This is a genomic window from Nocardia sp. NPDC058666 (assembly GCF_042714895.1).
Lineage (GTDB): Bacteria > Actinomycetota > Actinomycetes > Mycobacteriales > Mycobacteriaceae > Nocardia.
In genome coordinates this window covers 1,695-108,310 of the sequence record NZ_JBHXRY010000004.1, presented here as the reverse complement: position 1 = coordinate 108,310, position 106,616 = coordinate 1,695, and the positions used below count along the sequence as shown (strand labels likewise).

Annotated in this window: 92 protein-coding genes and 3 pseudogenes; 48 read left to right on the top strand and 47 right to left on the bottom strand. The window is 67.3% G+C overall.

The features are described 5' to 3' along the window. The first annotated feature begins 158 nt into the window (after nt 1-158). Complete coding sequence (locus tag ACFWVD_RS12140) at nt 159-587, top strand: PaaI family thioesterase (protein WP_379242083.1); 429 nt, start codon at nt 159-161, stop codon at nt 585-587. Nucleotides 588-1,056: 469 nt separating this feature from the next. Here ACFWVD_RS12140 and ACFWVD_RS12135 read toward each other — a convergent pair whose 3' ends face one another. Then, on the bottom strand, nt 1,057-1,452 hold the full coding sequence (locus ACFWVD_RS12135; protein ID WP_379242082.1) for a hypothetical protein: 396 nt from the start codon (nt 1,450-1,452) through the stop codon (nt 1,057-1,059). A 1,059-nt stretch (nt 1,453-2,511) separates the two neighbouring features. Here ACFWVD_RS12135 and ACFWVD_RS12130 point away from each other — a divergent pair. The 4 genes from ACFWVD_RS12130 (at nt 2,512) to ACFWVD_RS12115 (ending at nt 4,552) form a co-directional block, all read left to right on the top strand. Continuing rightward, nucleotides 2,512-3,063 (top strand): hypothetical protein, encoded by a 552-nt coding sequence (locus ACFWVD_RS12130; RefSeq protein WP_379242081.1) that lies wholly within the window; start codon nt 2,512-2,514, stop codon nt 3,061-3,063. 285 nt (nt 3,064-3,348) lie between these two features. After that, the gene (locus ACFWVD_RS12125; RefSeq protein WP_379242080.1) at nt 3,349-3,960 is read left to right on the top strand and encodes a pentapeptide repeat-containing protein; all 612 of its coding nucleotides are present in this window, start codon (nt 3,349-3,351) and stop codon (nt 3,958-3,960) included. Between the two features lie 100 nt (nt 3,961-4,060). Further along, the gene (locus ACFWVD_RS12120) at nt 4,061-4,303 is read left to right on the top strand and encodes a hypothetical protein (protein ID WP_379242079.1); all 243 of its coding nucleotides are present in this window, start codon (nt 4,061-4,063) and stop codon (nt 4,301-4,303) included. Between the two features lie 45 nt (nt 4,304-4,348). Further along, nucleotides 4,349-4,552, top strand: a complete 204-nt coding sequence (locus ACFWVD_RS12115) for a hypothetical protein (protein ID WP_379242078.1) — start codon at nt 4,349-4,351, stop codon at nt 4,550-4,552. A 505-nt stretch (nt 4,553-5,057) separates the two neighbouring features. On the opposite strand, the gene ACFWVD_RS12110 is transcribed toward ACFWVD_RS12115, so the two are convergent. After that, nucleotides 5,058-5,630 carry an exonuclease domain-containing protein gene (locus ACFWVD_RS12110; RefSeq protein WP_379242077.1) on the bottom strand — a complete coding sequence of 191 codons (573 nt, stop codon included), beginning with the start codon at nt 5,628-5,630 and terminating at the stop codon, nt 5,058-5,060. A 67-nt stretch (nt 5,631-5,697) separates the two neighbouring features. Then, entirely contained in the window at nt 5,698-6,186 is a 489-nt protein-coding gene (locus ACFWVD_RS12105; protein ID WP_379242076.1) for a hypothetical protein, read from the bottom strand. A 190-nt stretch (nt 6,187-6,376) separates the two neighbouring features. Here ACFWVD_RS12105 and ACFWVD_RS12100 point away from each other — a divergent pair, with 190 nt between their 5' ends. The 8 genes from ACFWVD_RS12100 (at nt 6,377) to ACFWVD_RS12065 (ending at nt 12,540) form a co-directional block, all read left to right on the top strand. Next, the gene (locus tag ACFWVD_RS12100) at nt 6,377-6,679 is read left to right on the top strand and encodes an urease subunit gamma (protein ID WP_378557353.1); all 303 of its coding nucleotides are present in this window, start codon (nt 6,377-6,379) and stop codon (nt 6,677-6,679) included. A gap of 9 nt (nt 6,680-6,688) precedes the next feature. After that, nucleotides 6,689-7,000: an urease subunit beta gene (locus ACFWVD_RS12095; RefSeq protein WP_379242075.1), complete on the top strand. Its 312-nt coding sequence runs from the start codon at nt 6,689-6,691 to the stop codon at nt 6,998-7,000. Nucleotides 7,001-7,057: 57 nt separating this feature from the next. After that, nucleotides 7,058-8,779 carry an urease subunit alpha gene (locus ACFWVD_RS12090; RefSeq protein ID WP_379242074.1) on the top strand — a complete coding sequence of 574 codons (1,722 nt, stop codon included), beginning with the start codon at nt 7,058-7,060 and terminating at the stop codon, nt 8,777-8,779. Between the two features lie 115 nt (nt 8,780-8,894). Then, nucleotides 8,895-9,416, top strand: coding sequence for a YbaB/EbfC family nucleoid-associated protein (locus ACFWVD_RS12085; RefSeq protein ID WP_379242073.1), 522 nt, complete (start codon nt 8,895-8,897; stop codon nt 9,414-9,416). 85 nt (nt 9,417-9,501) lie between these two features. After that, nucleotides 9,502-9,831: a type VII secretion target gene (locus ACFWVD_RS12080; protein WP_379242072.1), complete on the top strand. Its 330-nt coding sequence runs from the start codon at nt 9,502-9,504 to the stop codon at nt 9,829-9,831. A gap of 2 nt (nt 9,832-9,833) precedes the next feature. After that, nucleotides 9,834-10,814 (top strand): hypothetical protein, encoded by a 981-nt coding sequence (locus ACFWVD_RS12075; RefSeq protein WP_379242071.1) that lies wholly within the window; start codon nt 9,834-9,836, stop codon nt 10,812-10,814. A 39-nt stretch (nt 10,815-10,853) separates the two neighbouring features. Then, the gene (locus tag ACFWVD_RS12070; RefSeq protein WP_379242070.1) at nt 10,854-11,525 is read left to right on the top strand and encodes an O-methyltransferase; all 672 of its coding nucleotides are present in this window, start codon (nt 10,854-10,856) and stop codon (nt 11,523-11,525) included. Between the two features lie 103 nt (nt 11,526-11,628). Further along, on the top strand, nt 11,629-12,540 hold the full coding sequence (locus ACFWVD_RS12065) for a LysR family transcriptional regulator (RefSeq protein WP_379242069.1): 912 nt from the start codon (nt 11,629-11,631) through the stop codon (nt 12,538-12,540). Nucleotides 12,541-12,543: 3 nt separating this feature from the next. Here the strand turns inward: ACFWVD_RS12065 and ACFWVD_RS12060 are convergent, their stop codons facing one another. The 8 genes and pseudogenes from ACFWVD_RS12060 to ACFWVD_RS12025 all read right to left on the bottom strand — a co-directional run bounded on the left by ACFWVD_RS12060 (nt 12,544) and on the right by ACFWVD_RS12025 (nt 20,141). Next, the gene (locus tag ACFWVD_RS12060) at nt 12,544-13,356 is read right to left on the bottom strand and encodes a carbohydrate ABC transporter permease (protein WP_379242068.1); all 813 of its coding nucleotides are present in this window, start codon (nt 13,354-13,356) and stop codon (nt 12,544-12,546) included. Next, on the bottom strand, nt 13,346-14,290 hold the full coding sequence (locus tag ACFWVD_RS12055) for a carbohydrate ABC transporter permease (RefSeq protein WP_379242067.1): 945 nt from the start codon (nt 14,288-14,290) through the stop codon (nt 13,346-13,348). The genes ACFWVD_RS12060 and ACFWVD_RS12055 overlap by 11 nt, the downstream gene beginning before the upstream one ends. Next, nucleotides 14,291-15,145 (bottom strand): metallophosphoesterase, encoded by an 855-nt coding sequence (locus ACFWVD_RS12050; RefSeq protein WP_379242066.1) that lies wholly within the window; start codon nt 15,143-15,145, stop codon nt 14,291-14,293. Further along, nucleotides 15,142-16,506 carry an ABC transporter substrate-binding protein gene (locus tag ACFWVD_RS12045; protein WP_379242065.1) on the bottom strand — a complete coding sequence of 455 codons (1,365 nt, stop codon included), beginning with the start codon at nt 16,504-16,506 and terminating at the stop codon, nt 15,142-15,144. The genes ACFWVD_RS12050 and ACFWVD_RS12045 overlap by 4 nt, the downstream gene beginning before the upstream one ends. Before the next feature lie 10 nt (nt 16,507-16,516). Continuing rightward, nucleotides 16,517-16,912 carry a TOBE domain-containing protein gene (locus ACFWVD_RS12040; RefSeq protein ID WP_379242470.1) on the bottom strand — a complete coding sequence of 132 codons (396 nt, stop codon included), beginning with the start codon at nt 16,910-16,912 and terminating at the stop codon, nt 16,517-16,519. Nucleotides 16,913-17,203: 291 nt separating this feature from the next. Continuing rightward, a pseudogene (locus ACFWVD_RS12035) lies at nt 17,204-17,527 on the bottom strand (ATP-binding cassette domain-containing protein); the annotation flags it as partial. A gap of 273 nt (nt 17,528-17,800) precedes the next feature. Next, nucleotides 17,801-19,024 carry a cytochrome P450 gene (locus ACFWVD_RS12030; RefSeq protein ID WP_379242064.1) on the bottom strand — a complete coding sequence of 408 codons (1,224 nt, stop codon included), beginning with the start codon at nt 19,022-19,024 and terminating at the stop codon, nt 17,801-17,803. 133 nt (nt 19,025-19,157) lie between these two features. Then, nucleotides 19,158-20,141 carry a zinc-binding dehydrogenase gene (locus ACFWVD_RS12025; RefSeq protein WP_379242063.1) on the bottom strand — a complete coding sequence of 328 codons (984 nt, stop codon included), beginning with the start codon at nt 20,139-20,141 and terminating at the stop codon, nt 19,158-19,160. Between the two features lie 210 nt (nt 20,142-20,351). Between ACFWVD_RS12025 and ACFWVD_RS12020 the strand changes: the two genes are divergently transcribed. Further along, entirely contained in the window at nt 20,352-21,551 is a 1,200-nt protein-coding gene (locus ACFWVD_RS12020; RefSeq protein WP_379242062.1) for a DUF418 domain-containing protein, read from the top strand. 21 nt (nt 21,552-21,572) lie between these two features. Here the strand turns inward: ACFWVD_RS12020 and ACFWVD_RS12015 are convergent, their stop codons facing one another. Together ACFWVD_RS12015 and ACFWVD_RS12010 are read right to left on the bottom strand one after the other, a co-directional pair. Then, nucleotides 21,573-22,241 (bottom strand): class I SAM-dependent methyltransferase, encoded by a 669-nt coding sequence (locus ACFWVD_RS12015; protein WP_379242061.1) that lies wholly within the window; start codon nt 22,239-22,241, stop codon nt 21,573-21,575. Nucleotides 22,242-22,394: 153 nt separating this feature from the next. Further along, complete coding sequence (locus ACFWVD_RS12010; RefSeq protein ID WP_379242060.1) at nt 22,395-23,084, bottom strand: TetR/AcrR family transcriptional regulator; 690 nt, start codon at nt 23,082-23,084, stop codon at nt 22,395-22,397. A 91-nt stretch (nt 23,085-23,175) separates the two neighbouring features. Here ACFWVD_RS12010 and ACFWVD_RS12005 point away from each other — a divergent pair, with 91 nt between their 5' ends. From ACFWVD_RS12005 to ACFWVD_RS11990, 4 genes are all read left to right on the top strand, one after another. Further along, the gene (locus ACFWVD_RS12005; RefSeq protein ID WP_379242059.1) at nt 23,176-24,645 is read left to right on the top strand and encodes an MFS transporter; all 1,470 of its coding nucleotides are present in this window, start codon (nt 23,176-23,178) and stop codon (nt 24,643-24,645) included. A 107-nt stretch (nt 24,646-24,752) separates the two neighbouring features. Further along, nucleotides 24,753-25,403 carry an urease accessory protein UreF gene (locus ACFWVD_RS12000; protein WP_379242058.1) on the top strand — a complete coding sequence of 217 codons (651 nt, stop codon included), beginning with the start codon at nt 24,753-24,755 and terminating at the stop codon, nt 25,401-25,403. A 31-nt stretch (nt 25,404-25,434) separates the two neighbouring features. Beyond that, entirely contained in the window at nt 25,435-26,142 is a 708-nt protein-coding gene (gene ureG, locus ACFWVD_RS11995; RefSeq protein ID WP_379242057.1) for an urease accessory protein UreG, read from the top strand. Beyond that, a complete protein-coding gene (locus tag ACFWVD_RS11990; RefSeq protein ID WP_379242056.1) occupies nt 26,132-26,791 on the top strand; it encodes an urease accessory protein UreD in 660 nt (219 codons plus the stop codon). Before ureG ends, ACFWVD_RS11990 begins: the two co-directional genes overlap by 11 nt. A 63-nt stretch (nt 26,792-26,854) precedes the next feature. On the opposite strand, the gene ACFWVD_RS11985 is transcribed toward ACFWVD_RS11990, so the two are convergent. From ACFWVD_RS11985 to ACFWVD_RS11970, 4 genes are all read right to left on the bottom strand, one after another. Then, nucleotides 26,855-27,664 carry a hypothetical protein gene (locus ACFWVD_RS11985; RefSeq protein WP_379242055.1) on the bottom strand — a complete coding sequence of 270 codons (810 nt, stop codon included), beginning with the start codon at nt 27,662-27,664 and terminating at the stop codon, nt 26,855-26,857. Between the two features lie 178 nt (nt 27,665-27,842). Next, nucleotides 27,843-29,267: an NAD(P)/FAD-dependent oxidoreductase gene (locus ACFWVD_RS11980; protein ID WP_379242054.1), complete on the bottom strand. Its 1,425-nt coding sequence runs from the start codon at nt 29,265-29,267 to the stop codon at nt 27,843-27,845. Between the two features lie 126 nt (nt 29,268-29,393). Continuing rightward, on the bottom strand, nt 29,394-30,188 hold the full coding sequence (locus ACFWVD_RS11975) for a tat pathway signal sequence (protein WP_379242053.1): 795 nt from the start codon (nt 30,186-30,188) through the stop codon (nt 29,394-29,396). A gap of 184 nt (nt 30,189-30,372) precedes the next feature. After that, nucleotides 30,373-30,567: a hypothetical protein gene (locus ACFWVD_RS11970; RefSeq protein ID WP_379242052.1), complete on the bottom strand. Its 195-nt coding sequence runs from the start codon at nt 30,565-30,567 to the stop codon at nt 30,373-30,375. Nucleotides 30,568-30,768: 201 nt separating this feature from the next. Here ACFWVD_RS11970 and recC point away from each other — a divergent pair, with 201 nt between their 5' ends. From recC to ACFWVD_RS11955, 3 genes are all read left to right on the top strand, one after another. Beyond that, nucleotides 30,769-34,164 (top strand): exodeoxyribonuclease V subunit gamma, encoded by a 3,396-nt coding sequence (recC, locus tag ACFWVD_RS11965; RefSeq protein WP_379242051.1) that lies wholly within the window; start codon nt 30,769-30,771, stop codon nt 34,162-34,164. Continuing rightward, nucleotides 34,161-37,523 carry a UvrD-helicase domain-containing protein gene (locus ACFWVD_RS11960; RefSeq protein ID WP_379242050.1) on the top strand — a complete coding sequence of 1,121 codons (3,363 nt, stop codon included), beginning with the start codon at nt 34,161-34,163 and terminating at the stop codon, nt 37,521-37,523. The genes recC and ACFWVD_RS11960 overlap by 4 nt, the downstream gene beginning before the upstream one ends. Before the next feature lie 133 nt (nt 37,524-37,656). Further along, nucleotides 37,657-39,735 (top strand): AAA family ATPase, encoded by a 2,079-nt coding sequence (locus ACFWVD_RS11955; RefSeq protein ID WP_379242049.1) that lies wholly within the window; start codon nt 37,657-37,659, stop codon nt 39,733-39,735. A gap of 36 nt (nt 39,736-39,771) precedes the next feature. Here the strand turns inward: ACFWVD_RS11955 and ACFWVD_RS11950 are convergent, their stop codons facing one another. The 4 genes from ACFWVD_RS11950 to ACFWVD_RS11935 all read right to left on the bottom strand — a co-directional run bounded on the left by ACFWVD_RS11950 (nt 39,772) and on the right by ACFWVD_RS11935 (nt 44,194). Then, nucleotides 39,772-41,661, bottom strand: a complete 1,890-nt coding sequence (locus ACFWVD_RS11950; protein WP_379242048.1) for a DUF4153 domain-containing protein — start codon at nt 41,659-41,661, stop codon at nt 39,772-39,774. Between the two features lie 73 nt (nt 41,662-41,734). Then, a complete protein-coding gene (locus tag ACFWVD_RS11945; RefSeq protein WP_379242468.1) occupies nt 41,735-42,742 on the bottom strand; it encodes an ATP-binding protein in 1,008 nt (335 codons plus the stop codon). 11 nt (nt 42,743-42,753) lie between these two features. After that, nucleotides 42,754-43,443 (bottom strand): response regulator, encoded by a 690-nt coding sequence (locus tag ACFWVD_RS11940; RefSeq protein WP_379242047.1) that lies wholly within the window; start codon nt 43,441-43,443, stop codon nt 42,754-42,756. Between the two features lie 70 nt (nt 43,444-43,513). Then, complete coding sequence (locus ACFWVD_RS11935) at nt 43,514-44,194, bottom strand: TetR/AcrR family transcriptional regulator (protein WP_379242046.1); 681 nt, start codon at nt 44,192-44,194, stop codon at nt 43,514-43,516. A 146-nt stretch (nt 44,195-44,340) separates the two neighbouring features. Between ACFWVD_RS11935 and ACFWVD_RS11930 the strand changes: the two genes are divergently transcribed. Continuing rightward, a complete protein-coding gene (locus tag ACFWVD_RS11930; protein WP_379242466.1) occupies nt 44,341-45,915 on the top strand; it encodes a succinic semialdehyde dehydrogenase in 1,575 nt (524 codons plus the stop codon). A gap of 30 nt (nt 45,916-45,945) precedes the next feature. After that, nucleotides 45,946-46,773, top strand: coding sequence for an SDR family NAD(P)-dependent oxidoreductase (locus ACFWVD_RS11925; RefSeq protein WP_379242045.1), 828 nt, complete (start codon nt 45,946-45,948; stop codon nt 46,771-46,773). Here the strand turns inward: ACFWVD_RS11925 and ACFWVD_RS11920 are convergent. Together ACFWVD_RS11920 and ACFWVD_RS11915 are read right to left on the bottom strand one after the other, a co-directional pair. Next, the gene (locus ACFWVD_RS11920; RefSeq protein ID WP_379242044.1) at nt 46,757-47,632 is read right to left on the bottom strand and encodes a putative protein N(5)-glutamine methyltransferase; all 876 of its coding nucleotides are present in this window, start codon (nt 47,630-47,632) and stop codon (nt 46,757-46,759) included. The two genes, ACFWVD_RS11925 and ACFWVD_RS11920, sit on opposite strands and share 17 nt — an antisense overlap. 96 nt (nt 47,633-47,728) lie before the next feature. Continuing rightward, a pseudogene (locus ACFWVD_RS11915) lies at nt 47,729-48,600 on the bottom strand (YdcF family protein). 179 nt (nt 48,601-48,779) lie between these two features. On the opposite strand from ACFWVD_RS11915, the gene ACFWVD_RS11910 reads away from it, so the two are divergent. Further along, the gene (locus tag ACFWVD_RS11910) at nt 48,780-49,631 is read left to right on the top strand and encodes a bifunctional 5,10-methylenetetrahydrofolate dehydrogenase/5,10-methenyltetrahydrofolate cyclohydrolase (RefSeq protein WP_379242043.1); all 852 of its coding nucleotides are present in this window, start codon (nt 48,780-48,782) and stop codon (nt 49,629-49,631) included. A gap of 218 nt (nt 49,632-49,849) precedes the next feature. Here the strand turns inward: ACFWVD_RS11910 and ACFWVD_RS11905 are convergent, their stop codons facing one another. The 3 genes and pseudogenes from ACFWVD_RS11905 to ACFWVD_RS11895 all read right to left on the bottom strand — a co-directional run bounded on the left by ACFWVD_RS11905 (nt 49,850) and on the right by ACFWVD_RS11895 (nt 52,665). Then, on the bottom strand, nt 49,850-51,229 hold the full coding sequence (locus ACFWVD_RS11905) for a hypothetical protein (protein WP_379242042.1): 1,380 nt from the start codon (nt 51,227-51,229) through the stop codon (nt 49,850-49,852). A gap of 111 nt (nt 51,230-51,340) precedes the next feature. Continuing rightward, nucleotides 51,341-51,754: pseudogene (locus tag ACFWVD_RS11900) on the bottom strand (L,D-transpeptidase); the annotation flags it as partial. A 251-nt stretch (nt 51,755-52,005) separates the two neighbouring features. Continuing rightward, a complete protein-coding gene (locus ACFWVD_RS11895; protein ID WP_379242041.1) occupies nt 52,006-52,665 on the bottom strand; it encodes a cyclodeaminase/cyclohydrolase family protein in 660 nt (219 codons plus the stop codon). Nucleotides 52,666-52,799: 134 nt separating this feature from the next. On the opposite strand from ACFWVD_RS11895, the gene ACFWVD_RS11890 reads away from it, so the two are divergent. Further along, nucleotides 52,800-53,837, top strand: a complete 1,038-nt coding sequence (locus ACFWVD_RS11890) for an LLM class F420-dependent oxidoreductase (protein ID WP_379242040.1) — start codon at nt 52,800-52,802, stop codon at nt 53,835-53,837. A gap of 99 nt (nt 53,838-53,936) precedes the next feature. Here ACFWVD_RS11890 and ACFWVD_RS11885 read toward each other — a convergent pair whose 3' ends face one another. Continuing rightward, entirely contained in the window at nt 53,937-54,272 is a 336-nt protein-coding gene (locus ACFWVD_RS11885; RefSeq protein ID WP_379242039.1) for an STAS domain-containing protein, read from the bottom strand. Between the two features lie 207 nt (nt 54,273-54,479). On the opposite strand from ACFWVD_RS11885, the gene ACFWVD_RS11880 reads away from it, so the two are divergent. The 3 genes from ACFWVD_RS11880 to ACFWVD_RS11870 are packed head-to-tail and all read left to right on the top strand — an operon-like array spanning nt 54,480 to nt 56,706. After that, nucleotides 54,480-54,959, top strand: coding sequence for a cation:proton antiporter regulatory subunit (locus ACFWVD_RS11880; protein WP_379242038.1), 480 nt, complete (start codon nt 54,480-54,482; stop codon nt 54,957-54,959). Between the two features lie 60 nt (nt 54,960-55,019). Then, nucleotides 55,020-55,502 carry a cation:proton antiporter regulatory subunit gene (locus ACFWVD_RS11875; protein WP_379242037.1) on the top strand — a complete coding sequence of 161 codons (483 nt, stop codon included), beginning with the start codon at nt 55,020-55,022 and terminating at the stop codon, nt 55,500-55,502. A gap of 10 nt (nt 55,503-55,512) precedes the next feature. Next, entirely contained in the window at nt 55,513-56,706 is a 1,194-nt protein-coding gene (locus ACFWVD_RS11870) for a cation:proton antiporter (RefSeq protein ID WP_379242464.1), read from the top strand. Between the two features lie 9 nt (nt 56,707-56,715). Here ACFWVD_RS11870 and hutG read toward each other — a convergent pair whose 3' ends face one another. Together hutG and hutI are read right to left on the bottom strand one after the other, a co-directional pair. Further along, nucleotides 56,716-57,630, bottom strand: a complete 915-nt coding sequence (gene hutG / locus ACFWVD_RS11865; RefSeq protein WP_379242036.1) for a formimidoylglutamase — start codon at nt 57,628-57,630, stop codon at nt 56,716-56,718. Then, complete coding sequence (gene hutI, locus ACFWVD_RS11860) at nt 57,627-58,817, bottom strand: imidazolonepropionase (RefSeq protein WP_379242035.1); 1,191 nt, start codon at nt 58,815-58,817, stop codon at nt 57,627-57,629. Before hutI ends, hutG begins: the two co-directional genes overlap by 4 nt. A 144-nt stretch (nt 58,818-58,961) precedes the next feature. Here hutI and hutH point away from each other — a divergent pair, with 144 nt between their 5' ends. Then, nucleotides 58,962-60,527 carry a histidine ammonia-lyase gene (gene hutH / locus ACFWVD_RS11855; RefSeq protein WP_379242462.1) on the top strand — a complete coding sequence of 522 codons (1,566 nt, stop codon included), beginning with the start codon at nt 58,962-58,964 and terminating at the stop codon, nt 60,525-60,527. Between the two features lie 149 nt (nt 60,528-60,676). On the opposite strand, the gene helR is transcribed toward hutH, so the two are convergent. Together helR and hutU are read right to left on the bottom strand one after the other, a co-directional pair. Next, nucleotides 60,677-62,869 (bottom strand): RNA polymerase recycling motor ATPase HelR, encoded by a 2,193-nt coding sequence (gene helR, locus ACFWVD_RS11850; RefSeq protein ID WP_379242034.1) that lies wholly within the window; start codon nt 62,867-62,869, stop codon nt 60,677-60,679. Nucleotides 62,870-63,027: 158 nt separating this feature from the next. Further along, nucleotides 63,028-64,704, bottom strand: a complete 1,677-nt coding sequence (gene hutU, locus ACFWVD_RS11845) for a urocanate hydratase (RefSeq protein WP_379242033.1) — start codon at nt 64,702-64,704, stop codon at nt 63,028-63,030. Nucleotides 64,705-64,785: 81 nt separating this feature from the next. Between hutU and hutC the strand changes: the two genes are divergently transcribed. From hutC to ACFWVD_RS11830, 3 genes are all read left to right on the top strand, one after another. Beyond that, nucleotides 64,786-65,532 carry a histidine utilization repressor gene (gene hutC / locus ACFWVD_RS11840; RefSeq protein WP_379242032.1) on the top strand — a complete coding sequence of 249 codons (747 nt, stop codon included), beginning with the start codon at nt 64,786-64,788 and terminating at the stop codon, nt 65,530-65,532. Between the two features lie 417 nt (nt 65,533-65,949). Then, nucleotides 65,950-66,201 (top strand): hypothetical protein, encoded by a 252-nt coding sequence (locus ACFWVD_RS11835; protein WP_379242031.1) that lies wholly within the window; start codon nt 65,950-65,952, stop codon nt 66,199-66,201. Nucleotides 66,202-66,210: 9 nt separating this feature from the next. Next, nucleotides 66,211-66,798, top strand: a complete 588-nt coding sequence (locus ACFWVD_RS11830) for a hypothetical protein (protein WP_379242030.1) — start codon at nt 66,211-66,213, stop codon at nt 66,796-66,798. Nucleotides 66,799-66,801: 3 nt separating this feature from the next. Here ACFWVD_RS11830 and ACFWVD_RS11825 read toward each other — a convergent pair whose 3' ends face one another. From ACFWVD_RS11825 to mftR, 6 genes are all read right to left on the bottom strand, one after another. Then, nucleotides 66,802-69,156 (bottom strand): SpoIIE family protein phosphatase, encoded by a 2,355-nt coding sequence (locus ACFWVD_RS11825; protein ID WP_379242029.1) that lies wholly within the window; start codon nt 69,154-69,156, stop codon nt 66,802-66,804. A gap of 21 nt (nt 69,157-69,177) precedes the next feature. After that, entirely contained in the window at nt 69,178-69,801 is a 624-nt protein-coding gene (locus ACFWVD_RS11820) for a stage II sporulation protein M (protein WP_379242028.1), read from the bottom strand. Beyond that, complete coding sequence (locus ACFWVD_RS11815; RefSeq protein WP_379242027.1) at nt 69,794-70,207, bottom strand: ATP-binding protein; 414 nt, start codon at nt 70,205-70,207, stop codon at nt 69,794-69,796. Before ACFWVD_RS11815 ends, ACFWVD_RS11820 begins: the two co-directional genes overlap by 8 nt. Further along, nucleotides 70,197-70,577: an STAS domain-containing protein gene (locus ACFWVD_RS11810; protein ID WP_379242026.1), complete on the bottom strand. Its 381-nt coding sequence runs from the start codon at nt 70,575-70,577 to the stop codon at nt 70,197-70,199. Before ACFWVD_RS11810 ends, ACFWVD_RS11815 begins: the two co-directional genes overlap by 11 nt. 10 nt (nt 70,578-70,587) lie before the next feature. Beyond that, nucleotides 70,588-71,493, bottom strand: coding sequence for an STAS domain-containing protein (locus tag ACFWVD_RS11805; protein ID WP_379242025.1), 906 nt, complete (start codon nt 71,491-71,493; stop codon nt 70,588-70,590). A 110-nt stretch (nt 71,494-71,603) separates the two neighbouring features. Further along, entirely contained in the window at nt 71,604-72,203 is a 600-nt protein-coding gene (gene mftR / locus ACFWVD_RS11800) for a mycofactocin system transcriptional regulator (RefSeq protein WP_379242024.1), read from the bottom strand. A gap of 76 nt (nt 72,204-72,279) precedes the next feature. Here mftR and mftE point away from each other — a divergent pair, with 76 nt between their 5' ends. Genes mftE through ACFWVD_RS11785 form a run of 3 tightly spaced genes read left to right on the top strand, consistent with a single transcriptional unit; the run spans nt 72,280 to nt 74,773 of the window. Beyond that, complete coding sequence (gene mftE / locus ACFWVD_RS11795) at nt 72,280-72,981, top strand: mycofactocin biosynthesis peptidyl-dipeptidase MftE (protein ID WP_379242023.1); 702 nt, start codon at nt 72,280-72,282, stop codon at nt 72,979-72,981. Next, nucleotides 72,978-74,222, top strand: coding sequence for a pre-mycofactocin synthase MftD (gene mftD / locus ACFWVD_RS11790; protein WP_379242022.1), 1,245 nt, complete (start codon nt 72,978-72,980; stop codon nt 74,220-74,222). Before mftE ends, mftD begins: the two co-directional genes overlap by 4 nt. Nucleotides 74,223-74,260: 38 nt before the next feature. Beyond that, nucleotides 74,261-74,773, top strand: a complete 513-nt coding sequence (locus ACFWVD_RS11785; RefSeq protein WP_379242021.1) for a hypothetical protein — start codon at nt 74,261-74,263, stop codon at nt 74,771-74,773. A 43-nt stretch (nt 74,774-74,816) separates the two neighbouring features. On the opposite strand, the gene ACFWVD_RS11780 is transcribed toward ACFWVD_RS11785, so the two are convergent. Next, complete coding sequence (locus ACFWVD_RS11780; RefSeq protein WP_379242020.1) at nt 74,817-76,127, bottom strand: MFS transporter; 1,311 nt, start codon at nt 76,125-76,127, stop codon at nt 74,817-74,819. A 140-nt stretch (nt 76,128-76,267) separates the two neighbouring features. Continuing rightward, a complete protein-coding gene (locus ACFWVD_RS11775) occupies nt 76,268-76,777 on the bottom strand; it encodes a MarR family winged helix-turn-helix transcriptional regulator (protein WP_379242019.1) in 510 nt (169 codons plus the stop codon). A gap of 268 nt (nt 76,778-77,045) precedes the next feature. Here ACFWVD_RS11775 and ACFWVD_RS11770 point away from each other — a divergent pair, with 268 nt between their 5' ends. Continuing rightward, complete coding sequence (locus ACFWVD_RS11770; RefSeq protein WP_379242018.1) at nt 77,046-78,722, top strand: fumarate hydratase; 1,677 nt, start codon at nt 77,046-77,048, stop codon at nt 78,720-78,722. 203 nt (nt 78,723-78,925) lie between these two features. Here the strand turns inward: ACFWVD_RS11770 and ACFWVD_RS11765 are convergent, their stop codons facing one another. After that, nucleotides 78,926-79,270: a GNAT family N-acetyltransferase gene (locus ACFWVD_RS11765; protein ID WP_379242017.1), complete on the bottom strand. Its 345-nt coding sequence runs from the start codon at nt 79,268-79,270 to the stop codon at nt 78,926-78,928. A 267-nt stretch (nt 79,271-79,537) separates the two neighbouring features. Between ACFWVD_RS11765 and ACFWVD_RS11760 the strand changes: the two genes are divergently transcribed. Together ACFWVD_RS11760 and ACFWVD_RS11755 are read left to right on the top strand one after the other, a co-directional pair. After that, a complete protein-coding gene (locus ACFWVD_RS11760) occupies nt 79,538-80,938 on the top strand; it encodes an ABC1 kinase family protein (protein ID WP_379242016.1) in 1,401 nt (466 codons plus the stop codon). A 10-nt stretch (nt 80,939-80,948) separates the two neighbouring features. Continuing rightward, nucleotides 80,949-81,452, top strand: a complete 504-nt coding sequence (locus tag ACFWVD_RS11755) for a M15 family metallopeptidase (RefSeq protein WP_379242015.1) — start codon at nt 80,949-80,951, stop codon at nt 81,450-81,452. A 73-nt stretch (nt 81,453-81,525) separates the two neighbouring features. On the opposite strand, the gene ACFWVD_RS11750 is transcribed toward ACFWVD_RS11755, so the two are convergent. Beyond that, nucleotides 81,526-82,665 carry an epoxide hydrolase family protein gene (locus tag ACFWVD_RS11750; protein WP_379242014.1) on the bottom strand — a complete coding sequence of 380 codons (1,140 nt, stop codon included), beginning with the start codon at nt 82,663-82,665 and terminating at the stop codon, nt 81,526-81,528. Nucleotides 82,666-82,750: 85 nt separating this feature from the next. On the opposite strand from ACFWVD_RS11750, the gene ACFWVD_RS11745 reads away from it, so the two are divergent. Both ACFWVD_RS11745 and ACFWVD_RS11740 read left to right on the top strand, forming a co-directional pair. Beyond that, nucleotides 82,751-83,713, top strand: a complete 963-nt coding sequence (locus ACFWVD_RS11745; protein WP_379242013.1) for a helix-turn-helix transcriptional regulator — start codon at nt 82,751-82,753, stop codon at nt 83,711-83,713. Nucleotides 83,714-83,741: 28 nt separating this feature from the next. Next, a complete protein-coding gene (locus ACFWVD_RS11740; protein WP_379242012.1) occupies nt 83,742-83,993 on the top strand; it encodes a hypothetical protein in 252 nt (83 codons plus the stop codon). 144 nt (nt 83,994-84,137) lie between these two features. On the opposite strand, the gene ACFWVD_RS11735 is transcribed toward ACFWVD_RS11740, so the two are convergent. After that, the gene (locus ACFWVD_RS11735; protein WP_379242011.1) at nt 84,138-84,557 is read right to left on the bottom strand and encodes a RidA family protein; all 420 of its coding nucleotides are present in this window, start codon (nt 84,555-84,557) and stop codon (nt 84,138-84,140) included. A gap of 63 nt (nt 84,558-84,620) precedes the next feature. Here ACFWVD_RS11735 and ACFWVD_RS11730 point away from each other — a divergent pair, with 63 nt between their 5' ends. After that, complete coding sequence (locus ACFWVD_RS11730; RefSeq protein ID WP_379242010.1) at nt 84,621-85,601, top strand: helix-turn-helix transcriptional regulator; 981 nt, start codon at nt 84,621-84,623, stop codon at nt 85,599-85,601. Between the two features lie 103 nt (nt 85,602-85,704). Here ACFWVD_RS11730 and ACFWVD_RS11725 read toward each other — a convergent pair whose 3' ends face one another. From ACFWVD_RS11725 to ACFWVD_RS11710, 4 genes are all read right to left on the bottom strand, one after another. Next, nucleotides 85,705-90,237 (bottom strand): SbcC/MukB-like Walker B domain-containing protein, encoded by a 4,533-nt coding sequence (locus tag ACFWVD_RS11725; RefSeq protein ID WP_379242009.1) that lies wholly within the window; start codon nt 90,235-90,237, stop codon nt 85,705-85,707. Between the two features lie 3 nt (nt 90,238-90,240). After that, nucleotides 90,241-91,581 (bottom strand): DUF2398 family protein, encoded by a 1,341-nt coding sequence (locus tag ACFWVD_RS11720; RefSeq protein WP_379242008.1) that lies wholly within the window; start codon nt 91,579-91,581, stop codon nt 90,241-90,243. Between the two features lie 145 nt (nt 91,582-91,726). Beyond that, entirely contained in the window at nt 91,727-93,229 is a 1,503-nt protein-coding gene (locus ACFWVD_RS11715) for a TIGR02677 family protein (RefSeq protein ID WP_379242460.1), read from the bottom strand. A gap of 131 nt (nt 93,230-93,360) precedes the next feature. Further along, the gene (locus tag ACFWVD_RS11710) at nt 93,361-94,593 is read right to left on the bottom strand and encodes an XRE family transcriptional regulator (protein WP_379242007.1); all 1,233 of its coding nucleotides are present in this window, start codon (nt 94,591-94,593) and stop codon (nt 93,361-93,363) included. 175 nt (nt 94,594-94,768) lie between these two features. On the opposite strand from ACFWVD_RS11710, the gene ACFWVD_RS11705 reads away from it, so the two are divergent. Further along, nucleotides 94,769-95,074 (top strand): hypothetical protein, encoded by a 306-nt coding sequence (locus ACFWVD_RS11705; protein ID WP_379242006.1) that lies wholly within the window; start codon nt 94,769-94,771, stop codon nt 95,072-95,074. Nucleotides 95,075-95,150: 76 nt separating this feature from the next. Here the strand turns inward: ACFWVD_RS11705 and ACFWVD_RS11700 are convergent, their stop codons facing one another. Beyond that, nucleotides 95,151-95,981, bottom strand: a complete 831-nt coding sequence (locus ACFWVD_RS11700) for a PAC2 family protein (RefSeq protein ID WP_379242458.1) — start codon at nt 95,979-95,981, stop codon at nt 95,151-95,153. A gap of 192 nt (nt 95,982-96,173) precedes the next feature. Here ACFWVD_RS11700 and metH point away from each other — a divergent pair, with 192 nt between their 5' ends. The 6 genes from metH to ACFWVD_RS11670 all read left to right on the top strand — a co-directional run bounded on the left by metH (nt 96,174) and on the right by ACFWVD_RS11670 (nt 106,496). Further along, a complete protein-coding gene (gene metH / locus ACFWVD_RS11695; protein ID WP_379242005.1) occupies nt 96,174-99,770 on the top strand; it encodes a methionine synthase in 3,597 nt (1,198 codons plus the stop codon). A 222-nt stretch (nt 99,771-99,992) separates the two neighbouring features. Further along, nucleotides 99,993-102,032: a serine/threonine-protein kinase gene (locus tag ACFWVD_RS11690; RefSeq protein ID WP_379242004.1), complete on the top strand. Its 2,040-nt coding sequence runs from the start codon at nt 99,993-99,995 to the stop codon at nt 102,030-102,032. 79 nt (nt 102,033-102,111) lie between these two features. Further along, nucleotides 102,112-102,783, top strand: a complete 672-nt coding sequence (locus ACFWVD_RS11685) for an HAD family hydrolase (protein WP_379242003.1) — start codon at nt 102,112-102,114, stop codon at nt 102,781-102,783. A gap of 200 nt (nt 102,784-102,983) precedes the next feature. Further along, nucleotides 102,984-103,847, top strand: coding sequence for an arpA protein (locus tag ACFWVD_RS11680; RefSeq protein WP_379242002.1), 864 nt, complete (start codon nt 102,984-102,986; stop codon nt 103,845-103,847). A gap of 12 nt (nt 103,848-103,859) precedes the next feature. Next, a complete protein-coding gene (locus ACFWVD_RS11675; protein WP_379242001.1) occupies nt 103,860-104,675 on the top strand; it encodes a class I SAM-dependent methyltransferase in 816 nt (271 codons plus the stop codon). 9 nt (nt 104,676-104,684) lie between these two features. Next, a complete protein-coding gene (locus ACFWVD_RS11670) occupies nt 104,685-106,496 on the top strand; it encodes a choline/carnitine O-acyltransferase (protein ID WP_379242000.1) in 1,812 nt (603 codons plus the stop codon). Nucleotides 106,497-106,616 lie beyond the last annotated feature (120 nt).

Here is a 106,616-nt window from a genome sequence, read left to right as displayed (position 1 = left end):
GGCCTGCTTTGGGTTTTGGGGGGGGGGGGGGCGGGTGTTCCGGGGGGTGGGGGCAACCCCCCTCCCCTGGCGGGGGGGTCCCCCCTTCCCAGGCTGACCCCCCCCGCTACGTCTTCCCGGCCGAAGCGCGCCGGATCTGATGGTGTAAACCGGACGGTATGAGCGAAACGTCCCAGTCCATGGCCGATCTCACCCCCGAGCTGATGAACAAGATCGGCGAAGGCACCTTCACCGACCTCATCGGCCTGCGCTTCACCGAGATCACCCCCGACCGGGTGCGCGGCGAATGGGACGTCCACCCCCAACTGTTCCAGCCCGCGGGCATCCAGAACGGCGGCGTGTACTGCACCGTCATCGAAACCCTCGCCAGCGTGGGCGGCGGCGTGTGGTTCGGCGACCGCGGCCAGGTCGTCGGCGTCAACAACAACACCGATTTCCTGCGCGCCGTCCGCGAAGGCCTGCTCACCGCCGAGGCCACCCCCATCCACCGCGGCCGCAGCCAGCAACTCTGGGTCGTCGTCGTCACCGACGCCGAAGGTCGCACTGTCGCCCGAGGCCAGGTCCGCCTCCAGAACCTCGCCGTCTGAGGAGGACTAAGGCAAGGACGGGAACGGCCACACGGGATCGCCATCGGCAGGCCTCGAGGGCTTGTCGCGTCGATTTCACTATTCGCTTCGAGCCCGGCTGCCTACAACGCGAACTTTTGCAGACGGTCGCGAACCGGTTCGAGCCATCCGAACGTACCATCGTGGCGGGTGACTACATCACTATTTCGGCATGGCCATTGTGTGATGAGTGGTCCGATGATGCCGAACTGACGCTCGAGTTTGTGGTCTCTGCCCCGGCGATGTGGTGATCAGGCCGGTGACCCTCTGGCGCCAGTGACGCCGACAACGTGTTCACCGTCGAATGGGGGCAGGACGGCGTGGTCATCACCGAGGTCCGCTGCTCCCCGAATCCGAAGTCGAACTCCTGAGTAAATTTTGACCTTCTTCGAGTTGGCGGCAGTCGTCGCCTCCGTGATCCTGGCCTTCTCGGTATAGATACTGGCGGGCATCAGCCTGGATAAATGGCTGGCGTCGCAAACTCGAACTTTTGCCAAGACTCGCCGGCATCGTAGGTCGCAACTGCGCTGGATACTGAGTATATGCGTGGCCGCAGTGATTCAGTATTGGGATTCTCGTGCATAAGTAGCACGCCAAAGCTGACCGTTACAGCTCCTGGCGACCCGGTGAGCCGACGAATCGCGGGATTGGCAACGGGATCCCATTGTGAATCAGATCGCTTCCAATCTACCGGGCCTGTCGTCGAGTAGTACAGCGAACCCGACTGTCCAGAAGAAATCCTGTCCGCACTGAATCCGGCCAGCAGATCCAACTGTGTTTCACCGACTTCGTGAATATGGGTAAAAGTCTCGCCGCCGTCGGCTGATCCAACGATGTATGAGCTCATATCGTTACTGCGTGCGCATACAACGAAGAGAGCGCGATCTGATGCAGCGATAGCGGACGTGGGTCTTTCGCCGTCGTCGGTACAGGGCGGGGACCATTTGACCAGCTCTCCGTCGACAACACGGGCACCCCGCCTGGCGGATGCGAGGTCGCCGCCGCGGGGAGGGCTTTGATGCGAAGCCCAAGCCCACGTTGAAGTTCCGTAACTTGCTGTCAGTAGCTGTGCGTACTGATCATTTCCGGTAGACCACAACGAAACCGAGGAGGTTGAACGCCAGAAGGAATCGGTTACGCCTTTTGTGTAGAGATCGACTTTGCCGTCCATGGCGAGTCTCAGAAAGGATGGTCGTACGTCGGACGCTCTTGAATCGCCGATCATGTAAAGCTTGCCGATTTCCTCACCGACGGTTGGTACGGCATCTCGCTGCCAGCTCGCACCACCGTCGGAGGTCGCCCATATAGTATTCTCGTTCGGTAGCGCGAGTACACCGTTCAGCGAGTCATAAAAGGTGACGTTTTGCGCTCCGCTCGGTAGACCTGACGTCGATATATTTTGCCAACTTCGCCCACCATCTTCAGTACGTTGTATCCGCGGGCAGCCCCGTGCGTCACTGCATGGGACTTGTTCGCCGACCACCCAGCCGTGTTGATCCGAGATAAATGACACCGCAGTTGGAGAAAATGTGAAGGGAACCGCTTCCGGGCGTTTTATGAACACTACCAATATCGCGATACCCAGGAATGTTGCTGTGGCTACTATCAGGAAAATTCTCCACCGATTTGACATCATTCTCCAGGTGCTCTGTTTCGCGTGATCGGCGTGGGCGCGTATTGCCTTTTGGCGGAAGGGGGTGTCGTTCACGTGTGCTGCATGTCCGAATACTAGCTCGATAGACGAAAGATGTAAAAATGTCGTTCGGGTATCAAGACCCGGCACGGCCGGGATGGAGTGGCAGGCCTCCGGTGACCGAAATATGTCGAAATCCCTGTCTCCAGCACCGGCGGGTCTCGAGTTAGCGGACGACAACGTGGCCCGGCGTCGCAGTGGTAATGTCAACATATGTACGAAAAGTATGATTTCCGCGTCTTTCGCTACACGGCAGACCATCTCCGAAAATGGCACCTGATATTGCTCGATCTAGGCATAGAAAATAGCATTCACCCATGTATGAACCGGGATGGGGTGCTTTTTGTCGAAAATATCGGCGCAGATGCTTCGGGGGTTCCCGGGTTGAACTACGGAATGCAGTTCGGAGATGACCTGTTCAGGACGGTGGCGGTGAATGATCGACAGTTTTTGGAAGTTGCCGGACCGAAATTTTCGCGCGCAGAAGTCGCGAGTCGCTACATTGTCATGTACGCGGTGGATCTAGTTCGCGTTCATCTCGGCTTGATGTCTGTCAAAGGGGCGCTGAACGAACTCGGATTAGATCATCGAGTGACGGTGGATGAAGATTTGTGTCGGCTGTCGGTCAGTACAGAACCGGCTGTTTACAGTCTCACCGATCTGCATGATGCTGCTTCAATCAGTCGTATAATGTGCATGAAAGATGCAGAATCGGGCGTACTGCTCGCCAATGGTTTAGCGGAATCGATAGATGGATCCAATTAGTATTCGACCGCGCATCTGAATTCTTCTGGTCGCTGAACGCTCGAATTGATGAGTGTGCTGGAGCTTGTCGAAGGAGGCCTGGGTAAGTCTGACCTACTCTCAGGCCGGCGTACGGATGAGCCGGTCGTGTCGAGGGCTGCGGTCGACCACGCTCAGACGCATATGAGAAATCTGATACTGACGTCTCCTGAGTGGTACTATACGATCATATGAATGGATGTGGCGTACTAGGGAATCTGATCGATGAGCAGAGTGAATAAGTGGCCGGCGTCGACAGATGCGTGTGTGGCACTGAAAGAATATCTTGACCAGCATGCATTTAAGAATTTTTCTGTCTCTGCCGAAGTGGAGAACGCATTGGCCGGGGATTATCTCGATTTCTCGGGGGCCGATCTGTCGGGGCTATCGCTGGTCCATTCGTGGCTGATGGGCGCCGATCTGTCGGACGTCTGTTTGGTCGGCGCTGATCTATATCGATCCTGGATGCATGGTGCCCACCTTGACCGGGCCATTCTGGATGGGGCCGATATACGGAAGATCGAAGCAAGGGGGTGTACTGCCGTTGCGGCAAAGGTTCGGGGTGCTGACGCGCGAAGCGCAGTTCTGGAGGAGGCGGATCTACGATGCGCTGACCTCTCGGAAGCCGATCTTCGACAAGCAAGTCTCTCCGATGCCGATCTACGGCACGCGCGACTCGATGGGTGTAGGTACCTGCGCACCGACATGATCGGGAGTCGCCTCGGCGGCGCAAGAGTGGTTGGCGGTCAAGGATCGGTGTACGGACCTGCTGACGTGGGTGTAACGGAATCAAGGATTATCGGATCTGAAGAACTGCGACGATGGTTTCATCGTAACGGCGCGCCGGATGTTGTTGTTCTGGAATTGAAATCTCCATGAGGTCGCCCCGAATGGGGTGAAGTCTCTATTAACGGCACGAATTTTGTCAGACGGTCGCGAAACGGACACGTGACCTATGGTTCAAGACTTGGGGGATTCTGTGAAGTCGAATTTCAAGCTATATGCGCATGAACAGGAATTGCACGTACGGTTCGAGCCGTCCGGCCAAGAACATATCATCGCGGCGGGTGACTACATCACTATTTCGGTATGGCCATTGCGCGACGAACGGTCCGAGGATGCTGAGTTGACGCTGGACCGGTGGTCCGAGGAAATCGTTATCAGCCAAGACTGGTGTCTGCTGTATGTCGAGGATTCCATGGGAATGGACCTGTGTGCCTAGGATGCTCCGAGAGAATTGTGAGGCTGCCGGATGAAATTTCGGTTCATGAGTGCAGGTGAGGCGCTTACGGTCAAGTTCGAGCCGGGTGGCTTGGAGCTTGTGGTTCCTTCCGCTGGCGATGTCGTGATCAGTCCGGTGCGAGACGCTGACGGCAGTGACGACGGTAACTTGTTCACCGTCGAATGGGGGCCCGACAGTGTGGCCATCACCGAGGACCGCTGCACCCTGAACCCGAAGTTGAACTCCTGAAGAAGTTTCCTGTTTCCAGTTCAACTCACTTGCCTCTTCGATGATATTTTTCGCGACCATCCAGAAGTAGGGGGCTCCATAAGTCAAGGGCAACTCACCGTCATTGATGAATTGGGGCGTGGGGTAGGGTGCTGTTCCTAAGGGGTAAGCGAAAACTGTCGAGGGGTGTTGAATGAAACTGAGACTTCGAGCTCAGTCCCACGATGTGAGTGTGATGTTCGAGCCGGGTGGGGCCCTGTTGGAGCTGGCGTTGGATCGCTACATAGATATCGAGTGGACACCATCGGTTGAATACTCTGCCGAGTTCGGGGAAATTCAGCACTTGGATGGCATGATGGTTGTCTGGCAACCGATAGGGTGGGGATGTAAGGTGACGCTCGATTCGGGGGAAGAGTTCGATACGATGTGCTAGATCATTCGAATCCGGCGGTTCGCATCACGTGGACGAACATGAACAGCGTCGGGCAGGCCACGAGTTCCCTGTAGGCGGGGGGCGAACTACGCGTCAGTCGACCGTGGTGACCCGCCAGCCGTCGCGGTTGAGCACGTCGACGATCAGTGCGGCGATGTTCCAGGCGTCGTCGTCGCCGCGATGGTGGGTGCCCTCGAGGGGGATGTCGGCGATCTGAAGCGCGCGGTCCATGCCGGGTCGACGCTTCAGACCGTAGGACTCGGCGAACACCTGCTTCGCGTTGGTGTGTTCGGGGTTGAAGGGGTATTCGACCTCACCGGCCGCGCACTGGGCGCGAAACTGCTTGCGGTCGTAGTCACCCCAACTCGCCCACGGTCGCTCACCTGCCGCGAATTCTGTCGTCAGCAGCCGGCACGCCTCGGCGAAGTCGACGCCCGCGTCGACCTGCTCCTGGGTGAGCGTGGTGAGTTCGGTGCAGAAATCGCTCACCGTGGACCGGGTCGGGCGCACGATGATGCCGTGTTTGCTCACCCGGGTTCGGGTGGCGAGATCGACTACGGTGATGCCGATTTCGATGATCTCGTTGGTCTGGCCGGGAGGTGGGTCGCCGGTCCAGCAGGTCGCTTCGACGTCGACCACGTTGAGTAGGCCGGTCCAGTTGGTCATGGGGTGACGGTACGTCGGCAATCGGGTTCGGCGCCAATGGGTTTCGTTGGGTCGGTGTTAGGTCGTCTTACTCGTCCGAGTCCTCGGTGGGTGTGGTCTGTGTCGTCGTCTCGGTCGTTTCTGTCGGTGAGGTGGAAGTGGTTGTGGGCGTAGTTGTTTCTGTTGTCGGTGGGGAAGTGGTCGTCGTCGGCTCAGGCTCGGGCTCGGGCTCAGGCGGCGGGGGTGGCGGTGCCGGTGCGGGTGGGGGAACGAAGTGCGGAGTGCGGGTCACCGGGGCTATCGGCGCGGGGGCCGGAGGCGCGGGCTCGGGACGCACTTCGGGCGGCACTGCGGGCGGCGGAAGAACCAGGGGCGCGGAGGGCGGTGCCGGTGGGCGCACCCGTTGATGCAACGCGTCGCCCACCTGGTCGGGTTCGATGACCACCGCTTTGGTGCGACTGACGGAGGTGGTCGGCCGCTGATTCGACTCGGGTTCCGATGTCCGGAACGGCGCGCACGCCATGCCGGTCGTCAGCAGCGCGGCCGCGGCCACCGCGGCGAGGAGGTGCCTGACCATGGAACATCACCTGGTTTCAGTGACGGATTTGTCAGCAATGTTGGTTGGCTATCGCCGATAGCGGGCGTTTCGTTAACATCGCGTAAACCGAGCCGGGGTCGTCCCCGGTCAGGGTCTCGGCGGTCGCCGCGCCCTCGCGGGACATGCCAGAATGTCGCTCACCGACCACGATCCGCACAGGAGAGAACGTATGCGCTTGTCGCCGCACGAGCAGGAACGGCTGCTGTTGAGTTACGCGGCCGAACTGGCACGCCGCAGGCAAGCGCGGGGGTTGAAGTTGAACCATCCCGAGTCGATCGCGTTGATCAGCGATCACGTGCTCGAGGGCGCGCGCGACGGGCGGACGGTGGCGGAGTTGATGTCGTCGGGGCGGTCGGTGCTCACCCGCGACGACGTGATGGACGGCGTGCCGGAGATGATCCATGACGTGCAGGTCGAGGCGACGTTCCCCGACGGCACCAAGCTCGTGACCGTGCACCACCCGATCGGATAGGCGACGCCCATGATTCCCGGTGAGTACTTGTGTGCCGAGGGCACGATCGAACTGAATGCCGGCGCGGTGCGTGTCGAGCTCGAGGTGGTCAATACCGGCGACCGGCCCGTGCAGGTGGGCAGTCACGTGCACTTCCCACAGTCCAACGCCGCCTTGGCATTCGATCGCCAGGCCGCGCACGGCCACCGGCTCGACATCCCCGCCGGCACCGCGGTGCGCTTCGAACCCGGCCTGCCGCAACGAGTTTCGCTGGTTCCGATCGGCGGCACCCGTGAGGTCTACGGCATCAGCATGAACCCGCCGGGGCATCTCGATGCCTGAGTTACACGAAAACCATTGCGCGGCAGCAGCTTCGCCGCGACGTCCGGGAGAGAACCGATGACCGAACTGAGCCGCGCCCGTTACGCCGAACTGTTCGGTCCGACCACCGGCGACCGAATTCGCCTGGCCGACACCGACTTGCTCATCGAGATCACCGAAGACCGTAGCGGCGGACCGGGACTCGCGGGCGAGGAGGCGGTGTTCGGCGGCGGCAAGGTGCTGCGCGAGTCGATGGGGCAGTCGCGCGCCACCCGCGCCGACGGCGCTCCCGACACGGTCATCACCGGCGTGGTCATCATCGACCACTGGGGCATCATCAAAGCCGACGTCGGCATCCGCGACGGGCGCATCTGCGGCATCGGCAAGGCGGGCAACCCCGACACGATGACCGGCGTGCACAAAGACCTGGTGGTGGGCCCGTCCACGGAGATCATCGCTGGTAACGGCCGCATTCTCACCGCGGGCGCGATCGACTGCCACGTGCACTTCATCTGCCCGCAGCTCATGGACGAAGCGCTGGGCGGCGGCATCACCACCCTGATCGGCGGCGGCACCGGCCCCGCCGAAGGTTCCAAGGCCACCACCGTGACCCCCGGCTCCTGGCACCTGGCGCGGATGCTGGAATCCCTTGACCACTGGCCGATGAACATCGTGCTGCTGGGCAAGGGCAACACGGTCAGCCAGGAATCCATGTGGGAGCAATTGCGCGGCGGCGCATCGGGTTTCAAGCTGCACGAGGACTGGGGCTCCACCCCCGCCGCCATCGACGCCTGCCTCACCGTCGCCGACGCGGCGGGCGTGCAGGTGGCGTTGCACTCGGACACGTTGAACGAGGCCGGTTTCGTCGAAGACACCCTCGCCGCGATCGCCGGGCGCGGCATCCACGCCTATCACACCGAAGGCGCGGGCGGCGGCCACGCACCCGACATCATCACTGTCGCTTCACATCTCAACGTGCTGCCCAGCTCCACCAACCCCACCCGCCCGCACACCGTGAACACCCTCGACGAGCACCTCGACATGCTCATGGTCTGCCACCACCTCAGCCCGTCGATCCCCGAAGACCTGGCCTTCGCCGAATCGCGCATCCGCCCCTCCACCATCGCCGCCGAAGACCTCCTGCACGACCTGGGCGCCATCTCCATGATCGGCTCGGACTCGCAGGCGATGGGCCGCATCGGCGAAGTGGTGATGCGCACCTGGCAGACCGCGCACGTGATGAAGCGCCGTCGCGGCGCCCTGCCCGGCGACGGCGCGGCCGACAACGCCCGCGTGCAGCGCTACATCGCGAAATACACGATCTGCCCGGCGGTTTCGCACGGACTCGACGACGAGATCGGCTCGATCGAAGTCGGCAAACTCGCCGACCTGGTGCTGTGGGAACCCGCGTTCTTCGGCGTGCGTCCGCACGCCGTGCTCAAGGGCGGCATGATCGCCTGGGCCGCGATGGGCGACGCCAACGCCTCCATCCCCACCCCGCAGCCGGTGCTCCCGCGCCCGATGTTCGGTGCCGCCGCCCCCGCCGCCGCGGCGACATCGCTGCATTTCGTCTCCGAACAGGCCATCGACGACGGCCTCGCCAACCGCTTGAACGTGCGTCGAAAGTTGGTGCCGGTCAAGAACGCTCGCCGCGTCACCAAGGCCGACATGCCACACAACGACGCCATGCCACACATCGAAGTCGACCCCGACACCTTCACCGTGCGCATCGACGGCGAAGTCTGGGCCGAAGAGCCCGCCACCGAACTGCCGATGGCGCAGCGGTACTTCCTGTTCTGACGGGGCCCTGCGATCGTGTCGCAGGCTCGAGGTAGTCTCGGCGCGATCCGAGCGGGGCGGGTTTGGGGCGCTCCTAGTCGGCAACAGCCGGGCACCGGCGGGAGGGGAGCGCAGCGTGGACGACTTGACCAGTGCCGCCGATGATCTGGCGCGGTGGGCGCAAGATCTGGAACGTCAAGCGGAGAAATACCAGCAGCTACACGGCCAGATGGCGCAGGTCAGTGTCACCGATACCTCCGCCGACGGGCGGATCAGCGTGACCGTCGACGCCGACGGATCGACTACCGCGATCACCCTGACCCCTGCGGTGCGCGGGATGGACCCCGCGGCCGTCGCGACCGAGTTGATGGCGTGCACGCGGCGTGCGCAGTCGCGGCTGCGCGAACGGGTGACCGTTCTGGTGCACGACATGGTCGGCACCGACGAGGCGGGTGCGGCGATCGTGGGCCAGTACAACGACCGATTCCCTGATCCCGAGGCGCCCCTGAGCACGCCTGCGCCGATGCCGCCGGCCGAGCCGTGGCCGCCGGTCACGTCGGCCCCACCCACCCGCAAGCCCGACCGCGACCGGGTCGTGGCACCCGACGAGCCGTCCGAAGAAGATCTGTTCTACCAGCGCAAATCCTGGCTGCAGTAGGCACCGCGCCTTCTGAAATAGGGGCGCCTTCAACCAGATCGAGAACTGCGGACTCGACCGAGTTCGCCGGAGAAGGGATCTCGGTGTGACCAGTGTGTTGAACGTGAATCTCGAGGCGATCAGGTCGCAGGCCTGCTCGGTGGACGAAGTCGCCCGCGGGGTGGCCACCGCGCTCGAGGCGGTGAACTACCTCGCCCACGCCGACGACGGTTACGGCCTGCTACTGAAGCCGTACGCGGTGGCCACCCTCAACGCGCTGCACGACGAGATCACCGAAACCCTCGCCCTGCTCGACACGTCGACCGCGCAGATGCCCGAGAAACTGCGCACCGCCGCCGACACGTTCGAATCGTGTGACACCACCCGCGCGGGCGAGCTGAAGGTCGTCGCCGCCGAGATCGACAGCAGGGCCTGACCATGGCCGACGGACCCAACGCGGCGGGCCGATTCCTCAACCAGCACACGATCCTGCCCGGCACGGTGAGCAGCTTCGACGACGGCGAAGCCCCGCAGAACGACCTGCTCGAAGGCGGCGTCGACTACCGCAACAGCTACTACCAGGAAAGCAATTTCCTGTTCAGCAATGTCGGTGTTCCGCAAGGTGGGGACGAGCCCAACGCCGGCATCATGAAAGGCACGCTGCACGGCGACACCTGGGAGAACGGACTCGGCCTGCACAAGGCGCTCACCGGTAACGGCTCGGTCCTGGACAGCACCGAGGCCATCGCCAAAGCGGCCAGCACAGGCCATGATTGGTACGACGCGGCGTCGATGTTCGGCAAGGCGATCAAGGGCACCTCCACCCTGGCGAAATTCGATCCGTTCAACTTCCTGGGCACGCAGCTGATGGGCTGGATGCTCGAACACGTCGAACCGATGCGCAAGTCCCTGGATTCGATCTCCGGCAACCCCGACATGGTCAAGGCCTACAGCGACTCCTGGGCCAAGATCGCCGCGCACCTGCAGACCACCGCACAAGCGTGGGCGGGCGCGCTGGACACCGGCATCGGCGATTGGGCCGGCTGCGCTGCCGAGGCGTACCGGAAGAAGGCCACCGAACTCACCGGCCGGATCGCCGAGAAGGCGGCGATCGCCGACGTGCTCGCCAAGTGCAACGAGGGCATGAAACGGGTCGTGGAAACCGTGCGCACGATCATCGTCGAGATCCTGAGCAGTCTGGCGGGGATGCTGGCCGAGGCGACCGCGATTCTGCTGGTGTCCGCGGGCACCGCCACGCCCGCGCTGATCGCCCGCGCGCTGTTCGAGATCTCGTTCGCCACCGCGAAGGTCGGGACTCTGCTTCTGGAGCTTTCCCAGGCGATGATGTCGTTGAAGTCGATGGCCTTGAACGCGGCCACACTCATTCGCGGCGTGACCGAGGTCGAGACCGCGAAGTAGATGCCGGTGTCTACTCGCGGTCGGTGGCAGACTGCGAATATGACGACCAACGATTGGGCCGACGTCGACAACTACATCGTCACCACCCTCGTAGGCGAGGAAGGCGTGCCCGCCCTGACCGCCAACGCCGACGCGGGCCTGCCCGCCATCGACGTCTCCCCACCCCAGGGCAAACTGCTGAACCTGTTGGCGCGCACCGCGAAAGCCCGCCGAGTCCTGGAAATCGGCACCCTCGGCGGCTACAGCACCGAATGGCTGGCCCGCGCGGTCGGCGACGGCGGCCTGGTGGTCACCCTCGAATTCGAACCCCGCCACGCCAAGGTCGCCCGACAGAACCTGGACCGCGCCGGCGTAGGCGACCGCGTAGAAATCCTTGTCGGCGCGGCCCTGGACACCCTGCCCGGTGTCGCCGAAGACCTGACCGAACCCTTCGACCTGGTCTTCATCGACGCCGACAAGGTCAACAACTCCCACTACGTCCAGTGGGCCCTGCGCCTGACCAAGCCCGGCTCGGTGATCATCGTCGACAACGTGGTCCGCGCGGGCACGGTCGCCGACGAACACACCGAAGACCCGAACGCCCGAGCCAGCCGCGACCTGATCGACCTGCTCGCCGCCGAACCCAGCCTCGACGCCACCGTCATCCAGACCGTCGGTTCGAAGGGCTGGGACGGCTTCGCCTACGCCGTGGTCAACGGCCCGAATTCCTGATTTTCACCGCCCGGCAATGCGGACGGTCACTGCCGGGCGGTCGGGATTCATCGCGGGTTAGCTGCCGTCGATAGCGTTGCGGTGTCGTCGAAGGAGCCGCACCATGGAATTCCGCCACCTCGTCTCGTTCATCACCCTCGCCGAAGAGTTGCATTTCGGGCGCGCGGCACAGCGTCTGCACCTCACTCAGCCCAGCCTCAGTGCCCAGTTGCAGAAGCTGGAGAAATCCCTCGAAGTCCAACTGGTGGCCCGTAATTCGCACGAAGTTCGGCTGACACCGGCGGGCCGGGAGTTCGAACTGCAAGCCCGCCAGATCATCGCCCAACTCGACCGGGCAGCCGAGGCCGCGAAGGCGACCGCCGCCGGTCGCGCGGGCAGCCTGAACATCGGCTACAACCTGCCCGCCAGCAAACACGTGCTGCCCGACGCGCTGGCCCAACTGACCGACCGGCATCCCGGCATCTCGGTGTCGTTGTGGGAGAAGCGAACCGGGCCGCAACTGGCCGCACTGGCCGACGGATCCCTCGATCTGGCCATGGTCTACGGTCACCCCAGTACCGCCGATTTTCGGTATCGCCGTGTGCTGCAACGGATTCCGCTGGTAGCCGTCGTCGGCCGACAGCACCGCTGGGCCCACCGGTCGCACGTGCCGTTCGCGGAACTGCGCGATCAGGACTGTGTGCTGTTCGCTCGCGATCAGTGCCCGGCGATGTACGACACGATTGCGCGCTCGGCCGCGCAGACGCGAATCTCGTTGAACATCACCCACCTTGCCGACGATCCCGGCGCCACCGCCCATATCGTCTCGGTGCGCCCAGTGGTCGGATTCGCCTCGTTGCCCCGAGCGGTGTCGGCGGGTATGGGGTCGTCGGACACCGACCCGGTGGCGGTGAAACTGGTCGATCCGGTCCCGACCCTGGATCTGCATGTGGTGTGGCGGGCCGACGAACAGAATCCGGCGGTGGCCCGGTTTTTGGACTGCCTGGCCGACACCGCACACACCGACGCCGCGTGACGGCTACTTCAAGCCCGACCGCACGAACGCGTTGACGATGTGGCGTTGCAGCACCAGATACAGCAGCAGCACCGGCAGACAGGCCAGACCCGCCAGTGCCATCATCGGCCCCCACTGATCGCCCTCGGAGCCCATGAAACTGCGCAGGCCCAGCTGCAGGACCGCATTGGACTGACGCAAAACCACTGCGGGCCAGAAGTATTCGTTCCACGCGTTGATGAACAACACAATGCCCAGTGCGGCGAGGGCGGGCCGCAGGTTCGGCACCACCACCGTCCACAGGATCGACCACGACGAGCGTCCGTCGATCCTCGCGGCGGCGATGAGTTCTTTCGGAAACGCCGACATGTGTTGGCGCAACAGCAGTACCGCAAGCGCCGAGCACAGTGTCGGCAGCACGACACCGATCAGCGTGTTGATCAGGCCCAGCTGGTTGAGCAGGAGGTAGTTGGGCAGCATCGTCACCTGGAACGGCACCAGCCACACCCCGACGAACGCCAGATACAGCAGCTTCTGCAGCGGGAACGTGTAGACGGCGAACGCGTAGGAGGCCAGCAGCGCGATCAACAGCTGGCCCGCCGCCGAGAGCACCGCGACGAAGAACGTGTTGGCGATCAGGCCGGCGATGTCGACCTTGTGTGCCGCGTCGAGGTAGTTGGCCGTCGACAGCGGCCACGGGATCGGCGACAGCGAGGTGACGTCTTCGGGTCTGCGCAGCGAGGTCGCGAACAGCCAGTAGATCGGGAACACGCACACCAGCGCCGTGACGGCGAGCAGCAGATGGCTGCCCAGGCCGCGCAGTCGTTCAATCGTCATGGACGGCAACCTTTTCCGAGATCCAGACCAGCACTGCGGCCACCAGGCCGAAGCCGACGAACAGCAGCACACCGGCCGCGGCGCTCAGACCGGCGTCGAAACTGTGGAAGGCGTAGTCCCAGAGCAGGTAGTAGATGTTGGTGGTCGACTGCGCCGGGCCGCCCTGGGTCATCGAGTCGATGAGCGGGAAAGTCAGTGTGGGACTGAGTAATACCGTGGTGAGAATCAGGAACAACACAGTGGGTGACAGCAGCGGGAGCGTGATCCACCGTCGGATCTGTCCGGCGGAGGCGCCGTCGACCCTGGCCGCTTCGTCGTAGTCGCCGCTGATCCCGGCCAGGCCCGCCCACGCCACGAGCATCGCGAAACCGATCAGGTGCCAGGCGGTGATCGCGATGATCACCGCCTGCGCGGTCGAGGTCTCGTAGACCCAGTTGCGGTCGGAGCCGGTCAGCTGGGCCAGAAACCCTGACCCCGGGTGCAGCAACCAGCGCCACACCGCCGCCGCCGCGACCGGCGCGACCAGGAACGGCGCGAACACCAGCGCCTGATAGACGGTGCGCGCCCGACCGGTCACCCGACCGCTCGCCATCGCGATGACGACCGGCAGCACCACCGTGAACGGCAGCAGACCCAGAATCAGTGTCCCGGTGCGGCCCAGCGCACCCCAGAAAGACGGAAGATCCAGCAGCCGTGCGTAATTGGCGGTGCCAACCGGTGTCATCGGTGCGGTCGGCAGCAGGTTCCACGAGTAGGTGGACAGTTGCACAGCCTGCACCAGTGGCTGATACGTCCACACGACCAGCAGCACCAGCGCCGGACTCAGGTAGAGGTACGGCGCGACGAACCGTGCCACCCGGCGGCGGGTGAATCGTCGGCGCACCGGCTGCACCACGGTCGGTGTCGGCGACCCCGATGCCTCGATGACGAACATCTACCGCACCTTCCGGGCGGCGGTGATCGCGGCGATCTGGTCGAGCATGTCCTGTTCGGGCCGGTCGTAGACCATCTCGGCGGGCGCTGCGTCGATCGCGGTGGCCAACACTGTCGACTCGAGCACGTCGATGCGGCTGTACCCGAGTGCGGCGAAGCCGCGGTGCCTGCCCGCCGGTGCCATCGCATCCAGGCGGTAGGCGATGGCGGGGCCGATCCACACCGGAATCCCGGCCAGGGCGGAGGCGCCGGTGAGGTGGTTGTGCCCGCACAGAATCATCCGGACATCGGTGCCCGCCACGACCTCCGCCAACTGTTCGGCATCTTTGAGGCGGAGGAAGTCGAGGGTGGCGAGCGGGGAGCGCAGCGGCGGATGGTGCACCACCAGGACGGTGCCGTGCGGGGCGGGCGTGCGCAGGATGTCTGCCAGCCAGGCGAGTTGTTCGGGTTCGAGCTTGCCGTCGTGCTCGTGCGGAGTTGTGCTGTCCAGCACGATGATTCGAACCCCTGCGACCTCGACGCACTGGTCGTGGGGCTGGGTCGAGTCCACGGTTTCATACCCGAGCAATTCGATGCCGAAGGCTGTGCGTTCGTCGTGATTGCCCATCGCATAGACGATTTCGGCACCGAGGTCGGCCGCGACCGGCTCGACTGCGGCGCGCAACCGCCGGTACGCCTGCGGTGATCCGTTGTCGCTGAGATCACCGGAGAAGATCAGCACGTCGACGCGTTGCCCGAACTCTCGCAGCCGGGCGAGCACCGTGTTCAGATTGGCCGCGGTGTCGACCCCGTGGAGCAGTTCACCCTCGGCCCGCAGGTGGGTGTCGGTGATCTGGACGATCGTCAGCTCGCTCATGATTTCGGCATGAGTTCGGTGCCCGCCGCACGGGCCGCGGTGAGCGTGGTCTGCGGGTCGGCGCCCTGGAACACCACGGCTTCGACGGCGTCCATCATGCCGTCACGCATCTGCAGATAGTTGTTGCCCGGCATCGAAACCCACGGCTCCATGGTGGCCAGTTGCGCCACGTTCGGGCGCGACAGCGGGTTCTGGTCGGCCCATTCCTTCAGCCCGCCTACCTCCTCGAGCAGGCCGGTCCGCAGCGGCAGGTAACCGATGTTCTGCGCGATCTTCTGGTAGGAATCCTCGCTGGTGAGGTGCTTGATCAACTCCCACGCCGCACGCTGCTTTACGGGGTCATCGGACAGAATATGCAGGCCCGCACCGGAGTTCGTCGGCACAACCGGTTTCGTGCCGAAGCCGGGCATCGGCGCCGAACGCAGGTCCCATTTGCCCTTCGAGCCGGTGACGAAAAGGCTTTGCAGCGCACTGGTTTCGAGCATCATGCCGATCTCGCCGCGGGCGAACGCCTCGTAGCCCTGTTTCTGGTTGAGCTTGGGCATACTGCCGGTGTTCACCAGGTTCTGCGCCATCTCGGCGACTTCGACGGCGGGTGCGTCGGCATAGGTGAGGCTGTTGCGGTCTTCGGAGATCACCCGGCCACCGTTGGAACGCACCAGCGACTGGAAACACCAATCCTTGGAAGTCTTTGTCAGACAGTCGATGTAGACGCCACCCTTGCCGGTGCGGTCGGCGATGGTCTTCGCGGCGGTGGTGACTTCGTCCCAGGTGGTGGGCGGCTTGGCGGGGTCGAGCCCGGCCTCGGTGAACAGCGACGCGTTCAAATACAGCACGGGCGTGGAGAAGACGAACGGAACGCCATAGGTGTGGCCCTTCCAGTCGTCGAGCGTGCGGGCGCGCGGTGCGTAGGCGTGCCGGGCGCCGTCGAAATTCTGCTGCACGGCCTGCGCTCCGACCAGCTGGTCCAGGGGCTTGGCTTTGAGCTGGTTGATGGTGAAATCCAGGTCGGAGAAGCCGAGTTGGGCCACATCGGGCGGGGTGCCCGCGACCATCTGGTTCTGGATGCTGGAGACGGTGTCGGTGGCCGGGTTGGGGCTGTTGCCCTGCGGTTTCTGCGCGGTGACCTTGATGTTGGGATGCTTAGCGCTGAAATCGGCGATCAGGGCGTTGAAGGTGTCGGTCCACGCGCCAGCGACGCCGTAGCTGTAGGACTCGAAGACGATCGAAACCTGTTGGTCAGCAGTCAGTTCGGGGATCTGCGCGGTGGTGGTCGCGTCGGTGGACCCGGTGGTGCCCAGGCCGCAGCCGGTGAGAGCGAGGGTGAGTGCCAGGCCCAGTGCGGGCAGTGTGCGTTTCATGGTGATCTCCTCAGGGGACGGGAACTGCGGCTGTCTTCGAAAGAGGTTGGGATGCTTGCCAAGTCAGACGCAGGCCGGTGTCCGGGTCGAACAGGTGGATGTCGGATGGATCGACCCGGCAAGCGATATCCTCGCCCACCCGGACGCCCGCCGGACGCGCCGCCCGCAGGCAGAGACCGGACTCGAGGTGCACGAGTTCCTCGCTGCCGAGGTTCTCGACCATCCGCACCCGGCCACGGACATCCCCGGACGTGTCGTCGATGCGCAGGCGTTCGGGACGGATTCCGGCGACGACGGCGGTGGCGTCGCCGGAAACCTCGGTGATGTCCAGCGCGGCGTCGACACCGTCCGCGATCAGCCTCAGGTGGCCGTCGGTCGAGGTGACGACAGCGGGAAACAGGTTCATCGGGGGCGAGCCCAGAAAGCCGGCCACGAAGGTCGAGCGCGGGTGGTCGTACAGCTGCTCCGGGGTGCCGCACTGTTCGACGCGACCCTCGTTGAGCAGCGCGATGCGGGTGGCCATCGTCATCGCCTCGACCTGATCGTGGGTGACATACAGGAACGTCGCACCCAGCCGCTGGTGCAGCGAGATCAGTTCCGCGCGGGTCGCGCTGCGCAGTTTCGCGTCGAGGTTCGACAGCGGCTCATCCATGAGGAACGCGCCGGGATCACGAACCATGGCGCGCGCCAACGCAACTCGCTGCCGCTGCCCGCCCGACAGCGCGACCGGCCGTCGCTGCAACAGCGCCGAGATCTCCAGCGTCGCCGCCACCTCGGCGACCCGTCGCGTGATCTCCGCCCGCGGCCTGCGCCGAGCCCGCAACGGAAACCCGATATTGCGCGCCACCGACAGATGCGGATACAGCGCGTAGCTCTGGAACACCATCGCCAGATCCCGCCGCTGCGGCGCCGCGTCCGTCACGTCGACGCCGCCCACCAAAATCCGCCCGGCGCTCGGCTCCGCGAGCCCGGCGATCATCCGCAACAACGTGGACTTGCCGCACCCGCTGGGCCCCAGCAACACCATGAACTCACCGTCGGCGATGTCGAGACTCACCTCGCGCACCGCGTACTCGGCATCGAACTTCTTCGACACCGCTTCGATCTGCAGTCGTGCCATGCGCCCAGTGTCGAGCTCGCGAGGGCCCACGCGCGGGTGCGATAGTCAACGTCGATCGGTCCAGTTGTCTGGGCACCATCGACCCGCGAACGGCGCCGTCAGCTGCCTGATCTGGTCAGTGCGTCGTTGTTCGCGGCGGCGTGGGTGCTCGGCGATTCCTGTGCCGGCCGGATGTCAGCGCAAGCGGACCGGGAGTTCGAGCAGGCCTCGGATGAGTGTGCTGGATTGCCAGTGCAGGTCGGCGGTGGGGGACAGGGTCAGGTCGGGGTAGCGGCGGAGCAGGGCCGTGAAGGCGATTTCGGCTTCCACTCGGGCCAGGGGAGCGCCGACACAGAAGTGGATGCCGTGGCCGAAGGCCAGGTGGCCGGGGGTGGGGGTGTCGGTGGTGAGGGTATCGGCGTCGGGGAAGCGCGCGGGGTCTCTGTTGGCGGCGGCGAGGGAGACGTAGACGAGTTCGTCGGCGGGGATTTCGGTGTCGCCCAGCGTGATCGGTTCGGTGGTGTAGCGGACGGTGGCCATGTCGACCGGGCCGTCGAAGCGGAGGAATTCCTCGATGGCGGCCGGAATTCCGGTGGGATCGGTGCGCAGGGACTTCCACTGGTCGGGGTTGCGCAGCAGGGCCAGGACGCCGTTGCCGATGAGGTTCACGGTGGTCTCGTGGCCTGCGACCAGCAGCAGGAAGGCCATGGAGACGAGTTCGCGGTCGGTGAGTCGGTCGCCGTCGTCGTCGGCCAGGACCAGTTGGGACAGCAGGTCGTCGGCGGGCTCGGATTGCTTGGTGCGCACCAGTTTCGCGAGGTAGCCCACCATCGCCGCCGACGCGGCCAGGCGTTGTTCCTCCGCGGATTCACCGACTACGGTCACCAATGCCTTTGTCCAGGCTTGGAAGTCGTCGCGGTCGTCGAACGGGACACCGAGCAGTTCGCAGATCACCGTCACCGGAAGGGGATTGGCGAACTCGGCCATCAGATCGACGTCGTCACGGTCGCTCATCGCGTCCAGCAGTGACTCGGTGATCTGTTCGATGCGGGGGCGCAGCGCGGCGACCTGCTTGCTGGTGAACGCCTTGTTGACCAGTTTGCGCAGGCGAGTGTGCACGGGCGGGTCGGTGCCGAGCATATGGCTCAGCAGCGCAAGGACATTCGGGTCCGTCGGAGTGGATTGCTTTTTGCTCTGCACGATTTCGTCGACGTGCGAGATGTCCTTGCGGAAACGTGGGTCGGCGAGGGCGATCTTGGCTTCCTGGTAGCCCACGACCACCCAGCGGATCACGTTGTCGGGAAACAGAACTCGGTGGACGGGCCCGGTGGCGCGCCAGCGGGCGTAGTGCGCGTGCGGGTCGTCGAAGAAGTCGGTGCCGATGGACTCGACGGGGGCGGGGGTCGTTAGGTCGGCCATCGGATCGACGGTACCTGGGTCCGGTGAACAGCGCATCAAGCGTGGGAACTACGTGGAAAACCCTGTGCCGCGCGGTAATTCGTCAGAAACAATGATCGGCCGGGTCGTGTCCCCGGCCGATCAGTCGGTGCGATCAGCGCGACCCGTGCAACACGACCTTGCCGTTGCGACCGGGAGTCTCGGACACCACAGCGGCCTCGGCAGCCTGATCGAGCGGGAAATCCGCCTGCACATCCTGGCGCAATGTCCCGTTGGCGGCGAGCGTCACCACTTCGGTGATCAACCGGACATAGTCGGCACGCCCGATCTCGGAACTGCGCTTCTGACCCCAGAAACCCTTCACCACAGCCTGTTTGAAGATCACAGCCCCGGTGTCGATGATCAGCGGCTTGCCCGACAGCGCACCGAACGAGATCAGTTCACCGCGCGGCGCCAGCAACGCCATCAGATCACCCGCGGCGGTACCACTGACCTGGTCGACAGCGCGCACGATCGGCTCACCACCGGTGATATCGGCCCCCGTGGCCAGCCAGCCCACCGATTCGGTATCCAGCACCGGCCCGTAACCCAACTTCTCCAACGCCAGCACCGACGCGGGCCCGCGCACCAAACTCAACACCCGCACCCCGCGTGCCTTCGCGAACAAGTTCAACAACCGCCCCACCGCGCCATTGGCCGCGTTCACCACGATCCACTGCCCGGACTTCACCTGCAGATCGTCGAGCAACATCAGCGCGCTCAACGGCATCGCCAACAACTGACAGGCCGTCTCATCGGGCACCGAGTCCGGCATCGGCACCGCCTGATCGGCACGCGCGAGGAAGAAATCCGCCCACGCCCCCTGCAGCCCGGCCAGCGCGATCCGCTGCCCCACCTGCAGGTTATCCACCCCCTCGCCGACCGCATCCACAACACCGACCGCCTCGGTCCCCGGAATCGCGGGCAACGGCGGCCGATACCCGTACACCCCACGAATGATCGCCAGATCGTGATTATGAATCGGCGACAGCGCCATCTTGACCCGCACCTGCCCAGCCCCCGGCTCGGGAACGGGCACCTCCTGCGCGGTGAGCACGTCCTTCGGTTCGCCGAATTCGTCGATGACAACTGCATGCATGTCCGCCTCCGTGCTGGTTGCGAGTGACTTGCCGAGCATGATCCCGCTCCATTGTGGCACTGCGGGTGGCGTGGGTTGATCAGGCGACGGTCCTGGGGTGATGTCGCGGTTGTCAATACGCCACAGGAGTGACGCGGGGTACCCGGGTACGGCATGGAAGTAGTTCTCACGGTGGACGAAGACCGACAGGGGCGCACCTACGCTCAGTACATGGCTGAATCGCTCGGAACCCGTACGCCCGCAGCGCAATCCGGACACCGCATTGCCGAGCTCGATATTCTGCGCGGCTTCGCCCTGTTCGGGATTCTGATCACCAATGTGCTCGTGGCGACCTCGCTGTGGTCGGTGATCGGCACCCGTGACGTCCCGGTGCTGCGCTTCGACGGCACCGTCGACCTGCTGGTGCGCGCCACGGTCGACGCGCTGTTCACCGGGCGGTTCTACCTGCTGTTCGCGTTCCTGTTCGGGTACTCGTTCACCCTGCAGATCGCGGCGGCGCAGCGAGCCGGGGCCTCGCCCACGCGCCGACTGCTGCGACGGTGCGCCGCGCTGATGGTGATCGGGCTGGTGCACGTCTACCTGCTGTGGATCGGCGACATCCTCACGCTCTACGCCTTCCTGTGCCTGATTCTCATCGCGTTGCGCAAGCTGCGGCCCCGTACCGCGGTGATCACCGCGGTCGTGCTGTACGCGACGTGGTCGGCCTGGAGTCTGCTGCCGGGCTTCAGTGGCGTGCTGGTGTTCGGGGAGTTCGTCGACCTGCCCGCGATGGCCGCCGACTACACCGGGAGCTTCGCGTCGACGATGGACACCCAGACCGCACTCGCGCCGCTGTTCCTGTTGTTGATCTGGTTCGCCCAGGGCGTGCCGAGCCTGGCCATGTTCCTGATCGGCATGGCGGCGGGCAAACGAAACCTGTTCGCCGACCCGGATCTGCTGCGCCGCTGGTCATTTCGCGTACTGCTGACCGGTTTCGGCCTTGGCCTGCCGATCTCGGCGATGACCTTCGCGGAATCGATGCAGTGGTGGCATCCGCCCACGGTGGTCCACGGTCTGCAAATGCTGGTGAACCCGGCCATGACCTTCGCCTACGTCGCCGCGGTCCTGCTGGCGGCGCGATCCGCGCGACTGGGCCGCGTCACCGCCCTGCTCGCCCCCGCCGGACGCATGGCCGCCACCAACTACATCGGCCAGTCGATCGTGATGGTGCTGGTCTACACCGGGTACGGCCTGGCGCTGGCCGACACTGTCGCACCCTTGGCCGTGATCGGGATCGCCCTGCTCACCTTCGCCGCCCAACTCGCCCTCAGTGCCTGGTGGTTGCGCGGCCACCCCTACGGACCGGTGGAGTGGTTGCTACGCGCCGCGACCTACCTGACCGTTCCCCCGTGGCGCACCGCTGTGCGGTGACCGGCGAACCGGGGTTCCGGCTCACGCCGACGCAGGGCGGTGGAATTCGGCTCGCCAGCGGTGGCGGCCCGAGGTGTCGGGGCGGGGGACGGTTTCCACGCGGACCTGGATGAGGTCGGGGGTGGTGAAGGTGTCGATGTCGGCTCGGGTCAGGGGCCAGGGCGGGCCGGTGGTGTCGGTGGGACGGTGGATGTCGGCGATGACGAGCAGGGTCGCGTTGGGGGACAACAGGTTTGCGATATTGGTGATGGCGGTGGTGCGGACGTCCGGGGGCAGCGATTGGACGGTGATGGACTCGATGACCACGTCGAAGGCGTGCAGCCATGCGGGTGGCGGATCGAGGAGGTCGGCGACGGTGTAGGTCACGGGGGAGTGGGGGAAGCGGGCTCGGGCGGCGCGGATGGCGGTGGGGGATACGTCGAAAGCGGTGGTTCGGATACCTTGAGAGGCAACGTATTCCGCGTCGGTGCCGTAGCCGCAGCCGATCACCAGGCCGCGTGCACCCTGGGGTAGGTCCGCGGTGCGGAACCAGTCGACGAGTAGGGGATTGGGTACGTCGCGGTCCCAGGGGACCACCGAGTTCCCCGCCGCGGCTTCGGCGTAGAGCGGTTCGAACCACCCGGTCGGGTCGTTGGCAGCGAGGGCCTGGGCGGCGAGTCGACGGTCGGCGGGCGGTTGCGCGTCGGTCATAAGCCCAGTCTTCCCCACCGACGCCCACCGTGCCGCCCGACATTCGTCGGCGCGCCCGACGACCGGCGATCTGGTCGATTGATCACCACGCTCTGGTGGTTGGATTCTGGTCCGAAATTCAACCACCAGAGCGTGGTGATCTTGAAAACCTATCTAGGGGGTCGATTCCGTGGCGGATCGGCGGGCGGCGCGGGCGACGAAACCGTCGCACAAGGCCTCCAAGCCCAGGAACAGCAGGTCCTCGGAGGTCAGGTCGCTTACGCCGGCACCGTTGAGATCGGCCAGGGCGGGCGGGACGGGGGAGGAAGGTTTTCCGTCGAGCAGATCGCGCAGACCGTTGGCGTCGTCGGTGGCGGTGCGCTTCTCGGCCAGCAGGGCGCCGCCGACCACCGGCAGGCTCGCCCCGGAAATGTAGTTCCACACCGAGAACGCCATCGTGGTCGCCTCTCGCGCGGACACATCCAGCTCGCGCAGACCCTCGACCAACCACGCCAAACTGGCCAGACCCTGCGGTCCGAAACTGTAGCGGGGCACGGCGAAGGTGAGCAGGATCCAGGGATACCGCTGGTAGAGCATCCAATCGATCTCCGCGGCGATGCGAACCCGGTCGCGCCAGGTCCAGCCCTGACCGGTGGGGTCGGGGTACGGGTGACGGGCCGCGACCTCGTCGGTCATGGCCGCGATGAGCTCGTCCTTGTTGGCCACGTGCCGGTACAGCGACATGGTGCCCACTTCGAGGCGGTCCGCGAGCCGACGCATCGACACCGCGTCCAGCCCGTCGGCGCCGGCCAGGGTGATCGCGGCGTCGACGATCGCGGTGCGGGTCAGCTTCGCCTCGGTCATCCCATGACTCGCTTTCTTAATACGACCTTCATGCGTACACTGTACCCAATACCCGCGTACGGTGTACGCACAACCGTGGAAGGAAGTCGGAATGACGAAGCTGGAACCGGCGGCGCCCACCGCAGTCGCCGGTGGACGCCGCGCATGGCTCGGACTGGGCGTGCTGCTGCTGCCGGTGCTGCTGGTGTCGATGGACATCTCGGTGCTCTTCCTCGCCATGCCGACACTCACGGCCGACCTGGATCCCACTGCCTCGCAACAGCTCTGGATCCTGGACATCTACGGGTTCATGCTGGCGGGCCTGCTCATCACCATGGGCAACCTCGGCGACCGGATCGGGCGACGCAACATCCTGCTCGTGGGCGCGGCCATCTTCGGCATCGCCTCGGTATTCGCCGCGTTCGCGCCCACCGCGCCGATCCTGATCGCCGCGCGCGTGCTCATGGGTGTCGGTGGCGCGACGCTGCTGCCGTCGAGCCTGGCGCTGATCTCCAACCTGTTCCCCGACGCCCGCCAACGCGCGACCGCGATCGGCGTGTGGACCGCGTTCTTCGCCGGTGGTTCCGCGGTCGGGCCGATCATCGGCGGGCTGCTGCTGCACCACTTCTGGTGGGGTTCGGTGTTCCTGATCAACATTCCGGTGCTGGCGATCCTGCTGATCTTCGGGCCGATCCTGCTGCCCGAACACCGCTCCACCGCGCTGGGCCCGATCGATATTCCCAGCGTCGCACTGTCGATCGGCGGCATCCTGCCGTTGATCTACGGGGTCAAGCACATGGCTGCCGAGGGCTTCGACATCGTGTCGTTGGTGATCGCGGTGATCGGTGTGGCACTGCTGGTGGTGTTCGTGCGCAGGCAACGTCATCTGACCGAACCGCTGCTGGACCTGACATTGTTCGCCCGGCCGCTGTTCCGGGTGGCGATCGGCGCGTGCCTGGTCGGCATGATGTCCCTGGCAGCGCTGAGCTACCTGACCAGCATCTACCTGCAATCGGTGACCGGCCGTGACGCGCTGGCCGCCGCGCTGCTGGGCGTTCCGATGGCGATCGCGGTGTTCGGCTGCTCGATGAGCGGCGCCCGGTTGAGTCTGCGGCTGGGAGTGCGCGCGACGTTCACCCTCGCGCTGCTGCTGTCGGCTGTCGGCAACCTGATGCTGCTGGGCGTTGGTGTCGACGGTGGGGTCGGCTGGTACATCGCGGGCTCGGTGACCGCCGGTATCGGGTACGGCTTCTCGTTCACCCTGGTGTCCGACGTCGCGGTGTCGGCGGTACCCCCCGAGCGGGCGGGCTCCGCGGTCGGGATCTCCGAAACCAGTTTCGAACTGGGCAACGCGCTGGGCCTGGCCCTGCTGGGCTCGGTCGCGGCACTGGTGTTCCGCTCCGGCGGCGACTTCGGCGAAACCCTGGGCGACACCCTGCTGCACTCCGGTGGCGACAACGCACTGATCCACGCCGCCCGCGAATCCTTCGTCAGCGGAATGCACCTGGCGACCACAATCGGTGCGGCCTTGCTGATCGTGATGGCGGCGCTGGCCTGGCGCTCGGCCCGCACCGTACGCTGACGAGCCGCGTCGTGCACGACCGCCCGGTGACGTGACCGCCACCACTGCGCGTGCCTATGCCCGGCCTCACCGGGCGGACGTCCAGCCCCGTTGCATAGGATCGTCGGATGCGAAACGAGGGTGCGGCGGGCCTGGCGACATTGCTCGCCCTGGCTGATTCCCGCCTGCCCATCGGCGGGCACGTGCATTCGGGCGGCGTCGAGGAAGCGGTGTCGTCGGGACTGCTGCGCGATAACGCCGGCGTCGAACTGTATCTGCGCCGCCGCATCGCGACCTCGGGACTGGTCACCGCATCGCTGGCCGCCGCGGTCTGCGGCGGCACGCTCACCCCCGAACGCGCCGAACTCGAAGCCGACGCCCGCACCCCGTCACCGGCGGCGAGGGCGGCATCGCGCGCGCAAGGCCGCGGCCTATTGCGCCTGGCGAAACAGCTGTGGCCCCAGCATGATTGGGCCCCGGCAGGCCTGCGCCCACACCTGTCGACAGTGTTCGGCATGGTCGGCGCGGCCTGCGCGGCGGACACCGAACAGCTCGCGGGCGTAGTCGTGTACACCACGCTCACCGGTGCCGCCACCGCCGCCCAACGCCTGCTCGCCCTCGACCCCGCCGCCATCGCCGCGAGCACCATGCGCCTGGCCCCGCTGTGCGACCGCATCGCCGCCGACGCCGCCACCGGCCTGGCCGCCCTGTCCGACCCACTGCAGGACGCACTGGCCCAGCGACACCTCGACCGCGGCATGCCGCTGTTCGCGTCCTGACCCCGAAATCCCCCGAAGCAAGGAGCACCCCATGCCTCCCCATCTCATCGATGGCGAACCGCACGACCACAGCCACGACCGCCCCAAGCGCGACCGCGTACCCGGCGAGGCACTGCGCATCGGCATCGGCGGCCCGGTCGGTTCCGGCAAGACCGCGCTGGTCGCCGCCCTGTGCCGTCAGCTGCGCGACGAACTGTCACTCGCGGTACTGACCAACGACATCTACACCACCGAGGACGCGGACTTCCTGCGCCGTCACGCCGTGCTGCCCGACGAGCGGATCACCGCCGTGCAGACCGGTGGCTGCCCGCACACCGCCATCCGCGACGACATCACCGCCAACCTCGATGCCATCGACGACCTGGTCGCGGCCAACCCGCCGCTGGATCTGATCCTGGTCGAATCCGGCGGCGACAACCTCACCGCCACCTTCTCCTCGGGCCTGATCGACGTGCAGATCTTCGTCGTGGACGTGGCCGGTGGCGACAAGGTGCCGCGCAAGGGCGGCCCCGGCGTCACCTTCTCCGATCTGCTCGTGGTCAACAAGACCGACCTGGCCCCGATGGTCGGCGCCGACCTGGGCGTGATGGAACGCGACGCCGCCAAGGTTCGCGACTCCCGCCCCACCGCGCTGGTCTCGCTGACCGAGGACCCCGCGGCCACCCCGGTGCTGGCCTGGGTGCGCGAACAACTGCGGATCGCCGCCGAGCAGGACGCGGCCACCGGCGTTGCGCACTGAACTGAGCATCGTCGCCGCACCGGGTAGGTTGCCGCGCATCGACGCGGTCGGCGGCCTGGCCGGGCGGCACACCGGCATCGACACCGTGCACCTGATCGGCACCGCGGCCACCCCGCTGGGCGGCGACGTTCTCGACATCACCATCGTGGTGCGCCCCGGTGCGCGACTGGTGGTCCGTTCGGTGGCGGCCACGATCGCGCTGCCCGGTGCGGAAACGATGCTGTCGCACGCGCATTGGCGTTTCGACGTCGGTGCGGGCGCCGAACTGGATTTCGATCCCGAGCCCACGATTGTGGCCGGTGGCGCGATCCATCACACGGTCACCACGGTGCGGGTCGCCCCGGATGCGCGGCTGCGGTTGCGCGAGCGGGTGCAATTGGGTCGAAGCAATGAGGACGGCGGCGGCTGGCGCGGCGACCTGATCGCGGACCTCGGTGAGATCCCGCTGCTGCGGCACCGGCTCGAACTCGGTGCCGACTCGTGGGCCGACGACCGCCTCAGCGCGCCGCGGGCGCTGGACAGCGAACTGGTCTACCCGGACGACCGTCCGGCCTGGTCGGGCAGTGTCGACCAGGTCCGGCTGCCGTTGGCCGCGGGCGGTTCCCTGGCAACGCGCACCAGTGCACGCCTGCACGCGATAGCCGTCTGATAGCTGCTGGACATGGCGGTGGGAGCCGGACAGAGAGTCCGACTCCCACCACTGGCAAGTCGATCAAGCGTTGACGAGCTCGGCTTCGGTCTCAGCGCCCTCGGGGGTCACCCCACGCGGGGGCGCGAGGAAGCCGCTGGCCGCGCCCACTGCCGCACCGATACCGGCGCCCACGATCGTGACGGGCACCGACACCGCCATGTACGCGGCCATGCCGCCCAGAATCGGGCCCGCGACCAAGCCGATCGGCAGGAACGGCAGTCCGGCCACCAGTCCGGCCACCGCACCGCCGGTGCTGGCCATCATCGCGAACGGGATCGCCACGGTGGAGCCGACGGCCGCGCCGCGGGCGGCCGAACCCAGTGTCTCCGCGGCGATCCGGTCCGAACGGCTGCGTTCCAGGCCGACCGAGTCAAGGAACGTGGCCAGATTGGCTTCGGTGTTGGCCGAGGCGTCGTTGATCTGGATCGAGGTGTCCACCGGCACGAAGTCCGGCACCGGAATCTGCTGGTCACCGAAGCGGAACTGGCCCGGCGGCGGCAGGATCGGCGGCACCGGCGCGACCGCGGTGGGTGCGTGCAGCGGGCCGACGGGGGAAAGGTAGTCCATTTCCGGCCCGGTCCGTGACCAGGCCAGTGAACTGCGGGTGTTCGCGGGCATGGGCTGGACCACGTACGGGGTGGCATTGGGTGCCACCGCGTCGAATTCCGGTCCGGCCTGGTGTTCGGGCTGGGTCACCGCCGCCTGCGCGGGATCGGCATTCGCGGTGCCCGTGCCGATCAGGGCCATGACCAGGGGTACCGCTCCGGCTGCGACGACCGATCCGACCTTCTGTCGCTGCAGGCTTTGCGCCCTGTGTTTCCCCGTCGCCATAGATCACCTTTCATCGGTGGGGATTGGTCACATATATGACCTCCGACATTCGGATCGGTGCTCGGCTCGGATGGGTCCGAAACAGGGCCGACCCTGAATCGAGGTGTGCTGAAAGGTAACTGGAATGACGAAGGCCGGATGGTTCGAGGGAACCACCCGGCCTTCGTGACGGAAAGTGCTAACCGAACTTGCGCGCCTCTTGGGTGAGTTTGTCCTTGGGCGCGGGCGGTGCGCCGACGTCGGCGGCGAGTTCCTTGGCCTCGGCCTGATCGGCGTTGACCTCCTCGATCGCCAATCGCGCGAAGATCCACTGCTCCGTGGCCGCCATCTGACCGCGGTTGCGGCCGAGGAACGACACGAACCAGCCGATCACGGTGACGATGCGGTTGCGGTAGCCGACCAGGTAATACAGGTGCAACGCCAGCCATGCCAGCCACGCCAGGAACCCGCTGAACTCGAGCTTGCCGACCTGGCAGACCGCGTCGAACCGCGAGATCGTGGCCATCGAGCCCTTGTTGAAGTACTTGAACGGCTTGCGTTCTTCGGGGGTGTGGCCCTTGAGTTCGGCCTTGATGGCCTTGGCCGCGTAGGTGGCACCCTGGATGGCGCCCTGAGCCTGTCCGGGCACGCCGGGCACCGACATGAGGTCGCCGACCACGAACACGTTCGGGTGGCCCTTGACGGTGAGGTCGGGCTGCACGATCACGCGCCCGGCCCGGTCGCACTCGGTGCCGTCGGAGCGTTCGGCGATCATCTTGCCCAGCGGGCTGGCCTGCACGCCGGCCGACCACACCTTGCACACCGCTTCGATCCGGCGGGTGGTGCCGTCGGCGTCCTTGACGATGACGCCGAACGCGTCGACATCGGTGACCATGGCGTTGAGCTGGATCTCCACGCCCATCTTCTCCAGCCGCTTGGCGGCCTTGGCGCCCAGCTTCGGACCCATCGGGCCCAGTACCGCGCCCGCGCCTTCGAGCAGGATCACTCGCGCGTCGCGGGGGTCGATGGTGCGGAAGGTGCCGTCCAGGGTGCGGTCGGCCAATTCGGCGATCTGCCCGGCCAATTCGACACCGGTGGGGCCCGCGCCCACGACGATGAACGTCATCAGCCGGTCGCGTTCTTCCTGCGTGGTGGCCAGTTCGGCCTGTTCGAACGAGCCGAGGATGCGCGCGCGCAGTTCCAGGGCGTCGTCGATGGTCTTCATGCCCGGCGCGTAGGTGGCGAACTGGTCGTTGCCGAAGTACGACTGCTGCGCGCCGGTGGCCACGATCAGGCTGTCGTAGCCGGTGACGGTGTCGCGGTTGAGCAGTCGCGAGGTGACTTGTTTGTTGGCCAGGTCCACGTCGATCACGTCGCCGAGCAGCACCTGCGCGTTCTTCTGTTTGCGCAGCACCAGGCGGGTGGCCGGGGCGATCTCGCCGGTGGACAGGATGCCGGTGGCCACCTGGTAGAGCAACGGCTGGAACAGGTGGGTCGACGTCTTGGAGATCAGGGTGATGTCGACATCGGCTCTGCGCAGATGCCGGGTACCGAACAAACCGCCGAACCCGGAACCGATGACCACGACATGGTGCCGACGGTTCCCGACAGACTGACTGCTCATCGTCGCACTCCTCGACAGACAGGGGCTGGCCCCGCGGTGGTGGTGACAGGTTCAACCGTAGTCGGCTCAGGTCGCGACGTCGCTACGAGAAACCGATCTTGGTGTCGACAATACGGGAATCGCGAGCTAGCGACCGGCAAGAAGAATCTCGGCAACGCGGGTGTCGGTCTCGGCGCCATCGGTGTAACCACCGGCGGCACCCAGCGCGTTCATGATCGCCAGGGTGTAGCGCTCGTTGTCGCCTGCCACGCCCACCGAGTTGACCACCCAGCCGTCGGCCTCGGCGGACCACCCGTTCTTCAGGCCGGGACGCATCCGCGAACCCGCGCCCCACACGCCCCAGTGCTGATTGGAGTCCACCGAACGCATCCGGCTCAGCAGATAGCCCAGGTCGTCGGGGTGCATGGTGTCGAGGATGGTGTTCATCAGCCGGTCCAGGTCCGCGGCGGTGCACTTCTGGAACGACCAGTCCGGGAACAGCGCGGTGGTGGTCGGCTGCGGGATCAGGCTGACCATGCCGTAGGCGCGGAACGCGTTGTTGTAGGCCATTCGGTCGAAGCCGATGAACTTGTGCCACAGCACGTCGGCGGCGTGGTCGTTGGAGGTGGCCAGCATCGCCTCGATATTGAACCGGTCGTCGGGGCCCAGCCCGATGGCACCGACCCTGGCCCGGTTGAGCAGGTCCGCGGCGATGGCCAGTTTGATCGTGGACGCGGTCCACACCTGGTTCTCGGCGTGCTCGTTGGCGTACAGGCCACCGGTCTGACGGTCGCGGATCACATAGCCCACCACGCCCGGTCGACCGGCGAGATAGGCGTCGGCGCGCGCGATCCTGGCGCTGAGATCGGCGTCGAAACCGGGCACGGCGGCCTGGGTCAACGCCGGTGGCGCGGCATGGGCCGGACCGACGAGAACGGGCACGCCCGGAGTGAGGACGGCCGCGGCGGCGAGCAGGCAAGCAGTTGCTGCGACTCGAGAGACAACACGGGTGGAGGGAGAACGGTCACGCACGATGGACCACACTCGCACACCGAACGCTCGAGCGCACTAATTCCCTGCAAACAGGACCCGGTCACAGCACTGTTGTGGCGCACGGCAATTGCGTTCAGTGATGCGCGGCGTGCGGGGTGGCGATGGTGCAGCCGTTGAGCCGATGGCAGTGTTCGAACGCTTCGCCGTGCCGGTCCAGCGGCCACGAATGCAGCACCTGATCAGGGCCGTAGCGCCGGGAATTGATCAACTCCCAGCGTGTGCCTACGCGGCGGACGATGAAGCCGTCACCGGGAACCAAGGCATGCACCTGCGCGATCATGAAACGAAACCAGCCTTTCGCCCGCGGCCGTACTGTCCCACCCGAACCGCAACGATCCCATGGTCGGTCCGCGAGGCCGTGCAGGCGCGGCCGGGACACCTTGCGGTGTGGCGTATTTCACTAACCCGGTTCAGTGATGGTGGCGGGGCCGCGCGATTGCGGGTCGGTCGCTGGGCGTATAAACAACGGATGCCGTTGCACCTCCATCGCGCCGAACGCGCCGACGTGCTGGCCGATGGGTTGGGGCGTTTGCTGGGGGAGGTTCCGGGGGATCCGTTCGTGACCGAGGTGGTGGCGGTTCCGGCCAAAGGGGTGGAGCGGTGGTTGGCGCAGCGGTTGTCGGGGGTGCTGGGAGTGCAGGGTGCGTTCGATGCCGATGGGGCTGGTAGTCGAAGTCGCGTGGTCGGGGATGGGATTGCCGCGAATATTTCGTTTCCGGCGCCCGCCGCGCTTGTCGCGCAGGTGTTGGCCGGGGCGAGTGCGATCGCTCCCGCCGACGATCCATGGGCCGGTCAGCGCCTGGTGTGGACGTTGCTGGGGGTCATCGATGAGGTTGCTGATCAACCGTGGGCGGTGGTCCTGGCCCGGCACCTCGGACTCCCCGGTTCTGGGCACCGCATCGGCAGGCGTTATGCCACCGCCGCGCACCTCGCCGCCCTGTTCGATTCCTATGCCGCGCAACGCCCGCAGGTCCTGTTGGACTGGACCGCCGATGTCGACTCCGACGGCGCGGGCGGCCCGGTTCCCGACGATCTCGCCTGGCAGCCGCCGTTGTGGCGGGCACTGCGCACCGCGGTAGGCACCCCGAGTCCAGCGGAACGGCTAGCGGCGGCCTGCGAACACTTGCGCGCCGAACCGGATTCGATCGATCTGCCCGAACGCCTGTCGGTGTTCGGCCTGACTCGCCTGCCCGCGGATCAGCTGGCCGTGCTGGCTGCGTTGGCCGCTCACCGTGACGTTCACCTGTGGATGTCGCACCCCAGCCCGGCGATGTGGGGTGCGCTGAGCGACATCGCACCGGGTCCGTACGCCGATCAACACGCAGGTGTCGGTGCGGCGGACGATCCGTTCCGCGTCCGGGTCCTGTCGCGCGGCTCGGACGACTCGACCGAGGCGACTTCGCACCCCTTGCTTTCCGGCCTGGCCCGAGACGTTCGGGAGCTGCAGCTTCGTCTGAAACCATTGCTGGACACCGATACTCACGTGTCGAATCACCTCGAGCCAGGCTCGCTTCTCGGTGCCGTGCAATCCGCGATTCGAGACAACCGTGTACCCGAATCCGGGTCGATCCCGGATGGCAGCGTCGAGGTCCACGCGTGTCACGGAGCCGCACGCCAGGTGGAGGTGTTGCGGGACCTGCTGTTGACGACCTTCGCGGCGGACCCGACCCTCGAACCGCGCGACGTGCTGATCATGTGCCCCGACGTCGAGGCGTTCGCGCCGCTGGTGCGCGCGGCATTCGGCCAGCGCGGCAGCGGGATCGACCTGCCGGTGGAGGGCGAGCATCCCGCACACCAACTGCGGGTGCGCCTGGCCGATCGTGGGCGCGCGGTGACCAACCCGATGCTGGCGGTGGTGATCGAACTCCTGGAACTGGCGGACGGACGCGTCACGGTGACACAGGTGCTGGACCTGGCGGCGAGCGAAACCGTGCGCCGCCGTTGCGGTTTCGACGATGACGACATCGAACGACTGCGCGAATGGGCCGCGGAGTCCGGCGCGCGGTGGGGGATCGGGCAGCGGCAACGCGAGGCGTTCGGACTCGCCGATTTCGCGCAGAACACCCTCAACGCCGCCGTGGACCGGATCCTGCTCGGGGTCACCGCCGACGAATCCGGCGACGACTGGCTCGATCTCGCGCTGCCCCTGGACGACGTCGACTCCAACGACGTCGACCTGGCCGGCCGGTTCGCCGAGTTCATCGACCGGCTCGCGATCTGCCTGCGCGACCTGCGCGGTCCGCGCCCCGCCGCCGAATGGACCGCGGTGCTGTTGCGCGCGGTCGACCTGCTCACCGACGTGCCCGACGCGCACTCCTGGATCCGCACCGAAGCACGCCGGGAGATCGTCGCCGCCACCGAACACGCCGACACCACGCCGCTGCGCCTGGCCGACGTGGCCGTGCTGCTGACCAGCCGCCTCGCCGGCGGTCCGGGACGGGCGAACTTTCGCACCGGCGAACTCACCGTGTGCACGCTGGTCCCGATGCGTTCGGTGCCGCACCGCGTGGTGGTGCTGCTCGGTCTCGACGACGACGTGTTCCCCCGCCCGGGCAGTGTCGACGGCGACGACCTGCTGGCCCGCGACCCGCTGATCGGCGAACGCGACGCCCGCAGCGAGGACCGCCAGCTGCTCCTGGATGCGATCATGGCCGCCGGGGACAAGCTGCTGGTCCTGCACACCGGCGCCGACCCGGTCACCGGCGCCGCCCGCCCGCCCGCCGTCCCGGTCGCGGAGCTGCTCGACGTGCTCGCCGCCCACGTGGGCTCCTCCGCGATGGGCTCCGTTCACGTCCGCCACCCCCTGCAGGCCTTCGACCGCCGCAATTTCGCCCCCGACACACCGCGCAGCTTCGACACCGTCGCCCTGGCCGGTGCGCGCGCCGCCGCCCGCCCGTCACGACCGCGCTCGCCACTGCTGGCCGAGCCGCTGCCACCCGCCCCGCTCGCGGATGTCGCACTGGCGGAACTGATCTCGTTCGCCGAACACCCGGTGCGCGCATTCCTGTGGCAGCGACTGGGCTTGCGCGTGCCCGAAGAGTCCGAGGACATCGCCGATCAACTCCCGATCGAACTCGACGGCCTGGCGAAATGGGACCTCGGAGAGCGGATGCTGACCGCCCGCCTCACCGGCGCCGACCCGGCCGGTCTGCGCGCCGCCGAATGGCGTCGAGGCACGTTGCCGCCCTTCGGTTTCGGCGCGAAGGTGCTCGACGAAGTGGAGGGCACGGTGGACACTCTCGTTCGCACCGCGCAAGCCGACTACCAAGCCCCGGCGCGTGCGGTCGACATCGCGATCGACCTCGGCAACGGACGCACCCTCGCGGGCACCGTGCCCGAGGTCCGTGGCGAAACGCTGGTGCGCACCACCTACTCCCGTCTGGCCCCGAAACACCGTCTCGCGTCCTGGGTTTCGCTGCTGGCACTGGCCGCCACCGAAGACCGTTCGTGGCGTGCGATCAGCACCGGGCGCGGCCAATACCGAAGGCCCGTAGCCAGATCGGTGATCACCGCACCGGAAGCGCCTGCCGCCCTGGCGATCCTGCGTGACCTGGTCCGCTTGCGCGACGAAGGACTGTGCGAACCACTGCCGTGCGCGCACGAGGCCACCGCCGCCTATGCCGAGCGCCGCTTCCGCGGTGACAGTGTCGCCGACGCCCTGCTCGCCGCCGAGCACGCCTTCGACGACAAATACGGCGACAACACCGACCGCTACCTGCGCTACGTCTGGGGTCGCACACCCCGATTCGACAGTCTCGCAACACAACCCGGCCGACCCGGCGAGCCGGAGAGCACCCGCTTCGGCGGTCTCGCGCGCCGCTGGTGGGCGCCACTGCTGGCCGCGGAAAGTCAGGGGCAGTCGTGACGGGCACGATCTCGGCGCTGACCGCCTTCGACGCCGCCGGACCGCTCCCCGAGGGCACCACCGTGCTCGAAGCCAGCGCGGGCACCGGCAAAACGCACGCCATCGTCGGGCTGGCGGTGCGCTATGTCGCCGAGGCGGGCATCGCCATCACCGAACTGCTGCTGGTCACGTTCAGCCGCGCCGCCACCCAGGAGCTGCGCGAACGCACCAGGGAGCGCTTCGTCACCGTGGCCGCCGCCCTCGCCGAACCCGACACCGCAAGCCACCACGAGGACGAACTCGTGCGCGCGATGGCCGACACCGACCCCGCCACCGTGCGCCTGCGCAGGCACCGATTGCTCACTGCCCTGGCCGATTTCGACGCGGGCACCATCGCCACCACGCACTCCTTCTGCCAGCGGATGCTCGACGAACTCGGCCTGGCCGGCGAACACGATCCCGGCGCCCGCCTGGTCGAATCCGTGGACGAACTCGTCGCCACCGTCGCCGACGACCTGTACCTGGCCCGCTACGCCCGCGACCGCGCCCCGTTCACCCTGCGCGACGCGCACACCCTCGCCCTGGCGGCGGTCCACGACCGGCACGCCGACCTCGCACCCCGCACCGACGGCGCCGCGGGCGAACGCGTCGCCTTCGCCACCGCTGTGCGCGCGGAGACCGAACGCCGCAAACGCCGTGCGGGACTACGCGATTTCGACGATCTGCTGGTCCTGCTGCACGACGTGCTGGCCGACCCCGAACACGGCCCGCGGGCCTGCGCCCGGATCCGGCAGCGGTATCGGGTGGCGCTGGTCGACGAGTTCCAGGACACCGACCCGCTGCAGTGGGACATCCTGCGCCTGGCCTTCCACCAGCACGCCACCCTCGTGCTGGTCGGCGACCCGAAACAGGCCATCTACGCCTTCCGCGGCGCCGAAGTGCTCAGCTACCTCGACGCGGTCGCCCTGGCAGATCGTCGCAGCGAGCTCACCCGCAACTGGCGCAGCGACGCCGGTTTGCTGCGCGCGGTCGACCACCTCTGTGGCGGTGCGGAATTGGGGCATCCCGAGATCACCGTGTACCCGGTCGCGCCGACCCGTCCCGCGACCCGATTGCACGGCGAGCCGGACATGATCACTCCGCTGCGTTTGCGGGTGCTGCCGCGCACCGGGGCCGGTCCCCGCAACCGGTCGGGGTTCCCGTCGGTGGGTCGGCAGCGGGCCAAAGTCGCCGACGATCTGGCCGCCGATATCGTCACCCTGCTCGAATCCGGGACCACCATCGACGCCAAACCCGTACGCGGCGGCGAACATTCGCTGCACGAGGTCGGCGACGGGCGGGTGCGCAGGCCGATCGGGCCCGGCGACATCGCGGTACTGGTGCGCACGCGTTCGCAAATCGATGTGGTGCGAGCGGCCTTGGATCGAGTCGGGGTCGCGTCGGTGCTGGCCGGTGGCACCAGCGTGTTCGCGACCGTCGCGGCCACGGACTGGCTGTGGGTGTTGCGGGCACTGGAACAGCCGCACCGCGGCGACCGGGTTCGGCTCGCGGCCTGCACCCCGATCCTCGGCGTGACCGCCGCCGAAATCGACTCCGGCGGTGCGGATCTCGTGGGGCGGGTGTCCACCCAGTTGCGCGACGCGGCCCGACTGTTCGCCCGCGCGGGTTTCGCGGCGGTGTTCGACAAGCTCGCCACCGAAACCGATCTCGCGCCGCGCCTGCTCGCGGTGGACAACGGCGAACGCGAACTCACCGACCTGCGCCATATCGCGCAGCTGCTCGACGAGGTCGCGCTCGCAGAGGGTTTGGGGCTGACCGCGCTCACCCGCTGGCTCGCCGATCGCGTACGCGAACCGGAGGCGGGCAGCGTCAGCGGTCGCAGTCGCCGGCTCGACCGCGACGCGGCGGCCGTGCAGATCGCCACTGTGCACGCCAGCAAGGGTCTCGAATTCCCTATCGTCTACCTGCCTTTCACGTGGGACAGCGCCAAGAACCCGTATCCGGCGACCCTGCTGTTCCACGACGACAACGGCACCCGCGTGCTCGACATCGGCGGCAAGGAAGCGCCCGGCTACTCCGAGCGCCAATTGCGGTGTGAGGCAGAGGAATCGGGGGAGGAGCTGCGGCTGCTGTATGTGGCGTTGACCAGGGCGATGTGTCAGGCCGTGGTGTGGTGGGCGCCCGCGGTGACCACGGGGGCGGCACCGCTGCACCGGATGATCCTGGGTCGACGGCCAGGTTCCGCGCAGGTGCCGCGACGGGCGGACATCCCCGCCGATGCTGCTGCGGGGCAACGGATTACCGAATGGGCTGCGCCCGCCTCCGACGTGATCTCGGTGACGATGGTCGATCGGCCCGAGGATGTCGCACCGCGCCGCGTGCGCACCGAACTGCCCACCGGTGAATTGGCGGCCGCCGGGTTCACGCGCGCGCTCGACCAACAGTGGCGGCGCACCTCCTACTCGGCGCTGACCGCGGGCGCCCACGACGCCCCCGGAGTGAGCGCGGCGGAACCCGAGGACGGCCCCGGTCCCGACGACGAGCCCGCCGAAGCGCCCTTGGACGCCCTCGTGCACAGCAGCGCCGCGCCTTCGTTGATGAACGCCCTGCCCTACGGCGCCGAGTTCGGCACGCTGGTGCACAGTGTCCTGGAAACGGTCGACACCTCGGTGCCCGACCTCGCCGCCGAGGTTCGCGCGCGGTGTGTCGAGGCGGTCGAGCACACGATGGCCGAGCTCGACGTCGACCTGTTGTCGACCGCCCTGCTCGAAGTCATGCGCACGCCGGCGGATTTCGGTTCGCTGGCGGCAATCCCCACCCGCGACCGGCTCAACGAGCTGGAATTCGAACTGCCACTGGGCGGTGGTGACACGCCCGGTCCGCGGTCGGCGGGAATGCACGCCATCGCCGCGCTGCTGCGCACCCACCTGCCCGTCGACGACGACCTCGCCGACTACCCCGATCATGTTGCCGCACTGCCCGATACGGTGCTGCGCGGGTATCTCACCGGCAGTATCGACGCCGTTCTCCGGGTGCCGGGCGAGGCGGGCACGCACCGCTATCTGATCGTCGACTACAAGACCAACCGTCTGGGCACCGGCGATCTCACCGTCGAGCATTACCGTCGCGAACACATGGTCGCGGAGATGATCCGATCGCACTATCCGCTGCAGGCGCTGCTGTATGCCGTTGCGCTGCACCGATATCTGCGGTGGCGGCTGCCCGGTTACGACCCGGCCCGGAACCTGGGGGGTGCCAGGTACCTATTCGTGCGCGGCATGATCGGGGAGTCCACGCCGCCGGGATATGGCGTTTTCGACTGGCACCCTTCTGCGGAACTCGTTGTCGCACTGTCTGATCTGCTCGCGGGAGGGCGATGATGTCTCGAACTCGGCGATCAGCGGGCGGACATGCGCGCGGTCAGAACTCACCAGTACGGACAGGGAAGGGCGTTGCTCGCGTCGATCGCCTTCGCTGCGAATGTGGTTGCCCTGCAGTTCTGGAGCGCCGATCGTGACGTCTATTCAGGTGGCGCAGCGGGGGACCGGGCTGCTGCGGGTGTTCAACGAAGCGGGCGTGCTGTCGGCCGCGGACGTGCATGTCGCGGTGCGCCTCGGTCGGATGGGGCGCGAGGACAACGAGGACGTGCTGTTGGTGGCGGCGCTGGCCGTGCGCGCGGTGCGCTCGGGATCGGTGTGCCTGGAACTGTCCCGGATGCGGGAGATCGGCATCGACGCCGACGAAACCCGGGACAGCGCAACGGGAATCGACCCGGCGACCCTGCCGTGGCCCGATGTCGATCGCGTGCTCACGGCCCTGCGACGCAGCCCGCTGATCTGCGGCGGACAGGCCGGTCCGTTGCGGCCCCTGCGGATCGTGGAAGCTGATGCGCAGGGTGGTGCGCTGCTGTACCTGGACCGGTACTACCAGCAGGAACAGACCCTGCGGCGAGTACTCACCGAACGCAGCACCGACCACCCCGTCATCGACACCGAACTCGTTCGCGCACAACTGGATCGCCTGTTCGCCGACCCCCTGGGAGACGGCCCCGACCGGCAACACCTGGCCGCAGCGCTGGCCGCCACCCACTGGACCACCGTCGTGGCAGGCGGGCCCGGCACCGGCAAAACCCACACCATCGCCCGCATCCTGGCCCTGCTCACCGCCCACCGCACCGCCACCCCGAAACTGCCCGCCCTGCGCATCGCCCTGGCCGCCCCCACCGGCAAAGCCGCCGCCCGCCTGCAGGAAGCGGTCCGCGAACAAGCCGCCACCCTCGGCCTGCCCGAACTCACCGCCTCGACCCTGCACCGCCTGCTGGGCTGGCAACGCGGCCGCACCACCCGCTTCCGCCACCACGAACACAACCGGCTGCCCTACGACGTGGTCGTGGTCGACGAGACCTCGATGGTGTCGCTGACGATGATGAGCCACCTGTTCTCCGCCCTGCGCCCCGACACCCGCCTCGTCCTGGTCGGCGACCCCGACCAACTCGCCTCGGTCGACGCGGGCGCGGTACTGGCCGACCTGGTCGCAGGCCCGGTCACCGGCACCCCCAACCCGGCCCTGCGCGAAGTACTCGACCTCGATGGACCGTCCCCGTCACCAGCCAGAACAGATCCCGCGGTGGCAGGCGAGCACGGCAATCCCCGAGTGTCGGGGGATGACGGCGCGGTGGAGGGTGAGCACGGCGAGTCGCGAGTGTCAGGGGATGGCGGTGCTACTGAGAGTGCCGCGGATACCGGTGCTGCCGGAGTCTCGGGCGACGTACCCAGCGTTGGCACCGGCCACGCACTCGAACTGTCCGCGCTCGAACAGCGCCGTCTACAGGGCGGAATCGTCCGCTTGACCAGGGGCAGAAGGTTCGGCGGGCACATCGCAGACCTCGCCGTCGCGGTCCGCGCGGGTGATGCCGACGCGGCACTGACCATCCTGCGCGCGGGCGGCGACGACGTGTCGCTGTGCGCTCCCGACGAGATCCGCGCCGTCCGGTCGGACGTGACCACCGCCGCCCTCGCCGTCACGGCCGCCGCCGAGGCCGGTGACGCCATCGGCGCACTGACCGCACTGGAATCGCACCGCCTGCTGTGCGCGCACCGCCAGGGCCCCTTCGGCGTCGAACGGTGGGACCGGATGGCCGCGGAGTGGGCGGCCGCCGGTGGTGCGGGACCCGAAGGGCCCCAATCGACTTGGTACCCCGGTCAGCCCCTGCTGGTCACCGCCAACGACCACGAAGCCCGCATCTACAACGGCGACACCGGCGTCATCATCCGCCGCCCCGACGGCTCCCTGCGCGCGGCCCTGCAACGCGGCAGCGAGCCCTACCTGGTCCACCCCACCCAATTCCCCGCCGTGGTCACCGTTTTCGCGATGACCATCCACCGCAGCCAGGGCAGCCAGTACGACACGGTTTCGGTGGTCCTACCCGAACCCGAATCCACCCTGCTCACCCGAGAACTGCTCTACACCGCCATCACCCGAGCCCGCACCCACGTCCGCATCATCGGCACCGAAGACTCCATCCGCGCCGCCATCGACCGCCGCGTCCTGCGAGCCAGCGGCCTGTCCAGAACCGTTGCGCCACAGGCATAACCGGAACGCAGCCACCGAAGTGGCTGCGCGCCAGGACTATCGGGCGGAGCTGCGGGACAGGTTCCACGCCCACCACGGGTCGGGTTCGAGGTCGTGCAGGATCGGCGTTTCGATTTCTCTGCGCAGGTTCTCCGGCAGTGGACCCAGTGCGGGCAGGATATCGGGGGAGAGGCGCCCCAGGTAGTCGGTATCGAGGCGCGTGCTGGTTTCCCACCGGTCGATATTGCGTTCGGCGACAAGGTATTCCGGATTCAACACCGCCAGCGCGAGCAGAGTGCCCAGTGCGGTACCGACCGCCGCGCGCGGCACCCAACTCCACCGCAGCCGGGCGATCGCGATCAGCACGAGAACATAGACCACGCCCACCCACAGCTCGCACATCGTCACCAGCAGGCGCAGCACGGTGAACCCGTAGGCCTGCTGGTAAGTCCACATGCGGCCCAGCGCGGAGCACACGATGACCAGCGCCAACACACTCACCGCGCCGAGCATGACGCGCAACGAGGTGCGGTCGGCAGCGGTGTCCTGCGTCGACCAATGCAGCACAGCCAGGATCACGGCCAGTGTCAGAATGCTGACCGCCGACAACTGCCAGAACCCGCTGCGCGCGTACTCCGCATAGGTCAGACCCGCCGTGCGCTGCACGTAATCGTCGCCACCGAACAACGCCACGAACTGGGCCCCGAGGAACACCGCGAACAGCACGGTCAACGCGCCCACCGGCAACATCCACTCACTGCGCGACCACAACCGCACCGGCCGCCCCGAATCCGTTGCGCGCGAAGGCGGTCCGGCGAGCACGTACAGCGCACCCAAGGCCCCGATCCCCACCACACCGAACAACAGAAGCCATTGCCAGGCCGCCGCCGCGTCCACGGTGGGCACCAGCCCATTCAACAGCCCCGCGAACGTCGCGTCGGCCCCACCGAGCAGCGGCACGAATACCACCAGCAGTGCCGCCGTCGCCGCCACCGAAACCCCGTGCTTGCGCACCGTCGACGGCTGCACCGGCCGCGCCTCCCGCAACCCCGAAAACGCCCACGGCACCGCCCCGAACGTCGCCAACGGCACCGCGAACATGTCATGCGCGATCCCCCGCACACTGCGCCGCCCCAACACCGCCAACGACCCCGCCACACACGCCGCGATTACACACAGCACGAACAACCACCCCGCCGCCCGAAACGTCCCGACGCCGAGCAACGCCAGCGCAGCCGGCGCCCACCAGAGTCGATCGCGAAGCGTCGGTGAGGGAGATGTCGAATCGGCCACCACCGCAACCGGTTCGGACTCGGAAGCCTTCTCGGAAGAAGCCGGGGTCACCTCGTCGACGCCGCGAGACCGCGCACGGTAGTCGACCAGGCACAGCGCGCCGGTGATGCCCCCGCCGGCGATAAGCCAGCCGATGCCGGGCCGATCCACCGGAATCACCGTCGCCCCAACGATTCCCGCCAAGGCAGCAGCCGGAAGCACGCCAGGCGGCCGCGCTACGCACTGCCAACGTTTCGGGACCGGCGGTATCGGCGGCGGCATCGCAGGTACTCCGGGCCGTGCCCCGGTTCGCGAGGCGGCGGCATCGGTCTGGTCTGCTGTGCGACTCGCGGCAAGCAAGGCCGCGACGGGAACCGACGCATCCGAGCTGGACGCCGCGGCTGATGTGCCCGCGGCGGGCTCCTTGGTCAGCACCGCTGTCGCCTTCGCATCGGATCCGGCCGAGGCAGCCGTTTCGGCCGACCTACTGACGGCGACATCGCCACCGGCAGACACCACCGCGGACTTGTCACCAGGCCGGCCGTCGCCCGCGCCGATCTGGTCATCACCCGCGGTGCGCGGGCCGTCACTCTCCGTGCTTCGACCATCACTCGCGGCGCTCAACCCATCCTCCCGGTCGGGCGTAGGTGACTCGGAATTCGACTTCTCAGACATAGTTCTTCCTCCGATAGGTATGCGAAACCATCCCGGAACCGAAGCGCCGGGAAAGTGGTCTGAAAACGAAAAGTCAGTCCCTGGGCAGGACGACGCGAATACGCGAACCGGGATCGGCGACAGCGATGGTGCCCCCGTGCAAATCGATCACCCACCGAGCAATGGCGAGCCCGAGCCCCGTCCCCCCGCCATCAGTGCGCCCCCCACGAGTGAAACGGTCGAACACAGTGGCGCGCTCAGCTTCTGGAATACCGGGCCCGTCATCCACAATCTCGAGCACAGTCCCCTCCGCCGAATCGCACACCGCCACAAGCACTTCGCCCCCGGAGGGCCCGTGCCGAGCAGCATTGTCGAGCAGATTGAACAGCACCTGATGCAACCGAGCCCGGTCCGCGAACACCGTCGCATCGGCAGGCTCGATCGAGGTCGTGAATCGCACCCCACGCCCCAGCGCCGCCGTCATCACCTCCGCCTCCGCGATCACATCGGCCAACAGCGTTGCCACCGGCAAAGTTTCGCGATCCAGTGTGAAAACCCCCGCTTCGATGCTGGACAGATCCAACAGCTCCGACACCAGCAACCCGAGCCGCTCGGTCTGCGCCAGCGCGGTCCGCAAGGTCGCCGGATCGGGTTCGCTCACCCCGTCCACCAAATTCTCGAGCACCGCCCGCAACGCCGTCACCGGCGTGCGCAGCTCATGCGACACATTGGCGATGAGATCGCGCCGCTGCCGATCCGCCGCGGCCAGATCAGCGGCCATCTGGTTGAACGCGACAGCGAGCTGACCGACTTCGTCCTGCGAGGTAGCACGTACCCGAAAGCTGTAGTCGCCGTGCGCCATTCGCCGTGCAGCCGAGGTCATCTCGCGCAGTGGCCGGGTGATTCCGTGCGCGAGGAACTGTGAGGTGATCAACGCGATCCCGAACGCGGCCATGGTGGTCAGCGGCGGCAACCACCCGATCTTCACCCGGAAGTACCCGAACGCCACCCCACCCGAGCACAACATCAACACCGCCAGCTTGAGCTTGATCGACCGCAATCGGTCCAGCGGCCGCGGCAGCACATCGGCGATCCGGTCCAGCAGCGTCGCGGTCATCGCGCGTCCAAGGCGTAACCGACACCGTGCACGGTGCGGATGAGATCGGCACCGAGCTTGCGCCGCAACGCTTTCACGTGCGAATCCACCGCCCGTGTCCCCGCCGCATCGGACCAGTCCCAGATGTCCTCGAGCAGCCGCTCGCGCGCCAACACCGCCCGCGGACGTTGCGCCAGCCGGGTCAACAGATCGAATTCCAGTGGGGTGAGCCGGGCTTCGATGTCCCCACGCCACACCCGTCGCTCGGCGAGATCGATCCGCAGATCACCCACGACGATGCTGTTGTCGCCCCGCTCGAGCGCCCGGTCCACCCGCCGCAACAGCGCGTGCACCCGCGCGGCCAGCACCCGCATCGAAAACGGTTTAGTGAGATAGTCATCGGCACCGACCCCCAGGCCCACCAGCTGATCGGTCTCGTCGGTGCGCGCGGTGAGCATGAGAACGGGCACGTGCCGCTCGGCCTGGATGCGACGGCACACTTCGAGGCCGTCGAACCCCGGCAGCATCACATCCAACACCACCAGATCCGGTTCCCTCGCCGCAGCCGCGGCCACCGCCCCCGGCCCGTCGTGCGCCAACTCCACCGCGAACCCTTCGGCCCGCAATCGTGCCGCGATCGACTCGGCGATGGTCACCTCGTCGTCCACGACCAGAATCCGGCGTTGCGCGGACCCACTGTTTTCCATGGTGCGACCCTAGCGAGCCGGTGTGGAGGGATCCTGAGTCAAATGTGGAGATTGTGTGTGCAGCGCGGACCTACGGATCCGGGAACAGACCGGGCAGTTCCATCGCGTAGGCGAGATCGTCGCGCGTACCCAGGGTCACCAGCAGCACCCGGATCATGGTCACCCGCGCCTCCGATGTCAGCGCCGGATCGGGATCGCTGCCCGGTTCCGCGCCCATGGTGAGCCGGTAGACGATGTATTCGCACACGTGCAGCGCCGCATCCAGGTCAAGGGGCGTTGGCACCGGACGGCCGAGTTCGACGAACGTCTTGCGCACCAGATCGCGAATATCGTCCAGGGCCCGCTCGCGATACGCCGACACCGGCGAGCCCGGATCGTGCAGTTCCGCGAACAACGGCCGCAGCATCGGACCGTGCCCGCGCGCCCAGTCCACATACGCGTCGATCAGCCGAATACCCAGCCGAACGGGCTCGTCGGTGCCGACCAGGGCATCCCGAATGCCACCGACAAGACCCTCGTTGGACACGTCGAGCACCGCGTGCAGCGGCTCGGACGCATTGCCGAAATAGCGGTAGAACGTCGGCCTGGCCAGCCCGGCCTGCTCGATGATCTGTGCGACGCTCAGCCCGCGAGAGCCATTGCGCGCGAACACCGCGGCGGTCGCCTCGACGATCCTGGCCCGGACCTCATCGGCCTGTTCCCGCGTTTGCGGCGGGCGCCCGCGACGCACCGCCGTCGATTCCTCGGTCATCGCACCACCCTCACCATCGGCGCACACACACTGAAAGCTTGACACGAACCAGGTCGCACGGATTAATCTAACACTAGTGTTCAGCAAATAGCCTGAACATGCGCGAGCAGTTGCGCGTGAACGATCTCGAGGAAGTAGGGCCGACGATGACGACAGCCCCCGAGCTGACCGCCGAACCCACCGCGCTGCCCACCGCGCTGGTCAAGCCCCTGTACGAGCGCGGAGTCGCCGGTGGCGCACCGTCGGTACCGGTCTTCGCCCCCGCCACCGGCCACAAGATCGGTGACCTGCCGCAGTCCTCGGTCGCCGATATCGAACGCGCCTTCGCCGTGGCCAGGCACGCGCAGCGCGACTGGGCCAAGGTGCCGGTCAAGCAGCGCGCGGAGATCGTGCGCCGCTTCCACGACATCGTGCTCGCCGAGCAGGACACCGTGCTGGACATCATTCAGACCGAGACCGGCAAGTCCCGCCCGCACGCCTTCGACGAGATCGCCGACGTCGCGCTGAACTCGCGCTACTACGCCACCGTCGCGCCCAAGCTGTTGGCCGACCGCAAGCCGCGCGGTGTGCTGCCGGTGCTCACCTCGGTGGAGGTGCACCACCGTCCCAAGGGCGTCGTCGCGGTCATCTCGCCGTGGAACTACCCCCTCGCGCTGTCGGCGTCCGACGCGCTGCCCGCCCTGATCGCGGGCAACGCGGTCATCGCGCGCCCCGACAACCAGACCGCCCTGTCGGCGCTGTGGGCCATCGACGCCGCCGAGCGCGCGGGCCTGCCCCGTGGTCTGTGGCAGGCCGTGCTGGGCCGTGGTCGCGAAATCGGCGGCGATGTGATCGCCCGCGCGGACTACGTCGACTACACCGGCTCCAGCGCCACCGGCCGCACGATCGCCCAGCAGGCCGGTGAGCGTCTGATCGGTTACTCGCTCGAGCTCGGCGGCAAGAACCCGCTGCTCGTGCTGGCCGACGCCGACGTCTCCAAGGCCGCGAAACTGGCTGTGCGCGCGTGCTTCTCGTCCGCGGGCCAGCTGTGCGAGTCGATGGAACGCATCTACGTCGACGCCTCGGTCTACGACCAGTTCGTCGCCGAATTCGTGGGCAACGTCAAGAACATGTCGCTGGGTGGCGAGCTGGACTACAGCCGCGACATGGGCTCGCTGACCTTCCAACGTCAGCTGGACACCGTGTCCGCGCACGTCGACGACGCGGTCGCCAAGGGCGCCAAGGTCCTCGCAGGTGGCCGCGCCCGCCCGGATCTCGGCCCGTACTTCTACGAGCCCACCGTGCTCGCCGATGTCGCGCCCGGCATGACGGTCTACCGCGAGGAGACCTTCGGCCCGGTCGTGTCGGTCTACAAGGTCGACTCCGACGACGCCGCCGTCGAGGCCGCCAACGACACCGCCTACGGCCTCAACGCCAGCGTGTGGAGCCGCGATGTCAACCGTGGCAAGGCTGTTGCCGCCCGGATCAACGCGGGCTCGGTCAACGTCAACGAAGGCTTCAGCGCCGCGTGGGGCAGCGTCGACGCGCCCTCGGGTGGCCTCGGCATCTCCGGTCAGGGTCGCCGCCACGGCCCCGAGGGTCTGCTGAAGTACATCGACACCCAGACCATCGCGGTGCAGCGACTGCTGCCGATCGCGCCGCTGCCCGGCATGTCCGAGCAGATGTGGGCCAAGACGATGACGCTGACCTTCAGCATCCTGAAGTCGCTGCGCCAGAAGTAGTGTTGTGAACACCGAGCAGGGGTACTGGAAATGAAGCTGGAAACGGTCGCGGGCAAGCGGGTGCTGATCACCGGCGCCGCCATGGGTCTGGGCAAACTGTTCGCGGAGAAGGCTGTCGCCGAGGGCGCCGACGCGGTGGTGCTCTGGGATATCAACGAGCTGGCGCTGCGCGAGACGGCGGCGCAGCTGACCGCCGCGGGCGGCAAGGTGCACCACTACGTGGTGGACGTGTCGTCACAGGACTCGATCCGCGAGGCGGGCGAAGCCATGCGCAAGGAGGTCGGCGGCATCGACATCCTGGTCAACAACGCCGGCATCGTGCGCGGTAACACCTACTTCTGGGAAACCGAGAACCGCGCCGACATCGACAAGACGATGGCGATCAACTCGCTGGCCCCGATGTATGTGACCCTGGAGTTCCTGCCCGGCATGGTCGCCGGAGCCGGACAGGCGCGCGTGCTCAATATCGCGTCCTCGGCCGGACTGGTCGCCAACCCGCGCATGGCCGTGTACGCGGCGTCGAAGTGGGCGGCGCTGGGCTGGTCGGACTCGGTGCGCCTCGAGCTCGAGCAGGCAGGCCACGACCACGTGAAGGTCACCACGGTCTGCCCGACCTACATCAACACCGGCATGTTCGACGGTGCCAAGGGCATTCTCTTCACGCCGATGCTCGAGCAGAACGATGTGGTCGACACGTCGTGGCGGGAGATGAAAAACGGTGGGGCACTGGTGGTTCTGCCGTGGACCTCGCGGATGAACCGGGCGCTGACCGGTTTGCTGCCGATCAAGATCCGTGACCTGTACCTGAACGCGGTGGGCGTGTACCACTCGATGGATCAGTTCACCGGCCGCAAGTAGGCCGTCGGTTGCCCCCGTCCGCCGGTCGTCGTCGCGACCGGGTGGACGGGGGCATTCCTGTGTCACGGGTGCCCACGACCACTGTGGCGTAGTACTCGTCGGACTGGACGACACCGGCCGCGAGACCGTGCGACGCGAGCACTTCGCAGGCCGTATCCACTTGTCCCGCACCGGTTTCCACCAGCACCGTGCCGCCCGGCGCCAGCCACTGCGCGGCACCTTCGGCGACTCGACGCAGCACATCGAGACCATCCACACCACCGTCCAACGCGGTCAGCGGCTCGTATTCGCGCGCTTCCGGCGGCAACCGCGCGACCTGGTCGCTGGGCACGTAGGGAGTGTTCGCGAGCAGGATGTCGATGCGCCCGCGCAGGTCGCCGGGCAGCGCGTCGAACAGATCACCGCCGAACACCGGTGCGCTCAACGGCGCCAGATTCTCCCGCGCGCACGCCACCGCCACAGGGTCGATATCGGCGGCGACCAGTTCGACCTCGCAACCACCGGCGGTGAGCTCCGTCGCGGCGGTCAGGCCGAGAGCTCCGCAGCCGCAACACAAGTCGACTACGCACGCCTGTGTCGTCCCCGGTGCCACACAGTCCACAGCTTGTTCGACCAACAGTGCTGTGCGTTGCCGTGGCACGAACACTCCGGGATGTACACCCACCCGAACGCCGCGAAATTCCACCCAGCCGAGCAGATATTCCAGGGGTGTCCCCGACATGCGCTGTCCGACCAAGGCTTCCAGTCGCACCGGGTCGTGCGCCGCCGCCTCGAGCAGCAGCGCGGCCTCGTCCTCGGCGAACACGCACCCCGCGCGCCGCAACGCGACGGTCACGTCGGTGAGCAGCGGGGGACCCATCGTGTGATTGTCCCCTGTCGGACAACCTGATTTTCGGCATTGGCACCGAATAGGGGCACTGGACAGTCTTGCGCCCCTGGCACAGTGACGCGGGGTCTAGCGGGAGCTGTCGAGTTCGAAGGTGCGGGTCGCGTCGAGGTAGATCCCGCGCTGGGCGCTGCGCGCGGGCGGCGGCAGCTGGGAAACCAACTGCTCGAGGGACGTCATCGCCCCGACCACATGCGTGCCGGCCACGATGAAATCGGCGACCGCGCGCCGAATATGGTTCGGCGAGGTCACCACCACGGCGCTGTGCACACCGAGATCGCGCAGCAGACGAGTGCTGAACAGTGCGTTCTGCACGGTCGACCCGGCCCGATCTTCGACGTGGATGCGGTCGCCGGGCAACCCGCGCGCGACCAGCCAGCGTCGCATCGCCTCGGCTTCGGAGATCCCGTTCTGCGGGTTGCCGCCGGTCACGACCACCGGCGAGAACGGCGCCGCGACCGCTTGCAACCAGGCCGCGGTCAGACGGTTCTCCAGCTCGGGACGCAGGGCTCCGTCGGGCAGCAGGCCGTAGCCCAGAACCACGATGCCGGTCTGCGGGCCGACAAGCGCGGGTAGGGGATTTGGCAGGGTGGACGCGGCGGCGGTCACGGCGTGCAGGACATGGTTGGTGCCTGCGGCTTTGGCGGGGTCGATCGCGCCGAGTCGTCCGAGCGCGTCACCGACTGCAGCCTGATCGCCCGCATAATGCGACCAAATCGCGTGCAGCGCAAGCGCTTCGGCGTCATGGGGTCCGCGGCGATGAGAGCGCGCAGGTCCGCGCGACCCGCGACATCGTCACCGTCGGTGAAGTGCTGTTGCGCGGAGTTGTAGAGCGCGGTCACATTCGATTCCGCGATGGCGGGTCCGACAGTGGTGCCCGTCAATGCGGCCGCGGTGACGACAGCGGCGGCCAGTTGTTTCCAGTGCCTCGAGATCTTCACGGCAGTCGCAACCCTTCCCGCGAACGGTTCGGTACGTGCTGGCAGAACTTCGGTACGTGCTGGCAGAGCTGCCGACACCGTACGACCGCACGTGCGGCCCGTGGTCGACCTCGACCAGCTTGCGCGCGTCGCGGCCCGGCGGCGGATCGTGGACGCGGCGGCGGATAAGGTGTCTCACCGTGGATACCGCTTCGCTGACCGGCAAGGAACTCGCCGCCGCCATCAACGCCGACTCGAAACAGCGCGCGGCCGCGCTCACCGCCGCGGGCACCGCGCCGACGCTGGCCCTGATCGTGGCCAACGACGACCCGGCCAGCACCTGGTACGTGAACTCGCTGCGCAAGGCCGCCGAACGTCTCGGCATCGCCTGCGAACGCATCGATCTGGGCGCTGACGCCAGTGCCGAGACGATCCGCGCCGAACTGCGCGCCCGCAGCGCCGACCCCGCCACCGACGCGATCATGCTGCAGACCCCGCTGCCGCTGGGCGTGAACCTCGACGACGTGAGCTCCGAGATCGCCGCGACCAAGGACGTCGACGGCGTCAGCCCGCTGTCACTGGGCCTGCTCGCCTCGGGCCTGGACGGCTTCGTACCCGCCACCTCCGAAGCTGTGGTCGAACTGTTGAAGCATCACGGCATCGCCCTGCAGGGCCGCCTGGTCACCGTGGTCGGGCGCTCCAACATCGTCGGCAAGCCCCTGGCCCAGCTGCTGCTCGCCGAGAACGCCACCGTCACCGTCGCCCACTCCCGCACCACCGACCTGGCCGCGGTCACCGCCCCCGCCGACATCGTGGTCGCCGCGGCAGGCCGCATCGGCCTGGTCACCGGCAAGCACATCAATGAAGGTGCCGTCGTGATCGACGTGGGCACCAACGAAGCCGAAGACGGCAAGATCGTCGGCGACGTCGACGCCGCCTCGGTCCTGGGCAAGGCCTCAGCCCTGAGCCCCGTCCCCGGCGGCGTCGGCCCCGTGACCACAGCGCTGCTCATGCGCCACGTGGTGGTCGCGGCCGAAAAAGCCCGCGGCTGAACAACTGCACGGCGGCGACAGGCGAAAAGGTCTGAGGCCGAACAGTTGTGCGGTCGTCGCGATCGAGAACGGCGGCGGCCGACCAGCTTTCGGGGTAGCGGTGTAACCCCGTTCAGCTCGGGCGCGGAGCTGACCTCAAAGGTCCGTCAACGTCTTGTTGCCGAGAACGGCTGCGGCTGACCAGCTTTCGAGTGTCAGCCGCGAAACCTCGTTCGGGTTCAGCGCGGAGCTGACCCGAACGAGCTGATCAACGTCTTGCCGCCGACCTCGGCCGTGCCCACCAGTTGCGGCGTGTACGTGCTCGGCGCGGCATCGGGCCGGAACGCGGTCACCTTCACCAGGTACTGCCCGGCGAACGCACCCGGCGTGATCTCCACACAGTGCGTGGTCCCCACCGGCGTGGAGTCGATCCCGGCCTGGATCGCGGCCGCCGACGGGGCAACCGCTTCGGCGGCCACCAATGTGCGCGCCTGATCACCGGACCGCGCAACGTAATACGCGTGCTGGAAGGCCAGAATCGCGGCAATGCCGGAATCGGTGCCGCCTTCGCCCTTGCCGCGCACCATGGTGCCGATCTGCTCGGTGGGGCACGCGGCGGTCACCGGACCGGCCGAGGTCGGCACCAGCGGAGTGCTCGTCGACGTGGATGTCGGTGAGGGCTCCCGCAATTGGAGATAGGTGCCCCCCAGCAGCACGGCCCCCGCCACCGAGGCCGCCAGCGGCCCCACCCAGCGAGGCACGCGCCGCCGCTTCGAACGGTCGATCATCCGAGCGAAAACCGCGTCGTCACCGTTGTAATCAGGTGCGGGACGCGAGGGTTCGTTGCCGTTCGCGCTGGGTCGAGACGGGGCAGCGCCCGCACCGAGTCCGTCGGCCGCCCGTGGCGGGAACGTGTCCGCGCCCTGGGGTGCAGATGTGGGTCGAGGCGGGAACGTGTCCGCATCCAGAGGTGCGGGCGCGGGGCGCGGCGGGAACGTATCCGCACCGGAAAGGTCGAGTGCGTGGTGTGCCGGAAAGGTGTCCGCACCGGACAGATTGAGCATGTTCGCACCGGGCAGTTCGAGCGCGGGGCGCGGCGGAAACGTGTCCGCGCTGTGGAAAGCAGGTGCGGAGCCGGGGGTGCGGTGATCGGCAGCCGGCTGGGCATTCGCCGCCCCGCGCGCCGACCGCGAAGCGTCCTTCCATCCCGGCGGAGCGGCGATGACCGGCAGCTGATCGGTATCAGGCCCGTTGTCGCCGATCGAGAACGCGATATCCGGACTGGCTGGGTCCCAACCGTCTGGACCCGGATCAGCCTGACCATTTCGGTCTGAATCACCCTGCCTCGCACCGGGATCGAACTTCCCACCCACCACGGGCAGCCGATCGGTGACGTAACTGTCCGCCGCCGAAATCACCGGAATCCCAGCGGGAGTGGTCGGCCCGCCTTCGATTCGATGACGAGCACCGCCCGCGGGCTGCTCGCTGAGTCGGCGGGGCCGTGGCGCACCGATATCGCGCGAGCGCCGGATCGGGGTGACAGCCGCCAGCGGTGCACCGGCCGATCCCGGTTCCTGCCGCCTAGCCCCGATCGGTCTGTGCGCTTCCGGTCGATCCATCGCCCCACCTTCATCAGGCTCGTCGCCGTCAGGGTATGTCCCGCAACGATTTCGTTACGGGCACGATACTGCCCTGACGGCGTGTTCGCCGAATGCCACGAGGGAAAATGTTTACCAGTGCACGTACACCTCGTCGCCGATGCCGACATTGTCGAAGTACCAGGCGGCGTCGCCGGGTGCGAGATTGATGCAGCCGTGGCTCACGTTGGCGTTGCCCTGCGAGTCGACCGACCAGGGTGCCGAGTGCACCATCACCCCACCCCAGGTCAGGCGCACGGCGTATTCGCCGTCGATGATGTAGCCCTCGGGGTCTTCCAGCGGGATGCCGATCGTGCGCGAATCGAACACCACCGAGCGGTCCTTCTCGAGGACGCTGAACGTGCCGGTCGGCGTTTCGAAACCGGGCTTGCCCATCGAGGCGGGCATCACGCGCGTTTCGCCGTTCGCGGTGACCGTGAACGTGTGGTTCGACAGGTCAGCCACGGCATAGGTGCCGCCGCCGTACTGGGTTCGTTGGCCTCCGATCAGGTCCGCGGACGCGGTTGTCGACCAAGCCACGCCCAACAACGCTGCCATGATCGCGACGAACAGGAAACGAATTGCGTTCCTCATAAACGCCACCCCTTCACTCACTCGTAGGCGGAAACCAAGTCTAGGCCGACATGATCAACTCGACCTATCGAAGTGGTAACGGCCACCGGGTAACGCGGTGTGTCGTCTTGCGTTCGCGCTGGTGAGGACTAGGAAATATCGTTCCCTGTTCGAGACCGGCGGGCTCAGCCGCGCACGGCCCGCAGCACATCGCCGTGCAGCGCGTCCGCACGCGCGGCGATGGTGTCCACCCGCAGCAGCGCGGCGGCGAACGCGTCGCCCAGTTCCGCGGGCAGCGAGCCGACATTGATCTCGATATTGAGCTGCGAACTCATCGCCGCGGCACGGGCGGCGTCGGCGGCGGCACCGATATCGGTGACCACATTGGGGTTGCCGATCGGCAGCAGTTCCGCGGCCAGCGACAGGATCTCGTCGGCCTCGTCGACCACCGCGGCGGGTACCCGCGCGGCTTCCACCAGTGCCGCGTTGATCGCCGCGGTGCGCGCCGCGATCTCGTCGTCGGTGTCCTTGGGCAGCTTGTACGCGGCACCGACGGCGGTGAACGCGGCGGCGTCGGCGTCGGCCAGTACCAGCGACCTGGCCAGCGCCGCATCGGCGGCCACGATGAGCTGGTCGATCACCGGACGGTTCACCGCGTCCTTGGCGCGCGTGGTGTACCGGGCAACCATCGCCACCAGCGCGGCGGCCTGCGCGGCGTGCAGCGCGGCCACGGCACCGCCACCGGGCGCGGGCACCTTCGCGGCCAGTTCCGTCAGATAGTGCTCCAGGGTCACCGAACCGAAGGAGGGGGCGAGCTGCTGCGGTGACACGGTGGGCTGCGACACGACGGGCCTTTCGGTATGGGAAATCCTGGTCTCAACGCTACCGCGTGCCTGTCCACGCACCCCGCTCGACCAGCACCTGTGCGTACAGACCGACCGGTCGGGGTGCGCGGAAACCCCGAGGCTATGTTGAAACCATGCGGATCGGATTGAGCATCAACTATTCGGGCGGTTTCAAGGAGACGGCGGCCGAGGTCGCCGACCTGGAACGCGCGGGCCTGGACATCGTGTTCGTGCCGGAGGCGTACTCGTTCGACGCCGTGAGCGCGCTGGGTTACCTGGCCGCGCGCACCGAGCGCGTGCAGCTGGCCTCGGGCATCCTGCAGCTGTACACCCGCACGCCCAGCCTGACCGCGATGACCGCGGCGGGCCTGGACTACGTGTCCGACGGCCGTTTCATCCTGGGCATCGGCGCCTCGGGCCCGCAGGTGATCGAGGGCTTCCACGGCGTGCCCTATGACGCCCCGATCGGTCGCACCCGCGAAATGGTCGAGATCTGCCGCAAGGTGTGGCGTCGCGAGAAGCTCAACTACCAGGGCAAGTACTACCAGATCCCGCTGCCCGCCGACCGTGGCACGGGCTTGGGCAAAGAGCTCAAACTGATCAATCACCCTGTCCGCGAAGACATTCCGGTGCTGCTGGCGGCGCTGGGCCCGAAGAACGTGGAGCTGGCCGCCGAGGTCGCCAACGGCTGGCAGCCGATCTTCTTCCTGCCGGAGAAGGCCAAGGATGTGTGGGGCGACGCGGTGGCCGCGGGCAAGGCCAAGCGCGATCCGGCACTGGGCGAGCTCGACATCTTCGCGGGCCCCGCACTGGCCATCGGCGAGAACGTCACCCCGCTGCTCGAATTCGTGAAGCCGCACCTGGCGCTGTACATCGGCGGCATGGGCGCCAAGGGCAAGAACTTCTATCACACCCTGGCCACCAAGTACGGCTACGGCGAGGCCGCCGACCGCATCCAGGAGCTGTACCTGGCCGGCGACAAGCAGGGTGCCGCCAACGCCGTCCCCGACGAGCTGGTGCGCGATGTGTCGCTGATCGGACCCGAGAGCTTCGTCAAGGAGCGCATCGCGGCGATGGCCGACGCGGGCGTCACCACGCTGAACGTCACGCCGATCGCCGAGGATTCCGCGGGCCGGATCAAGCTGATCGAGCAGCTGCGCACGCTGTGCTGATTCACTGAAAGCTGACCTACTGATACGACAAACGCGCCGCCCACCGGAGAAGTCCGGTGGGCGGCGCGTTCTGTTCTGTCAGGACGTGAACGACGTCTGTCAGGACGTGAACGACGCCAAGGCGGCCGCCAGCGTGGTGTGCATGGCGAACACCTGGTCCAGGCTCGTCAACTTCAGCTGACGGCTGGTGGCGGGACCGTCGGCCACGACCGCGATCGAGGTGGTCTCACCTGCCCGCTGATGCGCCGCGACCAGGGTCGCCATGCCCGCCGAGGCCAGGAACCCGACCGCGGTCAGGTCGATCACCAGCGTCGCCGGTTTGTCGGCCAGGATGGTCTCGATGGTGGCGTCCAGCGCCGGTGCGGTGGACAGGTCGACCTCGCCGGTCACCGTCAGCACCGTCACGCCGTCGTGTACCGCCGTCGTGGTGGTCATCGTGTCCGTGAGTGGATACGCGTCTCCGGGAGAGTTGGTCACCGTTCAACAACACACAACTTCGCCCGAATACGCAAGCCACCGCCCTTGACAGCACAAATCCGCCGGGCGGGGAGCGCGGTGCTGTCGACGGCCTCCTGCGGTCGGCCCGCCGGGCTGCGCAGGGTAGGGGCTGGCGTTCTCGCGATGTCGTCGTACTGTGAGGGCGTGAACATCGATGTGACGCCGTTACCGGGAATCGGCGTATGCAAGGACTTTCCGTTGGCGCAGGCGCGTCGCCGGATCGGCGTGATCGAACACCGTGACGGCACCGTCGACCTGGTGGTCTCGCGCGCCGGTGACTACGACTCGACCACCTCGATTCCATTGTCGGGCACCGAGATCGGCGTACTCGCCGGACTGCTGGGCGCCCCGCAGGTGGTGCAGAAGAAACGGGAAACCCACGGCGCGGACGAGCTGTCGACCAGGCAGCTGGCCATCGATCGCGGCAGCCCCTTCGACGGTAAGGCCTTGCGCGACACCGCGATGCGCACCCGCACCAAAGCGTCGGTGGTCGCGGTCGTGCGCGCGGGCGAGGTAACCCCGTCGCCGGGAACGGATTTCACCTTCATCGCCGGTGACCTCGTCGTTGTGATCGGTACCGACAAAGGCCTCGACGCGGCGGAACGGCTGCTCAATGCCGGTTGAGAATTCCTGCGAATAGTAAAGAGCAGGTAAGGTATCGCCTAGCTGAGGTGAGGTGATCCCATGAATGTAGAAGTGACGTCCCTGCCGGGAATCGGTGTCCGCAAAGAATTTTCGCTGTCGAAGGTGGACCGGCGCATCGGCGTGGTGGACCATCGCGACGGCGGCACCGACCTGATTTTCACCAAGGTCGGCGATCCCGATTCGACCGTGCAGGTTCCGCTGTCCACCGCCGAGGCCCGCACGCTGGCCAGTCTGCTCGGCGCCCCGCAGCTGGTCGCGCAGCTGCGCGAGGAACACCGCGACCTCGACGGCGTGAGCACCCGCTCGATGCCGGTGCTGCCGAATTCGCCCTACGCCGATCGGCGCCTGGGCGACACCGAACTGCGCACCAAGACCCGCGCCTCGATCGTGGCCGTTATGCGCGCAGGTAAGGTGATCGCTTCGCCGGGACCGGAATTCGTGTTCGCCGGTGGTGATCTGGTGGTCGTGGTCGGCACCAATGCCGGGCTCGACGCCGCCGCTTCGATCCTGTCCGACGGCTGAGCCCGTGGAGATCAGTGCGTCCGCGTTGGCGTTGATCCAGCTGGGGGCGGTGTTCTTCGGACTCGGCGTCCTGGGACGGATCGCCGCGCGCATCGGCCTGTCGCCCATCCCGCTCTACCTGCTCGGAGGTCTGGTCTTCGGCACCGGCGGCCTGATCGAGCTGCACGAGGTGGAGGACTTCATCCACATCGCCAGCGAGATCGGCGTCGTGCTGCTGCTGTTGCTGCTCGGGTTGGAGTACACCGCCGGTGAATTGGTCACCGGTATGCGCAAATCCTGGCCCGCGGGTCTGCTGGACTTGGTGCTCAACGCGACGCCGGGTGTGATCGTGGCGCTGATGTTGGGCCTCGGTCCCACGGGCGCGATCGCGATGGCCGGTGTCACCTATATCTCCTCCTCCGGCATCGTCGCCAAGGTGCTCAACGACCTGGGCCGATTGGGTAACCGGGAGACGCCGACGATCCTGTCGATCCTGGTGTTCGAGGACCTGGCGATGGCGGTGTATCTGCCGGTGCTCACCGCGGTGCTGGCCGGTGTCGGTTTCGTGGCAGGCATGACCACCGTGGGTATCGCACTGGTCGCGGTGACCGTGGTGCTCATCGTCGCGCTGAAATACGGCAAGTACGTCTCGGCGATCGTGGCCAGCGAGGATCGCGAGATCTTCCTGCTCAAACTCCTGGGCTCGGCGCTGCTGGTGGCGGGTATCGCCTCGGCGGTGCAGGTATCCGCGGCGGTCGGCGCGTTCCTGCTCGGCATCGCGATCTCCGACTCCACCGCGCACGACGCCACCAAGATCCTCGAACCCCTGCGCGACCTGTTCGCCGCGATGTTCTTCGTGCTGTTCGGTCTCAGTACCGACCCCTCGACCATCCCGCCCGTGCTGGGCTGGGCGGTACTGCTGGCGGTGGTCACCACGGCCACCAAGATCGCCACCGGCTGGTGGGCGGCCAAACGCGCGGGCGCCTCGCAACTCGGCCGTGCTCGCGCGGGCACCGCCCTGGTCGCGCGCGGCGAGTTCTCGATCGTCATCGCCGGCCTGGCGGTGGCCGCGGGCGCGGTGCCCGACGGTTTCGCGGCCCTTGCCACCACCTACGTGCTGCTGATGGCCATCATCGGCCCGATCGGCGCCCGCATCGTGGAGCCGGTGATGCGGCTGGTGGTCAACCGCAAGCAGCGTGTGAAGGTCGACCCGCTCGCGGAATGACCTGGATCGTCACCCGATAGGGACGTGTCGGGTGACGATCCGGTGGATCAGGCGGGCGGCGGTGCGGGCGGTGCGGTTGTCGATGTCCAGACTCGGATTGAGTTCGGCGACATCGACAATCGCGAGCTTGCCGCTGGAAGTGACTCGGTCGCACACGGTTTGAATGGTGGACAGCGGAACACCGTATGCCGCAGGGGCACTCACGCCGGGAGCTACCGACGCGGGGAGGACGTCGAGGTCAATGGTCAGGTACAGCAGGTCGATCCCGGCCAGGAAATCGTCGACGAAATCCGTGACGCGTGCGGGCTCGCACTCGTCGTCGAGCAGGTAGCGCACACCGAACCGGTCGGCGGTGTCGAACAGGATCTTCGTGTTGCTGGGTTGGCTGATCCCGATCACCGCGTAGCGGACGTTGTCGACGGACTCGAGGATCTGCCGGAACGGGGTACCGGAGCTGGGGATCGGGTCGGGGCGCAGGTCGAAATGTGCGTCGAGATTGAGGATTCCGAGGGTTCGGCCCTTGGTTCGGTGCGAACCGGCCAGCCCGAGGTAGGTGCCGTACGCGATCTCGTGGCCGCCCCCGAGCACGACCGGGAAAGCGCCGTCGTCCAGTAGTTCGGAGACGGTTTCGCCCAGGCGCCGCTGACCGTCTTCGAGACGATCGTCGGTCACGGCGATGGTGCCCGCATCGAAAGCCCGCAGGGGAGTGGCGAGGGCCATCGGCGACAGTGCCCGCCGCAACGCATCCGGCCCCTGCGCCGCCCCGAGGCGACCCTTGTTACGACGAACCCCCTCCTCACAGGCGAAACCGACGAACACGCACGCGCCGGCATCGTTGCCCGACTCGTACGGTGCGACGGCCTGGTGCCAACGCAGATGTTCGGGGGTCGTGCCGTCGACGCGACCGGTCCACGCGGAAGTCACTGGGCAACACCCCTATTCGTCACAGCGAGCACACCGTCACGCCAAACCTGACTGATCAACGGAACCCCAGGACGGTAGGCGAGATGCAGGTGCGAAGGAGCATCCAGCGCGACGATATCGGCGCGGGCACCGGGGGAGAGCGTACCGATATCGTTGCGCCGCAACGCTTTAGCGCCACCCGCCGTCGCCGCCCACACAGCCTCATCGGGCGTCATATGCAACTCCCGCACCGCCAGCGCGATGCAAAACGGCAGGCTCGTGGTGTAACTGGTACCCGGATTGCAATCCGCCCCCAATGCCACCGTGACCCCGGCATCGATCAGCGCCCTGGCATCGGGATAACTGTTGCGAGTACAGAAGTCGGCCCCCGGCAACACCGTCGCCACCGTCTCACTCCCCGCAAGCGCGTCGATATCGGCACGGTTCACATGCGCCACATGATCAACCGAAGCAGCCCCGAGCTCCACAGCCAACTGCACCCCCGGCCCCTGATGCAACTGATTCCCGTGCACCCGCGGCACCAACCCGTGCGCGATCCCCGCACGCAGCACCGCGTGCGCCTGATCCCGATCGAACGCCCCCTGCTCACAGAACACATCGATCCACCGAGCGTGCGGCGCACACGCCGGAATCATCTGCTCGACCACCATGGTCACGTATTCGTCTGTCCTCCCGGCATATTCGGGCGGCGGCACATGCGCCGCGAGCAACGTCACCTCATCGGTGAACCGCCCCGCGATCCGCACACTGCGCAGCTCATCGTCAACGGTCTGCCCATACCCACTCTTGATCTCGACAGTGGTACTGCCCGCCCGCACCGACTCGTCCAGCAATCTGCGCACATTGTCCGCCAACTGCTCGTCGGTCGCCGCCCGCGTCGCCTCGATCGTGGTGCGAATCCCACCGGCGGTATAGGGCCGCCCCGACATCCTCGCCGCGAACTCCTGCGCGCGATCACCGGCGAAAACCAGATGCGAATGCGACTCCACGAACCCCGGCAGCACGGCCCGCCCGCCCATATCGAAGCCGGTGTCGGCGGCGGGCACATCGCGACTGTCACCGACCCACACCACCCGCGCATCCTCGAACACGATCGCGGCACCTTGGCGCAACCCCAGGGGCCCTTCGCCGAGAGCTGGATCGTTGGTGACGAGCGTGCCGATATTGCGCAACGCGGTGGTGGGCACGGGGGAGGTCCTCCTGGTCAGCGCATGTGTGACGGGTCTCTTCCGGTATGTATAGTCCTGTATAGACAGGTAGGTCAAGCAGTAGGGTGCGGTCCGATCGCCCCCGGCCTCGCGATCCTTTCGGAATGGAGCAGCACAGTGAGCATCGAACCGGTCCAGCATTCCACCGTCGCGGCCGACGTCGTCGTCGGCACGGGCCCGGTTTCGCCGGAAGATGTCGTGCGGGTGGCTCGGGACGGTGCCGCGGTGGTGCTGTCGGCGGAGGCGATCGCCGCCATCGGTGTCAGCCGGGCTCGGATCGAGGCCCTGGCTGCGGATCCGAAGCCGGTGTATGGGGTGTCGACCGGGTTCGGGGCGTTGGCTACGCGTCACATTCCCCTGGAGTTGCGGAAGCAGTTGCAGCGCAGTTTGATTCGTTCGCACGCGGCCGGGTCGGGGGCCGAGGTCGAGCGTGAGGTGGTGCGGGCGCTGATGCTGCTGCGGCTGTCGACCCTTGCCACCGGGCGGACCGGTGTGCGGCCTGTCGTGGCCCAGACCTATGCCGCGTTGCTGTCGGCGGGGATCACCCCGGTGGTCTTCGAGTACGGCAGCCTCGGGTGTTCGGGGGATCTCGCGCCGCTGTCGCATGTCGCGCTGGCCGTGATCGGTGAGGGTGAGGTGCGCGATGCGCAGGGGGTGCGGATGCCTGCCGCCGAGGCGATGGCGGCTGCCGGGATCGCCCCGGTCGAGCTCGAGGAGAAGGAAGGGCTCGCGCTGATCAACGGCACCGACGGGATGCTCGGGATGTTGGTGCTTGCCTGCCACGACCTGCGGAATCTGCTGCGACTGGCCGATGTGACCGCGGCGATGAGTGTCGAGGGCTTGCTCGGTACCGATAAGGTTTTCGCCGCCGATCTGCAGGCGCTGCGGCCGCAGCCGGGTCAGGCTGTCGCGGCGGCGAATATGGTTCGGGTGCTGGCGGATTCGCCGATCGTTGCCAGTCACGCCACGCCTGACTGCACCGTGGTGCAGGACGCGTATTCCTTGCGCTGCGCACCCCAGGTCGCCGGTGGTGCTCGGGACACCCTGGACCACGCCGAGCGGATCGCGGGCTACGAATTGGCCAGTGCGGTGGACAACCCCGTGGTCACCCTCGACGGTCGCGTCGAATCCAACGGCAACTTCCACGGTGCCCCCGTCGCCTATGTACTGGACTTCCTCGCCATCGTGATCGCCGACGTCGCCTCCATCAGTGAGCGCCGCACCGACCGCTTCCTGGACAAGGCTCGCAACCACGGCCTGCCCCCGTTCCTGGCCGACGACCCCGGCGTCGACAGCGGCCACATGATCGCCCAGTACACCCAGGCCGCCATCGTCTCCGAACTCAAACGCCTGGCCGCCCCCGCCTCGGTCGACTCGATCCCGTCGTCGGCGATGCAGGAAGACCACGTCTCGATGGGCTGGTCCGCCGCCCGCAAACTCCGCCGCGCCATCGACGGCCTCACCCGAGTCCTGGCCATCGAAGCCCTCACCGCTGCCCGCGGCCTCGACCTGCGCGCACCTCTCGCCCCGGCTCCCGCCACCGCAGCCGTCGTGGCGGCTCTGCGCACCGAGGTGCTCGGTCCCGGCCCGGACCGCTACCTCGCCCCGGAAATCGAAGCAGCGGTCCGCTTGGCCAGCTCAGGAACCTTGCTCGCCGCCGCCGAATCGGTGACCGGCCCGCTCGGCTGACGGACTGGTCGTATGGCTACGCCCTGACCGGGTGACGGCTGCGACCGGCTCGGCTGGATGGGGCTGCCAGCTCGACTGGTCGACAGCGGCGTGGATTGTCCACCGCGCTGCCGATTGCCGTTGTGGCAACCGGCAGTGCGGTGAAATCCCTACGCCTGCAACTGTTCTGCCGGTTCGACCGCGGTGAGCCCACGCAGTGATTCCGGCAACGGACTCTGGTGCAATACGCCCAGGCGTTGCGTGGCGCGGGTCAGCGCGACGTACAGCTCAGCGGCACCACGAGGACCGTCGGCGAGGATCTGCTGCGGATCGACGACCAGCACGGAGTCGAACTCGAGTCCCTTCGTCTCCGATGCGGGAACCGTACCGGGCACTCCCGGCGGACCGATCACCACACTCGTGCCCTCACGCCCGGCTTCGTTCCGAACGAATTCTTCGATCGCAGAAGGCAATTCATCGGCGGTGACATGCCGAGACCACGGCGCCACCCCGCACGACCGCACCGAGTCCGGCGGTCGCACATCAGGCGCGAACTCGGCCAGCACATCCGCGGCCACAGCCATGATCTCCGCGGGCGTGCGGTAGTTCACCGTCAAAGACCGGTAGATCCACCGGCCGGGAACGTAAGGCTCCATCATCGTGCCCCACGACGTCGCACCCGCCGCGGACCGCCGCTGGGCCAGATCGCCCACGATCGTGAATGACCGGCTCGGGCAGCGGCGCATCAGCACCCGCCAGTCCATCTCCGACAGTTCCTGCGCCTCGTCGACCACCACGTGTCCGTACGTCCAATCACGGTCCGCCGCAGCACGTTCGGACAGTTCGCGGGTGTCGCGTTCGAGGAAACGTTCGGCCAGGTCCTCGCCGAACAGCATGTCCTGGGCCAAGAGGTGGTCCTCGTCGTCCATGAGGTCTTCGCGGCTGATCAGGGTGTCGAGCACGCCGGCGGCGTATTCGGCTTCGGCTTTGCGTTCTTTCTCCGCGGTGTCGTCGGCGGCTTTGTCGCGACCGAGCAGGTCGACCAGTTCGTCGAGCAACGGCACGTCCGACACCGTCCACGCCCCACCATCAGCCCGGAACAGCGCCTCATCCGCACCAGCGGCCCGCAGCCGATCATGCGACGAATAAAGCTGTGCCAGCAGCGTTTCCGGCTGCAGGATCGGCCAGCACTGATCCAGCGCCGCGGTGAACTCCTCGTTGTCGGCGAGTTCGCGCAGCAGATCGGCCCGCAACTGTTCCCAGGCTTCGGTGTCGTCGCGAGTCAGCCACCCTTCGCCGATGCGGGCGATCGCGCGTTCGGTGAGCACGTAGGTGACGATCTCGGTGAACACCGCCCGCGCCTCGTTGTGCGGCCGCCCGCTCTCGCGCGCCTCCTGCCTGGCCCACTCCGCGGTCGCGGCATCGATCCGCACCGTCACATCGGTCAACGCGATCGACAACGGTGCCTCGGGCAGACGCTGACGATCCGCGACCGCCGCCGCCAGCACCTCGACGATCTTCAGCGACCCCTTGAGCCGGGCCACCTCCGGAACATCCTCGGCGGTCACGTGCAGACCGGGCACCAGGTCAGCGGTGGTGGCGAACACGACATTGGTCTCGCCCAGCGACGGCAGCACGTGCGCGATGTGGTTCAGGAAGGCCGGGTTGGGGCCCACCACGAGCACACCTTGCCGCTCCATCCGCCTGCGCTGCGTGTAGAGCAGATACGCGACACGGTGCAGGGCCACCACGGTCTTGCCGGTGCCGGGACCGCCCTCGATGACCGTCACACCGGGGTGTTCGAGGCGGATGATCTCGTCCTGCTCGGACTGGATCGTGGCGACGATATCGCGCATCCCCTCCCCACGCGGGGCGTCGACCGCGGCCAACAGCGCGGCATCGGTGCCACTGGCGCTACCGTCCGGCCGACCGAGCACCTCATCGGTGAAATCGACCACCTGACGTCCGCGGGTGTGGAACTGGCGACGCCTGCGCATCCCCTCCGGGTTGGCCGCGGTCGCGACATAGAACGCACGCGCGGCAGGCGCACGCCAGTCCAACAGCAGCGTTTCGAACTCGTCGGCCTCGTCGAACAGCCCGATCCGCCCGATGTAGGTGCGCTCGCCCGAGGTCGCGTCCAGGCGTCCGAAACACAGCCCGTTGTCGGCCACATCGAGGCGTTGCACCTCCCGGCCCAGCGCGCGCACCTCGTTGTCGCGCTCCATGGCCGACTCGCCCTTGGAGCGCAGTGCCGCGCTGTACCGCCCCTTCACCCGCGCCCGCTCGGCATCCAGCCGCGCGTAGAGCCCGGCGACATAGCCCTGCTCGGACTGGCGTTCCGCTTCGTACCCGTGCGCAGACATGTGCCCCTAACTGTACTTTTCCGATTCGCGACCGGACGATTGTGCAGTACGGACGGGGCCTTGCCGCAAGCCCCCATGTGCGCTATAGATTGAAAGTGGAGAAACCCGGCCACGCCGCGAACTTCTCGCGGGCGCCGGATTCCGCACCTCCGCCCGAGTCAGCCTTCCTGCATCGGAATGCGCACCCCACGCTCGCGCGCCACCTCCGCCGCGTGCTCGTACCCCGCATCCACGTGCCGCATCACGCCGGTACCCGGATCGTTGGTGAGCACCCGCGCCAGCTTCTGCGCCGCGAGCTCGGTCCCGTCGGCAATACACACCTGACCAGCGTGAATGGACCGCCCCATCCCGACCCCACCGCCGTGGTGAATCGACACCCACGTCGCGCCGGACGCGGTATTGAGCAGCGCGTTGAGCAACGGCCAGTCCGCGATCGCGTCGGAACCATCGGCCATCGCCTCGGTCTCGCGATACGGCGACGCGACCGACCCGGAGTCCAGATGATCGCGCCCGATGGCCAGGGGAGCGGACAGCTCACCCGACGCGACCATCTCGTTGAACTTCAACCCCGCACGGTGACGATCGCCATAGCCGAGCCAGCAGATCCGCGCCGGCAGACCCTCGAACCGCACCTTCTCCCCGGCCATGGTGATCCACCGGCGCAGGTGCTCGTTGTCGGGGAACAGTTCCAGGATCGCCCGGTCGGTGGCGGCGATATCGGCCGGATCACCCGACAGCGCGGCCCAGCGGAACGGACCCAGTCCCTCCTCGAACAGCGGGCGGATGTAGGCGGGCACGAAGCCGGGGAACGCGAAAGCCCGGTCGTAGCCGCCCTTTCGGGCTTCGTCGCGAATCGAATTGCCGTAGTCGAACACCTCGGCGCCGGCATCCATGAACCCGACCATCGCCTCGACATGCTTGGCCATCGACGCCTGCGCTTCGGTGGTGAACCACACCGGGTCCTTCTCCGCGAGACTGTGCCAGTCCTCGAGCGCGACCCCGATCGGCAAGTAGGACAACGGATCATGCGCCGACGTCTGATCGGTGACGATGTCCATCGGCGCCCCCATGGCCAGCAGTTCGGGGAACACTTCCGCCGCGTTGCCCACGACACCGATCGACAGCGGCTTGCGCTCGTCGCGGGCGGCGATCGCCAGATCCAAGGCCTGCTGCAAGGTTTCGGCCTTCACATCCAGATATCCGTGCGCGATCCGCCGGTCGATCCGCGCCGGATCACAGTCCACACACAGCGCCACACCATCGTTCATCGTCACGGCCAGCGGCTGCGCCCCACCCATACCGCCGACACCCGCTGTCAGCGTGATGGTTCCGGCCAGCGTCCCCCCGAAACGCTTGCGCGCCACCGCCCCGAACGTCTCATAGGTGCCCTGCAGAATGCCCTGGCTGCCGATATAGATCCACGACCCCGCGGTCATCTGCCCGTACATCATCAGCCCCAACTGCTCGAGCCTGCGGAACTCATCCCAATTCGCCCAGTCGCCAACAAGATTGGAGTTGGCCAGCAGCACGCGCGGCGCCCACTCGTTGGTGCGGAACACCCCCACCGGCTTGCCCGACTGCACCAGCAACGTCTCGTCCGCGGCGAGGGTCTCCAGGGTGCGCACGATCGCGTCGAACGCCGCCCAACTGCGCACCGCGCGCCCGGTCCCGCCGTAGACGACCAGGTCGTCGGGGCGTTCGGCCACCTCGGGGTCCAGATTGTTCATCAGCATCCGCAGCGCGCCTTCCTGCTGCCACCCGAGGGTATGCAGCTCGGTGCCGCGCGGGGCGGACACGGGGCGTGGGCCGGAGACAGGCGTGGTCGCGTCGTTCATGCGAGCCAGTATAGTCCTGTATATACAAGTACCGCGCACGGTTGGGTGCAACGTATTCTCTGGGCGACGGAGGAGATATCGGTGGCGATCGAGGTAGTCGAGCTGGAGCTGGCCGCGTTGTACGGCGAGCTCGGCAGCGAGTTCGCGGCGTATGAGCGGGTCAAGCAGCTGATCATGGCGCAGATCAAGGCCGGGCGGTGGAGTTCGGGGCAGCAGATCCCCTCGGAGAACCAGTTCGTCGCGGCGCTGGGCCTTTCCCGGATGACGATCAACCGCGCCCTGCGCGACCTGACCGCCGACGGTGCGCTCACTCGGGTGATGGGTGTGGGCACCTTCGTCGCGGCGACCAAGGCGACGTCACCGCTGTTCGAGGTCAGGAATATCGCCGACGAGATCGCCGACCGCGGGCACCGGCATCGCACCGAGGTGGTGTTCGTGCGGGCGGAGGTGCCCGGCGACGCGGAACTGGCGAATGCCATGGGCGGCACCGTGTTCCGCTCGGTGCTGGTGCATTTCGAGGACGGCGTCGCGATCCAACTCGAGGACCGTTTCGTGAACCCGGCGCAGGCCCCGGACTACCTCGCCCAGGATTTCACCACCGTCACTCCCAACACCTACCTCAGCGAGGTCGCCCCGCTGCTGCGCGGCGAGCACGTGGTGGAGGCGGTGCGGGGCACACGGGAGGAGTGCGCGCTGCTGGGCATCGACGCCGACGAGCCGTGCCTGCTGATCCGGCGGCGCACCTGGTCCTCGGGCGGGCTGGTCAGCGTGGCGCGACTGTTGCATCCGGGTTCGCGAAATCGCTTGGAAGGCAGCTTCAATAGCTGATCGACTGTTGTATTACCGGCTATTGCTCGGTGGTAAAACTTCCGGTGAAATACCTGCGGTTATCGACCGCATTATTGCGGGATTGCCGCCTGCGCGGCGAAAACGTGACATTGCCTCGATCGAGGCCGTCAATCGTTATCCAATCTGAATGAAATCTGTTCATAGCAAACTGATAGCAATCGTAAATAGTGGTGTTGACCTGCGTAAATAGGTTGCATTCCGCCGATTCGGCAATTGCGGTTATCACTGTTTCATGACGAACTTCGCGGTAGGTGGGATCGGGGCTGTACGTTTAGGTCTCCATAGTTTCGCTGGGTTCCAATCGGATAACGGAGGGCGGAAATGGCTACAGTAACGCAGCCGTCGGGGCCGCGAACAGCGATCTCCCGGGGTGGATTCTCCGCAGCGAAAACAGTCATGACGCCCACGGCTCTGGTGACGCTCGGGTTGATCCTGTTGATCCCCGTGCTGGTCACCGCGGGACCGATTCTGGCCTCGGCGCTGATCGCCCGCTATCACGGGGTGGGTTGGTCGGGCGGGGTGGTTTTCGGCGCGCTGGCGGCCGTCGCCGCCGTGCTCGTGCTGGCCGCGGCCTGGGCCTTCGGTTTGGCCTGGCAGCGCGGTACCGCCGCACAGCGCCCGCTCGTTTCCTCCTCTCCGTCCCGCTAGGAGCCGACTATGCAGACGCACCGCCCGGCGGCCACGCCGCTCATCGAAGCGCCAGTGTCCACCGCCGTCGTCGACGAATGCCGCCGCTTGCGGATCGTGGCCCGGATCGAGACACCGCACGTGTGGGACGCCACCGCCACCCGCCTGCTCGACTGCGCCCGCAGGCGCTGGCAGGGCAGGCCAGACATCGAGCAACACCCGGCGCTGTGCCGGTGGTCGCGCATCCAGGACGCCCAGCAGCGACCTGAACAGCCTTGCCTGCGAACACTTTTCGCCGCCTTGGCCTCGGGAACTCTGATCGGCGGCGACCCTTGCGCCGATCTGGCCGCCGCGATCATGCTGCTGTCCAGCTGCCCCGCCGAAGCCGTCCGCCAGTCCGACCAGGACACCGTGCGCTTCTCGGTCTACGCCTACCGCGACGACGATCTGCCGCTGGCCGAAGACCTGATCACCACCACCATCACCGCCTGTGGCACCGTGCTGGCCCGCCGCTGCACCACCCTGCACCCTCCGCAACGCCTGACCACCACTGCCGTGGATGCCACGGCCCCCGACCTGCTGGTGTTGAACAGTCTGGGCGGCACCGCCGCGCGCTGACCGTCAGAACGAGTTCTGCCGGGAGCTGACCGCCGGCGGGCGCGACACGGTGCGCAAGGGATTGGGTGTGGGGAAGGTGATCGACGGCAGGGTGACCCACATGCGCACCCGGGTGCCGGTGTCGTCGTGGTCGAACGCGAGGTCCTCGGTGAGCGCCCGCATCATCTCCACGCCGCGACCACGGTAACCGGGATCGGTGGGGGTAGGGATCCACCTGCCGTGGTCGGCGATATCCAGGACCACCCGGTCGCCGTCGCAGCGAGCGGTCAGGGTCACGCGGCCCGGTTCGCGATCGCGGTAGGCGTGTTCGACGCTGTTGCTGCAGGCCTCGTTGGCGGCGGCGACCAGGTCGGCGGCCACGTCGTGCGGGACCGCGGCGGCGGCGAACCAGCGGTAGAGGCTGCGGCGCAAACCCGCCAATTCCGTTGCGGCGGCGGGGATATCGAGGTGCAGTGGTTCGGGCGGTTGGCGGTAGACCACCATCGCGACGTCGTCGTCGTACCCTGCGGGCGGACACAACCGCGACAGCACCGCGTCGGCGACATCGCGCGGCAGTGCCTCCCCGGTCTCGCTGAGCACGTCGGCGATCTTCACGAAGCCCTCGGCGATGTCGTACCCGCGCTGCTCGACCAGTCCATCGGTGAACAACACCAGGGTCGCGCCCGGTGGCAGCGCCGTGGTGGCCTCTGGTCTGCGGGGCGTGTCGAAGGTGGCCAGGGGGACCGCGCGCCCACCTTCCAAGATCCGACCCGGCCCACCCGGCGGCGCGAGCACCGGCGGCATGTGACCCGCGTTCGAATAGCGCACCATCCCGCGCTCGGGATCCAGCACCGCGGCACACACCGTCGTACACATCGCGCCGGGAATCCGCGAGGCGACCGCGTCGAGTTCGGCCAGCAGCTGCGCGGGCCCCGCACCACGCAACAGCAAAGCCCGTGCCGCGGTACGCAATTGGCCCATCACCACCGCCGCGGACAGACCACGGCCCACACAGTCACCGACGACGACGCCGATGGTTCCGTCGCGCAACGGCACCACGTCGTACCAGTCGCCACCGATTTCCAGCGGCGGCAGCGCGGGTTCGTAATGCACCGAGAACCGGGGCGGCAGTTCAATCGGACCCAGCATGGCTCGCTGCAACGTCAACGAGGTGGCGCGCGCCTGATCGAAGTTGCGGGCGCGCTGCAACGCCACACTGAGATGCCCGACCAGCAGCGAATACAGTGCCCAGTCCGCGGCACTGACCGCGCGCGGCGCCCCGAACCGCACCCACAGCGCCGCGTCGCCGGTCTCGCCCAGCGGTGCCACGACCGCGTCGACCCCGCCCTCGTCACCGGTGATCGCGGACAGGCCGCGCGCGGACTGCCGACGCGACCGGTCCAGCAGGTTCGCGATGTCATCGTCGAGCACGACCGGACCATCCCCATGCGGACCGCTTTGTTGCATCGGCGCGGCGGTGAAATGCGTTGCGGTGGTGGCGAGTTCGGGAGTGGAATCGGCGGGAGGCGACGGCGGCGCACCACAGGAGTACACATCGGGCCGCCCGGTGCGACTCGGCCACACCGCCACCAGCGCGGTCTCCGCACCCATGGTCCGGCGCAGTTCGTCCAAACCGACCGCGAGCACCTCCACCATGGACGTGGCCGCGCCGACGGCGGTCGCCAAGCGGGAGGCGGCCTGATCGCGGGCCTGCGCGTCGTGCTCGGCGGTCACGTCACGCACGGTCCCGACGAAGATCCGCTCGTCGTTCTCCTGGATCACCAGCGAACTCGCACTCACCGCAAGCCAGCGTTCCCGGCCGTCGCGGTGGCGCACCGGCATCACGAAACGTGAAGCCTCCGTGCCGATCTGGGGGTATCCGTCCCGATCCGACAGCGCCCACGGATGCGGCAGCCGAAACGGCACTTCGCTGGCGCCGTACCCGGTGAGCACCCCGAACGCGGAGTTGACCTCCACGATGGTGCCGTGATCGTCGGCGACGAAGAACCCGTCCTGCAGCGATTCCACCAGTGCGGTGCGGAACGCGTCGCGGCCTTCGAGATCCTCTGCGCGCGAACGCTGTTGCTCGTAGCGGCGGGTGCCGTCGAGGTACCCGCGGGTGGCGATGTCCAGCGCGGCCATGGTCTGCAGCAGGAATTCCAGCGCCACCTCGGCGCTGCGGGGATCGGCTGGGGCACCGGCGTATTCGGCGACGGCATGGAAATGGTTCTCGGTGAGATCGAGCAGGCTGATGCCCTCGATCAGGGCCCGTCTGCCCAGGTCGTAGCCCTCGGTGAGGCCTGCCTGGCCCGGTGCGGCGACGTGGCGGCGCAGGGCCACCGAGTAGTCGTCGAGAAATGCGGCCAGCACAGCGCTCATCGGCAACCTCTCATCGATGCCTCATATGCTGGGCCCGCGAAACCGGGCCGCGAGCACCAAGGCGTCGTCGGTGTCTTTGGCTTCGCGAGCGAGCAGGTCGCCCGCGATGATGGTGGCGGGTTTGGCCAGATCCAGGGCTTCCGGGCCGACCGCGACGATCCCGTCGGTGGCCATCAGCAGCAGGTCGCCGGGCCGGATCGGCAGGGTCTGCGGTTGCAGATGCGAGGGCAGTCGGTAGCCGACGATCCCGCCGGTGAGCAACATCGTCGCCCGCAGTTCCGGACCCGCGGGGCCCAGCGTCAGCAGCCGCGAGTCCACATTGCCCACCCCGAGCCACTGCATGGTCTCGCCGGGCCCGATCAACGCCAAAGACACTGCCGCGCCACGGGTTTCGACCATCGCGCGATGGCACAGCACCATCAGCACGTCGAGGGGTTCACCGCAGTTCTCGGTGAGAATGACTGTGGCGCGATCGGCCGCGTCGGCCGCTGCCATGCCGTGGCCAAGGCCGTCGAGTACTCCGAACAGCACGCCGCCGTCGCCGGTGTCCAGCACCAGCGCGCGGTCACCGGAGACCTCCTGGCCCGGCAGTGCGCGACCCGCGGTCGACCACTCCGTGCGGCCGATGATCCCGTCCTCATGCAACGTCGGGTACCCACTTCCACATCTCGATCAACGTCCCGCGACCCGGGGCGGAATCGATGGTGAGGCGGTCCATCAGCCGACGCGCACCGGGCAGGCCGAGGCCGAGGCCACGGCCGGTGGAGTAACCGTCCTCGAGCGCGCGCGGAATGTCACGGATGCCGGGACCCTGATCCTCGGCTTGGACGATGAGCGCGCGGCGACCCTCACGCACGTCGATCAGCAGCCGGATCTCGCCGCTGCCCGCGTAACTGGTGATGTTGCGGGCGATTTCGGAGATGGCGGTGGAGATCATGGTGCGGTCGGTGATGGTGAAACCGAGGTCCGCGGCCAGTTCACTGCCGGCCTGGCGAGCGATGACGATGTCACCCGACACCTTGACCGCGATCGCCACTTGCTCAGCGGCCACTGTCGCGACCGTCTCGTCGACGCGGGTGCCGGTTCAGCCAGGAGAGGCCTTCCTCCAGATCCAGCGCGGTGTGCATGTCTTCGAAGGTAAGGCCCAATTGCACCATCGCGAAAGCGACTTCGGGCTGCAGTCCCACGATCACGGTCTCGGCCCCGCGCAACTGGGTCATGTGCGCGATGGTGCGCAACGACCGTGCGGCGAAGGAGTCCATCACGTCGATCGCGGTGACGTCGACGATGATGCCGGTCGCGCGATAGCGACTGACCTGCTTCATCAGGTCGTCCTGCAATCGCTCGGTGTCGGCGTCGGTCAACGCCGACTGCACAGACGCGATCAGGAACGTGCCCTGTTTCAGAATAGGTACCGGCATGGTGGCTAGCTCAGCGCCCGTCCCGCTCGCTCAAACGCTCGGTGACCCGGGATACCTCGTATCCCAGCAAGCGCTCGGCCTCTTCGATACCGCCCTGCAGGTCGCCCACGGCGTTCATCTTGGACAGATCCAAGCCGATCGTGACCAGCGTGAGCGCGATCTCCGAGGACAGGCCGGTGATGATGACGCTGGCACCCATCAGGCCCGACGCGTCGACGGTCTGCACGAGGTGGTTGGCCACCACCGAGTCGATCGCCGGCACACCGGTGATGTCGATGACGACCACCTTGGCGCGGTTGGCGCGGATCGCGCGCAGCAGCTGTTCGGTGAGCTGACGGGCGCGCTGGGAGTCCAGCACGCCGATGATCGGCAGAATGAGCAGCTGTTCACGCACCTGCAGCACCGGGGTGGACAGCTCGCGGATGGCTTCCTGCTGCTGGCGGATGACGCGTTCGCGTTCCTGCACGAACGAGATGGCCACGGTGCTGGCGATGCGGTTGGCGGCCGGTTCGTAGGCGTCCAGGACCTGGTTGAGCATTTCGAAGTCGGCCTGGTACTTCTCGAACAGCGAGCGGGCCAGCACGTCGCGCAGCAGCAGCACGATGCCGAGGACCTCGTCGGTTTCCACGCCGCGGGGAATGATGCGCTCGGACAGGTCGCGGGCGTAGGCCTGCAGGGCCTCGACGCTACCGGTGACCAGCACCTCGACGTAGTTGTCGTACATCGACGTGGCTTCGGAGAAGATCTCCTCCGGGGTCATCGCGGTGAGCAGCTCGGCTTCGGTGATCCGCCGTGCCCACTCTTCACGCAGCCCGGTGCGGTTCTGCCGCAGGTGCTCGACCAGTTGCGGTAGCAGGTTGTCAACCTGGCGTGCCGGCAGCGAATCCGCCGAAAGACTCATGGACACCTCGGACATGGAAACCCCTGCCCCTTTCGACGGAGAACGTTTTCGGTGCGCACAGTGCGCGTTGAGCCTGAGCCTACTCATACCCCCCTGGTGGTGCTGCCCAAACGTGCGGCTATCGGCTAATTCGGGGCGAACCCGCGTTCCAACCCGCTCAGCGCCTGGTCCAGATAGGCCGTGAGGTCGGTGTCGCCGCGCTGCAGCCACGCGTCGAAGGCGGCGCGCGCGGCGGCCAGGGTGGTGCGTCCGATGGCCAGCGGAATGAGGTCTTCCGGGGAGGCGCCCAACCGCTTGGCGGCGAACTCGCCGACCGCGCGTTCCCAGGCGTCGTAGTGTGCGCCCGCGCCCGCCGACAGGGCGGGAACACCGGAGACCAGACGCATCCTGGTGCGTAGTTCGGGAATGTCCTGGGCGCGATATCTGTTGGCCGCCACCACGATTCGACGTACCGCCGCCATCATCGGCTCGTCGTCGGGAACCGCGGCGAAGGCGGCTTGCAGGTCGTGCACCTCGTTGTCGAACTGGTGCCACAGCACCTCGGCCTTGGTGGGGAAGTAGCGGAAGAACGTGCGCTCGCTGACCCCCGCTTCGGCCGCGATGCGCTCGACGGTGATGTCGTCGAACCCGTGTTCGGCGAACAGCCGCATAGCGATCACTTCGAGTTCGCGGCGCGTGGTGCGCGGCGGGCGACCGCGGTGGGCGCGCGGAGACGGGGCGGACATGGATACAGAGTAGGGACCGCACGCCGACCTGCACGAGCTCTTGATTATGTCAGTGACTGACGTTAATGTTCGGAGCATGTTCGTGGCGCACCTCACATCGCCGCAGGCGGGTGCATGTGCCGCCGCGGGAGTGATCCTTGTCATCGCACTCGGCGCGACCGAGCAGCACGGCCCGCACCTGCCGTTGTCCACCGATACCGACATCGCGTCGGCGATCTGTGCGCGGGTCGCGGCGCTGCGTGACGATGTGGTCGTCGCGCCTGCGGTTCCGTACGGGGCCAGTGGTGAGCACGCCGGGTTCGCGGGCACCTTGTCGATCGGACAGGCCGCGCTCGAACTCCTGGTCGTGGAACTGTGCCGGTCCGCGACGGACACGTTTTCGCGGATCGTGCTGGTGAACGGGCACGGCGGCAATGTCGAAGCACTGCGTCGAGCAGTGGTCCTGCTGCGCCGCGAATCGCGCGACGTGCGCTTGTTCTCACCCGGCTACGGCGGCGACCCGCACGCCGGCCGCACCGAAACCTCGATCCAACTCGCGCTGCGCCCCGACCTGGTGCGCACCGAACTGGCCGAACCGGGGGACACCCGACCGCTGACCGCCCTGCTGCCGCTGATGCGGGCGGGCGGGGTGCGCGCGGTCAGTGCCAACGGAATCCTGGGCGACCCCACCGGATCGACCGCCGAAGAAGGCGCCGACCTGCTGACGGCCGCCACCACCGCACTACTGGAAGACCTGGGCCGATGGTGGCCGCAGGATCGTGAGGAAGGACCCCGATGAATCCCTGGTTCGAAACCGTCGCCGAGGCGCAACGGCGCGCCCGCAAGCGTTTGCCGAAGTCGGTGTACGGCGCGCTGATCGCGGGATCCGAACGCGGACAGACCATCGAAGACAATCAAACCGCGTTCACCGAACTCGGCTTCGCCCCGCACTGCGCGGGCCCGATCGGCGAACGCGACCAGTCGACAACTGTCCTGGGACAACCGGTGTCGATGCCGCTGCTGATCTCGCCCACCGGCGTGCAGGCGGTGCACCCCGACGGTGAAGTCGCCGTCGCCCGTGCCGCGGCCGCGCGCGGAATCGCCATGGGGCTGAGCTCTTTTGCGAGCAAGCCGATCGAAGATGTGATCGCGGCCAACCCGCAGACCCTGTTCCAGCTGTACTGGTGTGGCAACAAGGACCAGATCCTCGAACGCATGGCCAGGGCACGTGCGGCCGGCGCGGTCGGACTCATCCTCACCCTGGACTGGTCGTTCTCGCACGGCCGCGACTGGGGCAGCCCGGTCATCCCCGAATCGCTGAACCTGCGCACGATGATGAAATTCGCGCCGCAGACCCTCGCCCGCCCGCGCTGGTTGGCGACCTACCTGCGCTCGGGGTCGATCCCCGACCTCACCGCCCCCAATATGGCGGTCGGTGGCGGCGCGGCCCCCGGTTTCTTCGGTGCCTACGGCGAATGGATGCAGACCCCCGCGCCCGACTGGGACGACGTCGCCTGGATCTGCGCACAGTGGGACGGACCGGTGCTGCTCAAGGGCGTCATGCGGGTCGACGATGCCCTCCAGGCGGTCGATGCGGGCGTGGCGGGCATCTCGGTGTCCAACCACGGCGGCAACAACCTCGACGGCACCCCCGCTGCCATCCGCGCCCTGCCGGTGCTGGCCGACGCGGTCGGGGACCAGATCGAGGTCCTGCTCGACGGTGGCATCCGGCGCGGCAGCGATGTCGTCAAAGCCGTGGCGTTGGGTGCGCGCGCGGTGCTGATCGGCCGCGCCTACCTGTGGGGTCTTGCCGCCAACGGCCAGGCCGGCGTCGAAAATGTTCTCGACATCATGCGCGGCGGCATCGACTCCGCCCTGCTGGGTCTGCGCAAGACCTCGATCACCGACCTGACCCGCGACGACATCGTGATTCCGGCCGGTTTCGAACGGGCATTAGGGGTGCCATCGGGGCAAAACCATTCCGGCAACCGGGATTTCAGCATTGACGGAACCCTCGTCAGTGAGGGTGCGGCTGGTTAGTATCGACGGTTGGTCATCACCGTCGAAGGGGGCATTTCGTGAATGTGGTTTCGGAATCAGCGGATTCGCGTAGTCGAATCATGATGTCGCGCAGCGTGTCCTACACCTTGCCCGCCGTCGTGGCCGTGGCGTTGGTCTCGGCCGGATGTGGCACCGCGACACCGAAACCGGCGCCGCGCGCCACCTCGGCCACACTCACGACCACCGCCAAGGCCCCCACGTCCACCACCACGCCCCGGCCGACCACCACGACGTCGGCCAAGGCAACGGCGTCTGTCGCGGTGTGCGTGGACAAGACGACCAACGTCCGGGTAGCCGACGCGCAATGCGACAGCTCCGATACCCGGTTCACCCGCTTCTGGTACCAGCACACCGACACGTTCGTGTACCCGGCGATCGGTGTCGCGGTCGCGTTGGCCGCGGGCAGTTTTCTGCGCCCGACCAGCGGAGAGATCTTCGACCGTGGCGCACCCACCAAGGGCGGCACCATCTCTCGCGGAGGGTTGGGCAAGTCCCGTCCGGACTCCTCCGGCGGCAGCGGCGGGTCCTAGAACGAACCCGCCCGGTGCGAACGTGCACCGGGCAGGGTCCGTCTCAGACGTCCTGCAGGTTCCGATCCCGGGTTTCGGGCAGGGCCATGATGCACAGCAGCGAGATCAACGCCATGCTGCTCAGGAACAACCCGACCGCCAGGGTGCCCGCGCTCTCACTGATCTTGGCCACCAGCAGCGGCGCGATGCCACCGCCGAGCACGCCGCCCAGGTTGTAGGCCAACCCGGCGCCGGAATACCGTGCCTCGGTGGGGAACAGCTCGGGCAGAAACGCCCCGATCGGCCCGTACACGATGCCCATGCACAGCAGCGCACCCGACAGCGCGATCGCGATCAACACCAGGTTCTTGGTGTCCAACAGCGGGAACAACACCATGCCCCACACCACACCGAACGCCGCCCCGCCCAGCATGAGCTTGCGCCGACCGGTGATATCGGACTGGCGGGCCACCAGGAAGGTGCTCACGCCGAGCACCACCACCGCGATCAAGGTCAGGCCCAGCATCGAATTGCGGGGAATGCCCAGGGTTTTCGTGGTGTAGGTCAGGCAGTAGGTGGCGGCGGTGTAGAACATCACGTAGATGACGACCATGGCGCCCGCGCCCAGCAGCAGCTGCTTCGGGTAGCGGCGCACCACCGTCATCAGCGGCACCTTCGTCGCCTCTTGCGCGCTGACGTATTCGGCGAAAGCGGGAGTCTCCGCCACCTTCAATCGAATGCGCAAGCCGACCGCGACCAACACGAACGAGAACAGGAACGGAATGCGCCACCCCCACGACTCGAACACGCTGTCGGGCAGCCACGCCGACAAGGCCCAGAACGACGCCGTGGCGACGAAATAGCCTACCGGCGAACCCATTTGGGCCGCGGAGGCGAACAGGCCGCGCTTGTTGGCCGGGGCGTGCTCGGTCGACAACAGCGCCGCGCCACCCCACTCACCGCCGAGACCGATGCCCTGCAGCACCCGCAGCGTGACCAGCAGAATCGGCGCCGCCACCCCGATCGCGTCGAAACCGGGCAGCAACCCGATGCACGCCGTGGACAGGCCCATGAGCAGCAACGACACCACCAGCGTGCGTTTGCGTCCGATGCGGTCGCCGTAGTGGCCGAAGATGATCGCGCCGACCGGCCTGGCGATGAACCCGATGGCGAAAGTCGCCAGTGCCGCCAAGGTTCCGGCGATCGGTGACAGGGTCGGGAAGAACATCTTGTTCAGCACCAGTGCCGCGGCGGTGCCGTAGATGTAGTAGTCGTAGAACTCGATCGCGGTGCCGATGAAACTGGCTGTGGCGACCCGTCTTCCGTCGGTCGGCCCAGCTTTCGCGGCTGCGCTCGTCGGCGATAATTCCTTCATGAAAATCCTGTCACACGGGCGAGAAGAGAGCGGGTCGCGCCGGTGGGGGCCGCGACCGTGGCGTGTAGAAAACCACACCCGGCGCTGCTCGAGATCTGTTCCCGTGGTCGAAGATCAAACGTAAGTTTTGTTCGATCGAGTCAAGACACCTCTGCCGCCGGCTCTTCCGAGCCGCGCGGGCTGAATTCCCTTGGCGCGCTGCGATGGTGATCCACCAGCGTGTCGTAGATCTCGGCCAGGGCGGCGAGTTGATCGCGGTCCAGCACATCGATCATGTGCCTGCGCACACTGCGCACATGCGCGGGCGCGGCCGTGGTGAGCACCTGGCCGCCGGCGCTGGTCAGTTTGGCCACGGTGCGGCGCTGGTCGTGCGGCATCGTCTCGCGGGAGACCAGACCGCGCTTCTGCATGCGGGTGATCTGGTGCGACAGTCGGCTCTGCGACCACTCGAGCGCGCAGGCCAGATCGGCGAAGGTCAGGCGCTGGCCCGGCGCGTCGGCCAGGTGGACCAGCACGGAGTATTCGATGTAGCTCAGGTTGGCCGCGCGGCCCGCATCGCGTCCGATCGCCGCGGCGATCAGGTCGCGGGTTCGGACATAGCCCAGCCAGGCACGCATTTCGACATCATCGAGCCACTGTGGATCGGTCACGATCGAGCTCCAGATTCTGAAGGTGCAGGCTTCGGATTGAACGGTGCACGCCCACCACCGTTGGGAGAATGGGTAGCACCGTTTGTGTTGAACGTGCAACCTCGATAATGGTTGAGCTAGCGGTTTTGCGGGGACGATCGCGAAAATAGGGTTGCCTAACAACCGGCTCTGTGTGCACGGGTCGATAGGCTGCGGACTGCTTTGTGACCAGCCCTGCCTGGTGCTCCGCGACGTCGCGGTGCCCGCCCTGCCCGAAGGAGTGCGATCCGTGACCGCCCCGGAATTCCGCTATTCCGATCTGCTGCCCATCGGCGCGGACGAGACCCCCTACCGCCTGCTCACCAGCGAGGGAGTCAGCACCTTCGAACACAACGGGCGCACCTTCCTGCAGGTGGAGCCCGAGGCGCTGCGGTTGCTGACCGAGACGGCGATCCACGACATCAGCCACTACCTGCGCCCCGCGCACCTGCGGCAGCTGCGCAAGATCATCGACGACCCCGAGTCCTCGGGCAACGACCGCTTCGTCGCGCTGGACCTGCTCAAGAACCTCAACATCTCCGCCGGTGGCGTGCTGCCGATGTGCCAGGACACCGGCACCGCGATCGTGATGGGCAAGAAGAGCGAAGGCGTGCTCACCGGGGTCGACGACGCCGAATGGCTCAGCCGTGGCATCTTCGACGCCTACACCAAGCTGAACCTGCGCTACTCGCAGCTCGCCCCGATCACCATGTGGGACGAGAAGAACACCGGCACCAACCTGCCCGCGCAGATCGAGCTGTATTCGACCGAGGGTGACGCCGACAATCCGGTGTACAAGTTCCTGTTCATGGCCAAGGGTGGCGGTTCGGCGAACAAGTCGTTCCTGTACCAGGAAACCAAGGCTGTGCTGAACCCCGAGCGGATGCTCGAGTTCCTCGACGAGAAGATCCGTTCGCTGGGCACCGCGGCCTGCCCGCCGTACCACCTCGCGGTGGTCATCGGCGGCACCAGTGCCGAATTCGCCTTGAAGACAGCGAAATACGCGTCCGCGCACTACCTGGACAACCTGCCCACCGAGGGTTCGATCACCGGGCACGCCTTCCGTGACGTCGAGCTCGAGGAAGAAGTCTTCCAGCTCACCCGCGAGTTCGGGATCGGCGCGCAGTTCGGCGGCAAGTACTTCTGCCACGACGTGCGCGTGGTCCGCCTGCCCCGCCACGGCGCGTCCTGCCCCGTCGCGATCGCCGTCTCCTGCTCCGCGGACCGTCAGGCACTGGCGAAGATCACCAAGGACGGCATCTTCCTGGAACAGCTGGAAACCGAACCGGCCCAGTACCTTCCGGAGCAGACCGCCGACATCCTCGGTGGCGACGTGGTCAAGATCGACCTCAACCGTCCGATGGACGAGATCCGCGCCGAACTGTCCAAATACCCGGTGAAGACCCGTCTTTCGTTGACCGGCCCGCTGGTCGTGGCCCGCGACATCGCCCACGCCAAGATCAAGGAACGCCTCGATGCAGGCGAACCCATGCCGGAGTACTTGCGCGACATGGCCGTCTACTACGCCGGCCCGGCGAAGACTCCCGAGGGTTACGCATCCGGTTCGTTCGGTCCCACCACCGCGGGCCGCATGGACTCCTACGTCGACCAGTTCCAAGCCGCGGGCGGCTCCATGGTCATGCTCGCCAAGGGCAACCGCTCCGCCCAGGTCACCAAGGCCTGCCACGAACACGGCGGCTTCTACCTCGGCTCCATCGGCGGCCCCGCCGCACGCCTGGCCCTGGACTGCATCAAAAACGTCGAGGTCCTGGAATACGCCGAACTGGGCATGGAAGCCGTCTGGAAAATCGACGTAGAAGACTTCCCCGCCTTCATCGTCGTCGACGACAAAGGCAACGACTTCTTCGCCGAAACCGCCAAGCCCCTCGCCCTGCGCGTCCGCACCCGCTCCAAGGAACGCGCGTAGTCGTTCGATTCCATCCGAAGCCTCGGCGGCGTGCGAACGCCACCGGGGCTTCGGTGCGTTTCAGCGGCAGGCATCCGTTCGATTCAGGGCAATGCGACGTGCACCCGGTGCTCGGCACCATAGTGGAACCCTGTGCCGACCGGCAGGAACCCTAGTCGCGCAGCCAGTTTCAGACTGGGCTCGTTGTCTTGGTGGACCAGCGCCTACACCGATGTCAGGGTGAGGTCGCGGAGCCCATGCTCGAGCAGGGCTGATGCAGCCTCGGTCGCGAGTCCACGGCCGCCGCAAGCAGGGCTGAGGTACCAGCCGATCTCCGGCAGGCTGCCCGGGAGTTCCCAGGAGGGGCGTAGATGCCCGATCCCCACAACGCGGCCATCGTGGACGAAAGCCCAATGACCCATTTCGGTCGGACCGGAGTAGGCGAGCCGTTCACGCATCATCGCGCGCGCACTATTCGCGTCGCCCAAGTCGACCGCGAAATATGTGCTCATTGTCTTGTGCGAGAAGATCTCGACCACGGCATCGGTGTGCTCAGCACGTAGCGGCACGAGTGTCAGTCTGTCGGTCGTTATCGTGTGCTGACCTATGCGAACATCCTGGACCAAGCCAGTGGATGTCGGGTGCTGTGGCGCTCGTCGCCCGTGACTGCCCGGCTGGCAGCAGGACGGTCGAGATCATCGCTTGCCGCGGTCACTACAGCGACTGAGGGTCCGCCGCCGCCCACCTCGGCGTGACCGAGCTCAGATCATCCGTCCAGGAGTTCGGGTGTAATGTGACGCGCGACATACGGTGTACAGGGCTGGATAGGGGCGTGGATGGCTGCCGGTGGGGTTCCGCGGGGGCGGGTGACGCGCAGTGCCAAGTTGGGGCAGTACGCGGCGGGGCAGGCTGTTCGGGGGGTTGGGCGGCGGTTGACGATGATCGGGCGGACCGACGAGGCGCGGCAGGTGTTGGCCGAGCGGTCGGCGATGATGAAAGCGCAGCAGATCGTCGCGGTGTTGGGGAGCATGAAGGGGTCGGCGATGAAGCTGGGGCAGATGGCCTCGGTGCTCGACCTGAACTTCGTGCCCGAAGCGCATCGGGAGCAGTTCCGTCAGCAGCTGGCGGCGCTGCAGGACCGGGCGCCGGCGATGCCTTTCGCGACGATGCGGAAGGTGATCGAAGACGATCTCGGGCCCCTTGCGCGCACCTTCGTCGAATTCGACGAAACGTCGATCGCGGCCGCGTCGATCGGCCAGGTGCATCGGGCGCGACTGCACGACGGGCGCGTGGTCGCGGTCAAAGTGAAGTATCCGGGGGTCGAGCGCGCCGTGCACGCCGACATCGGCAACCTCGAATTCCTCAGCAAGATGGGCAAATCCATGCTGCCCAGCCTCGCCGACACCGGCGTGTTCGACGAAGTCGCCGACAATCTGCGCAGCGAACTGGACTACGAACGCGAGGCCCGCACCCAGCATCGCGTCGCCCAGCGTTATCGCGGCCATCCCCTCATCACCGTGCCCGACAGCATCGGGGAATACTGCACGCACAATGTGCTGGTCACCGAATACGTTGATGGACAACCCTTTTCGCACCTCCAGACACTGTCCGCCGCCGAGCGTGACCACTACGGTGAGCTGATCTACCGCTTCTACCTCGGTTCGCTGTTCACCGACAACGAGTTCTGCGGCGACCCCCATCCGGGCAATGTGCTGCTGGCCGCCGACGGCAAACTGGCCTTCGTCGATTTCGGTCTCTACAACGAAATGGACGCTGCCCATGTGGAATTCGAGCGTTCCTGCCTACGGGCGGCCGCTGAAGGAAGGGCCGAAGACCTGTACAACGCGTGGGTCGGGCGGGGCATCATCGACCCGGACGCGCAGGTCACCGTCGAAGAGTGCATGGCCTACGTCTGGGCGGTGACCGGCTGGCACCTGCTCGACGAAGAAGTCACCATCACCCCCGAATTCGCCACCGGCGCACTGCTTCTCGCCGCCGACCCGCGCTCGTCGGACTTCCAGGGCATGCACAAACAACTCCTGCCGCCCGAACACGTGTTCTCCCGCCGCGCCGACCTGTTCACCTTCGCCACCCTGGGCCAGCTGCGCGTCACCGCCAACTGGCATCAACTCGCCCGCGAATGGCTCTACGACGAGCCCTCGCAGACCGCGATCGGCGCGACGATCGCGCAGTGGCGGGCGACCGCGGGCGGAAGTAGCGACCGGCCCGCTCGATAGGATTCCGTCTATGAACACTGTGCTCGGCCGCGCGGCCGTCCGGATCCTGATCACGATCACAGCCGCCGCAGCCGTAACAGCCCTAGGCCTCGGAACCGCCAACGCCGACACCCTCGAACAGTTCCAATCCGCCGCGGGCACCGAAGGCCTCGCCCCGCCGCTGGCCGCCGCCTACACCCTCGCTGAACAACAGGCCCACGCCGAGGGCGTACCACTGTCGATCACCTCCGGCTACCGCACCTACGAGCAGCAGCAATGGCTCTGGCAAGACGGCCTCGCCACCTACGGCACCCCCGAGGAAGCCCGCCGCTGGGTCCTCCCACCCGAAGAGTCCACCCACGTCTCCGGCCACGCCGTCGACGTCGGCCCACAGGTAGGCGCCCAGTGGCTGGAGGCCAACGGCAACCGCTGGGGCCTCTGCCGCACCTTCGACAACGAGTGGTGGCATTTCGAGCTGGCCACCGCACCCGGCGCGCCGTGCCCGCCGACGGTGCCGGACGCGAGCCACCGCTAGAGCTCGATTCGGTCGGCGAGGACAGTACGCAACCGGCGTGGCAGTGCACCTGAGTGCACTGCCACGCGGTAGGTCAGCGCAGCTCGGCGAAGAAGGTGCGGATGTCGGCGACGTGCGCGGCGGGTTCTTCCATCGCGACGAAGTGGTTGCCCGGATTCCCCGACGGCCAGTGGGTGATCTTGTTGCCGCGGTCGGCGAGTTTGCGCATCAGTGGTGAGCCGCCGCCGTAGACGCCGGTCGGCACCAGGTTCTGGTCGGTCGGCCAGCCGAAACCGCCGCCGGCGCGCAGTCCGTCGTACATCGGCCAGGACGAGGTGCCGGTGGTCTGGGTGAACCAGTAGAGCGAGATATTGGTGAGCAGGTGGTCGCGGTCGATCACGTCCTCGGCGAGGTCGGCCATGAACGCGAACTCCTGGAACTTCTGCATCATCCAGGACAGCAGCGCCACCGGCGAATCGTTCCAGCCGAGCGCGAAGGTCTGCGGGGCGGCTCTCAGGATGTCGTGATGGTTGACGCCGCCGGTCATCCACTGCTGCATCTCCGCCCACTGCGCGAGGTCCTCGGCCGTCATCGTGGGCACATCCGCCTCGGTCGGCATCCCGATCCCGCCGTCGAGGTGCACGCCGATCACGTGCTCGGGCGCGGCCAGTGCCATTTCCGGCGCGACATAGGCGCCGAGGTCGCCGCCCTGGGTGCCGTAGCGGTCGTAGCCGAGGCGGTCCATGAGGGTTGCCCACATCGCGGCGACGCGGGCCGTGGTCATTCCGGGTTCGCGCGGTGCCGCCGAGAAGGCGAAGCCGGGAACGGACGGGATCACCACGTCGAAGGCCAGTGCCGGGTCGAGACCGTGCGCGCGCGGGTCGGTGAGCGGGCCGATGGTGCGGGTGAATTCGACGAACGAGTTGGGCCAGCCGTGGGTCAGCAGCAGCGGCACCGCGTCGGGTTCGGGGGAGCGGACGTGCACGAAGTGGACGTCGAGACCGTCGATCTCGGTGACGAACTGCGGGAACGCGTTCAGTGCGGCTTCCCGTGCGCGCCAATCGAATTCGTTCACCCAGTAGTGGGCGAGCTCGCGCAGGTACTCGGTGGGGACGCCGCGCTCCCAGCCCTCGCCCGGCAGCTGCGCCGCCCAGCGCGCCCTGCTCAGTCGCTCGTGCAGATCGTCGATATCGGCCTGCGGGATGTCGATGCGGAACGGGCGGATGGTGCTCATCGGAACTCCTCGTTGTCGGTGTGATCACGACGCTATCGATCATCTAGGACAGTTCTGGTCCTAGATGTGCGGGAGAATCGAATTCATGACCGACACCGCCGCCCGCCTGCTCCGATTGCTCTCCCTGCTGCAGATGCCACGGGAGTGGCCGGGCAGCGAACTGGCCGACCGCCTCGGCGTCACCGACCGAACCGTGCGACGCGACATCGACCGGCTGCGGGACCTGGGCTATCCGGTGGTCGCCGCGATGGGCGCGACAGGCGGATACCGGCTCACCGCAGGTTCGGCGCTACCGCCGCTGATCCTCGACGCGGACGAGGCAGTAGCCGTGGCGGTCGGGCTGAGAGTCGCTGCGGGACAAGCGGTTACGGGCATCGAAGACGCCTCGGTCCGGGCCCTGACCAAACTCGAACAGGTCCTGCCAGCGAAACTCCGCCGCCGCGTACAGGTGGTCGGTTCGGCGGTCGCGGTCCGAGCGGGCGAGGGCCCCACCGTCGACCCGGAAGTCCTCACCACCCTCGCCGCCGCCGTCACCAACCGAGAACGCCTCCGCTTCACCTACCGCGACGCCACCGGCGCCGAATCCCGCCGCCACACCGAACCCGCGGGCGTCGCCGCCGCGGGCCGCCGCTGGTACCTCGTCGCCTACGACCTCGACCGCGACGCCTGGCGCAGCTTCCGCGCCGACCGCATCGAATCCCCCCACCCCACCGGCGCCCGCACCACCGCCCGTGACCTACCCGCCACCGACGCGGCCGCCTACGTCGCCGGCAGCCGAACCGATTGGGCCACACCGCAATACCGCGTCGACGTCACCATCGAGGCGCCACACGGCCGAATCGCGGGCCGCCTCGGTGAGCAACCGAAAACCCTACGCGCGGACGGCAACACCACCTGCCGCCTCACCGCCACCCGAGACGACGACCCCACCTGGCTCGCCGTCCAGCTGATCTCCCTGGGCGTCCCGTTCCGCGTATCCGATTCGCCAGAACTGATCTCGGCATTGCAAGTCCTGAACGGTCGCCTCGCTGCCGCGGTGGCGCAATGACGGGTGATCGCAGTACTAGTCTGGGATGGTGCCTCGTTCGCAATCGACCTACGTCGGGGTGGACCGGGCGCTTGCGGCAGCGTTGATCGCGCTCGATGACGCGTTCGCGGCGGTGGGTCCGCCGGTGGCCGTCGAGGCCCGCCCCTGCTGTCGGAACCCGGCGGACTACGCGGTGCTGTTGAGCAAGCCTCGTCACCAACTCACCGGAATCGAACTGGGCAGCTACGCCTTTCGAGTGCTCAACACTGTCGGATCGGCGGAGGATCGGGTGGCTCAATGACGGAGCTGTCATGGATGCGGTGACCGCGGCGTTCGATCGGACCGAGGATGTCGAGCAGTTCGAGCTGCTCGCGGAAACGTACGGGGTACTCGAGTGGGTTCGCCCCGCCTCGTAGGCAGACTGTGCCTACGAGGCGGGTCGGGGTCAGGGGCGGGCGGCGATGGCTTCGACTTCGAAGAGGACGTCGGGGGTGGCCAGGCTCGCTACGCCGATGAGGGTTTGGGTGGGTGGGGTTGTGCCCCAGTGCTCTTGGACCGCACCGGCGATCGGGCCGAGTTTGGTGACGTCGTGGTTGACCACGTAGGTCCTGAGCTGGACGACGTCGGCGAGGGTGAGGTTGTGGGCGGCCAGTGCGGTGGCGATGTTGCGGAAGGTTTGGTTCACCTGGTCGGTGAAGTCGGGGGAGATGACCTCACCTGTCGGAAGGGAGCCGTATTGTCCTGAGACGAGCACCAGACCCGTGCCCGCGGGGATGACGGCGGTGTGGCTGTAGCCGTAGGGGACCGGGTCGTGCAGGCCTTCGGGGTTGACGAGGGTGTGGGACGCGTGCTCGGTGTTGGTCATATCGACGAATCTGCCAGGGATACACGACATCCTGTGTCATGTATTGCTGGCATAGTTTTTCTTATGCGAGCTGACAGGTTGGTCTCCCTGGTGTTGCTGCTGCGCCGACACGGTCGGTTGTCGGCGGACACCCTGGCCCGCGAGTTGGAAGTGTCCACCCGCACGGTGTTGCGCGATATCGAGGCGCTGTCCACGGCCGGCGTTCCTGTCTACGCCGAACGCGGCAGGCACGGGGGCTTTTCGTTGTTGCCCGGATTCAGAACGGAGCTCACCGGCCTGAATCACGACGAGGCGTTGGCGTTGTTGATCGCCGGATCACGGCGTGGCGCACAGGCATTCGGCCTCGGGTCCGCGCTCGCGTCCGCCATGCTCAAGGTGGTCGACGCGCTGCCGGAGAGCTACCGGGACACCGCCACCGCTGCGGCCCAGCGACTGCTCGTGGACCCCGAGACCGATCTTCTGGCTCGTCGGATGGTCGACGAGGAACTGTCCGACACTGTCATGACCGAAGTTCGGCGCGCGGTATTGGCCGGACACAAGCTGCGAATCCACTACACCGCCGTGGACGGGAAACCACAGTGGCGCACCGTGGACCCGATCGGGTTGGTCACTGTTCGATGTCACGGCTATCTGCTCGCCACTAGATCCGGCGAGGATCGCACCTACCGGCTGTCGCGGGTACTGGCCGCTGAGGAGCTCGACGAGCCCGCGCAGCGACCGGATCGGGTCGATCTGAACGAAGCCTGGCAAGAGCGCAGCACCCGGTTTCGAGCCGGCGCCGACCAAGTCGTGGTGCTGACCCGTGTGGACCCGGCGCGGCGAGAGGATCTGGTCGGCACCGCGCTGGCAGTGCGTGGCGAGGAAGTTGGGGCCGACGGCTGGGTGCGGCTGGAAGCGACCTTCCAAGATCGCAGGCACGCCGAATGGGCGCTGTGGCAGCTGGCGGCCAACGCGGAAGTGCTCGACCCGCAATGGTTGCGGGCACGTCTGCACGAGCGCGCCGCCGCGATCACGGCCCGCTACGTGGCGTTACCTGAGCGGTGAGCTCACGCCAGCGCCCGAGGTAGCAGTTCCGCACCGAACACATACTGGGTCGCCGCCAGTTGCGGTGGTGTCCGTAGGCGGTGGTGCGGGCCGGACCAGCTGCTCAGCCCACTGACGCAGGTTCGCCCGGCATCCCTTCCAGCGTCAATCCACCTTCGATGGTGTTCGGCACGCGTCTGCGGTTGGGTGAGCCCAGGGCGGCGGTGAGGTCGCCGCCGTCGTGTTCGGCGAGCAGTTCACCACTGTCCCAGACGAGAAGCGTTGCGCTGACGGTGTTTTCGGCAGTGGAGTGGGCCAGGTCGTAGTGGGCGCAGCCCGGGACGTGGGGGTAGGTGATCCACAGGTCGTAGCCGGTCATGAACAGGTCCAGGTCGAATTGCACGCTGAGGCTGAGCAATTCGCTGCGGCCGTTGTCGTCTACGCCGGCGAAGGCTTCGTCCAGGGCCAGCAGGCGGGGGGCCTGCGGGTCGGCGGAGTCCAGCATGACGTGGGCCGCGGCGAACAGGGGCAGGTGCAGGGAGACCGATTGTTCGCCGCCGGACAGGGCGCTGTGGCGGGCGACGGTGAGTTTGTCCTCGGTGCCGTCGCCGGAGATCAGCGTGAAGGAGAACACTCGCCAGGTGCGGTAATCCAGTGTCGCGGCGAGGATTTCGGGGTAGGAACGTTCGGGGTGGGCGGTGCGGGCGGCGCGGATCTCGGCGGCGAAATGGGCGCGGACCGAGCCGAGGTCTTCGGGACTCAACGCGGTGGTGTCGCGGTCCAGGAGTTTGCACACCGACCGCGCCGACTCGGACAGGCCGTCGGCCAGGATCCAGTGCACACCGATCGTGTTGCCCGAGGACATGCGGCGCTGCTTCATTTCCGCGCCCATGCGGGAGATGAGTTCGCGCGCGTCGGTGGTGCGTTCGTGGATCTGCTGGGCCAGACCGGTGAGCAAGGCGTCTTCGAGAATGCGGCGTTCGGCGTCGGTGAGCAGCAGCTCCTGGTCGCGGCGGGCGGCGTCGATGCGGGCGGCGAAATCGGCCAGGGCGGTTTGGCCGTTCTCGTCGTGGACGGCGACCACGGTCAAACCGTCGGCGGCGTCCCAGTGCAGGCGGTAGTCGCGGCCGGATGCGGTGAGAGCGGCGTCGAATTCCTGCAGCGCGCTGGTGACCGCGGAGCGGGTGGATTTGCGGCTGGCCTCGGTGGGGCGGACCTGGGTGGTGGCGGTATCGAGGTCGGCGAACAGGGCGGCGACCTCGGCGGGCAGCACCTCGGGGTCGGTTTCCGGGCCCGCCGCGACGATGCGGTACTGCAGTTGCTCCGGGGTCGACCACGCGGCATCACTACTGGGCCAACGGTGTTCGGTCGAAGCACCGAGCAGGCTCAGCAGGTCAGGTCGCGCGTAGGGGGCCAAGGAACGCACCTCGGCGAGTACCTCGGTGAGCGCGGTGGCCAGCGCTTCGTTGGCGGTGCGATAGGCGGCCTCGGCATCACCGACCGCTTCGATCGCGGCATTGGCGGCCTTGCGCGCGGCCCGCTGCTCGGCCTTGGCTGCCTCGATGGCGCCGCGAGCGAGGTCCAGGTCGCGGTCGATGTCGGCGGCACTGGCGCCCAACGCTTCTCGCAGAGTTTCGAGTTTGCGCTGCTGCTCGGTGTATCCGAGCCGAGCGGCCTCCGCCTCTTCCGCGAAGGCCTCGGCCAGTGCTCGCGCTTCGTCGTGCCGGTCGGCGCCCTCGCGTTCACGTTCGCGCTCGCGCTCGTGTTCGGCGCGCAGGCGAAGCAGGCCGGTGCCGGTGTTCTCGAAATGGCGGATCGCGGCGGTGAGCGCGTCGAGTTCGCGTGCCTCACGCGGGGTTCGGTGGGCTGCGGCGGCGGCCCGAACCTTCTTGTCCAGGGCCGCGACCTCGGCGACTGCCTGATCGAGTTCGCGTTCAGCCTGGGTCGCGGCCTCGACGCGCGAGCGCATCAGACCCGCTGTCTCGGCGACCGCGCGCAACGCCGAGGTCACCGCTGACGGTCGCGGCAGCGCCTTGGCCGCAGCCGACAGTGCGGCCAATTCGGCAGTGGCCGACGCATCTTCGGCCTGCGCGGCCTCGTATTCGGCCGCAGCGGCCTCGATCGCCGCCTCGATCTCGGCGAGCCGGGACTCCCGCCTGCGAGCTCGTGCCGTCGTCCCGATGAACTCGGCTTCGGGCTTGTGGTGGTGGCCGAGGAAGACGCCCTGACGGAAGCCGCCGGTCGCGTCGACGACGGTGTGGGGTACGTCGGCGCCGGTCAGTGCGGCGAGAGTGGTGGTGGCCGATGTCGGTGCCGTCGCGGGGGCGGACTGCGCTGGTCGTTCACTACTGTTCGCGGCGCCACCAGCGGAGTAGTTCTCGTGGTGCGTGGCGTCGCGCAAAGCGATCGACGCGAGCACGGCGGCGACGGTATCCGTAGGGACGGTCAGTTCGGCCGAATCCTCTTCGACGACAAGGACATCGGCGAGGGTTCGCCCCTCCGGGCGCTGGTCGAGCGGCAAGGGGAGCAGGAAGTGCTCGGAGGAGATGTCGGCGGGCAGCGTCGGACCGCAGATCCAGCTGTCGAGCAGACCGCTGGACTGCAGTGCGGCTTCGATACCGGCCGCGTCCTGTGCGGACACCGAATCGGCGAACCGCACCAACTGCCACAGCGGTGCGCCTGGAAGTCCGCCGCGGGCGCCGGTTCTGGCGGGGTGCGGTGGGGGAGCGTCGTCGCGCTGGGCGGCGATCTGGTTGCGTTCGGCGGCCAGGGCGTCGCGACGGGCCGCGGCGGCGACGGCGCGTGAGCGGGCTTCCTGGCGGCGAGTGCGGATCTGCTCCCGCAGCGGTTCACACCGTTCGGCCAGAACCTCGGACGCGGAGGGGATGTCCTCGACTCCCGCACCGGCCAAGGCGGCGTCGAGCGCCTGGAACAAGCCGAGGGCAGCGCTGGTCCGAACCGCGCCGGACCGGCCATCCGTCACCGGGCGCCCGTCTCCCGGGCGATCGCGGGTGTCGGTACCGTCCCCGATTGTGGCGGTGTTCGTTGCCGGGGCATCGGTGCTGGACGGCGTGATATTCGAAGGTGCGGCACCGGCCTGCGTCGCAGGGGCGGCCGTGTCGAAGCCGTCTGCCGGGCCGCTCTCGGGCGATGCGACGGCGGCGAAAACCTCGGTGTTGGTGTTCCACCAGGTGCGCAGGGCGGCTGCGGATTCGTTGCGGGCCAAGGCAACTGCGGCTTCGGCGTGGGCTACCTCGGCTGCGGCGGAGTCGCGGAGTTCGATCGCGCGCTCTGCCAAGCGTTCGGATCGGGTGCGGTCTGCGGCAGCGGTTTCCCACTTACCCAAGGCTTTTCGGACCGCGCGGACGTCGGCATCGCGTTCTTCGGCGTGCCCGCGGACTGCCGCGGTGAACTGGTCGACGCGCCCGTCGGCGCTGGGCGCGGTCCATTCGATGCCCGCTTCTTCGGCGGCGGCGCGGACGGCCTCTTCGCCGCGAACGAGCGCCGCGGCGGCGACGCGGACCGCTTCGGTGGCGCGGGAGGCTTCCTCGGCGCGGCGTTGCAGGGTGTGGGAAGCCTCGGCGGCCTTGTCGCGGTGGGCGGCGGCGGAGGTTTCGAGGCGGCGCACGGCGTCGGCGAGGTCGTCGAGCTGCTGTTTGCCTTCGTAGGCGCTCGAGCGTTGCAGGTTCTCGCGGTCGGCGATGGCTTGTTCGTAGGCGTGGTCGGCGTTCTCGGCCCGGGTTTCGGCTTCGGCGCGGTCGGTTTCGCGGCGGGTGCGCAGGGCGGTCGCGGCGAACAGGGCCGTGGCGGCGTTGGTGACGGCATCGAGGCGCGTGCGCAGTTGGTCGACGTCGGTTTTCGCTTGTACCGCAAGGTATTTGCGGTAGACGTCGACGAAGCGGCGGGTGGCGGTGTCGGCCTGGACGAGACCGTCGAGGGTGCGGCCGACCTCTTCCATGTCGCTGAACGAGCGGGCCGCGTCCAGGATCAGCTGTTCGTCCAGCGGGCGCAGACCATCGGTGAGGGCTTGCGAAAGACCGCGCGGGTCAAGGTTTTTGGCCAGCTGCGGGCGGCGCAGGGTGAGGATGAGGTTGATCAGCTGGTCGTAGCGCTGCGCGCCGAGGCCGAACATGCGCGCGTCGATCGCGGCGCGGTACTCCACGGGGCGGTCGACGATGGCGTCGCTGCCGATCTGCTCGGCCAACTGTTTGCGGGTGAGCGGGCGGTCGTCGGGGCCGATCAGGGAGAAGTCGACACCGGCGCGGCCGTCGGCCACGAAGTACCAGCGGGTCACCTTGTCCGCGGAACGGGTGGCCCGCATACCGATGCCCACGGTCACGGTCTCGGGATCGTCCCAGCTGCCGCGCGCGAACTCCATCCACACATACGAGTAGGCCGATTCCTGCTTGCGGTACAGCAGATTCGACTTCATGGTGCGTTCTTCACCGGCGAACGGGTTCAGCCTGCGCGGCTCGATCCGCCCGTCCAACACGAACGGGAACAGCACTTCCAGGGCCTTGGTCTTGCCGGAACCGTTGGGTCCGCGCAGGACAAGGCGACCGTCGGCGAAGCTGAACTCCTGGTCGCGGTAGTCCCACAGGTTGACGATGCCCGCGCGGGTCGGGATGAAACGCACTCCGTCGTGAATGAGTGACATGGGTCAGTTCCCTCCCTCTCCGGTGCCGGTCTCCGCGGCGGTGACGAACAATTCCTCGGACTTGCGAACCCGCACGGTGACCACCGCGCCCCGATACCTGGCCAAGGCCGGCAGGACCAGGATTCCGTCGGGAACCGGCTGGACCAGGCGCAGTTTGGACAGCAGTGCCAGGACCTCGGTGGTGAGGCCGCCGACATCGGCTTGCCATTGCGCGGCGAAGGTCGCGCCGTAACGGTCGGTGAGCGCGGTGACGGTCGCGCGCAGCCAGGTGTGGTCGAGGAACGGGTAAGTGGGTTCGTCCTCGACGGAATCTGTTGTGGCAGCGAAGGGTTCGATGTCGTCGGCGAGCGGCGCGAAGACGCCTGCGGTGGGGATGGACGCATCGAGTTGGTCGAGCAGGACGTCGTCAGGGCTGCCACCGCTGCGACGGGGGACCGGGTTGTCGATATCGAGAACCGCGTCGGCGATCTCACCGATCAACAACAACCCCACCTGCGCCAGGGTTCCGGTGCCGGGGAAACGGGTGTCCGACAGTCGGCCCGAGGTGTCGATCAGCGCTACCCCTTCGGCGCGACGTTCGGCGCGCAAGCCGGTGCAGTATTCGACCTCGCTGATCACTCTGTCCTGGGCCAACACCGCACGCTCGGCAGCGGAAAGGTCGTCGAGGTAAACGACCGGACGCTCGACCAGAGCCCGGCGAACGCGACGGGCATGATCCGCGGTGTCCTCGGCCAACAGTCCGCGCACACTGTGCAGGTGCTGCAGGGCACGCGGCGGCCGGAACAGCGCGAACACCACCGGGCGGTCGATGTCGTACAGCGCCTCGCCCGCCTCCGGGTCGCTGGCCCAGCCGCCGGCGTCACCATCGGCCAGCGTCAACGCCCCACGCGCACCCAGCCAGCCGACGGCATCCACGAAGGCGTCACGATCGGCGGCCCGCTCGGTCGACAGGTCCAGGCCCTCGATCCGGCTCGCGTAATCGGCGACGTGTTCGGCCAACTCCGACAGGGTGATCTGGTCGCCCGCCCGGCCCAGCGCGGCCAACGCCAATGACAGGTACGCGTACCGGCGGCGGTCGAAGACACGGTCGTTGACGCTGCGGGCAGGCCGGGCGTCGTCGAGTCGGTCGTGCACCGGGTACAGCCGGGCCGTGGTCTCGGTGACTTCCAGGCGGTACCCGAACAGTTCGGCCAGGTCCTCACGCAATTCCGTGGCCCACCGCCGGATCAGCGGCAACGCGATCCGGTCGGGATACACCCGCGTGACCAGGTGGTTGGCCAACATCACCCGCGCCGCACGCTGATAGCTGTCCAGGGCAAGCGCGTCGATCCGTTGCCGCTTCACAGGCTCGCCCCTCGCGTACGGCGGCGGTCGCCGACGTCGATGGGCGGGGAAGCCCGGCGTAATCGCCCAATTCGGCTCGTTTCAGTCAAAATTTTGACTCTGATCCCACGAAGTGGGCGATTACGCCGGGTCGGCGGCCCCAGTCTCATCGCCCGACTCCCCGTCGCGCCGATTCGCGCACTTCGAGGCGGCGGTTGTTCAGGTGGAGCACGCCCGCGGCGGTGTGGATCACGGTCGACCCGTCGCACGGGCGCACAGTCAAGGTGACGCCATTGTCGGAACCTGTTGTGCCGTCGACCTTTCCGGTGACCGGAACCCACGCGGTCGAGGCCGCGTCGAGCAGACGCAACAGCACCTCGGTCTCACGCTGATCCAGTACCCGCTCGTGCACATTGCCCTGCGACAGCGAGGCAGCGGCCGCGGCACGTTCGCGCTGCGCCGCCAGTTGGGCCTCGCGAAGCCGCCGCACGCCCGCGTCGTTGCGCACGATCCTGGCGGGTGCGCCCGCAGTGGGCGCGCGCCCGGTCTCGGCGAGCGTGCGGGAGATCTCCAAAGGTGGTGCGTCCCACCAGGATCGGCCCACAGGTACCAGCTCCGCGTCGGGGTGTTCCAGTGACAGGTGACGCGGCTTACCCAAGCCGAACACGGCGTCGTACAAAGCGTGCGCACTGCCCGCGGTGGGTGTGGCCACGAACCATTCGGCCAGGTGCCGCAACGCCGACTCCCGGCTCACCCCACCGCGACGGGTCTCGGTGACCCGCCGCAGCAACGACAGCACCGCCGCGATCGCGCTCATGGTCGCCTCACGCAACCGATCGGCCTCGCAGGTCTCCGAGGATTCACTACCTGCGGACACGAACCAGGTCCGCAACCCGTCCCACCGTGCACGCCAATCTGCTTCGCGCTCAACAGAACTCAGCATCACCCGTTCGTCGCACCCGGCGGCCCGCCCGATCAACACCGAGACCCCGGTTTCCTCCACCTCACCGATCGCCGCTGCCAACCGTGGCGCGAACCGTGCCAGATCCATGCTGAATTCCCGCATGTGCGACAGCAGCGCATCCTTGTGGGCGAGAAAGGATTCCGGGGTGATCTCGGTGGTGCGCACCAGGTCGCCCAGTGACAGGTAGAAGTGCGCGGCCCGTGCGGCCATGTCGGTCAGCGTCGCGTCGAGCCTGCGCAGCGTGGTGTAGACCCGTTCGGCGTCGCCGTCGCGGTTGGCCACCGCCAAGGTGCGCAGATCGGCCAGCAGTTCCGGCAGCACCAACCGCGACAGCGACGCGTCCTCCATCCGGGCCGTCAGCACCCCGGCCACCGCCCGGTACGCCTGGTACCCGGCTTGGGCGAACTGGTAGACGTAATGCCGGTTGCGGTACTCGGCCAGCGTCGCCGCCCGCGTGCCGTCGTAACTGCGTTCCAGCACACCCCAGCGATGCAACTGCTCGAGCAGCGGCCCGATCTCGACCGCGGGCAAGGGCACACCCACGGCCGCGGAGACCCGGCCGCCGGACTCGGCACGCGAAATCCACTCGGCGACGTCGTCGGCGTGCAACAACACCACGTAGGCCGCGCGAGCGCTGTCGAACGCGCGCAGCACCCGCAGGTAGTCCGCGCGCTTCTCGGCGGTGGCGAAGGAGAACAACCGCAGACGCTCGTCCCACAGGGCGGGTACGGCGCTGGGCAGGCCGTCGGCGGAGTCGGTCACCGTAGAGAGGGTAGTGGTGGCCGTGTCGTGCCCCGCCGGACCCGTCCCGATCGGCGTGCCACCGCCGGGGCAGCTCACCCGACGCTGAGCGATCGCAGCTGCTCGAGGAACGATTGGGTGCGCTGATCTCCTGGGTACCGTTCGATGATCTCCCTGGCGGCCTCGCCCGCGATCCACGCCAGCGACGGCAGCGACTTGCGACCGGGGGAGAACGCCGCGACACCTTCCTCGACCGCGCGCTCGAGGTCGCGGTCACGCACCGCCACCACGGCCAGGGTCAGTCGCGCCTCCGAGACCCGCATGGGGTTGCGCACCGAACCGTCGGGTCGGGTCGAATCGCTGATCACCTGCTGGGCGTAGCGCTCGGCCAGACGATCCTGACCCGCCACCCGGCAGCAGTCCATCGCGTAGAAGTCGAACTTGGTGGCATCCACGACGAAATGGTTGTCCAGATCGGCGGGGTGACCCATCCGCGACAGGATCGCCCTGCCCTCGTCCAATGCGGTCTGCACATTGCGACGATCACCCAGCCGTGCCCAGCCCTTCGCGCGCTGCGCCGCCAACTGCACGCCCACGCTCATCGACGTGGTGCCTGCCATGGCTTTCTCCGACACATCGATCGCGCCACGAAAGTTGCCCTGCGTCAACGCGAACCACGCCGACATCTCCGCGGCCCACCCGACGATCTCGACATTTCCGGCTTCGCGACCCAGCGAATCCGCCGCTCGCCGAGTGGCTTCCGCGGCTCCGCGCCGGCCCAGATCGTAATCGACGCAACCCACCAGCAACGCCACCCAGCCGGCCAGCACGAGGATCTCCCGATGCTGGCTCAGAGTCAGGCGGCTGTCCAGCAGCGAGGTGATCCGGCGCAGCCACGCGGTCCCCTCCGCGTGCAGCGCGTGCGGTTCGGCGTACGCGTATTCGCAGCACAGTCTTTCGGCGGTGATCCGCACCGCGTCCAGGGTCGCGCTGTTGACGTCGGACATGCGTAGTCGTCCGATGAACTCCAAAGTGTCCATACCGGTTGCCGATAACAGCTCGTCATCGCGGTTGGGACGGGACTTCGGGAAGAACGCGGCGGTGACGGTGTCGAACGCGGCCGCGATGATCGGCGCGTAGAACTCGTCAGGTCGCGATTCCCCGGATTCCCAACGGCGCCAGTTGCGCAGCAGGGTACTGTCCGTCGGCAGGTTGTGGGAGGACTTGGTGCGCATCGCGCGTACCGCGTCGGACTGCGACCACCCCCTCGCGTCACGTTCCGAGCGCATCCGAACAGCCCATACGGGTCGATCATCAGTTGCGGTCACGGCGGTAGTATTCCACCAGTTAACCTTCGGCGTCTCGGATAGGGCATGTAGATGTCATCGGATTGACATCTGCTGCCGGGGGTCACCAGTGTTCATGATGTAAGTAGTACGAAACCTCGTACGACGACAACAGATCCGACAACAGAACAGCGATCCCAATCCAACGGAGGTTCGGGTGGAAGCGTTGATCTATGGATACTTGCGGGACGATCTGGCCGATGGTCAGAGCGACCAATTGGAGGCTGCCCTACGCAGTCTCGCAGCAACCGCGGGCATGTGCTTCGCCGCGACGTTCCACGAAGAACCCGCGGGCGACGGTGCGGCTTTCGCCGAACTCACCCAGGAACTCAAGCGCGCCGACGCCCACCACGTGGTGGTGCCGTCGCTGGAACACCTTGCCGGGCAGACGATTCCGCGCGACCTGCTGATCGCGAAGCTGGCGCACGAGGCGGCCGCCCAGGTACTGACCCTGGAGCGTTAGCCATGGATGTTTGCGCCGATCCACCATCTCGGTAGTGGCCGCACCGGCGGCTGGGCAACCGATTCGAGCAATCGGGTCAGAGGCCGAAGCCGCCGGGACCGCGCCTGCGCAGGTACTTCTCGAACTCCGCGGCGATGGCATCGCCGTCGATCTTGGACATGGTCTCGTTGAGGTCGATCGCCGCGTCGCCGCGCTCCTCGAGGGTGCGCACGTACTCGCTGATCTCCTCGTCGCTCAACGTCATCTCGTTGACGGCGACTTCCCACTCCTCGGCCTGCTTGGGCAGCTCGCCCAGCGGCACCTCGATGTCGAGCACGTCCTCGACCCGGTGCAGCAGCGCGATCGTGGCCTTGGGGTTCGGCGGCTGTGACACGTAGTGCGGGACCGCGGCCCAGAACGACACCGCGGGCACTCCGGCCTTCACGCACTGGTCCTGCAGCACCCCGGTGATCCCGGTGGGACCCTCGTATCTGGTCTGTTCCAGGCTGAACCGCTCCGCGGCCTCGGGACTGTAGGCCGAACCGGTCACCGGCACGGGCCGGGTGTGCGGGGTGTCGGCCAGCAGCGCGCCGAGGATGACCACGGTCTCCACGCCCAACTGCTCGATGAACTCGAGCAGGTCGTCGCAGAAGCTGCGCCATTTCATGTTCGGTTCGATGCCACGCAACAGCACCACGTCGCGGTCGCTGCCGGGGGGCGAGCACACCGACAGCATGGTCGAGGGCCACTGGATCTCCCTGGTCACGCCGTCGACCTGACGCACCGTGGGCCGGTTCACCTGGTAGTCGTAGTAGTCCTCGGAGTCCAGCTCGGCCAGCGGCTCGGCGTCCCAGATCAGTTCCAGATGTTCGATCGCGCCACTGGCGGCGTCACCGGCGTCGTTCCAGCCCTCGAAGGCCGCAACCATGACGGGATTGCGCAACGTCGGCAGTACCGTGTCGGGGGTCTCACTGGCATCCACCCGGTCAGCCTAGTGTCTCGCGCGATTTGTTTTGCGGTGACCGGCGCTCGAGCGTGTTCGTGGCCGCGGGTGTGTCCGACGCCACTGGATTCACCCACAGTGGTCTTGTTCGTCGGAGGGGCCCTCTAGTCTTGAATCATGTCTGCGTCCTTGCCCACCGGGTTCGATACCACGCTCCTCGACACGCTCCAGCGGCGTGTTGTCATCGGCGACGGCGCGATGGGCACGATGTTGCAGGCCGCGGACCTGTCGTTGGACGACTTCCGTGGCCTCGAGGGTTGCAACGAGATCCTCAACGACACCCGGCCCGATGTGCTCGCCGACATCCACCGCGCGTACTTCGCCGCGGGCGCGGATGCGGTGGAGACCAACACTTTTGGTTGCAACCTGCCCAACCTCGCCGACTACGACATCCAGGATCGCATCCGGGATCTGTCCGAACGCGGCACCCGCATCGCCCGCGATGTGGCCGACGAGATGGGTCCTTCGGCCGACGGCACCCCGCGCTATGTGCTGGGTTCGATGGGTCCGGGGACGAAGCTGCCGACGCTGGGTCACGCGCCGTTCGTGTCGCTGCGTGACGCCTACACCGAGGCCGCACTGGGCATGCTCGACGGTGGTGCCGACGCGATCCTGATCGAGACCTGCCAGGACCTGTTGCAGGTGAAGGCCGCGATCACCGGTTCGCGCCGGGCGATGATCCAGGCCGGGCGGCGGATCCCGATCATCACGCACGTGACCGTGGAGACCACCGGCACGATGCTGGTCGGTTCCGAGATCGGCGCGGCGCTCACGGCGCTGGAACCGCTCGGTATCGACATGATCGGTTTGAACTGCGCGACCGGTCCGGCGGAGATGAGCGAGCACCTGCGGCACCTGTCGCGGCACGCGAAGATCCCGGTGTCGGTGATGCCGAACGCGGGTCTGCCGGTGTTGGGTGCCAACGGTGCCGAGTACCCACTCACGCCCGAAGAGCTCGCGGTGTCGATGAGCGGATTCGTGTCGGAGTTCGGCCTGTCGCTGGTGGGTGGTTGCTGCGGTACTACTCCTGAGCACATTCGTCAGGTCGCCGAGGCGGTGCGCGAGGTCGAGAAGACCCTGCCGCCGATCACGCAGCGTCGTGCGCCCGAGCACGAGCCGGCCGTGTCGAGCATGTACACCGCTGTCCCGTTCGAGCAGGACGCGTCGATCATGATGATCGGCGAGCGCACGAATGCCAACGGCTCCAAGGCTTTCCGTGACGCGATGCTGGCCGCGGACTGGCAGCGCTGCCTCGAGATCGCCAAGGACCAGACCCGCGACGGCGCGCACATGCTCGACCTGTGCGTCGACTACGTGGGCCGCGACGGCGCCGAGGACATGAACGAGCTGGCTTCGCGACTGGCCACGGCCTCGACGTTGCCGATCATGCTCGACTCCACCGAGGTGCCCGTGCTGCAGGCGGGTCTGCAGCATCTGGGCGGTCGGTGCGCGGTGAACTCGGTGAACTACGAGGACGGCGCGGGCCCGGATTCGCGCTTCCAGCAGATCATGCGCCTGGTGTCCGAGCACGGTGCCGCCGTGGTCGCGTTGACCATCGACGAAGAGGGTCAGGCGCGCACCGCCGATCACAAGGTCGCGATCGCGGAGCGGCTGATCGACGACATCACTGGCAACTGGGGTCTGGCCGAGTCCGACATCATCATCGACACCCTGACCTTCACCCTGGGCACCGGGCAGGAGGAGTCGCGCAAGGACGGCGAGGAGACGATCAAGGCCATCCGCGAACTCAAGCGCCGCCGCCCGAACGTGCAGACCACCCTGGGTCTGTCCAATATCTCCTTCGGTCTGAACCCGGCCGCGCGGCAGGTGCTGAACTCGGTGTTCATGCACGAATGCGTGCAAGCGGGACTGGATTCGGCGATCGTGCACGCGTCGAAGATCCTGCCGATGAGCCGGATTCCCGAGGAGCACCAGCAGGTCGCCCTCGACCTGATCTACGACCGGCGCACCGAGGACTACGACCCGCTGCAGACGTTGATGGCGCTGTTCGAAGGCGTGTCTACGGCATCGTCGAAGGCCTCGCGTGCCGAAGAGATGGCGTTGCTGCCGCTGTTCGAGCGTCTGGAACGGCGCATCGTCGACGGTGAACGCAATGGCCTGGGCGATGATCTGGACGAGGCGATGCAGACCGTGCCGCCGCTGCAGATCATCAACGAGACCCTGCTGTCGGGCATGAAGACCGTGGGTGAGCTGTTCGGGTCGGGGCAGATGCAGTTGCCGTTCGTGCTGCAGTCCGCCGAAGTGATGAAAACCGCTGTCGCGCACCTGGAACCGCACATGGAAGCCACCGACGACGCGGGCAAGGGTCGGATCGTGCTGGCCACGGTGAAGGGCGATGTGCACGACATCGGCAAGAACCTGGTCGACATCATCTTGTCCAACAACGGCTACGAGGTCGTGAACCTGGGCATCAAACAGCCCATCGCGACCATCCTCGACGCCGCGCAGGACAAGAAGGCCGACGTGATCGGCATGTCCGGGCTGCTGGTGAAGTCCACGGTGGTGATGAAGGAGAACCTGGGCGAACTCAATGCCAAGGGCGTGGCCGAGCAGTTCCCGGTGTTGCTGGGTGGTGCGGCGCTGACCCGTTCCTACGTGGAGAACGATCTGACCGCCGTCTACGACGGAGATGTGTACTACGCGCGGGACGCTTTCGAGGGTCTGCGGTTGATGGACGAGATCATGACCGTCAAGCGTGGCGGTGGGCTTGATCCCGACAGCCCGGAGGCGATCGCTGCCAAGGAGAAGGCCGCCGAGCGTAAGGCGCGGCATGATCGGTCCAAGCGGATCGCGGCCGAGCGCAAGGCTGCCGAGGCGCCGATCGTGGTGCCGGAGCGTTCCGATGTGGCCGCGGATCTGCCGGTGCCCACGCCGCCGTTCTGGGGCACTCGGGTGATCAAGGGCCTGCCGTTGGCGGAGTACTCGGGTCTCCTCGACGAGCGGGCGCTGTTCCTGGGGCAGTGGGGTTTGCGCGGGCAGCGTAAGGGTGAAGGTCCCACGTACGAGGACCTGGTGGAGACCGAGGGCCGGCCGCGGTTGCGTGCGTGGCTGGATCGCCTGGCCACCGAAGGTGTCCTGCAGCACGCGGCGCTGGTCTACGGGTACTTCCCCGCGGTATCGGAGGGTGACGAGGTCATCGTGTTGACCGAGCCCAATCCTGATGCGCCGGAACGGTATCGGTTCACCTTCCCGCGTCAGCAGCGCGACCGGTTCCTGTGTGTCGCGGACTTCATCCGTTCGCGGGAGAAGGCTCGCGAGACCGGGCAGGTCGACGTGTTGCCGTTCCAGTTGGTGACCATGGGCCAGCCGATCGCCGACTTCGCCAACGCGTTGTTCGCCGGTGACAACTACCGCGACTACCTCGAGGTGCACGGTATCGGTGTGCAGCTCACCGAGGCGCTGGCCGAGTACTGGCACCGACGCGTGCGTGAGGAACTGACCGTCGACGGCAAGTCCATCGCCGCCGACGACCCCGCCGACGTGCAGGACTACTTCAAGCTGGGCTACCGCGGTGCGCGCTACTCCTTCGGGTACGGCGCCTGCCCTGACCTGGAAGACCGCGCGAAACTGGTCGACCTGCTCGACGCTGGCCGGGTCGGCGTCACCCTGTCGGAGGAACTGCAACTGCACCCCGAACAGTCCACCGACGCGTTCGTGCTGCTGCATCCGGAAGCGAAATACTTCAACGCCTGACAGACTGACTGCAGCACGTGCGCAGATCGGATCGGTCCCACGGGCCGGTCCGATTCTCGTTGCGGCGCTTGTGAGTCTGGTCACGATGGCTGCGTGTGACCATGGGCAGGGCTGTCTCGCAACAGGATCGAAGCAGTTCAGCACGTAAGATTTTCGAAAGTTTCATCCCGCTGTGGCGCGGAGGGCGAGACGACTCAGCGGTAAGCAGGAGGGGCACCAGATATGACATCGGATCGGTTGATCGCGGGACGCTATCGACTCACCGACCCGATCGGCACGGGTGCGATGGGAGTGGTGTGGCGCGCCACCGACGTCCGGTTGCGGCGCACCGTCGCGGTGAAACAGGTCCTGCTCGCACCGGGCCTGACCGGCACCCAGGCGCTGGAAGGCAAACTGCGCGCCATGCGCGAGGGCCGGATCGCCGCGCGCCTGCACCACCCCAACGCCATCACCGTGTTCGACGTCGCCGAAGAAGACGGCCAGCCCTGGCTGGTCATGGAATACATGAACGCCCCCAGCCTCGCGGCCAAGCTCGCGGGCGGGGTGACGCTGCCACCGATAGAGGTCGCCGGGATCGGTGCCCAGGCCGCCGCGGCGCTGTCGGCCGCTCACGACGCCGGCATCATGCACCGCGACGTGAAACCGGCCAACCTCCTGGTCGGCGACGACGGCACGGTCAAGCTCACCGACTTCGGCATCTCGCACGCGACCGGCGACGTCACCGTCACCGCCACCGGATTCCTGGCTGGCACCCCCGCCTACCTGGCCCCCGAGATCGCGCGCGGCGACAACCCCAAACCCGCCGCCGACGTGTTCGCGCTCGGCTCCACCTTGTACGCCGCCTCCGAAGGCGCGCCGCCGTTCGGCGAAGGCGACAACCCCCTCGCCGTGCTGCACGCCGTGGCACGCGGTGTCGTGCCGCAACCGAAGAACGCGGGCCCGCTGGGACCGGTCCTGATGTGGCTGCTCACCGCCTCCGCCGACGACCGGCCGACCATGGCGCAGGCGCGAGTCGCGCTGGAAGATGTTGCGGCAGGACGGGTTCCGGCGCTGCCTGCCTCGGCGACGAAGATGCTGCCGATCGGCGACGCGGACACGACGTTGATCCCACGGCCAGGTGGTACGTCGAACGGGGGAGCGGCGGGTAAGTCCGGTGCGGCGGCACTGCTCGGCAGCGGATGGGCGATGGCGAAGGCTGCCCGGTCGGCGATCTCGGGAAGGTCGTCGAACGGCGAAGTCACGGGCACAGGGTCCGAGTCGGGCGCGGTCGGCCAGGCTTCCGGTGGGCGGACAGCTTCGGGCGGCGGTCAGGCCGGTTCGAGTGCGGGTCAGGCCGCTGCGGGCCGGGCCAGGCAAGTGCACTCCGACGACGTTGAACACAGGTCTTCCCACGGAGTCGGGCCGACGGGGGACCGTGCGGATTCGGGACCTGCGGCACTGAGTGTGGTCGGCGCAGCGGCCGCGGGCGATCCCGGACTCGTGCGTCCACGCGATGTCGCCTCGTCGAACTCGGCCGGCGTCGAACGCGCGGGCGTCGAGGCGGACGCGCGCGCTCGGGCCGCGGCAGGTCCGAGCTCCGGCCTTCACCCCGCGTTCGCGTCCCCGCCCTCGCGCACCGACCGGCTGAACAACAACCGGGTCATGCTGCTGCTCGCCGCCGCGGTCGCCGCTTTCACCGTCATGCTCGTGGTGCTGGTCGTCACCCGCGACCAGGGCGACCCCGATCAGCAGGCGCAGATCCCCGCCTCGCCGGTCACCGTCACCACCGTGGTCGACGGCAAGGTCAGCACCGTGGTGATCGTGCCCGACCAGGAGACCATCACCGTCTCGGCCCCGCCCGCAGCGGTGCCCAGTGGCGCCACGACCACCGGCAATGCCCCCACCAGCACCTCGGCCAAACCGACCCCGACCACCACCGCGACGAGTTCGACCATCACCACCACCCCCTTCGGCCCGCCCACCGCGGACCGGGTCAACCAGTTCATCGCCGGGTACTACGGCATGCTGCCCGGCAATATCGGTGGGGCGTGGGCGCAGCTGTCGCCCGCCTACCAGGCGCAGACCGGCGGTTTCGGCCAGTACTCGTCGTTCTGGTCGTCGGTGCGGTCGGTGACTGTCGGCTCGATCACCCCCAGCGGCCCCAACCGCGCCGTGGTGACCCTGACCTACCACCTCACCAATGGGACCGTGACCTCGGAGAATCGCTGGATTCAGGTCTCCGGCGACGCGGGCAACCTGCAGATCGCGGGCTCGGGCGTGTAAAGGGCAACCGTTACTCTGGACGGGGTCCGGCGACAGTCGGGCAGTGGCGATGTGTGACGAGAACGAGGCGAGTGAACAGGTGAGCGCGCGACCGGCCGCGGTGCTATGGGACATGGACGGCACCCTCCTGGACTCGGAGAAGCTGTGGGACATAGCAGTTCGCGAACTCGCTCGCGAACACGGCGCCGAGCTCACCGACGAGGTCCGGCACGCGCTGATCGGCGCCTCCGGGCCCAACGCGCTGCGCATGTTGTTCGAGGGCATCGCGGTGGTGCCGACGCCGCAGATGATCGTCGAAGCGGGGGAGTTCCTCGAGCGGCGGGTCACCGAGTTGATGCTGGGCCCGATCCCGTGGCGTCCCGGTGCCAAGGATGCCCTCGGCATGGTGCGTGCCGCCGGCCTGAAGTGCGCGCTGGTCACCAACACCAAGCGTTCGCTCACCGAATACGGCCTCGACACGCTGGGCCGCGACTACTTCGACACGTCGGTGTGTGGTGACGAGGTACCCCACGGCAAGCCCGATCCGGCCATCTATCGCCGCGCCGCGGAACTGCTCGGGGTCGACCCGAGTGAGTGTGTGGCGATCGAGGATTCGCCGACCGGGTCGCTGGCCGCGCAGGGTGCGGGCTGTGGGCTGATCGTGATCCCGTGCGAGATCGAGGTTCCGCAGGCACCCGGGCGGGTATTCCGGGAGTCGCTGGTCGGTTTGTCGGTGCGGGATCTGACCGCCGCACTGCACGCCCGCGTCTGAAATTCAGACCCTGCGCTCGAATCTTTCACCAGCCCAGCGTGATAGGGCGCAATAGCCTACCGTGATAAGTCCGCAACCTAGGTGGATTCCGCGAAAACTGTTGTCACACAGTTGATTTCGCACGATTGTGATCTTCCCGGGATATGCCCGATTTGTCGAAACCACCGGCGCGCGCACGGAAATTCCCGCAAACTGGGTAGATGACGGGCACGCGGGGGCTTGACGAAATCGTCGATATCGCACGGTATCCACTCACCGATCTCGGTGGTCCGGGCAGGCTTGCCGCGATCGAGGCCGCCCGCGCCGAACTGGCCGAAGACGGCTGCACGGTGCTGCGCGGGTTCATCCGGCCGCAGCTGCTGGACACCCTGCGCGCGGAGGGCGAGCGGATCGCCCCGCACGCCCACTACAAGGTCGAACGCGTCAACGCCTACAACATCGAACTCGACGCCGACCTGCCCGCCGACCACCCGGCCCGGATCGTGCTCGACCGCGGCAACGCCTTCGTGGCGCGCGACCGCATCCCCGCCGACGCGCTGATCCAGCGCCTGTACACCGACCCGGTGTTCCAGCGGTTCGTCGCGGACTGTTTCGAACTCGACGACCTGCACGAATTCGCCGACCCACTGGCCGGTTTGTGTCTGAATGTGGTCGAGCCCGGCATGTCGCACCCCTGGCATTTCGACACCAACGAGTTCACCGTCAGCATGCTCACCCGCAAGCCCGAATCGGGCGGGGTGTTCGAATACTGCCCCAATATCCGCGACCCGCACGCCGAGCACCTCGACGACGTCCGCGACGTGCTCACCGGTGACGGCACCCGGTTCGTCCGCGCGCTGGAACTGCGCCCCGGCGATCTGCAGCTGTTCAAAGGCCGCTTCTCGCTGCACCGCGTGACCGAGGTATCCGGTGCGACACAACGACATTCGGCGATTTTCGCCTACACGGACCGTCCAGGGGTGATCGGCACGGTCGAACGCACCAGACAGTTGTTCGGCCGTGTCCTGCCCGACCATGTGGCCGCCGCGGCCGACGCCGTCCGAGGTGACCGACTGCTCGACTGAGAGGAACCGCCCATGTCCGTTCCGTTGCACACCACCGGCAAAGCATCCTTCGACGACATCTACGAAAGTCCCGATCCGCGCGCCTATTTCGAGCGGATGAACGATCTGGACTACCGGATCCCGGAACTGGCAAAGCCGCACTTCGCCGAACAGCTGCGCCAACTGCGCGCGGCACGACCGGGCCGGATCCCGACCGTTCTCGACCTCGGGTGCTCCTACGGGGTGAACGCGGCACTGCTGCGCGCCGACACCACCGTGGACGAAATGGCCAGGCACTACCGCGATCACGCCGACACCGACCGGGTCGGGCTGATCGCGGCGGACCGGGAGCGGTTGCGCGGTGATCTGCTGCCCGACGTACGCTTCGTCGGGATGGACGCCGCACGCCCGGCGCTGACCTACGCCCACGCCGCCGGACTCCTGCACGACTTCGTGCACGCCGACCTCGAGGCCACCGAGCCCACCGAGGCGCAGCGCCGTGTGCTGGCATCGGCGGATCTGGTGATCTCCACCGGATGCGTCGGCTACATCACCGAGAAAACACTGTCCAGGGTCGCGCAAGCAGATCCGCGCAAGCGACCGTGGATGGCGCACTTCGTGTTGCGGATGTTCGATTTCGGTCCCATCGCCGCGGAACTGGCCGCGCTGGGCTATCGCAGCGAGCAACGTCCCGGTATGTTCCAGCAGCGGAGATTCGCCTCGGCGCAGGAACGCGAGCAGGTGCTGGATGCGTTGGCGGCCAAGGGAATCGACACCACCGATCACGAAGCCGAAGGCTGGCTGTACGCCAACCTGTACCTGTCCCGCCCGCATCCCATCGAGACCTGAGGACTTGGTTTGAACCAACCCACGTTCGCCGCCGAAGACACGCTGCCACGGGTACCGCTGCCGACACTGGACGACAGTTGCGCGCGGTTCCTGCAGTGGTGTGCACCCCTGCTCGGCGCCGAGGAATACGCCACCACCGAGGGCGCGGTAGCCGAGCTGCTGCGCCCCGGTGGGGCCGGGCGGGCGCTGCACGCGGCGCTGGCCGAATACGACGCCACCCCCGGTGTCGGCAGCTGGCTCGACGAGTTCTGGCCGTCGCGGTACCTGGGCCGTCGCGACCGGATCGCGTTGAACGCCAACTTCGTGTTCCTGTTCCGCGACGACACCCCGCTTGCCGCGTCGACGGTGGCGGGGCAGGCCGAGCGGGCCGCCGCGATCATCGAAGCGGCGGTGGACTACAAGCTGGCGCTGGACGCGGAACAGATCCCGCCGGTCACCCAGCGCGGGACGCCGCTGTCGATGTGGCAGAACAAATACCTGTTCTCCGAGACCCGCATCCCCGGGCTCATCCAGGACAGTGTGCGCAAGCCGTACAGCCCGGAATGGCCAGGACCCTCGGACGCGCGGCACATCGCGGTCTTCTACCGCGGCAACGTCTTTCGGATGGACGTCATCGGACCCGACGGTGCGCCGTACGCGTTCGACGACGTGGTCGACGGACTGCGTGCGGTGATCAAGGGCGGCACCAAGCCCGCCGCCACCGACACCTCGATCGGGCACCTGACCACCAAGGCCCGCACGGAATGGGCCCGCAGCCGCGCCGACCTGCGCACCGAACCCGCCAACGTCGAGGCGTTCGACGCGGTGGAGACGGCACTGTTCTCGGTGTGCCTCGAGGACTTCGCGCCGCGCGACGAACTGCACGCCTGCGACCAGCTGCTGCACGGTGACAGCGGCAACCGCTACTTCGACAAGTCGGTGTCGTTCATCGTGTTCGCCGACGGCCAGGCCGGCATCAACATCGAACACTGCGGGCTGGACGGCACCACCGTGCTGTCGTTCGTCGACGCGCTGCTCGAGCGATCCGTCGCCGACCACACCGCCACCAGCGGTGTGCAATCGCAGGGGCTGCCCGCGGTGGAGCCGATCGAGTTCGTACTCGACTCCGCGGCCCGCGCCGATATCGCCGCGGCGGGCGCGGACTTCGCTCGCTTCGCCGCCGACACGGCGACGTCGCTGGTGTCGTTCGAGGATTTCGGTACCGCCGAGGCCAAGAAGTTGGGCATCTCACCCGATGCCTTCGCGCAGTTGAGCTACCAGCTCGCCCACCGGCGCAGCAAGGGGCTGACCGGGGCCACCTACGAATCCATCGCCACCCGACAGTTCCGCAACGGTCGCACCGAGGCCATGCGGGTGGTCACGCCGGAGATGGTGGCGTTCGTGGACGCGATGACCGATCCCGAGGTCGACGCCGAGACGAAGCTGGCCGCCGCGCGTGCCGCCGCGTCCGCGCATGTCGCCCGCGCGAAGGAGTGCCAGGCGGGGCAGGCGCCCGAGCAGCACCTGTGGGAGCTGGAGTGGATTCAGCGTCGGCGGGGGGAACAGCTCGGTGTCGCCGAGGAGCGGATCGCGTTGTTCGACAGCCCTGGCTGGACGGTTATGCGCGACGATTACCTGTCGACCAGTTCGGCGCCGTCGAAGTACATCCGGTATTTCGGGTTCGGCTCCACGAGTCCGAAGTGCATCGGCGTCGCGTACGTGTTGCTGCCGGATCGCTGGAACATTTACCTGGCTACTCCGAAGTCGGTGTCGGATCAGATGTATGCGTTCGCGGATCACCTGCGGATCGCGGTGGCCGATCTGCGGGAGCTGCTGGGCTGAGATGGCGGCCTTGTCTGGGGTTTGAGTGGTCCCAGATGGTTGGGGGCTGTGTTTTTGGAGCGCTGGCGCGCTCGAGCGCGGCCCCTGAGGGGCCGCGAGTTAGCCACCGTTGCTAGAGGC

Excerpts from the sequence above, each read along its gene's own strand:
- ACFWVD_RS11825 (WP_379242029.1), bottom strand. The coding sequence starts at position 69,156 with ATGAGCGCTGTGCTGGCCGCATTTCTCGACGACTACTCGGTGGCCCTG.
- ACFWVD_RS12090 (WP_379242074.1), top strand. The coding sequence starts at position 7,058 with ATGACCGAACTGAGCCGCGCCCGTTACGCCGAACTGTTCGGTCCGACC.
- ACFWVD_RS12140 (WP_379242083.1), top strand. The coding sequence starts at position 159 with ATGAGCGAAACGTCCCAGTCCATGGCCGATCTCACCCCCGAGCTGATG.
- ACFWVD_RS11950 (WP_379242048.1), bottom strand. The coding sequence starts at position 41,661 with ATGTCTGAGAAGTCGAATTCCGAGTCACCTACGCCCGACCGGGAGGAT.
- helR (WP_379242034.1), bottom strand. The coding sequence starts at position 62,869 with ATGTCTGCGCACGGGTACGAAGCGGAACGCCAGTCCGAGCAGGGCTAT.
- ACFWVD_RS11940 (WP_379242047.1), bottom strand. The coding sequence starts at position 43,443 with ATGGAAAACAGTGGGTCCGCGCAACGCCGGATTCTGGTCGTGGACGAC.
- ACFWVD_RS11675 (WP_379242001.1), top strand. The coding sequence starts at position 103,860 with ATGTCCGTTCCGTTGCACACCACCGGCAAAGCATCCTTCGACGACATC.
- ACFWVD_RS12065 (WP_379242069.1), top strand. The coding sequence starts at position 11,629 with ATGGAATTCCGCCACCTCGTCTCGTTCATCACCCTCGCCGAAGAGTTG.
- ACFWVD_RS12070 (WP_379242070.1), top strand. The coding sequence starts at position 10,854 with ATGACGACCAACGATTGGGCCGACGTCGACAACTACATCGTCACCACC.
- ACFWVD_RS12025 (WP_379242063.1), bottom strand. The coding sequence starts at position 20,141 with ATGCATGCAGTTGTCATCGACGAATTCGGCGAACCGAAGGACGTGCTC.
- ACFWVD_RS12135 (WP_379242082.1), bottom strand. The coding sequence starts at position 1,452 with ATGAGCTCATACATCGTTGGATCAGCCGACGGCGGCGAGACTTTTACC.
- ACFWVD_RS12075 (WP_379242071.1), top strand. The coding sequence starts at position 9,834 with ATGGCCGACGGACCCAACGCGGCGGGCCGATTCCTCAACCAGCACACG.
- ACFWVD_RS11755 (WP_379242015.1), top strand. The coding sequence starts at position 80,949 with ATGAACACTGTGCTCGGCCGCGCGGCCGTCCGGATCCTGATCACGATC.
- ACFWVD_RS11980 (WP_379242054.1), bottom strand. The coding sequence starts at position 29,267 with ATGAGCAGTCAGTCTGTCGGGAACCGTCGGCACCATGTCGTGGTCATC.
- ACFWVD_RS11930 (WP_379242466.1), top strand. The coding sequence starts at position 44,341 with ATGACGACAGCCCCCGAGCTGACCGCCGAACCCACCGCGCTGCCCACC.
- ACFWVD_RS12115 (WP_379242078.1), top strand. The coding sequence starts at position 4,349 with ATGAGTGCAGGTGAGGCGCTTACGGTCAAGTTCGAGCCGGGTGGCTTG.
- mftE (WP_379242023.1), top strand. The coding sequence starts at position 72,280 with ATGTTCGTGGCGCACCTCACATCGCCGCAGGCGGGTGCATGTGCCGCC.
- ACFWVD_RS12095 (WP_379242075.1), top strand. The coding sequence starts at position 6,689 with ATGATTCCCGGTGAGTACTTGTGTGCCGAGGGCACGATCGAACTGAAT.
- ACFWVD_RS12030 (WP_379242064.1), bottom strand. The coding sequence starts at position 19,024 with ATGGCCGACCTAACGACCCCCGCCCCCGTCGAGTCCATCGGCACCGAC.
- ACFWVD_RS12000 (WP_379242058.1), top strand. The coding sequence starts at position 24,753 with ATGCGAAACGAGGGTGCGGCGGGCCTGGCGACATTGCTCGCCCTGGCT.
- ACFWVD_RS11835 (WP_379242031.1), top strand. The coding sequence starts at position 65,950 with ATGACGCCCACGGCTCTGGTGACGCTCGGGTTGATCCTGTTGATCCCC.
- ureG (WP_379242057.1), top strand. The coding sequence starts at position 25,435 with ATGCCTCCCCATCTCATCGATGGCGAACCGCACGACCACAGCCACGAC.
- ACFWVD_RS11890 (WP_379242040.1), top strand. The coding sequence starts at position 52,800 with ATGCGGATCGGATTGAGCATCAACTATTCGGGCGGTTTCAAGGAGACG.
- ACFWVD_RS12060 (WP_379242068.1), bottom strand. The coding sequence starts at position 13,356 with ATGACGATTGAACGACTGCGCGGCCTGGGCAGCCATCTGCTGCTCGCC.
- ACFWVD_RS11810 (WP_379242026.1), bottom strand. The coding sequence starts at position 70,577 with ATGCCGGTACCTATTCTGAAACAGGGCACGTTCCTGATCGCGTCTGTG.
- metH (WP_379242005.1), top strand. The coding sequence starts at position 96,174 with ATGTCTGCGTCCTTGCCCACCGGGTTCGATACCACGCTCCTCGACACG.
- ACFWVD_RS11920 (WP_379242044.1), bottom strand. The coding sequence starts at position 47,632 with ATGGGTCCCCCGCTGCTCACCGACGTGACCGTCGCGTTGCGGCGCGCG.
- ACFWVD_RS11680 (WP_379242002.1), top strand. The coding sequence starts at position 102,984 with ATGACGGGCACGCGGGGGCTTGACGAAATCGTCGATATCGCACGGTAT.
- ACFWVD_RS12050 (WP_379242066.1), bottom strand. The coding sequence starts at position 15,145 with ATGAGCGAGCTGACGATCGTCCAGATCACCGACACCCACCTGCGGGCC.
- ACFWVD_RS12015 (WP_379242061.1), bottom strand. The coding sequence starts at position 22,241 with ATGACCGACGCGCAACCGCCCGCCGACCGTCGACTCGCCGCCCAGGCC.
- ACFWVD_RS11745 (WP_379242013.1), top strand. The coding sequence starts at position 82,751 with ATGACCGACACCGCCGCCCGCCTGCTCCGATTGCTCTCCCTGCTGCAG.
- ACFWVD_RS12130 (WP_379242081.1), top strand. The coding sequence starts at position 2,512 with ATGTACGAAAAGTATGATTTCCGCGTCTTTCGCTACACGGCAGACCAT.
- ACFWVD_RS12040 (WP_379242470.1), bottom strand. The coding sequence starts at position 16,912 with ATGAACCTGTTTCCCGCTGTCGTCACCTCGACCGACGGCCACCTGAGG.
- ACFWVD_RS12005 (WP_379242059.1), top strand. The coding sequence starts at position 23,176 with ATGACGAAGCTGGAACCGGCGGCGCCCACCGCAGTCGCCGGTGGACGC.
- ACFWVD_RS11885 (WP_379242039.1), bottom strand. The coding sequence starts at position 54,272 with ATGACCACCACGACGGCGGTACACGACGGCGTGACGGTGCTGACGGTG.
- ACFWVD_RS11735 (WP_379242011.1), bottom strand. The coding sequence starts at position 84,557 with ATGACCAACACCGAGCACGCGTCCCACACCCTCGTCAACCCCGAAGGC.
- ACFWVD_RS11730 (WP_379242010.1), top strand. The coding sequence starts at position 84,621 with ATGCGAGCTGACAGGTTGGTCTCCCTGGTGTTGCTGCTGCGCCGACAC.
- ACFWVD_RS11925 (WP_379242045.1), top strand. The coding sequence starts at position 45,946 with ATGAAGCTGGAAACGGTCGCGGGCAAGCGGGTGCTGATCACCGGCGCC.
- ACFWVD_RS11700 (WP_379242458.1), bottom strand. The coding sequence starts at position 95,981 with ATGGTTGCGGCCTTCGAGGGCTGGAACGACGCCGGTGACGCCGCCAGT.
- ACFWVD_RS12020 (WP_379242062.1), top strand. The coding sequence starts at position 20,352 with ATGGCTGAATCGCTCGGAACCCGTACGCCCGCAGCGCAATCCGGACAC.
- mftD (WP_379242022.1), top strand. The coding sequence starts at position 72,978 with ATGAATCCCTGGTTCGAAACCGTCGCCGAGGCGCAACGGCGCGCCCGC.
- ACFWVD_RS11905 (WP_379242042.1), bottom strand. The coding sequence starts at position 51,229 with ATGGATCGACCGGAAGCGCACAGACCGATCGGGGCTAGGCGGCAGGAA.
- ACFWVD_RS11985 (WP_379242055.1), bottom strand. The coding sequence starts at position 27,664 with ATGGCGACGGGGAAACACAGGGCGCAAAGCCTGCAGCGACAGAAGGTC.
- recC (WP_379242051.1), top strand. The coding sequence starts at position 30,769 with ATGCCGTTGCACCTCCATCGCGCCGAACGCGCCGACGTGCTGGCCGAT.
- ACFWVD_RS11935 (WP_379242046.1), bottom strand. The coding sequence starts at position 44,194 with ATGACCGAGGAATCGACGGCGGTGCGTCGCGGGCGCCCGCCGCAAACG.
- mftR (WP_379242024.1), bottom strand. The coding sequence starts at position 72,203 with ATGTCCGCCCCGTCTCCGCGCGCCCACCGCGGTCGCCCGCCGCGCACC.
- ACFWVD_RS12010 (WP_379242060.1), bottom strand. The coding sequence starts at position 23,084 with ATGACCGAGGCGAAGCTGACCCGCACCGCGATCGTCGACGCCGCGATC.
- ACFWVD_RS12110 (WP_379242077.1), bottom strand. The coding sequence starts at position 5,630 with ATGACCAACTGGACCGGCCTACTCAACGTGGTCGACGTCGAAGCGACC.
- ACFWVD_RS12105 (WP_379242076.1), bottom strand. The coding sequence starts at position 6,186 with ATGGTCAGGCACCTCCTCGCCGCGGTGGCCGCGGCCGCGCTGCTGACG.
- ACFWVD_RS11690 (WP_379242004.1), top strand. The coding sequence starts at position 99,993 with ATGACATCGGATCGGTTGATCGCGGGACGCTATCGACTCACCGACCCG.
- ACFWVD_RS11830 (WP_379242030.1), top strand. The coding sequence starts at position 66,211 with ATGCAGACGCACCGCCCGGCGGCCACGCCGCTCATCGAAGCGCCAGTG.
- hutU (WP_379242033.1), bottom strand. The coding sequence starts at position 64,704 with ATGAACGACGCGACCACGCCTGTCTCCGGCCCACGCCCCGTGTCCGCC.
- ACFWVD_RS11805 (WP_379242025.1), bottom strand. The coding sequence starts at position 71,493 with ATGTCCGAGGTGTCCATGAGTCTTTCGGCGGATTCGCTGCCGGCACGC.
- ACFWVD_RS11875 (WP_379242037.1), top strand. The coding sequence starts at position 55,020 with ATGAATGTAGAAGTGACGTCCCTGCCGGGAATCGGTGTCCGCAAAGAA.
- ACFWVD_RS11725 (WP_379242009.1), bottom strand. The coding sequence starts at position 90,237 with ATGTCACTCATTCACGACGGAGTGCGTTTCATCCCGACCCGCGCGGGC.
- ACFWVD_RS12045 (WP_379242065.1), bottom strand. The coding sequence starts at position 16,506 with ATGAAACGCACACTGCCCGCACTGGGCCTGGCACTCACCCTCGCTCTC.
- ACFWVD_RS11760 (WP_379242016.1), top strand. The coding sequence starts at position 79,538 with ATGGCTGCCGGTGGGGTTCCGCGGGGGCGGGTGACGCGCAGTGCCAAG.
- ACFWVD_RS12055 (WP_379242067.1), bottom strand. The coding sequence starts at position 14,290 with ATGTTCGTCATCGAGGCATCGGGGTCGCCGACACCGACCGTGGTGCAG.
- ACFWVD_RS11750 (WP_379242014.1), bottom strand. The coding sequence starts at position 82,665 with ATGAGCACCATCCGCCCGTTCCGCATCGACATCCCGCAGGCCGATATC.
- ACFWVD_RS12100 (WP_378557353.1), top strand. The coding sequence starts at position 6,377 with ATGCGCTTGTCGCCGCACGAGCAGGAACGGCTGCTGTTGAGTTACGCG.
- ACFWVD_RS11780 (WP_379242020.1), bottom strand. The coding sequence starts at position 76,127 with ATGAAGGAATTATCGCCGACGAGCGCAGCCGCGAAAGCTGGGCCGACC.